Genomic DNA, 111939 nt, shown 5'->3' on the forward strand with positions numbered 1-111939 from the left:
CCGCGCGCTGCTGCGGATGCTCGCGATGCGCCGGACGATGTTCGTCGCGCCGACGGACCTCGTCCCGGTGCTGCAGGCGTCCACGGCGAACGGGCTGGCGGCCAGGCAGCGCGCGACCTACACGCGGATGATCGAGCGCGGCGCCGACGTCGCCGACGCGCCCGCCCTGTTCGCCGAGGCCGAGGCGGCCGCGCACCGGGCGCTGCTGGCGCGCGGTGAGGCCACGGGCGCCCGGCTCAGCGCCGACGTGCCCCTGCTGCGCACCCAGGTCGACCCGGCGCCCGGCAAGTCCTACTCGCGGCCCACGAGCATCACCACCTGGGTCCTGGTCACGCTCGGCTGCGAGGGCCGCATCGTGCGCGGGCGGCCCAACGGGTCGTGGACGAGCAGCCAGTACGTGTGGTCCCCCGTCGAGACGTGGCTGCCCGGCGGCATCGAGGACGTCCCGGCCGAGGAGGCCCGCGCCGACCTCGTCCGCAGCTGGCTGCGCGCGTTCGGGCCCGCGCCCGTCTCGGACCTGAAGTGGTGGACGGGCTGGAGCGCCGCCGACGTCAGGAAGGCCCTCGCGCTCCTGGACGTCACCGAGGTCGACCTCGACGGCGCCGCGGGCCTCGTCCTGGGCGACGACCTGGAGCCCGTCGCCGCGCCGGAGCCGTCGGCGGCGCTGCTGCCCGCGCTCGACCCGACCCCGATGGGCTGGCGGGAGCGCGGCTGGTTCCTCGGTGCGCACGGCCCGCGGCTGTTCGACCGCAACGGCAACATCGGGCCGTCGGTCTGGTGGGACGGCCGGATCGTCGGCGGGTGGGCGCAGCGCAAGGACGGCGAGATCGCCGTCCGCCTCCTGGAGGACGCCGGCGCCGACGCCGAGGCGGCCGTCGAGCGGGAGGCGGCGCGCATGGCGGAGTGGTACGGCGACGTCCGCGCGATCCCCCGGTTCCGCACCCCCCTGGAGCGCGAGCTGACGTCGTGAGCCGGGCCCGTCAGTGGTAGGGCCCGTCAGTGGTAGGGGCCCGCGGTCGTCGCGGCCCGCCGCTTGGCCCCGCCGCGCCGCAGGAAGGTGACGGCGAACGCGACGGCCGCGAGGCCGCCGAGCCCGAGCGCGGCCAGCAGGGCCAGGCCGAGGTAGCCGTGGGCGGTGTCGTCGGGCGTCACGAGGATCGGCCCGTCGGCGCCCCGGCACGTCAGCCGGGCGTCACCCGACACCGGCGCCTTGAACGTGGCCGTGTAGCGGTAGGAGGCGTGGTCGGACGCGCTCCAGGAGTTCTTCCGCGTGAGCGGGACGGGCCCGGACCGCTCCCCCGCCTCGACCCGGCAGGCGTACGGGGTCGGGCCGCCCTCCCGGACGTAGACGAAGTAGCCGTAGCCCTCCGTGAGCCGCACGGTGACCCCGGAAGCCGGGTCGCCCGCCGCCGACGGGCCCTCGGCGACCTCCGAGTCGTCCCACAGGACCGCCAGCGTCGTGAAGAACCCGATGACGGCGACCAGGACCAGGGCGATCGGCAGCGCGTACCACCCGGCGCTCGGGCCGACGCGCCGTTGCCGCGGCGCCCAGCCCGGTCCCGGCTGACCCGGTCCCACGGGCGGCGGCGGTCCCATCGGCGGGTTGGACCCGGGCCACATGTCTTCCCCCCTGCGGAGTTCTGTGCAGGACGACAACGATCGCAGAGAACCGTCCGCCCCGCCAGACGGCCTCCTGTAAAGGGCCGCTGACCGAGGGGTTGGAGCACGTCTGTAACGTCCCCCCTGGACAGAGGAGGCGCATGTGGCGGCACTGCCCGGCCTGACCCCCGGCACGCTCCCGCCCGAGACCGCCGAGCTGCGGGCCCGGGTGCGGGAGTTCCTGGCCGAGACGCCCTTCACGGCCCGCTGCGACAGCTGGCTCACCGGCGCCGACCCCGCCTTCAGCCGGCTGCTGGGCGAGCGCGGCTGGCTGGGCATGACGCTCCCCGAACGCTACGGCGGGCACGGGAGCTCGCCGCTGGAGCGGTTCGTGGTGGTCGAGGAGCTGCTGGCCGCCGGGGCCCCCGTGGGGGCGCACTGGATCGCCGACCGGCAGACCGGCCCGTCGATCCTCGCCCACGGCACCGAGGAGCAGAGGAGGCGGTTCCTGCCGGCGATCGCGCGCGGCGCGTGCTTCTTCGCGATCGGGATGAGCGAGCCCGACTCCGGGTCCGACCTGGCGTCGGTCCGGACCCGCGCCGAGCGCGACGGGCGCGGATGGCGGCTGCACGGCGCCAAGGTGTGGACGAGCGGCGCCCATCTCGCGCACGCGATCCTCGTCCTGGCCCGGAGCGCGCCCCGCACGGCGGACCGGCACGCGGGCCTCAGCCAGTTCATCGTGCCCCTGCCGGACGACCGCGTGACGGTCAGGCCCATCCGGGGGCTGTCGGGCGAGCACCACTTCAACGAGGTCGTGCTCGACGGCGTGTTCGTGCCGGACGCCCTCGTCCTCGGCCGCGCCGGGGACGGGTGGCGGCAGGTGACCGCCGAGCTGGCCTACGAGCGCAGCGGCCCCGAGCGGCTGCTCAGCACGTTCCTGCTCGTCCGGCTCCTGCACGGCCGCGCCACGGGCCCGGCGGCTCGGCGGGCGCTCGGCGGGCTGACCGCGCGGCTCTGGGCGCTGCGGCAGGCGTCGCTGGGGGTCGCCGGGGCACTCGCCCGGGGCGAGACGCCCGAACTGGCCGCGGCCCTCGTCAAGGACCTCGGGACGCGGTTCGAGCGCGAGGTCGTCGAGGCGGCGCGCGAACACGCGGGCGTGGAACCCGATCCCGGCTCCCCCGACCCGCTGGCGCGCGCGCTGGCGGAGTCGGTCGTCCAGGCGCCCGGGTTCACGCTGCGGGGCGGCACCAACGAGATCCTGCGCGGCATCGTCGCCCGCGGGCTGGGAGTGCGCTGATGGGGCTTCTGGAGGAGACCGCGAACGAGATCCTCGCCGGCGACGACCCGTGGCCGGCGCTGGAGGAGTCCGGTCTGGCGCTGGCCGGGGTGCCGGAGGAGGCGGGCGGCAGCGGCGGGGACCTCGCCGACGCCGCCGCCGTCCTGCGCGCGGCCGGGTACCACGCCGCGGCCGTGCCGCTGGCCGAGACGCTGCTGGCCGGGCGGCTGCTCGCCGGCGCCGGGCTGCGGGCGGCGCCCGGCGCCCTCACCGTCATGTCCGGCGACGCCGAGAGGGCGGAGGCCCCCGGCGGCCCCGTCCTGAGCGGGACGTTCCGCCGGGTTCCGTGGGCGCGCTCCGCGCGGTCGCTGGTCGTCCTCGGCGGCGGATTCGTCGCCGTCGTCGATCCGGCGCGGGCGCAGATCACCGAGGGCGCGAACGTGGCGGGCGAGCCGCGCGACGACGTCGTCCTGTCCGGCGTCCCGGCGCAGGAGGCGGCGCCGTGCGCGGTGGACGCGGCCGAGCTGCGGCGGCGGGGCGCGCTGGCGCGGGCCGTCCAGCTGACGGGGGCGATGGCCCGGGCGCTGGACCTGTCCGTCCGGTACGCGGGCGAGCGGGAGCAGTTCGGGCGGCCGATCGGGCGGTTCCAGGCCGTCCAGCAGATGCTGGCCGAGCTGGCCGGGGAGGCGACGGTCGCGGACGTCGCGGTGCGCGCCGCCGTCCGCGCCCCCGGCGACCCGGTCGCGGTGGCGGCCGCCAAGGCGAACGCGTCGCGGGCCGCGGGCGCGGTCGCCGCGATCGCCCACCAGGTGCACGGCGCGCTCGGCGTCACCGAGGAGCACCCCCTGCGCCGGGTCACGCTGCGGCTGTGGTCGTGGCGGGAGGAGTACGGCGGCGAGACCGCCTGGGCCGACGACCTCGGCGCGGCGCTCGCCGCCGCGCCCGACCCGTGGGCGCTCGTCACCGGCACCTGAACGCTCGACCGGCGGAACGTGTCGGTAATCTCACTAGGAGTAGCGGACCGCGTTCGGAGACAGCATGGCGCCCTGGGACCGACTGCCCGTTCCGCCGATCAGGCTGCCCCGGCCGAAGGGGCTGTCCTGGCCGCCGGGGCTTCCGTGGCCGCGCGGCCTGGCCCCCTACACCGTCGAGCGCGACCTGCCGGTCGCCATGCCCGACGGGGTCGTCCTCCTCGCCGACCGGTACGTCCCGGCCGGGGTCGAGCGGCCCCCCACGATCCTCGTCCGGACCCCGTACGGGCGCCGCGGCCCCGCCGCCCTCGCCAACGGCCTGCTGTTCGTCCCGTTCGGCTTCCAGCTGGTCGTGCAGAGCACCCGCGGGACCTCCGGGTCCGGCGGCGAGTTCGACCCCCTCGGCAGCGAGCGCGCCGACGGGCTCGCCACCGTCGAGTGGCTGAAGCGCCGGCCCTGGTTCCACGGCGCGTTCGCCGCGTTCGGGCCGAGCTACCTCGGCTACGCGGCATGGGCGATCGCCGCCGAGGCCGGGCCCGAGCTGAAGGCGATGTCGCTGCAGATCACCGCGTCCACGTTCCGGGACGCCGCCTACGTGGGCGGGTCGTTCGCCCTGGAGTCCACGCTCACCTGGACCGACCTCACGCACCGGCAGCAGCGGCGGCTCGGCATGCTGACCGCGCCGCTGACGTCGCGGCGCCGCGTCCAGCGCGCCGCCCGATCCGGCCGCCCGCTCGCCGAGCTGGACGTGCTGGCCGGCGGCGAGCCCATGCGCTTCTACCAGGACCTGCTCGCCGGCCACGGGGACGCCGACGGGTACTGGGACACCCGCGACTTCAGCGCCACCGTCGGCGAGGTCGCCGCGCCCGCCACCCTCCTCGGCGGCTGGTACGACGTGTTCCTGCCCTGGATGGTCAGGGACTACCGGGCGCTGCGCGCCGCCGGGCACGCCCCGTACCTGACGATCGGCCCCTGGTGGCACACCGACGCGCGCCACGGCCTGCCGGCGATCCGCGAGTCGCTCGCCTGGTTCCGCGCCCACCTGCAGGGCGACCCGTCCGGGCTGCGGCGCGACCCCGTCCGCGTCTACGTCACCGGCGCCCGCGAGTGGCGGCACTACCGCGACTGGCCTCCGCCGGGCATGCGGCGGGCGCGCTGGCACCTGCACGCCGGCGGCGGGCTCGGCGAGGACGGCCCGCTCGGCGGCCCGCCCAGCGCCTACCGCTTCGACCCGGACCGCCCGACGCCCGCGCTCGGCGGCCCCACCCTGCTCGGCAGCTCCCGCCCCGTCGACAACCGCCCCCTGGAGCGGCGGCCGGACGTGCTGGTGTTCACCTCCGCGCCGCTCGGCGCCGACCTGGACGTCATCGGCCCGGTCGGCGCCGACCTGTACGTCCGCTCCGACCGCGAGCACACCGACTTCGTCGTCCGGCTCTGCGACGTCTCCCCGGACGGGACGTCCCGCAACGTCTGCGAGGGCGGCCTGCGCCTGCCCGCCGCCGCGGCGAGGCCGGTCGGGACCGGCGGGGTGCTCCGTCTCGCCGTCGACCTGTGGCCCACGGGCCACCGGTTCCAGCGCGGGCACCGCGTCCGGGTCCATGTCACCAGCGGCGCGCACCCCAAGGTCGCCGCCAACCCCGGCACCGGCGAGCCGCTCGCCACCGCCGCGACGAGGACGGTCACCGCCCGGCAGGAGGTCCTCCACGACCCCGACCACCCGTCCGCGATCATCCTCCCCGTCGCCGGGCGCTCCCCCGAGGCCGCGGTCCCGGCCCCCGGCGAGGACGCCCCGTGACCGCGCCCCGGGGAACGGCTCAGCTCACCCGGGAGACGATCGCCTTCGCCAGGTTCCCGGCGCTGCCGGGGGCGTGGTGGAGGTAGAGGGCGGGTTCGGTCAGTTCGAGCTCGATGAGCAGCGGGGCGCCGTCCGGGCCGGGGATCATGTCGACGCGGGCGTAGAGGAGGTCGCCGCCGTGCGGGACGGCCGCCAGCGCGCGGTTCGCCAGTTCCAGCTCGGCCCCGGTCGCCGTGGACGCGGTGACCCGGCCGCGCGTCGGGTCGTCCCGGACGTGGCCCTGGACGCCCGCCCCGGCGGTGAGGATCTGCGCCTTGCGTCCGGCGTGGCTGAACTCGCCGTCGAGGAAGACCAGCGCCGTCTCGCCGACCGTGTCGACCGCGGACAGGTACGGCTGGACCATCACCGTCCGGCCGGCCTCGCGGAGCGAGCGCAGATGGGCGCGGGCCGCGCCCTCCTCGCCGGGGCCCCAGCGGGCGGTGTCGCCCGCGCCGATCGAGACGGCGGGCTTGACGACGTACTCGGGCCAGTCGGAGGGGATGTCGTCCGGGTCCCACAGGGTCGGGACGACGGGGACGCCGGCGCCGGCGAGCTCGCGCAGGTAGCGCTTGTCGGTGTTCCACCGCACGATCGCGGCGGGGTTGAGGACGCGGGGCAGGCTCTGCGCCCAGGCGACGAACTCGTCCCGCCGGGTGGTGTAGTCCCAGGTGGAGCGGATGACGACGACGTCGTACCGGGACCAGTCGACGTCGGCGTCCCAGGCGACGGGCTCGGCCGCGGCGCCCTCGGCCGCCAGGGCGCCGACCAGGTCCTGGACGTCGTCGCTGCCGTCGGGCAGCAGGGCACAGGTCGCCAGAGCGATGCGCATGCGGGGGGTTCCCTCTTCAGCGGACGGGGTTGCCGGCGGCGCCGAGCGCGGCCTTGACGTCGGAGATCTTGAGCTCGCCGAAGTGGAAGACGCTGGCGGCGAGGACGGCGTCCGCGCCCGCCTCCACGGCGGGGGCGAAGTGCCGGGCCGCCCCCGCGCCCCCGCTGGCGATCACCGGGACGGTGACGGCCTCCCGGACGAGGCGCAGCATCTCCAGGTCGAACCCGGCCTTGGTGCCGTCGGCGTCCATCGAGTTCAGCAGGATCTCCCCGACGCCGAGCTCCGCGCCGCGGCGGGCCCACCCGACCGCGTCGATGCCGGTGCCCTCGCGGCCGCCGTGCGTGGTGACCTCGAAGCCGGACGGCGTCCCCGCGGCGCGCCGGGCGTCCACCGACAGGACGACGCACTGCGACCCGAACCGGTGCGCGGCCTCCCGCAGGAACTCAGGCCGCGCGATCGCCGCGGTGTTGATCGAGACCTTGTCGGCGCCCGCGCGCAGCAGCCGGTCGACGTCCTCGACGGTGCGGATGCCGCCGCCGACCGTCAGCGGGATGAACACCTGCTCGGCGGTGCGCCGCACCACGTCGTAGGTCGTGGAGCGGTCGGCGCTGGAGGCGGTGATGTCGAGGAACGTCAGCTCGTCGGCGCCCTCGGCGTCGTAGCGGCGGGCCAGCTCCACGGGGTCGCCCGCGTCCCGCAGGTTCTGGAAGTTGACGCCCTTGACCACGCGCCCGGCGTCGACGTCCAGGCACGGGATCACCCGCACGGCGACGGTCACTTCACGGCCTCCAGGGCCTCTTCCAGCGTGAACGCCCCCGCGTAGAGGGCCTTGCCGACGATCGCGCCCTCGACGCCGTCCGGGACGAGCCCGGCGAGCGCCCGCAGGTCGTCCAGCGACGAGACGCCGCCGGAGGCGACGACGGGCTTGTCCGTCCGGGAGCAGACCTCCCGCAGCAGGTCGGTGTTGGGGCCGCGCAGCGTCCCGTCCTTGGTGACGTCGGTGACGACGTAGCGGGGGCAGCCGTCGTCCTCCAGCCGCGCGAGGACGTCCCACAGGTCGCCGCCCTCCCGCGTCCATCCGCGGGCGGCCAGCGTCGTGCCCCGCACGTCCAGCCCCACCGCGATCCGGTCGCCGTGCGAGGCGATGATCTTGCGGCACCAGGCGGGGTCCTCCAGCGCGGCGGTGCCGATGTTGACCCGGGCGCACCCGGTGGCCAGGGCCGTCTCCAGCGACGCGTCGTCGCGGATGCCGCCCGACAGCTCCACCTTCACGTCCAGCTTCCCGGTCACCTCGGCGAGCAGCTCCCGGTTGGAGCCGCGCCCGAACGCCGCGTCGAGGTCCACCAGGTGGATCCACTCCGCGCCCGCCCGCTGCCAGGCGAGCGCCGCCTCCAGCGGCGCGCCGTAGGAGGTCTCGGTGCCGGCCTCGCCCTGCACCAGCCGGACGGCCCGGCCGTCGGCGACGTCGACGGCGGGAAGAAGCGTCAGAGTCATGCGGAAACCCTATCGATGCTGATGAGACGGGGGGCTAGGCCAGGGTGGCGAGCCAGTTGCGCAGGAGCTGGGCGCCGGCGTCGCCGGACTTCTCCGGGTGGAACTGGGTGGCGCACAGGGGGCCGTTCTCGACCGCGGCCACGAACCGGTCGCCGTGCTCGGACCAGGTGACCAGGGGCGCCGGGATGGTGCCGGTCGGGTCGGAGACCAGGTCCCAGCTGCGGGCGGCGTAGGAGTGGACGAAGTAGAAGCGCTCGTCGCGCAGGCCCTCGAAGAGCTCGGAGCCCTCGGGGGCGTCCACCGTGTTCCAGCCCATGTGCGGGACGACCGGGGCGTCCAGGCGGTCGACCGTGCCGGGCCACTCGTCGCAGCCCTCGGTGGTGACGCCGTGCTCGATGCCCTGGGAGAACAGGATCTGCATGCCGACGCAGATGCCGAGGACGGGGCGGCCGCCCGCCAGGCGGCGGCCGATGATCTGGTCGCCGTGCACCGAGCGCAGGCCCGCCATGCAGGCGGCGAACGCGCCGACGCCCGGGACGACCAGGCCGTCGGCGGCGAGCGCGGCGTCCCGGTCGGCGGTGACGGTCACCTCCGCGCCGGCGCGGGCCACGGCGCGCTCGGCGGAGCGCAGGTTCCCCGAGCCGTAGTCCAGGATGACGATCTTCTTCACTGCCCGATCACCCTCACGACCACATCACTCCGCCGGCGAGCGCCAGCCCGGCGAGCACCAGCAGGAGCAGTGCGGCGATCTTGAGACCCTGCTTGACGAAGCTGTACACGCCCGCGAGCAGGAACACGGCCACCGCGAAGATCGCCACGGTGCCGTAGGTGAGGTGCAGGCCACCGATCTCCACGGCTAGAGGGCCCCCTTGGTGGAGGGGATGCCGTGCACCTTCGGGTCGAACGCCACGGCGTCGCGCAGCGCGCGGGCGAGGGCCTTGAACTGCGCCTCGACGATGTGGTGGGCGTTGCGTCCGTAGGGGACGTGGACGTGCAGCGCGATCCGCGCGTTCGACACGAACGACTCGAAGACGTGCCGGGTCATCGTGGTGTCGTACTCGGGGCCGATCATCGGCGCCATGCCGTCCGGCTCCACGTGCACCAGGTAGGGGCGGCCGGAGACGTCCACGGTGACCTGGGCGAGCGCCTCGTCGAGCGGGATCGAGGCGTCGGCGAAGCGGCGGATGCCGGCCTTGTCGCCGAGCGCCTCGCGGAACGCCGCGCCGAGCGCGATCGCGGTGTCCTCGATGGTGTGGTGGCTGTCGATGTGCAGGTCGCCGGCGGTCTTGACGGTCAGGTCGAACGACCCGTGCTTGCCGAGCTGCGCCAGCATGTGGTCGAAGAACCCCACGCCGGTCGCGACGTCGACCACCCCGGTGCCGTCGAGGTCGATCTCGACGAGGACCTGGGTCTCCCCGGTCCCGCGCTCGACTCGTCCCTTGCGCGTCACGGACTCTCCTCACTGTTCTCGGTGCCCGCCCCGCGGGCCTGGCGGAGCGCGGTGCGGAAGGCGGCCATCTCGGCGGGGGCGCCGACGCTGACCCGCAGCCACTCGGGCGGGCCGACCTCCCGGATCAGCACGCCCTGTTCGAGCAGGCCCTCCCAGACGCGGCGGCGGTCGGGGAACGTCCCGAACAGGACGAAGTTGGCGTCGGAGTCGGCGACCCGGAGCCCCTCGGCGCGCAGCCACGCGACGAGGTCGTCGCGCTCGCGGCGCAGGGCCTCGACGCCGCCGAGCAGCTCCTCGCCGTGGGCGAGGGCGGCGCGCGCGACGGCCTGGGTGACGGCCGACAGGTGGTAGGGCAGCCGGACGAGCAGCAGCGCCTCGACCACGGCGGGGTCGGCGGCCAGGTAGCCGAGCCGGGTCCCGGCCATCGCGAACGCCTTGGACATCGTCCGGGTTACGATCAGCCGCGGGTGGCCGTCCAGCAGCGTCAGCGCGGACGGGGTGCCCGCCCGCCGGAACTCGGCGTAGGCCTCGTCGACGACGACCATCCCGGGCGCGGCGGCGAGGACGGCCTCGATCGCGTCGAGGGGCAGCGCCGTGCCGGTCGGGTTGTTGGGCGAGGTCAGGAACACGATGTCGGGCCGGTGCTCCTCGACGGCCGCAACGGCGCGCTCGGGGTCGAGGCCGAAGTCCTCGCCGCGGGAGGCGTTCACCCAGCGGGTCCCGGACACCTCCGTGATGATCGGGTGCATGGAGTAGGACGGCTCGAAGCCGAGCGCGGTGCGCCCCGGCCCGCCGAACGCCTGCAGGATCTGCTGGAGGATCTCGTTGGAGCCGTTCGCGGCCCACACCCGGGCCGTGGTGAGGCCGGCGCCGGGCGTGTCGGTGTTCAGGAACGCGGCGAGGTCCTCGCGGAGCGCGACCGCGTCGCGGTCGGGGTAGCGGTTCAGCGACCCGGCGACGTCCATGACGGCCTCGCCGAGGGCCTTCACCAGCCGCTCGGAGGGCGGGTAGGGGTTCTCGTTGGTGTTCAGCGCGTACGGGACGTCCAGCTGGGGCGCGCCATAGGGCTCCCGGCCGCGCAGGTCGTCCCGTAGCGGCAGGTCGTTGAGCGAGGTCACGAAGGGATCTCCCAGTCGAAGCGGGCCATGAGGGCGGCGCCGTGGGCGGGCAGGTCCTCGGCCTCGGCGAGCGCGACGACGCGCGCGGTGGCGTCGGCGAGGGCGTCGCGGTCGTACTCGACGACGTGCACGCCGCGCAGGAACGACTGGACCGACAGCCCCGAGGAGTGGCAGGCGCACCCGCCGGTCGGCAGGACGTGGTTGGACCCCGCCAGGTAGTCGCCGAGCGAGACCGGCGCGTACCGGCCCACGAAGACCGCCCCGGCGTTGCGGACGCGCGCGGCGACCGCGGCGGCGTCGGCGGTCTGGATCTCCAGGTGCTCGGCGGCGTAGGCGTCCACGACCTTCAGCCCGGCGTCGACGCCGTCGACCAGGACGATGCCGGACTGCCGCCCGGCCAGCGCCTCGGTGACCCGCTCGATGTGCCGGGTGCGGGCGACCTGCGCCTTCACCTCGGCCTCGACCTCGTCGGCGAGCCGCACCGAGTCGGTGACCAGGACGGCGGCGGCGAGCGTGTCGTGCTCGGCCTGGCTGATCAGGTCGGCGGCGACCTCCACCGGGTCGGCGGTGCCGTCGGCGAGGATCGCGATCTCGGTCGGGCCCGCCTCGGCGTCGATGCCGATCACGCCCTTGAGCAGCCGCTTGGCGGCGGCGACGTAGACGTTGCCGGGCCCGGTGACCATGTCGGCGCGGGGGCACTCGTCGGTGCCGTAGGCGAACATCGCGACGGCCTGCGCGCCGCCCGCCGCGTACACCTCGTCGACGCCGAGCAGCGCGCACGCGGCGAGGATCGTGGGGTGCGGCAGGCCGCCGAAGTCCTTCTGCGCGGGCGAGGTGACGGCGAGGGAGCCGACGCCCGCCTCCTGCGCGGGGACGACGTTCATGACCACGCTGGACGGGTAGACGGCGCGGCCGCCCGGCACGTACAGGCCCACGCGGCCGACCGGGATCCACCGCTCGGTGACGGTGCCTCCGGGCACGACCTGCGTGGTGACGTCGGTGCGGCGCTGGGCGCGGTGCACGGCACGGGCGCGGCGGATGCTCTCCTCCAGCGCGTCCCGGACGGCCGGGTCGAGGTCGGCGAGCGCCCGGTGCACGGTGTCGACCGGGACCCGGACGCGCTCCAGCTCGACCCCGTCGAGCCGGCTGGTGTGCTCCCGTACCGCCGCCGAGCCGCGATGGCGCACGTCCTCGCAGATGGGCCGCACCTTGTCCAGGGCGGCCTCGACGTCGAGTTCGGCGCGGGGCAGCACGGAGCGCAGGTCGCCGGGAAGCGAGCCGCGCAGGTCGATACGGGAAATCACCCGCCCAGTCTACGGAGTGCCCTCCGTCCCCCGCGCACCGTCTCACGTCCCGAGACGCCCGTGTCGTCACCGTGCGGGGCCGTGCCGTCGCGGAGCAGGACGGCGTCAGACCCGCAGGTCGCCGTCCAGGACGGTGACGGCCCGGCCCGCCAGGGTCACCCGGTCGCCGCGCAGGGTCACGCGGACGTGCCCGCCGCGCCGCGACGCCTGGTGGCCGGTCAGGGCGTCGCGACCGAGGCGCTCGGCCCAGTAGGGCGCGAGGGCGCAGTGGGCGGAGCCGGTCACCGGGTCTTCGGCGTCGCCCGGCAGGACGCGCGGGGCGAAGAACCGGGACACGAAGTCGTGCTCCCGGCTGGGATCGGCGGCCGCCGTGACGATCACTCCGCGGGCGTCGATCCCGGCGAGCGCCCGCACGTCCGGGGCGAGCCCCCGCACGGTGGTCTCGTCCGCGACCTCGGCGAGCAGGTCGTTCTGGGCGTTGCGCCCGATGCGCAGCGGCGTGACGCCGAGCGCCTCCGCGAGACCCTCGGGCGCCTCGACAGGGTCGGCGCGCATCACCGGGAAGTCCATCGCCAGCGCGCCGTCCCCCTCCGGGGTGACGGTCAGAACGCCGCTTTCGAGCGTGCGGAACCTGATCGGGCGGCCCGCGGCGGCCGTCCCCGTCTCGTAGAGGGCGTGGGCGGAGCCGAGGGTGGCGTGCCCGCAGAGGGCGACCTCCGTCTTCGGGGTGAACCACCGCAACTCGAAGTCGGCGCCGCCGTCCTCGGTCCCGTCCTGAAGCGGACGGACGAACGCCGTCTCGGAATGCCTCATCTCCGCCGCGACGCGGCGCATCCACTCGGCGTCGGCCGCACCGGTGAGCAGGCACACCCCGGCGGGGTTGCCGGCGAACGCGCGGCCGGTGAAGGCGTCGACGACGAGCATCCTCATGGGGCCGACGTTACACCTGCTTCACACTGTGAAAAATCACTCCTTACCAAGATCATCATTTGCGACGTACCCTTGCGGACACGGGCGTTTCCGGTGCGCCCAGGAGCGTGGGAGAGAAGATGTGACCGAGCGGCTCGCGCTGTTCCCTCTGAGCACCGTTCTGTTCCCCGGCCTGGTGCTCCCCCTGCACCTGTTCGAGGACCGCTACCGCCGCCTGGTCGGCGACCTCCTCGAACAGCCCGAGCCCCGCGGCTTCGGCGTCGTCGGCATCGAACTCGGCCACGAGGTGCGCGAGGGCGCCGCGCACCGCCTCGCCGAGGTCGGCTGCGTCGCCGAGCTGCGCGAGGTGACGCCGCACCCGGACGGCCGGTACGACATCGTCGCGGTCGGCGCCCGGCGGTTCCGGCTGAAGGAGCTGGACCGTTCCCGGCCCTACCTGCGGGGCGAGGTCGAGTTCCTGCCCGAGGAGCCCGGCGCCGACCCGGGGCCCGCCGCGGCCCGGGTCCGGCGGCTGTTCCGGCGCTACCGGCGGCGCCTCGGCGCGGCCGGCGCGGGACCGCTGGAGGAGATCGAGACCCCCGGCGACCCGGTCGCCCTGTCGTACGCGATCGCGGCGTCGCTCGTCCTGGACGGGCACGAGAAGCAGCGCCTGCTGGAGGAGGAGGACGCGGCGCTGCGGCTGGGGGCGGAGGGCGACCTGCTGGCCAGGGAGAACCGCATCCTGGACGTGCTGCCGATGATCCCCGCGGGGCAGTTCCTGGACGGGTCGTTCACGCCGAACTGAGCGGCCACGGCAGACTGCCCCCATGAGCACTGCCAAGGCCAAGGGCGGCAAGGGCACCCCGGCGACGATCGCCGCGGCGAAGGCCGGCGTCGACTTCACACTGCACGCCTACGAGGCGGACCCGAACGCCGAGTCCTACGGGGAGGCCGCCGCCGACGCCCTCGGCGTCCCGCACGACCGGCTCTTCAAGACGCTGCTGGCCGAGGTCGACGGGAACCTCGCGGTCGGCGTCGTCCCGGTGTCGGCCACCCTCGACCTGAAGGCGCTCGCGGCGGCCGCCGGCGGCAAGAAGGCGCGGATGGCCGACCCCCGCGACGCCGAGCGCGCCACCGGGTACGTCGTCGGCGGGATCAGCCCGCTCGGCCAGCGCAGGCGGCTGCCGACCGTGATCGACGCCTCGGTGTCAGGGCTCGCGACCGTCTACGTCTCGGCCGGCCGGCGCGGACTCCAGATCGAGCTCGTCCCCGCCGACCTCGTCCGCCTCACCGGCGCCCGCGTCGCCGACATCGCCCGCGGGTAGCCGCCGCACGACCAGTTCCAGCAGCCCGTAGGCGGCGACCGCCGGCAGCGCCCAGAACACCAGCATGCCCTTGGCGCGCAGGTCGGCGACGCCGGTGACGGTGGCGCCGTCGCGGCCGTGCCGGACCACGTCCTCGAAGTGCCCGAGCCCGATCAGGTGGCCGGTCTGCCAGGCGAGGAACGCCGCCGCGGCGCCGCCCACGGCCAGCCCGAGGAGCAGCGCGGAATCGTTGCCGCGGCCGCCCGCGAGGTAGGCGCCGACGCCGCACGCGATCCCGGCGACGAGCGCGATCAGCGCGAAGCGGACGTCGATGCCGATCGGGCCCTGGCCTTCCGGGTCGGCCAGAAAAGGCTCACCCTGCACGACCACGTAGGTCACCTTCGGAACGACCGCCGCCCACAGCAGGCCGGCGAGCGGCCCCAGCAGCGTGACGACGGCGCTGGTGACCGCCCAGATCGCCAAGAGCCTCCCGGTGGGTCGCCGCACCTCGTACGCTCCTAGTTGCAAGTCGTCCGACATCGAAAGCCTAGCCTGCCCAGCTCAGCCGATCGACTCTCGAAGGGTGTCCGATTCCCGCCCACGGCAGCCCCGATTACTGGGATAATGTGCCCGACATGTCCGGATTCAGCCCCGCGTTCGAACGCCTCGGCGCCGCGCTGGCGGCCGTCGTCCTGCAGCAGCAGGAGACGCTCGCCGAGTTCCTGCCACGCGAGGACTGGAGCGCCGACCTGACCGCCCGCACCTACACCAGCGGCGGCGTCACGGTCCGCGTCTCGCTGCTCGGCAGCTACGCCGCCCGCGAGCGCACCTGGCTGTGGGGCTGGGCCAACCCCCAGTTCGGCGACGCGCACCCCGCCGTCGCCCCGACACTGGTCATCCGGGCCATCGGCGAACGGCTCGGCATCGCCGAGTTCACCACCCCCGAGGTCGACCTGTCCTGGTACGAGGGCCCGGCCGGGCACGGCGGCGAACTGATCGCGATGGCCGCCGGCGGCGTCCTCGGCGGCGCCGGCTACATCGGCGCGGGCTACGACGGCGGCTCCGCCTACCTGCACGTCGACGACCCCCAGGCGCCGCCCGCCGAGTGGGACCCCGTCCCGCTCCCCCGCCTGGTGGCCAACGCCGCCAGCCTCTTCCCCCACGAGCCGCGCCTCACCCTCGCCGGGCTCCTGTCGCACCACCGCGTCCCCTACCGGCAGAGCGACGTCCTCACCGAAGTGCCCCTCCCAGGCGGCGGCACCGCCCAAGCCCACTTCGACGGAATAGGCCGCTTCGTCGATTGGAAAGCTGAGCTTATTGCGGTTTCTTAGGTTTCGGGCCTGGGGGCCCGAAACCTAAGAAACCGCTGTGCTTATTGCAGTGCTCTCCTCCTTCGGGCCTGGCGGCCCTCCATCGTCGAGCAATGCGGCGATCGCTGGCATCGCTTCGACTCGCCTGAAGGCTCGCTGCGCGATCAGGTTCTTGCTTCGCTCGAAACTGCCTTCGGACGCGATCGCGATTCCCAGGGTCCCCGGTGGCTGAGGTGCCGGTTGCGGTTGCCGGGGGCGTTGGTCGCGGTCTGTGGCTTCGGACCGGACGGCGTGGGTGAGCCGGCCGGGGTGTCGCCGAGTGCGCGGGCATCCCTTGACACTCTGCTCAGAGTCCCGACCCCCTCCTTCGGTAGCGGCGCGGGGACCGCGACCTGCGCCCCAGCCACCGGTGACCTCAGGGTCCGCGATCGCGTCCGAAGGCAGGTTCGAGCTTGCGAGAACCTGATCGCGCAGCGAGCCGCCAGGCGAGTCGGAGCGATGCCAGCGATCGCCGCAGTGCCCGACGATGGAGGGCCCTCCGGGCCCGAAGGAGGAGAAAAAGCTGGTCAGCCCAAGCAGGAGGGGCCCAGGAGTTGTTTCAGGTCGCCCATCAGGGCCGGGGACGGCGCCACGCGGAGTCTGTCGTCCAGGCGGACCACCGTCGTGCGCGGGCCGTTCTGGAGGTGGAGGTGCACCTCGGCGGTGCCGGGGTGGGTGATCAGCACCTCCTTGAGGCGGGAGACCGTGGGAGGCGTGCAGCGGCCCAGCGGCAGCGTGACCGACAGCGGGCCGGTCGCGTCGGTGACGCTGAGGTCGGGCTGGACGACCTCCATCGCGATGATCTTCGCGACGTCCTCGCGGCGGTCCAGGCGGCCCTTGACGACGAGGATGGCGTCCTCGGCGAGGAGGGTCGAGCACAGCTGGTAGGACGACGGGAAGCACATCACCTCGATGGAGCCGCCGAGGTCCTCCAGCTGGAACATGGCCCAGGAGTTGCCCTGCTTGGTGACCTTGCGCTGGAGGCCGGAGAGCAGCCCGGCCACGATGACCACCTGGCCGTCGGGGCGCTCGCCGCCGTTCAGGACGGCGATCGTGCAGTCGGCCTCCCGCTCGAGGATGTGCTCGACGCCGAGGAGCGGGTGGTCGGACACGTACAGGCCGAGCATCTCCCGCTCGAAGGCGAGGAGGGTCGTCTTGTCCCACTCCTCGCCCTCGGGGATAGCGACGGCGAACGCGTCCTCGCCGCCGTCCTCCTCCAGGGCGCCGAACAGGGAGTCCTGGCCGACGGCCTCCTTGCGCTTGATGTCGATGACCGAGTCGATGGCCTGCTCGTGGACCATCAGCAGCGCCTTGCGCTGGTGGCCGAGCTCGTCGAACGCGCCCGCCTTGATCAGCGACTCCACGACCCGCTTGTTGCACACCGGCGGCGGGACCTTGTTGAGGAAGTCGTTGAAGTCGGTGTAGGCGCCCTTCTCGCGGCGGGCCGCGACGATGCCGTCCACGACGTTGGTGCCGACGTTGCGGACGGCCGACAGACCGAACCGGATCTCGGTGTCGCCGAGCGGCGTGAAGTCGGCCTCGGAGGTGTTGACGTCGGGCGGCAGCACCTTCAGGCCCATCCGGCGGCACTCCGACAGGTACAGGGCGCTCTTGTCCTTGTCGTCGCCGACGGAGGTGAGCACGCCCGCCATGTACTCGGCCGGGTAGTTCGCCTTGAGGTAGGCCGTCCAGTAGGAGACGAGGCCGTACGCGGCGGAGTGGGCCTTGTTGAAGGCGTAGTCGGAGAAGGGGACGAGGATGTCCCACAGCGTCTTCACGGCCTGCTTGGAGAAGCCGTTGTCGACCATGCCCTGCTCGAACCCGACGAACTGGGCGTCCAGCTCGGCCTTCTTCTTCTTGCCCATGACGCGGCGCAGCAGGTCCGCCTTGCCGAGCGAGTAGCCCGCCACCTTCTGCGCGATCGCCATGACCTGCTCCTGGTAGACGATCAGGCCGTAGGTGGTGTCGAGGATCTCCTTGAGGGGCTCCTCCAGCTCCGGGTGGATCGGGGTGATCTCCTGCGCGCCGTTCTTGCGCAGCGCGTAGTTGGTGTGGGAGTTCGCGCCCATCGGGCCCGGCCGGTACAGGGCGCCCACGGCGGAGATGTCCTCGAAGTTGTCCGGCTTCATCAGCCGGAGCAGGGAGCGCATGGGGCCGCCGTCGAACTGGAAGACGCCGAGGGTGTCGCCGCGGGCGAGCAGGTCGTAGGTCTTCTGGTCGTCCAGCGGGAGGGCGAGCAGGTCGACCTCGACGCCCTTGTTCTTCCGGATGCCCTGGAGCGCGTCGTCGATGATCGTCAGGTTGCGCAGGCCGAGGAAGTCCATCTTCAGCAGGCCGAGCGACTCGCAGGTCGGGTAGTCGAACTGCGTGATGATGGCCCCGTCGGCGTCCCGGCGCATGATCGGGATGTGGTCGGTGATCGTCTCACCGGACATGATCACCCCGGCGGCGTGCACGCCGGTCTGGCGGATCAGCCCCTCCAGGCCCTGCGCCAGGTCCATGATCTGCTTGACGTCGGTCTCTTCCTCGTACAGCTTGCGCAGCTCGCCCGCCTCGCCGTAGCGCGGGTGCTTGTCGTCGAAGATGCCCGACAGCGGGATGTCCTTGCCCATGACGGCGGGCGGGAACGCCTTGGAGATCCGGTCGCCGAGCGCGTACGGGAAGCCGAGGACGCGGCCCGCGTCCTTGATGGCGGCCTTCGCCTTGATGGTGCCGAACGTGGCGATGAAGGAGACCTTGTCGGCGCCCCACTTCTCGGTCGTGTACTTGATGACCTCGGCCCGCCGGTCTTCAGGGAAGTCGATGTCGATGTCGGGCATGGACGCGCGCTCGGGGTTCAGGAACCGCTCGAAGATCAGACCGTGCGGGATCGGGTCGAGGTCGGTGATGCCCATCGCGTAGGCGATCAGCGAGCCCGCGGCGCTGCCGCGCCCCGGGCCGACCAGGATGCCGTTCTCCTTGGCCCACATGATGAAGTCGGCGACGACGAGGAAGTAGGACGGGTACCCCTTGCCGAGGATGACGCCCATCTCGTACTCGGCCTGCTCCTTGTAGCCGTCCGGGAGGCCGTCCGGGAAGCGGCGCTCCAGGCCCTGCCAGACCTCCTTGCGGAACCAGCTCTCCTCGGTCTCGCCCTCCGGGACGGGGAAGCGGGGGCTGAGGTCGCGGTACTCGAACATCCCCGCGGGGTCGACGCGCTCGGCGATCAGCAGGGTGTTCCGGCAGCCCTCGGCCCAGATGTCGGAGGAGTCGATGGCGCGCATCTCGTCGGCTGTCTTGAGGTAGTAGCCGCTGCCGTCGAACCGGAACCGGTCGGGGTCGGCGAGCTGCTTGCCCACCTGTACGCACAGGAGCGCGTCGTGGGCGGTGGCCTCGGACTCGTGCGTGTAGTGGGAGTCGTTGGTGACGACCGGCGGGATGTTCAGCCGCTTGCTGATCTCGATGAGGCCGTCGCGGACGCGGCGCTCGATGTCGAGGCCGTGGTCCATCAGCTCGAGGAAGTAGTTCTCCTTGCCGAGGATGTCCTGGAAGTTCGCGGCGGCCTTCAGGGCCTCGTCGAACTGGCCGAGCCGCAGCCGGGTCTGGACCTTGCCGGACGGGCAGCCGGTGGTGGCCATCAGGCCCTCGGAGTGCTCGGCGAGCAGCTCCTCGTCCATGCGCGCGTACTTGAAGACGAAGCCCTCGGTGTAGGCGCGGCTGGAGAGCTTGAACAGGTTGTGCAGGCCCGCCCTGTCGCGCGCCCACAGCGTCATGTGGTTGATCAGGCCGCCGCCGGAGACGTCGTCGCGCTTCTGGCTCGGCTCACCCCAGTGGATCTTCTTCTTGTGGTACCGGGACTCGGGCGCCATGTAGGCCTCGATGCCGATGATCGGGGTGACGCCGGCCGCGGTCGCCTGCCTGTGGAAGTCGTAGGCGCCGTGCATGTTGCCGTGGTCGGTCATCGCGATCGCCGGCATCCTCTGCCGGCCGACCTCCTCGAACATCTGCTTCAGCCGGGCGGCTCCGTCGAGCATGGAGTACTCGGTGTGAACGTGCAGGTGAACGAAAGAGTCGGCCATGCGTGCTGCGCCTCCTGCTCGTCGCATGCGACCGCCCACGTGCGTGATCGGCACGTGGTCGCGGCTTCGGTACCGGGGGAAAGATCGTCGGGCCGGCGGGCGACCGGAACGACGCGGCTCTGAGAGCCTAACCCGCATCGCTGGTCACTCGCGCCCCGACGCGCCCAATCCCGGGAGACCCCTTCCGGACGTCTCGAAACCCGGGACGGGGCGTCCGGAGTTTGGCCCCCCGTGCGGCACCGCATACGATCGTGCCCGTGGAACGTCGCCATCTGAGGTTTACGCAGCCGGCTCCGGGTGAGCCGGTCGCCCCCGCGACCTAGCGACGACCCCGGAGCCGGCCGAGGCAGAGTCCCAGCGGGACTCTGCCTCTTCTGCTGGAGCCGCCTTTTCCGCTGATCAGGCGCGGCCCCGGGCACCCGCTCCCCCGCCCGGATGAACCGCGCGAGAGGGGACCCGAGATGAACGACCAGGTGATCGATCCCGTCGGCCCGGACGCGGGCTGCCCGGCCTGCGCCCCGTCCGGCGAGGTGCGCGTCCCGCTGCCGGCGGCCGGCGCCATCACCACGCTCGCCGAGGCCCGCGAGGCGATCGACGGCATCGACGCCGCCCTCGCGACGCTGCTGGAGCACCGCACCGCGGTCGCCGCCGTCGTCCAGCGGCTCAAGCCCGTCGGCGGCTTCGCCGGCCGCGACCCCGAGCGCGAGCGGCGGATCGTCGAGGCCATGGCGGCGCGCGCCCCGTCCCTCGGCCCGGACCGGCTCGCCCCCATCGTGAACGCGATCATCGAGGCGGGGCTGGACGCGGCCGAGTCCGGCCGATGAGCGCGCCCGGGTCGGCGCGGGCGGCCGGAGAGGACGTCCCGGACGAGCCCGCTCCGGATGCGGACACCACGGCGGGGAACGCGCAGGACGAGGCCGGGCGGGACGAGGCCGCGCGGGCCGCGGCGATCCGCGACGGGCTCGGCGTGGGCATCGCCGTGGGGGTGTCCGGCCTGGCGTTCGGCGCCGCGGCGGCCACGGCGGGCCTCACGGTCGCGCAGGCGTGCGCGCTGAGCCTGCTCGCCTTCACGGGCGCGTCCCAGTTCGCGCTGGTCGGGGTGATCGGCGGGGGCGGCGGGCTGGTCGCCGGGACGCTCGGCGCGGTCCTGCTCGGCGGCCGCAACGCCCTGTACGGGATGCGGCTCGCGGCGACGCTCGGCGTGCGCGGCCGGCGCAGGCTGGTCACCGCGCACGTCGTCATCGACGAGACGGCGGCCGTGGCCACCGCGCAGCGCGGCCGGGCGGCCGCCCGCGCCGGGTTCTACACGACGGCGGTCGTCCTCTACCTGACGTGGAACCTCACCACGCTGCTGGGCGCGGTGGGCGCGGCGCGGCTGGGCGACCCCGACGCCGTGGGCCTGGACGTCCTCGGCCCGGCGGCGTTCCTCGCCCTGCTCTGGCCGCGGCTGACGAGCGGGCGGACCGCGGTCCGGGTCGCCGTCGCCGCGGCGGTGATCGCGGTGGCGGCGACGCCGGTGCTGCCGCCGGGCGTGCCGGTCATGCTGGCCGCCGCCGCCGCGCTGCCCGCGCTGCTCGGCCGGAGGGCGGCGCCGTGAGCGTCTGGATCGCGGTGATCGCCACCGGGCTCGGCTGCTACGCCCTGAAGCTCGGCGGGCTCGTCGTCCCGCGCCGGATGCTGGACGACCCGCGGGTGCGCCGGTTCACCGAACTGGTCCCGGTGGCGCTGCTCACGGCGCTGGTCGCCGTCCAGGCGCTCGCGGACGGCCGGACCCTGGAGTTCGACGCCGCGCGGCTGGCGGGCCTGGGCGCCGCCGTGGCCGCGCTCCTGCTGCGCGCGCCGTTCCTGGTGGTGCTGGTCGTCGCGGCCGGAGCCGCGGCCGGGCTGCGCCTGCTCGGCCTCTGAGCTCAGGACTCGGCCGCGACGATCTCCAGGGCGCGGGCCAGGTCGTCCGGGTAGGGGCTCTCGAACTCCACCCACTCGCCCTTGGTGGGGTGCTCGAACCCGAGCCGGGCGGCGTGCAGCCACTGCCGCCTGAGGCCGAGGCGCTCCGCCAGGGTCGGGTCGGCGCCGTAGGCCATGTCGCCCACGCACGGGTGCCGGATCGCGGACATGTGGACGCGGATCTGGTGCGTGCGTCCCGTCTCCAGGTCGATGTCGAGCAGCGACGCCGCCCGGAACGCCTCGACGGTGTCGTAGTGGGTGACGGACGGCTTCCCGCCCGCGACGACCGCGAACCGGCCGTCGCCGGAGGGGTGCCGGTCGATGGGGGCGTCGACCGTCCCGCGGAACGGGTCGGGATGGCCCTGCACGAGCGCCTGGTAGCGCTTGTCGATGCGGCGCTCCTTGAACGCGCGCTTGAGCCGCGAGTAGGCGACCTCGCTCTTCGCCACGACCATGGCGCCGGTGGTGTTGGCGTCGAGCCGGTGCACGATCCCCTGCCGCTCGGACGCGCCGCTGGTGGCGATCGTGTGCCCGGCCCCGAGCAGCCCGCCGAGGACGGTCGGGCCCGTCCAGCCGGTGGTGGGGTGGGCGGCGACGCCGATCGGCTTGTTCACCACGACGATGTCGTCGTCCTCGAACAGCACGCCCATCCCCGGGACGGGCTCGGCGACGGGGGCGGGCGGCGCGGGCGGCGGCGGGAGCGTGACCTCCAGCCAGGCGCCGGCGTGCAGGCGCTCGGACTTGGTGGCCACGGGCGCGCCGTCCAACACGACGTCGCCCGCGGCGATGATGTCGGCGGCGCTGCCGCGCGACAGCCCGAACAGGCGCGCCAGCGCGGCGTCGATCCGCTCGCCCTCCAGGCCGTCCGGGACGGGGAGGCTGCGCAGGTCGCCCATCAGGACTTCTCTTCCGGCGCCGGCACCTCGGCCCCGTTCCCGGCGGTCGCGTCCTTGCCGACGCCACGCTCACCGGGGGGAGCCTCCGGTTTCGGGGTCTCGTCCGTTCCCGGGTTCTCGCCCGTACCGGAGCCCTCGCCCTTGCCGCGGTCCTCGTCCGTGCCGCGGTCCTCGTCCGTGCCGGGGCCCTCGCCCTTGCCGGGGTCTTCTCCCGCTCCGGAGCCCTCGTCCTTGAGGCGCGTCCCGTCCACCTGGAGGCCGCGCGCCGCGAGCAGCACGGCCAGCACGCCGCCGCAGACGATCGCGGAGTCGGCCAGGTTGAACACCGGCCAGTGGGGCAGCTGGATCCAGTCGACGACGTGGCCCTTCAGCGGGGCCGGGGCCCGCAGCATCCGGTCGATGAGGTTGCCGACCGCACCGCCGAGCAGCAGCCCGAGGCAGACCGCCCACGGCGCGCTGCGCAGGTTCCGGGCGGTCCGCAGGATCGCCACGACCACCCCGCAGGCGATCAGCGTGAACACGATGGTGTAGCCGGTGCCGATCGAGAACGCGGCGCCGCTGTTGCGGGTCTCGCGCAGGGTCAGCAGGCCGCCGAGCAGCCGGACCGGGGCGCGGTCCTGCAGCGTCGACACCACGATGGTCTTGGACACGATGTCGGCGGCGAGCGCGGCCAGGGCCACGGCGACCAGCACGCCGACGCGGCGCGGCCGGGGAGATCCCGCGGTCTCCCCGGCCTGCCGCTCTGGGTTCGTTGAGTCGCTCAGCGACGTTCCTCGCGTTGTTTGCATGTCACACACAGGGTCGCACGCGGGAAGGCCTGGAGGCGCGCCTTGCCGATCGGCCTGGCGCAGGACTCGCAGATCCCGTACGTGCCGCCGTCCATCCGCTGGACGGCCCGCTCGATCTGGGCGAGCAGGTCCTGTGAATTGTAGGCCAGAGCGAGCTCGTGCTCGCGCTCGTAGGTCTTGGCGCCCGCGTCGGCCTGGTCGTCGCCTGCCCCGTCGCTGGCGTCGCCCTCGGCGATCTGGCTGGCGGAGGCGGCGATCTCGCCGCGCAACGCCTCGATCTGCTCCTGCAGGCCCGCCCTCACGTCGGCCAGCTCACCCGGCGTCCACTGGTGCTCCCCCTCGCGGACCGGCAGCTCGGCCGCCGCCGCCTTCGCCGGTTCCCGGCCGTCCGGCGCCGCCTCGCCGGCCCTCGCGGGCGTCCCGGCCCTGGCCGGCTTCGCGGGGCCGCGCCCGGCCGCCGGCTTGCCCGGCTTCGCCGCGGGGCCCTTCGCGGGGTTCCTGGCCGCGCCCGGCTTGGCGGCGCCGGGCTTCGCCGGGCCCTTTCCCGCCGCGCCCTTTCCGGCGGGGCCCTTTCTCGCGGCCTCTTTCTCGGCCGCCCCCTTTTCCGTCGCGCCTTTCCCCGCCGTGCCCGTTCTCGTGCCCGTGCTCGCGGCGGGCGTCCTGGTCTGGGACGGCCGCGCCGTGCCCCGGCCCTTGCTTGCGGCGGGCGTCGCGCCCCTCATCGCGCCGGCCATGTCGGCCTCCCTCGCGCTGGTCGCCTCGACGGGCAGTGCGGGCAGCATTGGTCCCCTCTCTCGGGCACGGTAAACAACCTGGGCCGTGTTACCGACCGCTTATGCCCGGTCGCCGAACGCATGGAAACTCCAGCGCGGCGTACGAGATCGCAAAGGAACCGTGTCCGCGCCGCGGGAAAAGGGGAAGAGGCGGGGGCCGGCGTGCGTTAAAGTCGGGACGAGCAGTCGCATGGCAGGCGCTGATGGGGACACCTGCCGCCGCACGCAGCCATGAGCGACCCGGGGACGGTGCGAGCCCGGGGGCGAGCCCGGCGGTCTGATCACCCCGGAGCCGCCGGAGGAACCGCCCCCGCCGAGGGGCCCAGTAGACCCGGCCGCCCAGACTGGAACGAAGCGGACCGCGCCGAACGGGCGGGGTCAAGGAGGGTGGTACCGCGGGGCAGCCGCCTCGTCCCTCCGGTCAACGTGTTCACGTCGATCCGGAGGTCCGCCATCGTGAGCCGAGCTTTTCGGCCGCTGCCCGCGCAGGTCGATCTGCCCGCCCTGGAGCGGGACATGCTGCGCCGCTGGCAGGAGAACAAGGTCTTCGAGCGGTCGCTGGAGCGCACCGCGGCCGGGACCCCGTGGGTGTTCTACGAGGGGCCCCCGACCGCCAACGGGATGCCCGGCGTCCACCACGTCGAGGCCCGCGTCTTCAAGGACGTCTTCCCGCGCTTCAAGACCATGAAGGGCCGCCACGTCCCGCGCAAGGCCGGCTGGGACTGCCACGGCCTGCCCGTCGAGGTCGCCGTGGAGAAGGAGCTCGGCCTCACCGGCAAGAAGGACATCGAGGAGTACGGCGTCGCGGAGTTCAACGCCCGCTGCCGCGAATCGGTCCTGCGCCACGTGGACGCCTTCGAGGAGATGACCGAGCGGATGGGCTACTGGGTCAACACCGACCAGGCCTACCGCACGATGGACCCCGAGTACGTCGAGGCCGTCTGGTGGTCCCTGAAGCAGGTGTTCGACAAGGGCCTGCTCTTCCGCGACTTCCGCATCACGCCGTACTGCCCGCGCTGCGGGACCGGCCTGTCCGACCACGAACTGGGCCAGCCGGGCGGGTACGAGACCGTTTCCAGCCCGTCGGTGTTCGTCCGGATGCCCGTCACGTCGGGGCCGCTGGCCGAGATGGGCGCCGCGCTGCTGATCTGGACGACGACCCCCTGGACGCTGGTGTCGAACACCGCCGTGGCCGTCCACCCGGACGTCACGTACGTGGCGGCCCGGCCGCAGGGGTCCGACGAGGTGCTGGTGGTGGCCGAACCCCTGGTCGACCAGGTCCTCGGCGAGGGCGCCGAGCGGCTCGCCACGTTCCAGGGCACCGAACTTGAGCGGACCCCCTACCGGCGGCCGTTCGACCTCGTCGACATCCCCGACGCGCACTACGTCGTCCTGGGCGACTACGTCACCGTGGAGGACGGCACCGGGCTCGTCCACCAGGCCCCCGCGTTCGGCGGCGACGACATGACCGTCTGCAAGCGCTACGGCATGCCGATCGTCAATCCGATCGGGCCGGACGGGCGGTTCCTGCGCGAGGTGCCCCTGGTCGGCAACAAGTTCTTCAAGGACGCCGACGAGCCGCTCACCGACGACCTGCGCGCGCGCGGGCTGCTGTTCCGCGGCGGGCACTTCGACCACAGCTACCCCCACTGCTGGCGCTGCCACACGCCGCTGCTCTACTACGCGCTCCCGGCCTGGTACATCCGCACCACGCAGATCAAGGACCGGCTGCTGGAGGAGAACGAGAAGACCAACTGGTACCCCGAGACCGTCAAGCACGGCCGGTACGGGGAGTGGCTGCGCAACAACGTCGACTGGTCGCTGTCGCGCAGCCGCTACTGGGGCACGCCGCTCCCCCTGTGGGTCTGCGGCGAGGACGAGGAGCACGTCACCTGCGTCGGGTCGCTCAAGGAACTGGGCGAGCTGGCGGGCGCCGACCTGTCCGCGCTCGACCCGCACCGCCCGTACGTGGACGACGTCGCGTTCCCCTGCCCGCGGTGCGGGGCGGAGGCGCGGCGCGTCCCGGACGTCATCGACGCCTGGTACGACTCCGGGTCCATGCCGTTCGCGCAGTGGGGCGCCCCCTACCGCAACAACGAGGTCTTCGAGGACGCCTACCCGGCCCAGTACATCTGCGAGGCCCAGGACCAGACCCGCGGATGGTTCTACTCGCTCATGGCCGTCGGGACGCTGGTGTTCGACCGGTCGTCCTACGAGAACGTCGTGTGCCTCGGCCTGATCCTCGCCGAGGACGGCCGCAAGATGAGCAAGCACCTCGGCAACGTGCTGCGCCCCATCCCGCTGATGGACCAGCACGGCGCCGACGCCGTCCGCTGGTTCATGGCCGCGAGCGGGCTGCCGTGGGCGTCCCGCCGCGTCGGGCACGGCGCCCTTGAGGAGATCGTCCGCAAGGTCCTGCTCACCTACTGGAACACCGCGTCCTTCTTCGTCCTGTACGCCAACGCCGCGCAGGCGCAGGGGCGCGCGTGGACGCCCGACCGGCTCTCCGAGGCACCGGCCCCCGCCGACCGCCCGCTCCTGGACCGCTGGGCGCTCGCCGAGCTGCACCGCACCGTCCGCGAGGTCGACGCCGCGCTGGAGGAGTTCGACACCGCCCGCGCGGGCCGCCGGCTCTCGCAGTTCGTGGACGACCTGTCCAACTGGTACGTGCGGCGCTCCCGGCGGCGCTTCTGGGAGGGCCCGGAGACGCCCGAGGGCTCGGCCGCGTTCGCGACGCTCTACGAGTGCCTGGAGACCCTCACCCGGCTGATGGCGCCGATCGTCCCGTTCATCACCGACCACGTCTGGGACGTCATCCGCCCCGAGGACGGCCCCGAGTCGGTGCACCTCACCGAGTGGCCCGCCGTCGACGCCGGCCTCCTCGACGAGCCGCTGACCGAGCGGATGGCGCTCGTGCGCCGGCTGGTCGAGCTCGGCCGGTCCGCACGCGCCGCCAGCGGCGTGCGGACCCGCCAGCCCCTCGGCCGCGCCCTCGTCGGCGCCCCCGGCTGGTCCGCGCTGCCCGAGCAGCTGCGCGCGCAGATCTCCGAGGAGCTGAACGTGCTCGGCTTCGAGGAGCTGTCCTCGATCGGCGGCGACCTGGTCGAGTACGAGGTCAAGCCCAACTTCCGCGAGCTGGGCAAGCGGTACGCCAAGGACACCCCGAAGGTCGCCAAGGCGATCACCTCCGCCGACCCCGCCGCGCTGGTCCAGGCGCTGCGGGCTGGCTCGGCGCGGGTCGAGGCCGACGGCGTCGGCGCCGTCGCGCTCGGCCCGGACGACGTGATCGTCACCGAGCGCCCGCGCAGCGGCTGGGCGGTCGAGAGCGCCGCCGGCGAGACCGTCGCGCTCGACCTCACCGTCACGCCCGAGCTGCGCCGCGCGGGACTGGTGCGCGAGGCCGTCCGGCTCGTCCAGGAGGGCCGCAAGACCGCCGGGCTGGAGGTGACCGACCGCATCGACCTGTGGTGGGAGGCCACCGGCACCGACCTGGCCGAGGCCCTGCGCGCCCACGGCGACGAGGTCGCCGCCGAGGTCCTGGCCGCCACGGTGACCGAGGGCCGCCCCGGGAGCCTCGCCGCCACCCGCGACGAGGACCTCGGCCTCACCTACTACCTCCGCAAGGCGTGACCTGACTCCGCAGGGCACGCCCCTCCGCCGCGCCCGCGTCCTCGGGCCCGGACGCGGCGGAGGGTTCGCGGGGGCGGAGAAATTCCTTGATGGGGTTCTTCGCGACACATCGCGTTTGCGATGATGGTTCCGTGAATCTTCCCGAGCCGTCCGGTTCCGAGCCGCCCGCGCGTCCGTCCCCCACGAGCATGCGCGCGTCGGACGCCGATCGCGACGAGGTCGCCGACCGCCTGCGCGAGGCCCTGGCCGAGGGGCGCATCACGCCGGAGGAGCACGCCGAGCGCATCGACGTCGTCTACAACGCCAGGACCTACGCCGAGCTGGAGCCCGTGCTCAGCGACCTGCCCTCCCAGCACGCGCCGCGACCGCGGGTCGACCTGCGCAAGGAGCAGGCGGTCCCGCCCCCGCCTCCGCAGTCGCCGCACCTGGTGGCGGTGTTCAGCGGGACGGAGCGCAAGGGGCGCTGGCTGGTCGAGCCGACCACCACCGTCATCTGCGTCTTCGGCGGCGCGGAGCTGGACTTCCGGCAGGCGGTCCTCAGCCAGGGCGAGGTGACCCTCTCCGTGACCTGCCTGTTCGGCGGCGTGAACATCGTGGTGCCGCCCGGCGTGCGGGTCGTCGGGTCCAACTTCGCGGTCTTCGGCGGCACCGATCTCCCCGAGGACGACACCGGGGATCCGGACGCGCCCGTCATCCGGCTGACCGGGGTGCTGCTGTTCGGCGGCATCTCGGTCGAGCGCAGGGCCGTGGGCGAGAAGCGCGGCCGCAACCGGCAGCGGGAGCGCCACCAGGTCCTTCGCGAACACCACGAGCTGCATCGCGAGCACCGCGAGGAGCTGCGGCGGATGCACCGCGAGCGGCGCGACGCGCGCCGGGACCGCCTCCGCGAGCTGCGCGACGAGCGGCACCGCGGCCGCTGACCCCGGACGGCTCGGCCGCCCGGCCGGGCCCGGGTCAGTCTCGGGCGTGCTCGCGGTCGGGCTGGCAGACCAGGCAGGGCGTGCAGCCCCGGGCCTTGGCCTCCGCGCGCGACAGCGACTCCAGGTCGTCGGCCTCGTCGCCGATGTCCTCGATGAGGGCGCAGTCGACGCGGTGGTAGCGCTTGGTGCCGCTCAGGATGCGGACCTGCGGGCCGTCGTCGGCGGGCTCGTCCGCCGCGTCCCCGGCGGGCGGCTCGGGCTCCCCGGCGAGCTCGGCGTCGGACGGCTCGTGCCCCGGCGCGGGGACGTCCTCCGCGTCGGCGCCGCGGAACGGCGCGGTACCGAGGTCGACGGTGACGTCCGGCGGCGCGGATTCGGTCGCAGCGCCCCGTTCCGCGCCGCGCAGGTCGTCGGCCTCGGCGTCGGCGTCTTCGGCCTTCTGTGAAGGCTTGGGCGCTTCCTCGGCGGTGTCACCGGACGCGAAGAGGCCCGCGACGGGCATGTCGGTGCGGGTGGGCGCGGCCGTGCCCCGCTTCCGGGCGCCCGCGTCCTCGGTGCTGCGGTCCTCGGTATTGCGGTCCTCGGTCTCGTCGGCGGTGTGCTCGCCGGTCCGCGGAATCTCGGCAGTCGCGTCGAAGGCGCCGGGCTTGTCGAACGCAGCCGGCTCGTCGAACGCAGCCGGCTCGTCGAACGCAGCCGGCTCGTCGAGCGCACCCGGCTTGTCGAACGCACTGGGCCTCTCGAAGGCGCCGGGCTCGTCGAAGGAGGTGGGGGCGGGCTTGGCGAGGCCCGCGAGGCCGCTCTCGGATCGCTCGGCGGCGGGCTTGCGGTTCGCGGGTTCGGCCGCCGCGACCTTGCCCGCGCCGGAGGGAACCGGCGCCGACGCAGCGGCGCGCGCCGCCAGTGCGGTGTCGGGCATGCAGGCGGTGCAGGGGCTGAACCCCTCCTCCTTGGCCTCGGCGTAGGTGAGCTCCTCGGTGTCCCGGCCGGCGAGTTGCCGGCAGGTGTCGAGGTGGTAGCGCTTGCGGCCGCGGACGACGAACACCAGCGCGTCGTCGGGGACGTCTACGGCGGGGGCGGGGATCTCGACCTCGTCGTCGGCCGGATCGGCGGGGGGCTCGGCCGCCGCGGCGTCCTGGGCGTCCTTGGCCGGAGCGGGCGCGACCGGGGCGCTCTCCGCGCGCTTGGCCCGCTTGTCCTTCCTGGCTTTCTGCGCCTTCTTGCCCGGCCGGGCCGGGCCCGGGGACGCACCCGCGCCGAACAGTTCCTTGCGCCGCAGGAACACCCCGATGGCCAGGCACAACGCGGAGACGATGCTGACCGCGATCGAGATGTAGATCACCACCAGGGCGTCCAGGCCGAAGACCTGCGCACTGTCTCCGTTGCCCGCGACGATTCCCGCTACCAGCAGGGCGATCGCCACCACCACGAGAACGCCACTCAGGATGATCACAGGGTCACTCCCACTCGTTCAGACCGCTAGGCTCCGGGCCGCGCGAGAAGGCCGGCGGCCGGCCCAGGGCACGACCGCCCGGCGCCGCGGGGATGGCGGCGCGCCATCCCCGGCGCGGCGATCGAAACGACACTATCGCCTGAGGCCTCCGTGTCAGCGCCTGTCGTGCGGCGGGTTGTCGCCGCCGGAGTGGAAAGCGCCCGTCGCCGAGTGCTGGACCTGCTGGGCGTGCTCGGGCGCGGGGAACGTGCCCGGCGCCGGCGCGACGCCGCCGTTGCGGTTCTCGGCGTGGGGCAGAGCGTTCTGCGGACCGGGCTGGACCGGGCTCTGCTGCGTCTGCACAGGAGCCGCGCCCGGGACGGCCGCGAACGCGCCGGTCTCGGTGCTGCCCGCCTCCAGGTCGCGCAGCTGGCCCTCCAGGTAGACCTTCAGGCGGCTGCGGTACTCGCGCTCGAAGGCGCGCAGGTTGTCGACCTCGCGCTCGAGCTCCTCGCGCTGCTGCACGAGCGAGCCCATGACCTGGCGGTGCCGCTCCTGGGCGTCGCGGTCGAGGGCCTCGGCGCGGGAGCGGGCCTCGCTGACGATCTGGTCGGCCTGCCGGCGGGCCTTGCCGAGGATCTCCTCGGCCTCGCGGCGGGCGCGGCCGAGCGTCTCGTCGGCCTCGCGGCGGGCGTCGGCGATCGCCTGGTCGGCGGTCTGCTGCGCGAGCGCGAGCACGCGGGCCGCGGTGTCCATGTTGTCCTCGCCGCTCGGGGCGGGGGAGGACATGCCGAGGCCGCCGAGGACGGGCTCCGGCTCGGGCTGCGGCTGCGGCTCGGGGCGCGGCGGCTCGGGGATCTTCTGGATGTCCGGCTTGGGCTCCACGATGGGAGCGGCCATGGCGGGAACCTTGCCGCGCAGGCACTCGGCCAGTTTGGCCCGCAGCTCCTCGTTCTCCTGGATGAGGCGGTCGAGCTCCGCCTCGACCTCGTCGAGGAAGGCGTCCACCTCCTCCTCGTCGTACCCCGGCCTCAACCTGGTGGTACTGAACTGCTTGTTCCGCACATCGGCGGGTGTCAGCGGCATGTTCTCGTCTCCTTGGCGCGCTTGGAGTCTGTCCCCGGAGGACGGTATCCGATCGACCTAACCTCCGCCGAATATGGAGCCGACGAAGACGACCAAGACCCAGACCACAAGGATGAGGACTGTGAAGCTGAGGTCCAGGGCAACGTTACCCAGCCGGATGGGCGGGATGAAACGCCTGAGGAGTTTCAGCGGAGGATCGGTGACCGTGTAGGTCACCTCAGCGATCACCAGCACCACCCCGGTCGGCTTCCATTGCCGGGCGAACGACTGCAGGACCTCCAGGACCAGCCTTCCGATCAGGAACAGCAGGAAGAGGTACAGGACGCCCTGCAGGACGGATCCAACGATGTTCACGGACACTCTCGCATGCGACTCTCAGCTCTGGTTGAAGAACCCACGTTCCGCCATCCGGGCCTTGTCCTCCGCCGTCACCTCGACGTTGACGGGCGACAGAAGGAACACCTTGTTGGTAACACGCTCGATGCTGCCGTGCAGGCCGAACACGAGACCCGCGGCGAAGTCGACCAGGCGCTTGGCGTCGCTGTCGACCATCTCGGTCAGATTCATGATCACCGGCGTGCCCTCCCGGAAGTGCTCCCCGATCGTCCTCGCCTCGTTGTAGGTCCTCGGATGCAGCGTAGTGATACGCGCAAGGTCGGTGGTACCGGACTCGTACAGGGCCACGGACCGTCGCTCGATGGTCGACGTGGAGTGATGGTCGCGATCGCGGTCCGACGCCTCTTCGGCTCGGGTAAGCTGACCGCCGGATTCGTCATCGCGACGTCGGCCCTGCCCGGTGTCGGTCTCCTCGTCGTAGACCTCGTACTCGTCGTATTCGCCGTACTTGTCGTCGTAGCGATCGTCCTCCACAAGGCCGAGGTAGACCGCCATCTTGCGCATCGCGCTGGCCATACGTCCCTCCGTGTCCTGTGGCCTCGGCGCCGGGCGCGTCCGGCCCCGCCGTTGGACTGATCCTTCGTGGCGTTCCGCGTTCAGGCAGGTACCACTGGGGGGACATTACCTGACGATTGCCCGTCGGCCGCCGAGCAACGCCGTACCGATCCGCAGGTGTGTCGCGCCGCACGCGATCGCCTGCTCCAGATCGCCGCTCATACCCGCACTGACGATCCGCGCGCCCGGATGGTTCCGCCTCATGCGCTCCGCCGTCTCCGCCAGCCGGGCGAAGGCGGGCAGCGGGTCCTCGCCGAGGGGCGCCACGGCCATCACGCCGCCGAGCTCCAGGCCGGGGGCGGCGGCGATCTCGTCCGCCAGCCCGGGGACGTCGCCGGGCACGGCCCCGCCCCGCTCCCCCACCTCGCCGCTCCTGCCCGTCTCGTCGAGGGAGACCTGCACGAGGCAGCGGAGCGGGCGGCCGGTGCGGGCTGCGCCCTCCGCGAGGGCCGTGACCAGCCGCGAGCGGTCCACGGAGTGCACGACGTCGGCGTAGCCGGCCACCGCGCGCGCCTTGTTGGTCTGGAGCCGCCCGACGAAGTGCCAGGTGAGCGGGAGGTCGGCGCAGTCGGCGGCCTTCGGGCGGGCCTCCTGGTCGCGGTTCTCCCCGACCTCGGTGACGCCCAGCTCCGCCAGCAGCCGCACGTCGGACGCGGGGAACGTCTTGGTCACCGCGATCAGCGTGATCTCGTCCTCGGTCCGGCCGGCGGCCGCGCACGCGGCGGCGATGCGCGTCCGGACGTCGGCCAGGCACTCGGCGATCTCGGCCAGCCGCTCGGCCGCGGCGCGGTCTCCCGCCGTGCGGTCCTCGGCGGGGGTGTGGTCCCGGTCGGTCACGTGCCTTCCTTCAGCCAGACAAATCCAGCGAAACGGCCGGTGCGCCCCTCGCGGCGGTAGGAGAAGAGGCCCGGGTCCTCGATCGTGCAGCGGCCGTCGGCGGTCACGCGGGTCACCCCCGCGGACGCGAGCTGCTCGGCGACGCCGGCGCGGATGTCGAGGCCGGGGGTGCCGCCCGACGTGGTGGCGTAGGCGGCGGGGACGGCGGCGGCGACCTGGTCCCGCATCTGCGCGGGGACCTCGTAGCAGCGGCCGCACGCGGCGGGCCCGATGGCGGCGGTCATCCGGGCGGGGTCGGCGCCCCGCTCGCACATCGCCTTCACCAGGGCCGGGACGACCCCGGCGGCCGTCCCGGGACGGCCGGAGTGGGCGGCGCCGACGACCCCGGCGGCCGCGTCGGCCAGCAGGACGGGCGCGCAGTCGGCGACGAGGACGGCGAGGGCGAGCCCGGGCACGGTCGTGACGACGGCGTCGACCGGGCCGGGCAGCTCGGTCGAGTCGGCGAACGCGACGCCGGCGCCGTGCACCTGACGCATGAAGACGGTGCGCGCGGGGTCGGCGCCGAGCGCGGCGGCGGCGCGCCGCCGGTTGTCCAGGACGGCGGCCGGGTCGTCGCCGACCGCGCCGCCGAGGTTCAGGGAGTCGAAGGGGGGCCTGCTCACGCCGCCGGCGCGGCCGGTGAAGCCGGCGCCGACGCCGTCGCCCAGGGCGACGGGGGCGATCACTTCAGGAAGTCGGGGACGTCGAGGTCGTCGTCCTCGTCGAACACCACCGGACGGCGGCGCTGCCCGGAGGCGGGGCCGCCGTCGTTCTCTCCCGCGTGCACGCGGGGGGAGGGCTGCTCGGAGGGCGGGCGGGGCGCGGGGGCGCGCGAACCGCCGGGCTCGCCGCCGGAGTCCCGGTCGGCGGGCGGGCCCGGCTGCCCGGACGAGCCTTCGGGCCGGGGCTGCTCACCTCGACCGGCGGACCGGTCGTCCTGGGCCCGCACCGGCGGCTGCGCCCGGTCGCCTTCCGGCCGCTGCTGCGCGGGGGCCGGGGGCGGCGGCGCGGCGGCGGCCTGCGCCACCGACTGCTGCTGCGCGGTCGGCTGCCCCCCCGGGGGCTCGGACCGCCCGACCCGGCTGGGGATCGGGTTGGCCGGCGCGGGCGGGGACGCGGGAGCCGGAACGGGACGCGGGGGCGGGGGAAGCCGCTTGCTCTCCGGTTCGGGGACCGGCTTGGCCGGACGCCCCTCGTCGAACCCCGCCGCGATCACCGTGACCCGGACCTCGTCGCCGAGCGCGTCGTCGATGACCGCGCCGAAGATGATGTTGGCGTCGGGAGCGGCGGCGTTGGACACCAGCTGCGCCGCCTCGTTGATCTCGAACAGCCCGAGGTCGGAGCCGCCGGAGATGGACAGCAGCACGCCGTGCGCGCCGTCGATGCTGGCCTCCAGCAGCGGGCTGGAGATCGCCATCTCGGCGGCGGCGACCGAGCGGTCGTCGCCGCGCGCCGAGCCGATGCCCATCAGCGCCGAGCCGGCGCCGGACATCACGGACTTGACGTCGGCGAAGTCGAGGTTGATCAGGCCCGGGGTGGTGATCAGGTCGGTGATGCCCTGGACACCGGACAGCAGCACCTGGTCGGCGGCCTTGAAGGCGTCCAGCACGCTGACCTGCCGGTCGGAGATCGACAGCAGCCGGTCGTTCGGGATGACGATGAGGGTGTCGACCTCGTCGCGCAGCGTCTCGATGCCGGCCTCGGCCTGCATCGCGCGGCGCTTGCCCTCGAAGCTGAACGGGCGGGTGACGACGCCTATCGTCAGGGCGCCGAGCGAGCGGGCGATGTTGGCGACCACGGGCGCGCCGCCGGTGCCGGTGCCGCCGCCCTCGCCGGCGGTGACGAACACCATGTCGGCGCCCTTGAGGACCTCCTCGATCTCCTCCCGGTGGTCCTCGGCGGCCTTGCGGCCGACGTCGGGGTTCGCCCCGGCGCCGAGGCCCCGGGTGAGCTCGCGGCCCACGTCCAGTTTCACGTCGGCGTCACTCATCAGCAGCGCCTGGGCGTCCGTGTTGATCGCGATGAACTCGACGCCCTTGAGTCCCTCTTCGATCATCCGGTTGACGGCGTTGACGCCGCCGCCGCCGATGCCGACGACCTTGATGACCGCGAGGTAATTCTGCGGTGCTGCCACGACGAGGGGCCTTTCCGCTCTCTCCGACCGCCCTGCCCGGTCTGCCGACCGTGCCGCCGCGGTGTTCCCGACCTGTGTTCCGGACCGTGCTCTTCGAGCTGTGTTCTCGAGCTGTCGTTCTTCGAGCTGGTTTGTGAAGCCTGCCGCGAGGCCCCGCGCGAGCGGGGTAAACCCTCACCCTCAACTTGAGGCTTACAGTTATGTCAACCTGAGGACTGATACGGACAGTAGGGCGGCCTTACCGCCAGGGTCAACTAACCTCCCCCGAACTCGACCGGCGTGTCGCGGACCGCCCGCCCCCGCAGGTCCCCGCCCGTGGCGCGGGCGGACCTCATTTCGTCTTGAGGACCTCCGGCGAGCTGACGTCGACGGTGCGCACGGCGCGCCCCGCCGCCGTCCGCCGCACGGCGTCCAGCAACCTGATCTTCTCGTCCGTCCGCTCCGCCGCGCCCCACTCCACCGTCTGACCGCCCTCCATGTAGAGGGTCACCGCCTCCGGGCCGCTCGCCTCCACCTCGGTGAGCTTCCCGCTGAGGCGCTCGGGCAGGGCCGACAGCACGGACAGCGCCGCCAGGGTCGCCCGGTCGGACGGCCCGGCCGAGGCGACGGTGAGCAGGGGCACCCCCGCCGGGCGGGCCTCCTCGTCGGCGACGGTCACGCCGTGCCGGTCGAGCAGGTGGTAGCGGCCGCCGCCGCGGAACACCGCGACCGGCTCGCGCTCGTGCACGACGATCCGGACCGTCCCCGGCCAGCGCCGCTCGATCTCCGCCGACTCGACCTCGCGGAGCCGCTCGACGCGGTCGCGGACCGCGCCGGTCCTGAGCCGCACCATCGGCGTGCCGAGATCGATCGCGGCCGCGGCCACCACCTGGTCGGCGGACGCCAGCCGGGTGCCCGTCACCTCGACGTGCCGCACCACCAGCAGCCTCGACCCGAGCAGGACCCAGGACACCGCGCCGAGCGCGCCGACCACCAGGAGGGTGACGAACACCACCTTCCAGCGGTTCGCGCGGCCGCGCCCGCCCGGCGCCGCGGCCTCCGGCTCCGGATCGTGCTCCGGCTCCGGCGTCCCGCGGCGGCCCGTCTGCGCCTCGGTCATGGCCCAAGCCTGACAGTGATCCCCGCTTCCGCCGCCCACCGCGCGGGCGGCGGCGTGTCACGCCCCGTCCCCCGGCGCGCCGCGCGCCCCGGCCGGTCCGATCCCCTTGGCAAGCCCGATCCCCCCGACGGGCCTACGTCCCCGACGGGCCCTGCGGCTCGGCGAGGCGCTCCAGGACGAGCGGGCCGAGCTGCGTCACGTCCCCGGCGCCCAGCGTGATGACGACGTCGCCGGGGCGGGCGAGCGACGCCGCGATGCCGGGCACCGCGTCCCGCTCGGGCGCGTAGACGGTCTCGGTGCCGGCCGGGACGGCGCCCGCGACCAGCGCGCCCGTGACGCCGGGCTCGGGGTCCTCGCGGGCGCCGTAGACGTCCAGGACGACCGCGACGTCGGCGAGGCCGAGCGCGGCGCCGAACTCGGCGGCGAAGAAGCGGGTGCGGCTGTACAGGTGCGGCTGGAAGACCGCGACGATGCGGCCCGGCCCGGCCGGGCCCGCGCCCTTCTCCCCCAGGTAGTCGCGGGTGGCGTCCAGGTCGGCGGTCAGCTCGGTCGGGTGGTGGGCGTAGCTGTCGAACACCTCGACGCCGCCCGCCTCGCCCTTGCGCTCCAGCCGCCGCATCGCGCCGCCGAACGCGGCGAGGCCGTCGCGCACGGGCGCGTCGTCCAGGCCGAGGGAGCGCGTGACCGCGATGACGGCGGCGGCGTTGAGCGCGTTGTGCCGCCCGGGCACCGCCAGCCGGAACTCCCCGTCGCCCTCGATCTCGAAGCGGGAGCCGAGGCCGCGCGGCGTGAACCCGGTCACGCGCAGGTCGGCGCCCTCGGCCTCCCCGTAGGTCAGCACGGTCAGGCCGCGGGCCCGCGCCCGCTCGGCCATCTCCATCGCGACCGGGTCGTCGGCGCCGGCGATGAGGGTGCCGCCCGGCTCGACCCGGTCGACGAAGCGGGCGAAGTTCTCCTTGACCTTCTCGAAGCCGCCGTAGTTGTCGAGGTGGTCGGCCTCGACGTTGGTGACGACCGCGATGCGCGGGGTGTACATGAGGAACGAGCCGTCGCTCTCGTCGGCCTCCGCGACGAACACGTCGCCGGCGCCCTCGTCGGCGCCGAGGCCGGTGGTGACGAGCTGCCCGCCGATGCAGTAGGACGGGTCGGCGCCGGCGTGCTGGAGCGCCACCGTCAGCATCGAGGTGGTGGTGGTCTTGCCGTGCGTGCCGGCGACCGCGACGGCCCGGCGGCCCGCCATCAGCGAGGCGAGCGCGGCCGAGCGGTGCAGGACGCGCAGGCCCCGCGCCCGGGCGGCGACCAGCTCGGGGTTGGTGTCGCGGATCGCCGTCGACACCACGACGGTGTCGGCGTCGCCCACGTGCGCGGCGTCGTGCCCGACGAACACCTTCGCGCCGAGGTCGCCGAGCTGGGTGAGCAGTTCGGAGTCGCGGGCGTCGCTGCCGGACACGGCGATGCCGCGCCGCAGCATGATGCGCGCGACGCCGGACATCCCGGCGCCCCCGATCGCGATGAAGTGGACCCGGCCGAGATCGGCGGCCGGCGCCACCTCCCCCGGGTCGATCAGGCTCATCGGGCGGCGCCCGCGGAGCGGACCACTTCGTAGACCATCTGGGCGAGCGCGACGTCGGCGTCGCGGCGGCCCATCCGTCCGGCGGCCTCCGACATGTGCGCGACGCGGGCGGGGTCGGCCAGCACCGGCAGCAGGTGCCGGGCGATCCAGTCCGGCGACAGCTCGGCGTTGTCGACCAGCATGCCGCCGCCCGCCGCGACGATCGGCTCGGCGTTCAGCCGCTGCTCGCCGTTGCCGATCGGGAGCGGGACGTAGACCGCCGGAAGCGCGACCGCGGCCAGCTCGGCGCAGGTCATCGCGCCCGCGCGGCACATCGCCATGTCGGCGGCGGCGTAGGCGAGGTCCATCCGGTCGCAGTAGGGGATCGTGACGTACTGCGGGCCGCCGGCCGCGGGCTCGGGCTCCTCGGTGTTCTTCGGCCCGACGATGTGCAGCACCTGGATGCCCGCCTGCCGGAAGTACGGCGCGGAGGCCACGGCGGCCTGGTTCAGCGAGCGGGCGCCCTGCGAGCCGCCGAAGATCAGCAGCGTGGGCAGGTCGGGGAGCAGCCCGAAGTAGGAGCGGGCCTTGTCCCCCATCGCGAGCCGGTCCAGCGCCGCGATCTCCCGGCGCAGCGGGATCCCCACGAACCGGGCGTTCGGCAGCGGCGAGTCGGCGTGCGACACCGCGACGTGCTCGGTGAAGCGGGCGCCGAGCTTGTTGGCCAGGCCGGGCTTCGGATTCGCCTCGTGGACGATGATCGGGACCTTGCGCTTGCGCGCCGCGAGGTAGCCCGGGGTGGCGACGTAGCCGCCGAAGCCGACCAGGATGTCGGCCTGGGCCTGGTCGAGGACGGAGGCGGCCGCGTTGATCGCCCCGCGCAGCCGGCCGGGCACCGACAGCAGCTGCGGGGTGAGCGTGCGCGGCAGCGGCACCGGCGGGATCAGGGCGAGCTCGTAGCCCCGCTGCGGGACGAGGCGGGTCTCCAGGCCCCGCTCGGTCCCGAGGCAGACGACCCCGGTGTTCGGGTCGTTGCGGCGCAGCGCGTCGGCGAGCGCCAGGGCGGGCTCGATGTGTCCGGCGGTGCCGCCGCCGGCCAGGACAACCCTCATGTCCGTTGACAACTCCTCAGCGTGTTGTGAAGGGGGGATTTCAACGCCGTGCCAGACCCAGCCAGCTTAGAGCCCTCACGACCGGTCCGGGACCCCGTGCGGAGAGTGCCTGCCGCGCGCCGGGCTCGCGCTTGGCGAACGCGAGCAGCATGCCGAGCGCGAACAGGGTCGGGATGAGCGCCGATCCCCCGTAGGACACGAGCGGGAGGGGGATCCCCGTGATGGGCAGGACGCCGATGACCGCGCCGATGTTGACGATGGCCTGCACCACCAGCCACGCCGTGGCCCCCGCGGCGGCGAGCCGGGTGAACGGGTCCTTCACGCGCCTGGCGATCCGCAGGCCCGCGTAGGCGAGCAGGCCGATCAGGCCCAGCACGACGAGGGTCCCGACGAGGCCGAACTCCTCCCCCACGATCGCGAAGATGAAGTCGGTCTCGGCGTGCGGCAGGTAGTCCCATTTCGCGCGGCCCTCACCGAGGCCCGTGCCGAACAGGCCGCCCGAGGCGACCGCGAACAGCCCCTGCGTGCCCTGGTAGTTCGTGGTGAGCTGGTTGCCGGACGGGTCGAGGAACCCGGTGAGCCGCTGCATCCGGTACGGCTCGACGACGATGAGGATCGACACGAGCAGGCACACGAGCCCCGCGATGCCGACGAACAGCCGGCCGGGGGCGCCGACGACCCACAGCAGCGCCAGGAAGATCGTCAGGAGCACCAGCGTGGTGCCGAGGTCGCTGCCCAGCATCACCAGCAGGACGAGCACCCCGGCGCCCGGCATCAGCGGCACCAGCAGCGGCCGCCACTCGGTGAGCTGGCCGAGCCGGTCCTTGCGGGCCAGCAGGTCGGCGCCCCACAGCACGAGGGCGAGCTTGGCCAGCTCGGACGGCTGGATCTGCACCGGGCCGAGGTCGACCCAGCGGGTCGCGCCGCCCGCGCTGCGTCCGAGCCCGGGGACGAGCACCATCGCCAGCGCGACGACCGACAGCAGCAGCAGCGGGTAGGCGAGCGCGCGGAACGTCTTCACCGGCAGCCGGGACGCCAGCCACATGCCGGGCAGTCCGATCGCGACCCACACGGCCTGCTTCTGGAACAGCGTGTACGCCGAGCCCGTCGCCTGGAGCTGCTTCACGCTGGAGGCCGACAGCACCATCGTCAGGCCGAGCGCGAGCAGCATCACCGAGCAGCCCAGCACCAGGTAGTAGGAGGTGAGGGGACGGTCGAGCAGCCCGACGGCGGCGACCACCTGCTCCCGCGGCCCCGGACGCCGGGCGGCGCCGTCCTCCCCGGCAGCGGTGGTCATCGTTACCGGGCGTCCCGGGAGAGGCGCTCGACCGCCGCCATGAAGGCGTCTCCGCGTGCCGGGTAGTTGGCGAACATGTCGAAGGAGGCCCCGACGGGAGCGAGCAGCACGGTGTCCCCGGGCCGGGCGAGGCCGGAGGCGTGGGCGACGACGCGGTCCATGGCCCCAGTGTCGGTGTCGGGGACGTCGACCACGGGGACGTCCGGGGCGTGTCGCGCGAGCGCCTCGGCGAGCCGGTGCCGGTCGCGTCCCATCAGCACGGCGCCGCGCAGCCGCCCGGCGCACGTGCGCACCAGGTCGTCGACCTCCAGGCCCTTCAGGAGGCCGCCGGCGATCCAGACGACGCTGTCGTAGGCGGCGAGGGATGCGGCGGCGGCGTGCGGCTGGGTGGCCTTGGAGTCGTTGACGTAGGCGACGCCCGCGACGTCGGCGACGTGCTGGATGCGGTGCGGGTCGGGGACGAACGCCCGCAGCCCCTCGCGGACGGCCTCGGGCGGCACGCCGAACGCGCGGGCCAGCCCGGCGGCGGCGAGCGCGTTGGCGACGTTGTGCGGCGCGAACGGCCGCACGTCGCCGAGCGCGGCCAGTTCGGCGGCCTGGCTCGCGGGGTCGTCGGTGAAGGCCCGGTCGACCAGCAGGTCCTCCACCACGCCGAGCTCCCCGGGGCGCGGCACCCGGAGGGTGAAGCCGACCCGCCGGGACACCCCCCGCGCGCGCTCGGCGAGCGCCGCGGAGGTGTCGTCGTCGGCGTTGTACACGGCGACGCAGCCGGGGGCGAAGATCTTGGCCTTGGCGCCGACGTAGGCGTCCATGGAGCCGTGCCAGTCGAGGTGGTCGGGCGCGACGTTCAGCACCGCGGCCGCGTACGGGGCGATCGAGCCCGACCAGTGCAGCTGGTAGCTCGACAGCTCCACCGCCAGCACCTCGAAGGGCTCGGGCTCCTCCTCGGGGGACGGCTCCCCGGGCTCCCCGGGGGCGCCCGCGACGGCCTCCACGATCGGCGTCCCGACGTTGCCGACGGCGAGGGCCCGGCGGCCGGCGGCGGTGAGCATGCAGGCCAGCATCCGCACGGCGGTGGTCTTGCCGTCCGTCCCGGTGATGGCCAGCCAGGGCGCCGCGCCCTCGGGGCGGAGCCGCCACGCCAGCTCCACCTCACCGATGATCTCGATGCCGGCCGCGGCCGCCGCGGCGAGCAGCGGCGCGTCCGGCCGCCAGCCCGGCGACGTCACGACGAGGCCGGTGCCCGCCGGGAGCGACTCGCCGTCGCCGAGCCGGACCGCGACGCCGCGCGCCTCCAGCTCGGCGGCGTGCCCGCGCTGCTCCTCGCCGTCGCGGGCGTCCACGATGGTGACGCGGGCCCCGCGCGCGGCGAGGACGCGGGCGGCGGCCCGGCCGGACACGCCGAGCCCGGCCACGCACACGCTCAGGCCGTCCCAGGGGCGATCGCTCACTTCTTCGGCATCCATTCCAGGTAGAACAGGCCGATGCCGATCGCCACGAACGTCGCGGACATCAGCCAGAACCGCACGACGATGGTGGTCTCGGCCCAGCCCGACAGCTCGAAGTGGTGCTGCAGCGGCGCCATCTTGAACACGCGTTTCTTGGTCATCTTGAACCCGCCGACCTGGATGATCACCGACAGCGTGATCATCACGATCAGCCCGCACAGGATCGCCAGGAGCAGCTGGGTGCGGGTGAGGATCGCCAGGCCGACCAGCACGCCGCCGAGGGCCAGCGAGCCGGTGTCGCCCATGAAGATCTTCGCGGGCGGGGCGTTCCACCACAGGAACCCGAACACGCCGCCGAGCACGGCCGCGGCGACCACCGCGAGGTCGAGGGGGTCGCGGACGCTGTAGCAGTTGGGGGCGAGGGCGGCGGCGCAGCTGTTGCGCAGCTGCCAGTTGCCGATGATGACGTAGGCGGCCAGCACCATGCCGGCCGGGCCCGCCGCCAGGCCGTCCAGCCCGTCGGTGAGGTTCACGCCGTTGGACATGGCCGCGATGAGCAGCAGCGCCCACACCACGAACAGGTACGGGCCGATCGAGGGGCCGAAGTCGCGCAGGAAGGAGATGTGGGGGTCGGCGGGGGTGACGTCGTAGCCGTTGGGGAAGTTCAGCGATCCGACCGCGAACACGACGCCGACGAGGACGATGCCGATCATCTTGGCGCCGCTGCGCAGGCCGAGGCTGCGCTGCTTGAACACCTTGATGTAGTCGTCCACGAACCCGACGAGGCCGAGGCCCGTCATCAGGAACAGCACCAGGATCCCCGAGATGGTGGGGACCTCCCCGGTGAACAGGTGCGCGGCCGCGTAGCCGACGAGCGAGCCGACGATGAAGACCGTCCCGCCCATCGTGGGGGTGCCGCGCTTGTTCAGGTGGGCCTCGGGCCCCTCGTCGCGGATCATCTGGCCGTAGCCGAGCCGGTTGACGATGCGGATCCACACCGGCGTGCCGACCATCACGAAGATCAGCGCGATCCCCGCGGCGATGATGATGTTGGTCATCGGCCGCCCTCCGCGAGGATCGCCTCGGCCACCCGTTCCAGGCCGGCCACGCGGGAGCCCTTCACCAGCACGACGTCCCGCGGCGCGAGCCGCTCCCTGAGCACGGTCACCGCCGCGCCGACGTCATCCACCTGTACGCACTCTCCCGTCCATGACGCCACCTGCCCGGCCCCTTCGGCCATCGCCGCCGCGTTCGCACCGACCACCACGAGTCCGGCGATCCCGCTGCGCGCGACATGCTGCCCGATCCTGGCATGTTCCGCCACGGACGAGTCACCTAGTTCGGCCATCTCGCCCAGGACCGCGTAGGCGCGGCGGCCGCGGGACAGATGGACGAGCGTGTCGATCGCGGCGCGGGTCGAGTCGGGGTTGGCGTTGTAGGCGTCGTTCACCACGGTCACCCCGTCGGGCCGCTCGGTGACCTCCATCCGCCACCGGCTGACCGGCACGGCCGCCGAGAGCGCCTCGGCGATCCCCCCGGTCGCGAGCCCCGCCGCCCGCGCGGCGGCGGCCGCGGCCAGCGCGTTCGGGACGGCGTGCGAGCCGTGCAGGCGCAGCCCGACCCGCGCCGCGCCCTCCGGCGTGACGAGGGTGAAGCGGGCCCGGCCCTGCTCGTCGAGGACCTCGTCCTCGGCGCGGACCGCGGCGCCCGGCGAGCGGCCGAACGTGACGACCTCGCCCCTGGTCCGGGACGCCATCGCGCTCACCAGCGGGTCGTCGGCGTTGAGGACGGCGGTGCCGCCCGGCGGCACCGCCTCCACGATCTCGCCCTTGGCCAGGGCGATGTTCTCCCGGCTGCCGAACTCCCCGACGTGGGCGGTGCCGACGTTCAGCACGACGCCGACGTCCGGGCGCGCGATCCCGGTCAGGTAGGCGATGTGGCCGATGCCGCGGGCGCCCATCTCCAGCACCAGGTGGCGGGTGGCGGCGCCGGCGCGCAGCACGGTGAGCGGCAGCCCGATCTCGTTGTTGAACGAGCCGGGCGGGTAGACCGTCGGGCCCGCGCCGCTCAGGACCTGCCCGATGAGGTCCTTGGTGGAGGTCTTGCCGGCCGAGCCGGTGACCGCGACGACCGTCACGTCCGGCAGCCGCTCCAGGACGGCCCTCGCGAGCCGTCCGAGCGCCTCCTGGACGTCGTCGACGACCACGCACGGGCCGTCCACCGGGCGCTGCGCGAGCACGCCCGCCGCCCCGGCCGCGAGGGCCCCGGCCGCGAAGTCGTGCCCGTCCGCGCGGTCGCCCTTCAGCGCCGCGAACAGCGCGCCGGGCTCCACCGCACGGGAGTCGATCACCACGGGACCGTCCACCACCGGGCCGTCCGGCACCGGGTCCGGCGGCCCGTGCCGGGTCCCTCCCGTGATCTCCGCGATCGTCGACAGCGGAAGTGGGATCACGCCTGCGTCCCGTCCCCTCTTGTCCCTTGTCCATGGTCCCGGAGCGCGTCCGCGCGGCGCCGGAGCGCGGCGCGCACGACCTCCCGGTCGTCGAACGGGTGCACCTCGCCCGCCGCGTTCTGGCCCTGCTCGTGCCCCTTGCCCGCGACGACGACGACGTCGCCGCGGCGGGCGCGGCCGACGGCCAGGTCGATCGCGGCGGCGCGGTCGGGCTCCACGACGATGTGCGCGCGCTCCGGCTGCGGCACCTTGAGCCCGCCCTCGACCATAGCGGCAAGGATCGCCAGTGGATCTTCCGACCTCGGATTGTCGTTGGTGAGGTACGCCATGTCGGCGAGGCGCGCGGCGGCCTCGCCCATGAGCGGCCGCTTGCCGCGGTCGCGGTCGCCGCCGCAGCCGATCACCACCGCGAGGTCGCCCTCGGTGACGGGCCGCAGCGCGTTCAGCACGGCCTCGACCGCGCCCGGCTTGTGCGAGTAGTCGACGAGGGTCACGAAGTCCTGCCCCTCGTCGACCCGCTCCAGCCGCCCGGGGACGCCGGGCAGCGAGGCCACCCCCCGGACCGCCGCCTGCAGCGGGATGCCCGCCTCCACGAGGGCGACGATCGCGGCCAGGGCGTTGGCGACGTTGAACGGCCCGGCGAGCCGGACCTCGCCGTCGGCCTCGATGCCGAGGGGGCCGACGACGCGGAACACGCTGCCGTCGGCGCCGACGCGCACGTCCTCGGCCCGCCAGTCGGCCGCCGGGTCCCCGGTCGGGGAGAACGTCGTCGCCGGGACCGTGGCGATCTCCAGCAGCTCCCGGCCGTAGTGGTCGTCGAGGTTGATCACGCCGACCCGCGAGTACTCGGGCGTGAACAGCCGCGCCTTCGCGAGGAAGTAGTCCTTCATGGTCGGGTGGTAGTCGAGGTGGTCCTGGGACAGGTTCGTGAACACCGCGACCTCGAAGCGGGCCCCGCCGACCCGTCCCTGCACGAGCGCGTGGCTGGACACCTCCATCGCGGCGGCGCCGACGCCGCGCTCGCGCATCATCGCCAGCAGCGCGTGCAGGTCGGTGGCCTCCGGCGTGGTGAGCGCGCTCGGCACCCGGTCGCCGCCCACCCGGATCTCGACGCCGCCCACCAGGCCCGTCTCGATCCCGGCGGCGCGCAGGCCCGCCTCCAGCAGGAACGCCGTGGTCGTCTTGCCGCTGGTGCCGGTCACGCCGATGAGGGTGATGTCGCGCCCGGGCTCGCCGTACACCCACGACGCCGCGTCGCCGAGCCGCGCACGGACGTCCTGCGTCACCAGGACGGGAAGGCCCGTCGCCGCGGCCCGGTCGTACCCGTCGGGGTCGGTGAGGATCGCCACGGCGCCCGCCTCGGCGGCCTGGGCGGAGAACTGGGCGCCGTGCGCGCGGGCGCCGGGCAGCGCCGCGTAGACGTCGCCGGGCAGCACCGCCCGCGAGTCGTGCGTGATCCCCGTGGCGGACACCGCGTCCCCTGCGGCTCGCCCGTCCCATCCGTCCTGTCCGATTCCAAGGAGCGCCGCGAGTCCGCTCAGCGGACGAGCCGGGTTGGTGGTGGGCCGCATGGCGTTTCTTTCGTTGCTGACGGTACGGGACTGGTGGGACACGGATGGTGGACTCACAGGCGAGGAGGGTACTCGCTGCGATCAGTCGCGGGCGCGGATCTCGATGATCGGCGGCCTGCTCCCCGTCGGCGGGATCTTCTCGGACTGAAGCGCGAAGCTCATCACGTCCTTGAAGACCGGCGCCGCCGCATCGCCACCATAGTGGCTCCCGCTCCTCGGATCCTGCAGGACGACCTGCACCACCAGGCGCGGGTCGTCCGCGGGCGCGAACCCGGCGAACGAGGCGGTGTAGCCGCCGCCGTCGTAGCAGCCGCAGCGCGGATTGACGATCTCGGCGGTGCCGGTCTTGCCCGCGACGCGGTAACCCTTGATCTGGGCCTTCGGGGCGGTGCCCTCCTTCGTCGTGACGCCCTCCAGCATGTCGCTGATCTGCCGGGCCGTCTTCGCGCTGATGACCTGCCTGCGCTCCGGCGCGGGCGCCGGGGTGAACCTGTCGTGCTCCCCGACGGTGCCCGCGACCAGGTTCGGCGCGACGCGGACGCCGCCGTTGGCGATCGTCGAGTACACGCTCGCCATCTGCACCGCGTTCACCGAGACCGTCTGCCCGAACGCGATCGGGTACCGGTCGGTGCCCGACCACTTGGCCGGCGGCTCCAGCAGGCCCGCCGTCTCCCCGGGCAGCGGCAGGCCGGTACGGCTGCCGAACCCGAAGTCGCGCAGCGTCTGGTAGAGCTGCTGCGGGCCGATGCTCTCGCTGGCCATGATCGTGCCGACGTTGCTCGACTTGGCGAGCACGCCGGCGAACGTGAGCCGCTCGGGCCGGTGGCCGTGCGAGTCGTGGAACACCACGTCGTACTTCTTGATCTTGTCGGGGACGGTGTAGGGCGTCTGCGGGGTGACGCCGCCGTGCTCCATGACGGCCGCGGCGGTGACGACCTTGCCGGTGCTGCCCGGCTCGTAGGCGTCCTGCACCAGGGGGCTGCCCCAGCGGGACCGGTCGGAGTCGGCGTAGTCGTTCGGGTCGAACCCCGGCGCGGACGCCATCGCGAGCAGCCGGCCGGTGCGCGGGTCCATGACGATCACGGTGCCGCTCTTGGCCCCGGTCGCCTTGACCTGCTGCTCGATCGCCTGCTGCGCCTTGAACTGCAGGTCGCGCTGCAGCGTCAAGCGGACCCCGCTGCCGGGCACCGACGGGCGCTTCTGGTCCTCGCCCATGGGGATGTGCTGGCCCTCGGGGCTGATCTCGACCCGCTGCCAGCCCTCCTTGCCGGCGAGCACGCCGTTCAGCGAGCTCTCCAGGCCGGCGGCCCCGCTCCCCGTGTCGTTCACGAAACCTATGACGCTCGCGGCCAGCGAATCGTTGGGGTATTCCCGGCGGTATTCCGGCAAAGTGCCGATGCCGAGGAAGTTCCACGAGCTGACCAGGCGCGCCTGGTCGGGACGGACCCCGTGCGCGAGGTACACGAACCTCGTCTCGGGCTTGCTGATCTGCTTCAGCAGCGTCGCCGGGTTCAGCCCGAGCGTCGGGGCGAGCGCGTTGACGATCGGCTGCCGCTTGTCCGCCTTGATGAGCGAGGGGTCCGCGAAGATCGCGCGGGCCTCCACCGTCATGGCGAGCGGGTTGCCCTGCGCGTCGGTGATGTCGCCCCGCACGGCGGGCAGCTTCAGCTCCCGCATCCGCTGCAGCATCGCCTGCTCGGTGTACTGCCCCGAGTCGATCGTCTGGAGCTGGACGAGCCGCCCGGCGAACAGCGACAGCACGAACGCGACGACGAGCAGCCCGACGTTGAGCCGCTTGAGCGGGTCGCGCCGGTGGAAGGGGACCCGGGACCGCGGGGGACGGCCGGGCGGCGGGCGCCGTCCGGAACCGCCGCCGGGGCGCGGGACGCGAGGGCCCGCGCCGTCCGTCTTCGGCGCGCCCTGGGCGTCGCGGGCCGTGCGGGCCTCGGTGGCCGTGCCCCTGGCGGGCGCCTTCTTCCGGGTGGAGCGCTTGGTGGCCGTCGCCGCGCCGCCCGTCCGCCCGCTCGGCTTCTCCTTCTTCTCTTTACGCGCGGTGTCCTTGCGAGCGGTGTCCTTGCGAGCGGTGCTCTTTCGCGCCGTGTCCTTCGACGCCGTGTCCTTGCCCGGGGCGTCCTTGCGGGGGGTGGGGACCATGCCGCTGCGCGCGGGACGGCGGGCGCCGCCGCCCTTGGCGCCCGTCCGTCCCGCGCCGTCCGCCCGTCCCGCGGGGGGGACGCGGCGTGCCCCCGTCTGACGCCCGGACGCGCGCGCCGCGCCCGGGCCGCTCCTGTCGTCCCGCCCGGCCGCGCCCCGGGGACCGCGCCCGTCCGAGCCGCGCCTGCGGCCGGGGGGCGGCCCGGCGGGACCGCGTCCCGGGCCCTTCGTCACCGTTCCACCCGCTCCCCGCAGTGCCCGCGCCCGTTCACGGCGCCCCGTGCCCGGTCTGTGTTCCCGCACCGGTCCGGGCGCCCGCGCCGTTCCCGTTCCGCGTGCCCGCGCCCTGACCGTTCCGGGCACCCGCGCCGGCGCCGCCGGTCCGGGCGCCCGGAGGCGGGACCCCGTCGCCGGGGATCACGGTGCCGGGCACGCCGAGGACGCCCGCCGCGCCGGCCGACGCCGCGGCCGAGGGCGGAACGGGGCGGATGGCGCCGCCGGAGCGGCCGGGCTCGGTGGAGAAGAAGGCCGGGTCCTTGCCCTGCTTCATGCCGAGCCCCTCGGCCTTCTTCGACAGCTGCTGCGGGGCCCCCTCGCGGGCGATCCCCTCCTCGTAGGCCTGGCGCTGCTGTTCGAGCTGCTTGTTGCTCTGCTGGAGCCGCGTCAGCGTGAACGCGTCCTTGGCCAGGACGGTGTTCAGCAGCAGCAGGCTGACCAGCGCGCCGCCGAGCAGCCCGACGATGAGCAGGACGAACGGGGCGCGCGGCGCGCCCTGCCCGGTGCGCCGCGACGCCGCGGCGCTTTTCGCGCCTCCGGTGGAGTCGCCGGTGCTCTTCGCGGCCTTCGTGCTCTTGGCCGGCGCGGCCTTCGTCCGCGTCTGGGCGGGCGCCGCCTTGGCAGGGGCCGCCTTGGCAGGGGCCGACTTGGCAGGGGCCGACTTGGCGGGCGCGGTCTCGGCGGGCCGGCTCTTCGGCGGCGCGGTCCTCGGCGGGGCCGCGCCTTCCGGGCGCTCCGGGGCCCTCTTCTTCGGCGCCCTGGTCGGCGGCCGCCTGCTCGTCGTGGTCATGTCGCCTCCCGGACGCGCTCCGCGGCGCGCATCCGCACCGATCCTGCCCGTGGGTTGGTCGTGTTCTCCTCGTCGGACGCCACCTCGGCCCCGCGCGTCAGGAGCCGGAACCTCGGCTCGTGCTCGGGCAGCGGGACCGGCAGGTCCGGCGGGGTGGTGTCGGCCGCCTGGGCGGCGAGGACCTGCTTGGTGATGCGGTCTTCGAGGGAGTGGTAGGACAGCACGACGACCCGGCCGCCGACCGGGAGCGCGCCCAGGGCGGCGGGCAGCGCCCGGCGCCAGGTGTCGAGCTCGCCGTTCACCTCGATGCGCAGCGCCTGGAAGGTGCGCTTGGCCGGGTTGCCGCCGGTGCGGCGGGTGGCGGCGGGGATGGAGGTGCGCACCAGGTCGGCGAGGCGCCGGGTGGAGTCCAGCGGGGCGCGCTCGCGCTCCCGGACGATCGCGGCGGCGATGCGCTGGGCGAACCGCTCCTCGCCGTACACGCGCAGGATGCGGGCGAGCTCGGCGGGCGGGTAGCCGTTGACGACCTCGGCCGCGGTGAGGCTCTGGGTGCGGTCCATCCGCATGTCGAGGGGCGCGTCGTAGGAGTAGGCGAAGCCGCGGTCGGCCTCGTCGAGTTGCGGGGAGGACACGCCGAGGTCGAACAGGACGGCGTCGACCGCCGGGACGCCGAGGCGGCGCAGCACCGAAGGGATCTCGTCGTAGACGGCGTGCTCCAGCGTCACGCGGTCGCCGAACGGGGCGAGCCTGCGCGCGGAGCGCTCCAGCGCCGTGGTGTCGCGGTCGAGGCCGATCAGGCGAAGCGCCGGGACGGCCCGCAGCATCGCCTCGGCGTGACCGCCCATGCCGAGCGTGGCGTCGAGGTACACGGGCGCGCGGCCGGCGACCGCCTCGGCCGCGGGGACGAGGAGTTCGAGGACGCGGTCGAGCATGACCGGGATGTGGCCGCTTGCGGGCCCGCGGCCCTGCCCCGCGCCGTTCGCGGTGTCGTTCCCCGCGCCGTTCCCTGCTTCGTTCGCTGCGCCGTCCATGCTCCACCCCCTGTACTGCCACCTCGCTCGCGGACTGTGTGGCATCGCCGGACCGGACCGTCCCGCGCCCCCGGCGGCGGCCTCGCCCGGCCAGGTCCCCATCCGCTGCCCTGGAGGAAGATCACCGCGTTGCCCGCGGGGGGTCGCCGTCTGGCACCGGGGAAGCTGCGCCAGCTGACTGGAGAGCGGCTGGAGACCTGGCCGAACGTGGGCCAGTGCCGGTCAACGGACCGACGAGTCGTATCTCAGAGAATCCCTGGCAACACCTCCTCCGAGACGTCGGAGAAGGTCTGCTCCTCCTGCTCCAGGTAGGTCTCCCATGCCTGGGTGTCCCAGATCTCCAGACGCGTGTTGGCCCCGATGACCGTGCAGTCGCGGGTGAGCCCCGCGTACCTGCGCAGCGGCGGGGGAATCGTGACGCGGCCCTGCTTGTCGGGGACCTCGTCGGAGGCGCTGGCGAAGAAGACCCGGCTGTAGCTCCGGACCGCCTTCTCGGTGACCGGCGCAGCGCGCAGAGCCTCGGTTATCCGCTGGAACTCCGCCATGGGGAAGACGTACAGGCAGCGTTCCTGGCCCTTCGTGATCACCAATCCCCCCGACAGCTCCTCGCGGTACTTCGCCGGCAGGAACAGTCGTCCCTTGTCGTCGAGGCGCGGCGAGTGGGTGCCGAGAAACACCGGGCCCCACCTCCCGCGCCGCATGGGGCGCTACCGCCCCCCACGGCGCCCCACTCTACTCCACTCTTCCCCACCGTCAACAAGAAAAACACCGTCCACGCGCCGTTTTCCGCGACGAAATCGCAGGTCAACAGGGGTGGTGTGGAGTGGGGCCCAGCGGCGCCCCTCAGCGCGCCGCATCGGCACAAGCCGGCCGGGAACGCCCCCGCACGGGGCCCGGCGAGGTCCCGTGGGACGGGGGTGGAGTGAAGTGGTGCGTTGCGCGCGTCGTTTGTCGTCGCCCCTGTGGAGCACAATTGGCTCGCGTTCCACATGAACATCGCGGTGGGCGTTCCAAAGACGTACTGTCGTTTGGAACGGCTGAGGAGGGTTTGGTGGCAGTAGGCACGCACGGCGAGTCGTTCATGGAGACCGACCCACCGGCATCCCACCCCGCCCGGCGCGGCGGCCGTGACGGCGTCGGCGGCGACGCGGGCGGGCGCGACGCGGGCCGCGGCCCGGGAGGCGGCCTCGACGGGCTCGCCCATGTCGCGAACAAGATCCGCGACGCCGTGGAGTCGGTGATCGAGGGCAAGCCCTCGGCGGTGCGGCTCGCGCTGACGGTCCTGCTGGCGGAGGGCCACCTGCTCATCGAGGACGTGCCCGGGGTCGGCAAGACGATGCTCGCCAAGGCTCTCGCGCGCTCGGTCGACTGCTCGGTGCGGCGCGTGCAGTTCACGCCCGACCTGCTCCCGAGCGACATCACCGGCGTCAGCGCCTACAACCAGGAACGGCGCGAGTTCGAGTTCAAGCCGGGCCCGGTGTTCGCCAACATCGTGGTCGGCGACGAGATCAACCGGGCGTCCCCGAAGACGCAGTCCGCGCTGCTGGAGTGCATGGAGGAGCGCCAGGTCACGGTCGACGGCACCACCTACACGCTGGAACCGCCGTTCATGGTGATCTCCACCCAGAACCCGGTGGAGATGGAGGGGACCTATCCGCTCCCCGAGGCGCAGCGCGACCGGTTCACCGCCCGCATCTCGATGGGCTACCCCGACCCCGCCGCCGAACTGGAGATGCTGGAGACGCACGGCGAGACGTCCCCGCTCGACCGGCTCACCCCGGTCGCCCACGCCGCCGACGTCCGCGACCTCATCGAGGTGGTGCGGGCCCAGCACGTCGCGCCGGCGGTGCGGCAGTACGCGATCGACCTCGTCTCCGCCACCCGCAGGCACCCCGAGCTGCGGCTCGGCGCGTCCCCGCGGGCGACCCTGCAGCTGGTGCGGGCCGCGCGGGCCTACGCCGCGCTCGACGACCGCGACTACGTCGTCCCCGACGACATCCAGGACCTCGCCGTCCCCGTCCTCGCGCACCGGCTGCTGCCGACCGCCGAGGCGCAGGTCGAGCGCCGCCGTCCCGAGCAGGTGGTGGCCGACCTGGTGAAGCGGCTGCCGGTGCCCTCCCCCGGCAGGTGACGGGTGCGACGGGCGCTGGCCGGCCTCACCACGCGCGGGCGGTCGTTCGTGGCCGCCGGGGCGACCGCGATCGTCTGCGCGGTGGCGCTCGGAGAGCGCGACCTGCTGCGCGCCGGCGTGCTCGTGCTGGCGCTGCCCCTGCTGTGCACGATCGCGGTGGCGCGGACGCGGTACCGGCTGGCGTGCGCGCGGCGGCTGGAGCCGGCGCGGCTGCCGGTCGGCCACGAGTCCCGCGTCGACCTGCGGCTGGAGAACGTGTCGCGGCTGCCGAGCGGCCTGCTGATGGTGGAGGACCGGGTCCCCTACGCGCTCGGCGGGCGCGCCCGGTTCGTGCTGGAGCGCATCGAGCCGCACGCGTTCCGTGAGCTCGGCTACCGGATCCGCTCGGACGTGCGCGGGCGCTTCCGGGTGGGGCCGCTGACCGTCCGGCTCGCCGACCCGTTCGGGATGGTGGAGCTGGTCCGCTCGTTCAGCCTGTCCGACACGCTCACGGTGACGCCGTCGATCGTGCCGCTGCCGCCGAGCCGGTTGTCGGGGGCGTGGACGGGCGGCGGCGACAGCGTCGCCCGCGCGGTCTCCGCGGCGGGCGAGGACGACGTGGCCCCCCGCGAGTACCGGCACGGCGACGACCTGCGCCGCGTGCACTGGCGGTCCACCGCCCGGCACGGGGAACTGATGGTGCGGCGTGAGGAGCAGCACTTCCAGAGCAGCGGCACGCTGTTCCTGGACACCCGCCGCTCCGCGCACTGGGGCGACGGGCCGGCCGGCTCCTTCGAGCAGGCCGTCTCGGCGACCGCGTCGATCGGCGTCCACCTCGTCCGGACGGGGATGAGCCTGCGGTACGTCGACGACGGCGGGGAGGCGCTGCCCGCCGGACCTTCCGAGGGCGCGTTCGAGGGGCTGCTGCTCGACGCGCTCGCCGTCGCCCGCCGGTCCAAGGGCGGCTCGCTGACGGCGGGACTGGCCGCACTGCACGGGCACCGCGCGGGCCGGGAGGGCGACGGCCTGGTCGTCGGCGTGTTCGGCGTGCTGTCGGACGAGGAGGCCCGCGCGGTCTCCGCCGCCCGGCGCGGCACCGGCACCTGCGTCGCGGTCCTCCTGCGGGGCGGCCCCGAGGACGGCACGCCGCGGGACGGCGGGACGGCCGCGGGGCTGCTGCGCGCGGGCGGCTGGCGGGTGGTGACCGTCCGGTCCGCGGCGGAGCTCGCCGGAACGTGGGCGCGCGCGGGCAAGGCGGGCGAGGATTTCGTGTCAGGGGCGGCGCATGAGCAAGGGCGCGCATGACCGAGGGCATCCACGGGAGCAAGGGCGGCGCATGAGGGTCCGGATGACGGTGATGGCCGGGCTGGCGACGCTCACCGGCTCGCTCGGGCTGTACCCGCTGTTCGAGAAGGCGAGCTGGTTCTGGGCGGGATTCGGCGCGGTGCTGGTCGTGTCCGGCGGCGGCCTGCTGGCGCGGCGGCTGCGCGCGCCCGCCGCGGTCTGCCCGCTGTTCGGGCTGGCGGCGCTGCTGCTGTACCTCGACCTCGCGTTCGCCGGCGGCGAGGCGTGGCTCGGGGTCGTCCCGTCCCCGGAGTCGATGCGGCGGCTCGGCGAGCTGGCGGACGAGGGCTGGCGCGCGGCCAACCGGTACGCGGCGCCCGTCCCGCTCGTCCCGGGCATCGCGATGCTGGCCGCGGCGGGCATCGGCCTGGTCGCGGTCCTGGTGGACCTGCTGGCGGTGCGGCTGCGGCGCGCCGCGCCGGCCGGGCTGCCGCTGCTGGCCATGTACAGCGTGCCCGCGGCGATCCGCGAGGACGGCGTGGGCTGGGTGGCCTTCGGCGTCGGCGCGTTCGGCTACCTCGCCCTGCTCATGGCCGACGCCCGCGAGCAGGTCGGCGGGTGGGGCCGGACGGTGACGACGCGCCGCCGCCCGCGGGAGGTGCCGCTGGCGGGTGCGCAGTCGCCGCCGGCCGGCGGCGCCGACCGGCCCGACGCCTCGGCGCTGGCGGCCAGCGGCCGCCGGATCGCGGCCGGCGCGGTCGCCGTCGCCGTGCTGCTGCCGGCGGCGATCCCGGGCCTGCACCCGCGCGGCGTGTTCGGCGTGGGCGGCGGTTCCGGTTCCGGCACGCAGACCGTGACCACGCCCGACCCGCTGGTCAGCCTGAAGCGGGAGCTGACCCGGCTGGACGACTCGACCGTGTTGACCTACCGCAGCGACGCCCCGGAGAGTCCCGGCTACCTGCGCCTCTACGCCCTCGACCGGTTCGACGGCGACCGGTGGACCTACAGTCCGCTGAAGAGCTCCGCCAAGGACCGGCTGACCGGCGACCGCGCCCTCCCCGCCCCGCCGGGGCTGACCGTCGCCCCCACGCGCGAGGTGACGACCGAGGTGCGGGTGCGGCCCGAGGTCAGGAACATGACGTTCCTTCCGGTGCCGTACGCCCCGGCCAAGGTGTCGATCAAGGGCGACTGGCGAGTGCACGGCCCGTCGCTGATGATCTACTCGCTGCGCGACTCGGCGGGCGGGCGCTCCTACACCGTCAGGAGCCTGCTGCCGCAGCCGACCGCCGGGCAGCTCGCCGCCGCGGGGCCCTACCCGCCCGAGGTCGTCGCCCACTACACGGCGGTGCCCAAGAACGTCCCGCCGCAGGTCAGGAAGCTCGCCGCGGACGTCACCTCCGGGTCGGCGACCGCGCTCACCCAGGCCGTCCGGCTGCAGCGCTGGTTCACCATGTCCGGCGGGTTCACCTACGACCTCTCCGCGCCCGCGCCGCAGCACGGCAGCGACCTCGTCGACTTCCTGCTGCACAGCAAGCGGGGCTACTGCGAGCAGTTCGCCGCCGCGATGGCGCTGATGGCGCGGATCCTCGGGATCCCGTCGCGGGTCGCGATGGGCTACACGCCCGGCAGCGAGGTCAGGCCCGGCGAGTGGGTGGTGCGGTCGCGCGACGCGCACGCCTGGCCCGAGCTGTACTTCGAGGGCTCGGGATGGGTGCGCTTCGAGCCCACGCCGAGCGGCGCCGCCGGGCAGGGCACCGCCCTCGCCCCCGCGTACAGCCAGCCCGCGGTCAGCACCGGCGGCGGGCCGGACGACCAGGGCACCCGGGCGCCGGACTCCTCGTCCCCGGACGCGGGCGCCACCGCCGCGCCCACCGGCCCCCGGCACCGCAACGACGAGGGCGCGGACGGAGCGACCGGCGCCCGGAAGAGCGACGACGGCGGGTTCACCGCCGCGCGGTGGATCGCCGGCGCCCTGCTGGTGCTCCTGCTGCTGGCCGCGCCGATGGCGCTGCGGATCTTCACTCGCTGGCGCCGCTGGGCGGCCCTGGCCTCCTCCTCCGCCGGGAAGCCGAAACCGGCGCCGGCGCCCGACCCCGATCAGGCCGGGAAGAGGGAGCCCACGCGGCGGCGAAGCCCCGGTCCGGGGGAACGCGCGGAGGGCCCGCGGACGCCCGATCCGGCCTGGGCGGCGCACGCCGCCTGGCAGGAGATGCGCGCGGACGCGCTCGACCACGGTCTGGAATGGCGGGCCAGCGACTCCCCCCGCGCCGCCGCCCGGCGGCTCGGCGAACTGCTGGAGATGGACGCGCCGAGCGTGCAGGCCCTCACCCGGATCGCCCGCGCCGAGGAGCTGGCGCGCTACTCGCGGACCCGCTCCTTCGAACCCGCCGAGCGGCTGCGCGCCGACGTGCGGACCGTCCGGGAGGCGTTCGCCGCGTCCGTGGGGCGCCCCACGCGGTGGCGCGCCCGGCTGCTCCCCCCGTCGACGGTGGCGCAGACCCGCTCCACGCTCCGCACCGCCGGAGACCGCGCCCTCGACGTCACCGCCCGCCTGAACGACCTGCCGTCCCGGCTCCGCCGCAGGTAGGCCCACCCCGGACACACGACGGTCCCGGCCTCGCGGGGAACCGCGTCAGACCGGGACGATCCGTCTCGTCAGAACCGAGCCACTCTGGGGGGACGGCCCTCAGACCCCGAAACGGGACTGAGCGCCGTCTTCCGCTCAGGACGTCGCTCAGTCACCCTCGGTGCGGCGGCGCCAGCGTTCCTCCATGCGCTCCATGAAGCCCGCCTTGGCGGGACGCGCCTGGCGACCGCCTCCGCGCGCGGGCTCGTTGCCGATGCCCGTCATCCGCTTCCAACTCGTCAGCGCCCAGACGCAGCACACGACCATCAGCAGGAAGCCCGTCACGCTGATGGCGATCGTGACCGTGCCCGCGTTGATCACGAGGCCGGCCATCAGTGCGCACACGCCCACCGCGAAGCCGAGGGCCGCCTTGACGATCCGGCGCTTGTAGTGGACCTGGGGGTTGGTCGAGCGAACCGCGTGAGCGAACTTCGGATCCTCGGCGTACAACGCCGATTCGATCTGTTCGAGCATGCGCTGCTCGTGCTCAGAGAGCGGCACGGCACCTCCCAGCGACAGCTCCGCGACGGAGTATCCGATGCGGGACGCGAACGTCAACGGTGATATGCCCAGAATACGAGCACTCTCGAGCGTACGAAAGCGAACGGCCCGCCGAGGGCCCGGTGCCGGTCACCTCACAGCCTTCTTTCATTGTCTTCCGTCCCTGCCGTCCCCTGCGTCACCCTCCGCCGCACGCCGGACCAGCGCGGCGGGTCGCACCGCGCCGCGCCCGAACCGGTGCGCGACCTGATCCATGGCTCGCTCGGCCTCACGCCAGCCGCTGTCCGGTTCGTCGAGGGCGAGCTGACGGGGGGCCTCGCCGGCGGGGCCCAGGTTCTCGACCCGCACCCCGACCAAACGGAGTCGTACCCGTTCCAGGCCCGACGCCTCGTAGAGCTCGCGGGCTGTGACATAGATCACACGAGCCAGATCGGTGGGCTCGGCCAGGGTGCGCGCCCGCGTGATCGTCTTGAAGTCGGCCATCCGCAGTTTGACGCTGACCGTCCGACCGGCGTTCCCGCTCTCGCGCAGCCGCGCGCCGACCCTCTCCGCCAGGCGCAGCAGCTCCCGCCGGATGACCTCCGGATCGTCGACGTCGGTGTCGAAGGTCTCCTCGGCGCCGATGCTCTTGTCGGGCGTGTGCGGGACGACCTCCCGCGGGTCGCGCCCCCACGCCAGCTCGTGCAGGTGCCTGCCGAGCGCGTTGCCGAGTTCGCGCTGCAGCGTCGCGAGGGGCACCTGGGCGAGCTGCCCGACGGTGCGCAGCCCGAGGCGGGTCAGCGCCTGCTCCGTCCGCTCGCCGACGCCCCACAGGGACGCGACGGGCAGCGGATGCAGGAAGTCGACGACGCCGTCGGCCGGCACCACGAGCAGCCCGTCGGGCTTGCACCGCGTCGAGGCCAGCTTCGCGACGAACTTGGTGTTCGCGACGCCGACCGAGCAGGTGATGCCCTGCTGGTCGCGCACCTGGTCGCGGATCAGCTGCGCGATCACGGCGGGACGGCCCAGCCGCCGCCGGGCGCCCGCCACGTCCAGGAAGGCCTCGTCCAGCGACAGGCCCTCGACCAGCGGCGTGACGGAGCGGAAGATCTCGAAGACGGCGGCCGACACGCGGCCGTACTTGCCGTGGCTCGCCGGCAGCACGACGGCCTGCGGGCACAGCCGCCGCGCCCGCGTCATCGGCATCGCCGAGTGCACGCCGAACCCGCGGGCCTCGTAGGAGGCCGCGGACACCACGCCCCGGGGCCCCGCCCCGCCCACGACGACGGGACGCCCGCGCAGCTCGGGCCGCTCCAGCAGCTCGACGCTCACGAAGAAGGCGTCCATGTCGACGTGCAGGACGGCGCAGCCGGTGTCGTCGGCCGGCGGACCCGGCTGCGGCCCCGGCCGATGCAGCTGCTGCTTGCGGCTCACGGTGCTAGCCGACCGGTTTGTCCGCCACCAGGTGCAGCTGGGTGGCGAGGTCCCGCAGGACGGGGTGGACGGCCGCGACCGCCTCCAGTGCGATCAGCGCGTCCGCGGAGCCGGCGTCGCCGTCCAGCAGGCCGCTCGGCACCAGGTCGGCGAAGATCCGGACGCCGTGCAGCTCGGCGACCCGCAGCCCGGCGCCGCTCACCAGCGCCGACAGCGTCTCGCGGGTGAACCGGCGGGGCATCCGGTCGCCCTCGCCCCAGCGCCCGGACGGGTCCGTCAGCACCCGCCGCGCGTCGTCGAAATGCCCCGACACCGCGCGGTGCAGCGCGGCCGCGATCTGACCCGCCGCCAGCACGCTGACCGAACCGCCTGGGCGGACGGCGCCGGTCAGCGCCGCCATCGCCGCACCCGGATCGTCGACGTACTCAAGGACGCTGTGGCACAGCACGAGGTCGGCGGCGTCCGGGCCGAGCAGATCGGGCAGGTCGACGGCGTCGCCCTGCACCGCGCGCACCCGCACCCCGGACTCGGCCGCCCGGCGCTCCAGCGCGGCCAGCGCGTCCGGATTGGCGTCGACCACGGTGACCCGGTGCCCCAGCTCCGCGAGCGGCACGGCGAACCCCCCGGTCCCGCCGCCCACGTCCACGACGTCGCTCAGGCCGGCCTCGGGAGTGATGCGGTCGAGGACCTCGCGCAGAGCGTCCCAAAGGACCGCATTGCGCACCCGGCTGCTACCCCGCACCCGCTTCTGTTGCCGGCCGGACGCGGCCGCTCCCCTAACGTTCGTCATCAAGAAGAGCTTATTGCAGTACCAGACGACGAAGGGCCCTCCAGCCCCGAACCTCAGCCGGCACCGCGACCACGCGACAGCCTGGGGGCCGCGATCGCGTCCGAAGGCAGGTTCAAGCGAAGCGGGAACCTGATCGCGCAGCGAGCCCCTGGGCGAGCCGAAGCGATGCCAGCGATCGCCCGCTTTTATCGACGATGGAGGGCCGCCAGGCCCGAAGGAGGAGAAAAAAGCAATTAAAGCGTGAGCGAAGGCTTCAGTTGTTGTAGGCGGGAGAGGAGGCCGTTGACGAAGCGGGGGGACTCGTCGGTGGAGAGTTCGGTGGCCAGGCCGACCGCCTCGCTCACCGCGACGCCGTCGGGGACGTCGTCGACCCACAGGAGTTCGAACGCGCCCATGCGCAGGATGTTGCGGTCGACGGCGGGCATGCGTTCGAGGGTCCAGCCGGTCGCGTAGGTGGCGATCAGCTCGTCGATGCGCTCCCGGTTCTCCTGGACGCCCTCGATCAGCCGGACGGCGTGCGGGTACTCGGCGAGCTCGTCCTGGTTCGGACGGCCGCGGGCGGCCAGCACCGCCGTCGGCTGCTCCTCCCGGAGCTCCGCGGCGAACAGGATGTCCAGGGCGAGTTTCCTGGCCTTGGTGCGGGCGGCCATGTCAGGCGCGGCCGAGGTACTCGCCGGAGCGGGTGTCGACCTTGACCTTCTCGCCGGTGGTGATGAACAGCGGGACCTGGATCTGCGCGCCGGTCTCCAGGGTGGCGGGCTTGCTGCCGCCGGTGGAGCGGTCGCCCTGCAGGCCCGGCTCGGTCTCGGTGATCTCCAGCACGACGGCGGCGGGCAGCTCGACGTACAGCGGGTTCTCGTTGTTGAAGGCGATCACGGCGTTCTGCTCGGGGAGCAGGTAGTTCGCGGCGTCGCCGACGACGCCCGCCGGGATGTGCGGCTGGTCGTAGGTCTCGGTGTCCATGAAGACGAAGTCCTCGCCCTCGCGGTAGAGGTACTGCATCTCGCGCTTGTCGACGCTGGCCACCTCGACCTTGGTGCCGGCGTTGAAGGTCCTGTCGACGACCTTGCCCGACAGCACGTTCTTGAGCTTGGTGCGGACGAACGCGCCGCCCTTGCCTGGCTTGACGTGCTGGAACTCCTGGACGGTCCACAGCTGGCCGTCGATGTTCAGCGTCATGCCGTTCTTCAGGTCGTTCGTCGTCGCCACTGCGTTGTTCTCCCGGTCGCGACCCGCGCGTCCTACAGGACGAGCAGGTCCTTGGTCGTTGTGGTGAGGAGCTCCGGCCCGCCCGCGCGGACCACCAGCGTGTCCTCGATGCGGACCCCGCCCCGGCCCGTGAGGTAGACCCCCGGCTCCGCGGTGATCGGAACCCGATCCGTCAGTTTACCGGTCTTGTCGTACCCCATGAGCGGCGCTTCGTGGATCTCCAGGCCGACGCCGTGCCCGAGGCCGTGGGTGAACGCCTCGCCGTGCCCGGCGTCCGCGATGACGCCGCGGGCGGCGGCGTCCACGTCCTTGGTGTCGGCGCCGGGCAGCGCGGCGGCCAGCGCGGCCGCCTGGGCGCGGTGGACGAGGTCGTAGAGGTCCCGCTGCCAGGCCGCGGGCTCGCCGATCGCGACGGTGCGGGTCATGTCGGCGTGGTAGCCGCCGTAGAGGGCGCCGAAGTCCATGGTGACGAGGTCGCCGCGCTGGAGCTCGCGGCCGCCCGGGTGGTGGTGCGGGACGGCTCCGTTGGGGCCGGACGCGATGATCGACTCGAAGGCGGGGCCCTCGGCGCCCTGGTCCACCATGGCCCGTTCGAGGGCGATCGCGACGGCGCGCTCGGTGACCCCGGCGCGGATCTCGGGCAGGACGGCCTCGAACGCGCGGTCGGTGACGGCGCACGCCTCGCGCAGCAGGCCGATCTCCTCCTCGTCCTTCACCATGCGCAGTTCCTCGACGAGGCGGCCGAGCGGGACCAGTTCGCCCGCGGCGCCGCCCGGCCGGGCGGCGTCGAGGAGGGCGGTGTGGTGCTCGACGGTCAGGTCGTGGGCCTCGAAGCCGAGCCGGCCGCGGCCGTCCTCGGCCGCCCGCTTCACCAGCGCCTCGCCCACCTGCCGGTCGACGACGACGGGAAGTTCCGGGCAGACCTGCGCGGCCATCCCGGAGTAGCGGCCGTCGGTGGCGAGCACGGCGGGCCCTTCGGCCGGGACGAGCAGCGCGGCCCGCGAGCTGTCCAGGCCGGTCAGGTACCGGATGTTGACCAGGCGGGTCACCAGCAGGGCGTCGGCGCCCCGGTCGGCGACGAGCGCGGCGAGCCGGCGGCGCCGCGCGTAGTGAGTCTCCCCCATGGCCAGGACTCTAGGTCATCGCGGCGGGGGCCGTCTCAACGCGGTCACGAACATGAATAACCCTCGACTTTCGGTCGAGGGTCGGCCTAGCGTGACCCGGCGTGTGCTCCGTCCCCCGAACGTCCGTTCCCCCAGGACTTCCCCAGGAGTGATTCCCTTGACCCGAGTGAGCCGCAGAAGACTGCTGGGCACAGGCGCTCTCACCGCCGCGGGAGCCGTCGTCTCCGCGGCCTCGGCCCCCTCCGCCGCCGCCCGGACCGCGCCCCTCACCGCGGACGTGGTGATCGTCGGCGCCGGGCTCTCGGGCCTCACCGCCGCCCGCGACCTCGTCGCCGCGGGCCGGTCCGTGGTCGTGCTGGAGGCGCGGGACCGCCCCGGCGGCCGCGTCTACGGGATGCCGCTCGGCGACGGCACCACCAACGAGGGCGGCGCCGAGTTCGTCGGCCCGACGCAGGACCGCATCGCCGCGCTCGCGAAGGACATGGGCGTCGACACCTACGCCACCTACAACGAGGGCAAGAACGTCTACTACCGGGACGGCAAGCGGTCGCTGTACGCGACCGACGGCCTGCTCGGCGCCGTCCCGCCGGACTGGGGCGTGGTCGACCTGGAGCTGGCGCTGCTGAAGCTCGGCGGCATGGTCAAGGAGGTGCCGGTCGGCGAGCCGTGGAGGGCGGCCAAGGCCGAGGAGTGGGACGCGCAGACCTTCCACACCTGGTCGCGGTCCAACTCGCTGAGCGGCGGCGCGCGGTTCCTGATGGACGCGTTCGCCTCCTCCACCCTGTCGATGCGGTCGCAGGAGGTCTCGCTGCTCTACCTGCTGAACTACGCGGCCTCGGCGGGCAACGAGACGAATCCGGGGACGATCGACCGGCTGATCAACACGAGGGGCGGGGCGCAGGAGTCGCGGTTCGTCGGCGGCTCGCAGGAGGTGCCGGTCCGGCTGGCGGCGCGGCTCGGCGGCATCGTCCACTACGACGCGCCGGTCCGGTCGATCGTCGCGGAGGCGGGCGGCGCCACGGTCACCGCCGACGGGATCACGGTGTCGGCGAGGCGGGTCGTGGTGGCGATGTCCCCGGCGATCGCCGGGAGGATCGACTTCTCGCCGGCGCTGCCGGCGAGCCGGGCGCAGCTCATGCAGCGCTACCCGATGGGGTCGGTCGCCAAGTTCGTCGCCGTCTACGACACCCCGTTCTGGCGGGCGGACGGGCTGACCGGGCAGGCCGTGGCCGACGGCGGCGCCATCGACGCGACGTTCGACAACAGCCCGCCGGACGGGTCGCGGGGCATCCTGATGGGCTTCATGAACCAGGCCAACATCAGGAGGCTGGACGGCGCGCCCGCCGCGGACGTCCGGGCGGCGGGGCTCGACTCGTTCACCAAGCTGTTCGGCGACAAGGCCGCGAACCCGGAGCTGACCGCCTTCCAGCGCTGGGACAACGAGACGTGGAGCGGCGGCGGCCCCGTCGGCGTGGCCCCGCCCGGCGCGCTCACCGCCTTCGGCCCGGCGCTGCGGGAGCCGTGCGGCCCGATCCACTGGGCGGGCACCGAGACGTCCGGCTTCTGGACGGGCTACATGGACGGCGCCGTCCGCTCCGGCGAACGCGTCGCCAAGGAGGTCGACGCGGCCCTGTGAGCCCGCCCCTCCCGGGCCGATCCCCGCACGGTCCCGCCGGCCGGAAGAATTAAGGATCAGGCGGCGATCCGGCCGGCGGATCCGCGCGTCTCATCCAGGGAACACGGATGGACGACGGAACGGGTTCCGATGGCGGGGTACGGGAATCGGCCGAACTGGGCCCCGGCGGCGCTGATGGCGGTCGGCGCGCCCCTGGCCGGCATGGCGCTGGTCGTCGGCCGGGCCGCCCTGACCGCCTACGGGCCGTCGGCGCTGGCGGGCAACTGGGCGGGCACCGCGCTGCTCTTCGCGGTGATGATGGCCGGATACGCCCTGCTGGTCTTCACGCAGCTGCGCTACGTGAACGTCCTGGTCTTTTTCGGCGCCTTCCTCCTGCTCGTCATCGGGGCGTCCATGGTCGCGGGCGCGGTGTCGGACCAGGCGCTGCACGAGCGGGGCCGGACCACGACGTGCACGGTCCAGAAGGTCGACCAGCGCGAGGTCACCAGCACCGACGCCGACGGGAACAGGACCACGGACGTCTACTACGACCACGACCTCGCCTGCGCCGAACCGCGGGTGCGGACGATGACGACCGGGTCCAAGGTCGCGGACCGAGGCGAACGCGTGCAGGTCGTGTACGACCCGCGCGGCCGCCTCGATCCGCGCCCCGCGAGCTCGGTGGGCGATCCGGGCACCTCGCTGAAATGGGGGGCCGCCCTGTTCGGCGGCGGCGTCCTGCTCCGCGTGCTGTTCGAGCTGGACGTCCCGCCGCTCGGGCCCGGGAAGGGTTTCCGGATCGGCCGCCTCCGCCGCCGGCGGCGGAGGCGGCCGGTCAGAGGCCGGCCGCCATCTCCTTGACCTTCTCGATCAGCGCGAGGCGGCCCTTGTGGTCGCCCGCGATCGGGGACACGTTGAGCGTCGTGACGCCGGACTCCTTCATCGCGGCGAGCCGCTCCCGGACGTGCCCCTCGGGGCCGATGAGGGACATCTTCTCCAGCAGCTCCTGCGGGACCTTCGCGGCGGCCTCGTCCTTCTTGCCGTCCAGGTACAGGTCCTGGATCTCCTCGGCCTCCTTCTCGTAGCCGTAGCGCCGGGCGAGGTCGTTGTAGAAGTTCTTGCCCTTGGCGCCCATGCCGCCGATGTAGAGCGCGGCCATCGGACGGCCGAACTCCAGGAAGCCCTTCACGTCCTCGCCGATGACGAGCGGGGACTGCCCGACCACGTCGAGCTCGCCGAGCGCGGGGTCGCGCTTGGCCTTGCCGGCCGCGAGGGAGGCGCCCCACACGTCCGCGGCCTTCTCCGGCACGTAGAAGATCGGCTCCCAGCCGTTGGCGATCTCGGCGGTCAGCTCGACGTTCTTCGGGCCGATCGCGGCGACCATGATCGGGATGTCGGCGCGCACCGGGTGGTTGATGAGCTTGAGGGCCTTCCCGAGGCCGGTGCCCTGCCCCTCGGGCAGCGGCAGGTGGTAGTGCTTGCCGTCGTGCTGGACCCGCTCGCGGCGCCACACCTTGCGGCAGATCTCGATGATCTCCCGGGTGCGGCCGAGGGGCGCGGTGTAGGGGACCCCGTGGAAGCCCTCGATGACCTGCGGGCCAGACGCGCCGATGCCGAGCGTGAACCGCCCGTCGGACACGTAGTCCAGCCCCGCGGCGGTCTGGGCGATCGCGGTCGGGGTGCGCGAGTAGATGTTGAGGATGCCGGAGGCGATCTCCACCCGCTCGGTCCTGGCGGCGATGTAGCCCATCTGGCTCACCGCGTCGAAGCTGTACGCCTCCGCGACGTAGACGATGTCGAGGCCGGCCTTCTCGTAGTCGGCGAGCTCCTCGACGGTCTCCTTGAAACCGCCCGAGTAGCTGAGCGCCATACCGATGCGCATGGTGTCCCGCGCCCCTTTCTGAACCGAATCCGATTCCAGTCGAAACGTAACCTACTCCCGGCCCGCGTCCGGGAGGAGGGGGTCACGGCAGAGCGGGGCCGTTCAGCGCGTCCAGCGCCTGCCGGTACATCGCGGTGCGGATCGTCGCCACGACCGCGCCGTTCTTGCCCGCCAGCGACGCCGCCCACTCCACGGCGGCGGGCAGCACCTCCTCCTCGGGCGCGACGCGCTGCACGATCCCGGCCTCGCGCGCCTGCTCCGCGGCGTAGCGGCGGCCGGTGAGCATCGCCTCGTGCGCGGTGGCCTTCGGCAGCCGCGCCGTGATCAGCGCGTTCATCCCCGGGGTGAAGCTCATCCCGAGATCGACCTCGGGCAGGCAGAAGTAGCCGCGGTCGGTGCGCATGACGGCGAAGTCGTGGGCGAGGGCGAGCATGCCGCCGCCGGCGAAGGAGTGCCCGTTCAGCGCCGCGACCGTCGGCATGGGCAGCGACAGGACGCGCGCGTACAGGGCGTGGACGCGCCGCAGGTACTCCTCGAACCGGTCCTGGTTGGCGCCGAGCCAGTCCAGGTCCAGCCCGTTGGAGTAGAACTTGCCGGTGCCGACGGTGACCAGCGCGCCCGGCCCCTCGTTCTCGGCGACCGAGTCCAGGGCCCCCTCGACCGCGTCGAGGAAGTCGGGGCCGAAGCGGTTCTCGCCCGCGTCGAACCGCAGGACGTACACGTCTCCGTCGCGCTGGAGGTCGATCACGAACGTCTCCTTCTCCCCGGCGGCCCGGCTCCCGGACCCCGCCTGAATCGCGTGCCCGAGCCGACCCTACTCGCGGGTAGAAGGTATGACGCCCGGCATAGCCACAGTTCGCCATGACGATTGTCATGGTCAACGCGAAGACCGTATGATGAATGTCATAATCGTGCCATGGGGACGGACAGCAGGGAACGCATGGTGCGCAGCGCCGCCTACCTCTTCCGCGAGCGCGGCTACAGCGGCACCGGGTTCCGCGACGTCATCACGCACAGCGGCGCGCCGCGCGGGTCGATCTACCACCACTTCCCCGGCGGCAAGGCGCAGCTCGCCGAGGAGGCCGTCCGCTACGCCGGCGAGTTCCTCAACGCCGGCATCCTCGCCGCCACCGAGGGCGGCGACGCCGCGTCCGCCGTGGACGCCTTCACCGGCTGGTGGCGGCAGGTCCTGATCAAGAGCGAGTTCCGCGCCGGCTGCCCCGTCGTCGCCGTCACCGTCGAGTCCCACGACGAGGCCCCGCAGCTCGCCGACGCCGCCGCGGCGGCGTTCGGGCGCTGGCAGGACACCCTCGCCACCGGGCTCGGCAACGCCGGCGTCCCCGACGACCGCGCGTCCCGCCTGGCCCGCCTCATCGTCGCGGCCGTCGAGGGCGCCACCATCCTGTGCCGCGCCCACCGCGACGTCGCCCCGCTCGACGACGTCGTCTCCGAGCTCAAGGACATGGCGCGCAGCGCCGCCCGGGAGGACTAGGGGCTCTCGGCGACCAGCTCGGCCACGGCCTGGAGGGCGAGGACGTAGGACATGGCGCCGAAGCCGGCGACCGTGCCGGTGGCGACGCCGGCGATCACGGAGGTGTGGCGGAACTCCTCGCGCGTGGCCGGGTTGGTGATGTGCACCTCGACGAGCGGGGCGGTGCGCTGGGCGGCCGCGTCCCGCAGCGCGTAGGAGTAGTGCGTGAACGCCGCCGGGTTCAGCACGACGGGGACCCGCGCGTCGGCGGCCTCGTGCAGCCAGCGCATCATCTCGGCCTCGTCGTCGGTCTGGCGCACCTCGACCTGGAGGTCGAGGCGGCGGCCGGCGTCGCGGCAGACGGCGACCAGGTCGTCGAAGGTGGCCGTCCCGTAGGTGTCGGGCTCGCGGACGCCGAGACGGCGCAGGTTGGGGCCGTTCAGGACGAGGACGCGGGTCATCGGGCGATCTCCCGGTAGGCGGCGGCGAGCAGGTCCTCGTCCGGGCCCTCCAGACGGCCCGGCTCGGCGACGCCGTCGAGGACGACGAACCGGAGCGTGGCGCCCCGCGACTTCTTGTCGATGGCCATGGTGGCGCGCAGGCCGGGCCAGTCGGCGGCGTAGGAGACCGGCAGGCCCACGGACTCCAGGACGTCCCGGTGCCGCCGGACGACGCCGGCGGGCAGGCGCCCGGCGAGGCGGGACAGCTCGGCGGCGTACACCATGCCGATCGCGACGGCGTGGCCGTGGCGGAACCGGTAGTCCTCGTTCTTCTCGATGGCGTGCGCGAGGGTGTGGCCGTAGTTCAGGATCTCGCGGAGGCCGCCCTCCCTCAGGTCGGCCGACACCACGCCGGCCTTGACCCGCACGGCCCGCTCGACCAGTTCGCGGGTGTGCGGGCCGTCGGGGCGCGCGGCGCCCTTCGGGTCGTCCTCGACCAGGGCGAGGATCTCCGGGTCGGCGATGAACCCGGCCTTGATGATCTCGGCGAGGCCGCTGATGTAGTCCTCCCGCGGCATCGACACCAGCGTGGCGAGGTCGCACAGGACACCGGCGGGCGGATGGAACGCGCCGACGAGGTTCTTGCCCTCGGGGACGTTGATGCCGGTCTTGCCGCCGACCGCCGCGTCCACCATGCCGAGCAGCGTCGTCGGGACGAGCACCGCCCGCACGCCGCGCAGCCACGAGGCCGCCGCGAACCCGGCGAGGTCGGTGGCGGCGCCGCCGCCGACGCCGACGACGACGTCGGTCCGGGTCATGCCGAGGCGGGCGAAGGAGGACCACAGCCCGGCCAGGACGCCGACCTCCTTGGCGGCCTCGCCGTCCGGGACGGGCAGCGCGTGCACGGCGTACCCGGCCTGTTCGAGCGCCCCGCACACGGGGCGGGCGATCTCCGGCAGACCCTCGGCGTGGACGACGGCGACGGTCCGGGCCCGCTCCCCGACCATCGCGGGCAGTTCGCCGAGGACGCCCGTCCCGATGACCACGTCGTAGGGGTCGGCGCCGCCGACGTGCACCCGCGCCCGCGTCACGCGTCCCCCTCCAGGGCCCGCGCGACCTCGTCGACGATGTCGGCGGGGTCGCGGCCGTCGGTGTCGACGTGCACGGTGCCGAGCCGCTCGTAGATCGGGAGCCGCTCCTCCAGGAGCTTGCGCATCTGGCTGCGGGGGTTCAGCACGAGCAGCGGCCGCGCCGACGCCAGGCCGACCCGCTTGATCGCCTCCGACAGGCCGACCCGCAGGTAGACGACGGTGTGCCCGGCGAGCAGGTCCTGCGTCTCGGCCGCGAGGACGGCGCCGCCCCCGAGCGAGACGACGCCCTCGTGCCCGGCCAGGGCCTCGGCGACCGCGGCGCGCTCCAGCTCGCGGAAGCGCTCCTCGCCGTCGTCGATGAAGATCTCGCCGACCGGCTTGCCCGCGGCCCGCTCGACGTCGGCGTCGGTGTCGCGCAGCGGGACGCCGAGGCGCTCGGCGAGCGCGGCGCCGATCGTGGACTTGCCCGAGCCGGGCGGTCCGATGATGACCGCCCTCGGTCGGATGGCACCGCTCACTTGATCGTCCGATCCGCTCACTTGATCGCCAGGGAGGACAGGTAGCCGCGCAGGTTGCGGGCGGTCTCCTCGGCGGAGTCGCCGCCGAACTTCTCCAGCGCCGCGTCCGCGAGGACGAGCGCGACCATCGCCTCGGCGACCACCCCGGCGGCCGGGACGGCCGTCACGTCGCTGCGCTGGTTGATCGCCTTGGCGGGCTCGCCGGTCGTGACGTCGATCGTGTCCAGCCGCCGCGGGACGGTGGAGATCGGCTTCATCGCGGCGCGCACCCGCAGCACCTCGCCGGTGGTCATGCCGCCCTCGACGCCGCCGGCGCGGTTGGTGCGGCGGCGGATCCCGCCGGGGGTCGCGTCGATCTCGTCGTGCGCCCGCGAGCCGGGGCGCCGCGCGGTGGTGAACCCGTCGCCGAGCTCCACGCCCTTGATCGCCTGGATGCCCATGAGGATCCCGGCGAGCCGGGAGTCCAGGCGCCGGTCCCAGTGGACGTGGCTGCCGAGACCGGGCGGGAGCCCGTAGGCGAGCACCTCCACCACGCCGCCGAGGGTGTCGCCGGCCTTCTTGGTCTCGTCGATGTGCGCGACCATCCGCGCCGACGCCTCGCCGTCGAAGCAGCGCACCGGGCTCTCGTCGACCCGCGCGAGGTCGCCGGGCTCCGGCAGGACGCCCTCGGGGGCCTCGACCTCGCCCAGCGCGATCACGTGGCTCAGGACGTCCACGCCGAGGGCCTGCTGGAGGAACGCCTTGGCGACGGTGCCGAGCGCGACCCGCGCGGCCGTCTCGCGCGCGCTCGCCCGCTCCAGGACGGGCCGGGCGTCGTCGAAGCCGTACTTCTGCATGCCGACCAGGTCGGCGTGGCCGGGCCGCGGCTGCGACAGCGGGGCGTTCCTGGCCTGCGCCGCGAGGACGTCGGCGTCGACGGGGTCGGCCGACATGACCGTCTCCCACTTGGGCCACTCGGTGTTGCCGACCTCGATCGCGACCGGCCCGCCGAGCGTCACCCCGTGCCGGACGCCGCCGATGATCGTGACCTTGTCCTGCTCGAACTTCATCCGGGCGCCCCGCCCGTGGCCCAGCCTCCGGCGGCGCAGTTCCTCGGCGATGTCCCCCGAGGTCACGCGCACACCGGCCGGCAGCCCCTCCACGATCGCGGTCAGGGCCGGGCCATGGGACTCCCCCGCGGTCAACCAGCGCAGCATGGGAGGAATCCTATTGACTCCGCGCGCCCGCCCGTGACGGCGTCCAGTATCTGAGAGGCTCCTCGCGGAGGTGGCGATGAGCGGATCCGGCTCGGGAGAGGCCGAAACGAGGCGGGCCCTGCTGGGCCAGGCGCGGGCGTCCGCCCAGCTGGGGTCGCCGATGTACGCCGAGTTGCTCACGCGGGCGGCCGACGATCCGGGCGGGGCCGTGACCGGGGTACTCGGGGAGCGCACGGGCACCGGGTTCATCCTCGGCATGCTGGGAACGGTGCACCGGCTCGTCCTTGAGGGGCGGGCGCCGGACCTCGCCGCGCACTACCCGACCGCCGGCGGAACGGACGACCCGCTGGAGGCCTGGCCCGCGTTCCGGGACGTGCTGGCCGAGCACGCCGCCGAGATCCGCGCCGGCCTCCTCGACCCGCCGCAGACCAACGAGGTCGGGCGGGCGGCGCCGCTCGTCGGAGGGCTCCTCACGATCGCCGGCGCCTGCCGTCCCGCGGGCGCCCCTGCCCCGCCGATCAGGCTGCTGGAGATCGGGGCCAGCGCGGGGCTGAACCTGCGCGCCGACCGGTTCCGGTTCCTGCACGAGAGCGGCGCGTACGGGCCGGAGTCCCCGGTCGTCCTGCCGGACGCCTGGCGGGGCCTTCCCCCGGTGGGCGCGCCGCTCGCGATCGCCGAGCGGCGGGGGTGCGACACGCATCCGCTGGACGCAGCCTCGCCCGCCGGACGGCGGCGGCTGCTGTCGTACGTGTGGCCCGACCAGGCGGCGCGGGTGGCGCGGCTGCGGGCGGCGTTCGAGGTCGCCGAGCGCGTTCCCGCGACGGTCGTGGAGGCGGGCGCGGCGGACTTCCTGGAGGGGCTGGCCCCCGAGCAGGGCGTCGTGACGGTCGTGTGGCACTCGACGATGCGCGCGTACCTGTCGCGGGAGGAGGCGGCGCGCGTCGACCGGAGCATCGGGCGGGCGGGCGCGGCGGCCACCCCCGACGCGCCCGTGGCGCACCTGTCGTTCGAGGGACGCGACGCCTCGCGGCTCGACGTCCTGCACGTCGTGACGCTGCGGATGTGGCCGGGCGGGGAGCCGGTGGTCCTCGGCGAGGGCCCGTCCCACGGCCTCCCCACGACCTGGTTCTAGCGGCGGCCGCGCCGCCGGTCCGGCGTCAGGACCGCGCGAGCGCCCGGTCGATCGCGACCCGCACGGGAGACGACGCGGGCAGCGGCCCCGCCGGGAGCAGGGGCGGCTGCGCCATGAACCGGGGGTTCGCGCCCCGGTGCGCCTGCGCGGCGTGCACCAGGAAGGGATGGCACAGGTACACGTCGCCTGCCTGCCCCGTGGCGTAGGCGAGCGGGCGGTGCTCGGTCGCGGGCACGGCCCTGGCCGCCAGATCCATGAACGCCAGGCCCTCCTCCCCCGCGGGCTCCAGGATCGGCGGCACGTCCAGATGGGAGCCGACGCGGATGCGGGTCGGCCCGTCGTCCTCCCCCACGTCGGAGAACAGGAACAGCATCAGCAGCGCGCGGCCCTTCGACGCGGCGTTCACCCGGTAGGACATGAAGTCGACCGGGTCGTCGCCGGGGAAGCTCGCGTCGATGTGCCAGCCGTCGTCGCCGGGCGGCAGGCGGCTGGGGAACCGCACCGGGAACGTGCCGAGACCGGCGCGCGGCAGCCAGGCGCCCGCGCCGACGACGGCGTCGAACGCGGCGTGCAGCGGGCCGGTGTTCACCGCGGCCCGGAACGGCTCCTCGGCGTGGTCGCCGAGCCGCACGACCGGGCGCGTCCACGTCGCGGGGTCGTCGGGGTCGCAGCCGGTTTCGCGCCACAGGATGTCGCGGCACTCCGCGGCCAGTTCCCGGGGGAACGCCCGCTCGACCCGGACGTACCCGTCGGTGAGGAAGGCATCAACGTCGATCACGGCGCCAGCGTCGCAGAGGGGCCGCGGCGGACGCGAGCGATTTACCGCGCCCTCGCCCCGCCCGCCCGCGGGCTACCTGCGCAGCACGTTCAGTTCGACGCCGCCGACGATCCGGCCGCGCAGCAGTTCGGCGAGGCGGTCGGAGACCCGCTGGACGGTGCCGCGCTCGTCGTGCCCGGGGACGACCGCGAACCGGACGGCGATCTCCGCGGAGGTGCCCTCGACGACGCGGACCCCGCTGACCGAGGGGTCGGAGCCGAACGCGGCATCGACCGCGGCGAGGATGTCGGGGTCCTCGTGCGGCGGCGGGATCGGGCGGCCGTCGGCGAGCAGGTGCAGGCGCAGCCCGTCCACGGCGAGCGGGACCGGGCCCGCCACGTCCACGACCAGGGCGTCGGCGCCCTCGTCGAGCGCGGCGCGGCAGGCGTCGCCGGCCCGCACCGCGACCGGGCGGGCGTCGGCGCGCCACGCCAGCATCGTCTCGGTGCAGGTGAAGCCGAGCACGCCGCGCCGCCCGTCCTCCCCGATCAGGGTGGGCAGCGCCATGTCGCTCGACTTCTCCCGCCGCAGCCCGCCGGGAGCGACGGGCTCCTCCTCGGTGAGGACGGCGACGATCGGCACCAGCAGCCGCGCGCCCTGGAGCCGCCGCAGCACCGCGTGGACGCCGACACGGCCGGACGCGTACCCGGCGAGCGCCTCGCACAACCGGGGATCGGCGCTTCCGTCGTCCCCGGGGAACTGCGGTTCGGGAATGGTCAGTCCGGACACGCCAGGAAGGCTATAACCTCCGGCGACCACAGGGGGCTACTCCTCGGATACTCTTCGCGTCCCGGACGCCGTCAGCCGAGGTCGGCGATGGCCGCGACGGTGCCGCCGCCGGACGGCCCCTGGTGCACCGCCGCCACCGACACGAACACCGCCGGGTCGCCGGTGACGGAGGCGGCGACACCGCCGACGCACGCCTTGATCTGCCGGTGCCAGTGCACGTCGGAGTCGTCCAGCATGATGTTGCGGCGGCCCCGGACCGAGCCGCCCGGGTCGGCCTCGCACTTGATGAACGCGTTGACGAGCCGGTCGCCGAGGTCGGCCGTGCGGGGCCGTTCGGGCAGGTCCAGGCCCGTCGAGCGGATGGCGTCCCAGATCCCGTCGGCGTCGAGCGCGTCCCGCATCACCCCGTGCCCGGCCCGGTACCGGCCGCCGATGCCGCGCACGTTGCCGACGACCACGATCTGCGCCCGGTCCAGCTCGACGCCGGACGAGCACGACGCCACCGACGAGTACAGCGACAGGTCCCTGTGGATCCGCTCGGCGGACGGCGCCTCGATCTCGCCGAGCGCGACGGCGATGCCGAGCGCGGTCGTGGAGTTGGAGATGTCCATCGACTTGAGGGTGTCCTCGGTGACCACGTCGCGGCCGCGCGCCTTCGCGTCGTTGATCGTGTCGAGGGTGAGCAGCGGCGTCTTCGTCTGCACGTAGTGGACGTCGGCCGGATCGTCGATCCCGGCGGTCTTCATGGCCTCGCGGACGCCCGCGGCGACGGTCTCCACCATCGCGGGACGGCCGATGTCCTCGGGCGGGATGGCCTCGCTCATCGCGACGCCGACCGACAGCCGCGGCTCGTCGGAGGCGGGGACGCGGGCGGGGTCCGCGGTCGCGAAGACGGTCGCGTGGGGGCTGAGCACCCCGTCCGTGCCGCCCGACCACACCAGCGGCACCCGGGCCACCTCGTCCGCCGTCCGGGTGCCCCTGGCGAGCAGCACCTCGCGGAACGCCCGGTCGGCCAGCAGCCGCGTGTAGTCGTTCACGCCGCCGTTGCCCTCGGTCTTGCCGACGACCGCGAGGACCCGGTCGGCCTCCAGGACGCCGTCGTCGATCAGCCGGGCCAGCCCGGACGCGTCGGTCACGCTCTCGATGGGGATCTTGCGGACTTCGATCGGATCGGGCACCGTCATCGCTCCTGCCTGCTGTGGATCGTCCACCGACGGGTCGGACGTCGACCGCTCTGGTGAACCGTCTCTACCCGGGGTCAGCCCTCCACGACCGTCCCGGCCCTGCCGCGGGCGGCGTCGCCGAGCCGGGCCAGCGAGGTGATCGCGGCGCGCCGCCCACCGCCCGCGACGAACCGCCGCACCGCCTCGACCTTCGGGCCCATGCTGCCGCCGGCGAAGTGCCCGGCGGCGGCCAGCCCGGCCAGCTCCGCGACCGTCGTGCGGTGCAGCGGGCGGGCCCGCGGCGTCCCGAACCCGGTCATCGCGTTCTCCACGTCCGTGGCGATCACGAGGGTGGTGGCCTCCAGGCAGCGCGCCAGCAGCTGCGCGGCCAGGTCCTTGTCGACGACGGCCTCGACGCCGCGCAGCGCCCCGTCCGCCCGGACCACCGGCACTCCCCCGCCGCCCGCGGCGACGACGACGTGCCCGGCGCCCAGCAGCAGGGCCGCCGCGTCGGCGTCCAGGATCTCCAGCGGCTCGGGCGAGGCGACGACGCGCCGCCAGCCCCGGTCCCCGAACCGCCTCCACACCTGGCCGAGCGCCGCCGAGCGGCGCGCCTCCTCCTCGGGGAAGTAGCGGCCGACCGGCTTGGCGGGGGCCGCGAACCCGGGGTCGGCGGCGTCCACGAGCGTCCGCGTCACCACCGTCGACACCGGCCGGGCGGCGCCCCGCGCGGCCAGCGCCCGCTCCAGCGCGTTCATGATCATCACGCCGACGGTCGCCTGGGTCTGCGCGCCGCACCAGTCCAGCGGGACGGGCGGCACCACGCCCGCCGCCAGCTGGTTCTTGATCAGCAGGTTGCCGACCTGCGGACCGTTCCCGTGGGTGAGCGCGACCCGCGCGCCCGCCGCGACCAGCTCCGCCACGGGCGCCATCGCGGCCTCGATCGCGGCCGCCTGCGCGTCCGGGGTGGCGCTGCCGTCCGGCGCGGTCATGGCGTTGCCGCCGAGGGCGATCAGGATCCGCTCGCCGCCCGGCGTCCCGCCGTGCCCGCCGTGTCCTTCCGCATGGCCCCAGGTCACGGGACGGACGCTAACCCGCGCGGCGGCCGCCGCTCACGGGCGAAATCCGCCCAACGAACGCCGTTTCTTCGGCAACTTCCGGCCGTGCGCGACGGCGTCCGCGGCCCCCTCAGCGCAGGCGGGCGAGGCGGCTCACGGCCTCGTCGATGACCTCGTCCTTCTTGCAGAACGCGAACCGGACGAAGTGGGCGCCCGCCTCGGCGTGGTCGTAGAACACCTGGCTGGGGATCGCGACGACGCCCGCCTTCTCCGGCAGGGCGCGGGCCAGCTCCCTGCCGTCGGTGAAGCCGAGGGGGCGGATGTCGGCCTGCACGAAATAGGTGCCCTGCGGGCGGAAGGCGGCGAACCCGGCCGCCTCAAGGCCGGTGATGAGCCGGTCGCGCTTGGCCTGGAGCGACTTGCGCAGCTCCTCCACCCACGGGATCTCGTCGCGCAGCGCGTACGCGGCGGCGTGCTGGTACGGGGCGCTGACGGCGTAGGTGAGGAACTGCTTCACGGTCTGGACGGCCCGGACGTGGCGGGCGGGCGCCGTCACCCACCCGGTCTTCCAGCCGGTGACGGAGAACGACTTGCCCGCGGACGACACCGACACCGTCCGCTCGCGCATGCCGTCGAGCGTCGCCAGCGGGATGTGCTCGGCCTCGTCGAACGTCAGGTACTCGTACACCTCGTCGGTGATCGCCACCAGGTCCCGCTCCCGGCAGACGTCCGCGATGACCTCCAGCTCGTCCCGGGTGAACACGGTGCCGGACGGGTTGTGCGGCGAGTTCACCAGGATCGCCCGGGTGCGGGGGCCGACGGCGGCGCGCAGCTCGTCCGGGTCGAAGGTGAAGCGCCCCTCCACCGGGCGCAGCGTGACGGCCCTGCGCACGGCCCCGGCGAGCGCGATCACGGCCGCGTAGGAGTCGTAGTACGGCTCGAACACGACGACCTCGTCGCCCGGCCCCGCCAGCGCCAGCACGGACGCGGCGATCCCCTCGGTGGCGCCCACGGTCACGAACACCTCGGTCGCCGGATCGAACGCCAGCCCGTACCGCTCCAGCCGCTGCGCCGCCACGGCCTCGCGGAGTCCGAGGAGCCCGGGACCGGGCGGGTACTGGTTCGCGCCCGTCCGGATGGCCTCCACCGCCGCGTCCAGGACCCCGGCCGGGCCTTCCTCGTCCGGGAAGCCCTGGCCGAGGTTGATGGCCCCGGTCCGGACGGCGAGAGCCGACATCTCAGCGAAGATCGTCTCGCCGAATCCCCGCATGCGCTCGACCAATGGCTCGCTCACGCCCCCAGACTAGGCCGTGCCTCGAAGTCCCGGCCCACTTCGCTCGCCTGGCGGCTGTGTTCATTCAGTCCCGGCCCACTTCGCTCGCCTGGCGGCTCGCTACGTGACCGGGCCCGGGCGAACGCGGCATCGCTTCGCGATCTGCCCGGTTCCGCTCGCCTCCGGCTTCGCTCCACCGGCCAGGTCACGCGTTCGCGCGCATCGCCGCGGCCACTTCGAGACACCCGGCACGGGGCCGCGGCGCCGGCGGGAGGAGTTCCCGCGGGTCAGATCCAGCCCATGTCGATCGCGGCGCGGGCGGCGCGGACGCGGGTGGGCTCGCCCATCTTCGCCATGGCGGTGGACAGGTAGTTGCGGACGGTGCCCTCGGACAGGTGCAGGTCGGCCGCGATGCGGGCGGTCTCGGCGCCGGACCCGGCGAGGCGGAGCACGTCGCGCTCGCGCTCGGAGAGCGGGTTGTCGCCGGCGGCCATCGCGCTCGCGGCGAGCTCGGCGTCCAGGTACCGGCCGCCGCCGTGGATCTTGCGGATGGCGCTGGCGAGCTCCTCGGTGGGGGCGTCCTTGGCGACGAAGCCGCGGACCCCGGCGGACATGGCGCGGCGCAGGTAGCCGGGGCGGCCGAAGCTCGTGAGGATGCACACCGCGCAGCGGGCGCCGGAGGCGTGCAGCCTCTCGGCGACGGCGAGGCCGTCGGCGCCCGGCATCTCGATGTCGAGGACGGCCACGTCCGGGTCGTAGGCGGAGACGGCGCCGGCGACCTCGTCGCCGCGGCCGACCTCGGCGACGACCTCCAGGTCGGGTTCCAGGCCGAGCAGGGCGGCGACGGCGCCGCGGATGAGGTGCTCGTCGTCGGCGAGCAGGACACGGATCACGCGGCGCTCCCGGCCGGGAGCGTCCGGCCGGCGGCCCCGTCCCCGTCCCGCCCGCGCTCGGGCGGGAGCGGGACGGCGGCGCGCAGCAGGAACCCGTCGCGGCCGTGCCGGCCCGCGGTGATCTCGCCGCCGAGCACGGCGACGCGTTCGGTGAGGCCGGTCAGGCCCGAGCCCGCGGTGTTCTCGGCGCCGCGGACGCCGTCGTTGCGCATCTCCAGGACCACGGAGTCACCGTAGGGGGCGTCGCCGTACACACCGAGGCCGATCGCGCAGGTTCTCGCCTCGCTGTGCTTGATGACGTTGGTGGCGCCCTCGCGGATCACCCAGGCGAGCACCGAGCGGACCTCCGACGGCAGGCCGTCCGGCAGGGGGCCGATCTCGCAGCGCACGCCGGCGGCCTCCAGCACGGCCCGGACCCCGGCCAGTTCGGCGTCCAGCTCCACGGCCCGGTAGCCGCGGACGGCGGCGCGGACCTCCCGGAGGGCCTCCCTCGCGGCGCGCTGGACGTCGGCCATCTCCGCGCCCGCCCGGTCGGGGTCGTCGCGCACCGTCCGCTTGGCCAGCTCGCTCTTCACCGCGATGAGGGACAGGCTGTGGCCGAGCAGGTCGTGCAGGTCGCGGGAGAAGCGGAGCCGCTCCTCGGTGACCGCGAGCCGGGCGAGGGCGTCGCGGGCCGCGTAGGCCTCCTGGTGCAGCTCCCACATGCGCCGCTGGTACCGGTTGACGAACACGACGAACCCGCAGGTCGCGGTGTACAGGGCGGCCAGCACCGGGAAGATCGCGTACCAGGGGGCGTCGCTGTCGGGGTACAGGCGCTCCGCGGCCGCCGTGGCGACCACCCCGCAGTACACCCCGGTGCCCGCGCACAGCGAGACGATCCGTCTCCGTCCCATCGGCGACAGCACCACGGCCGAGACCCAGAAGACGGGGACGACGCTGAACCACGGGCCGGTGAGCATCATCAGGCTCAGCGCGGCGGAGACGGCGCCGCTGCCCACGACGTCGCGTCTGGACGCGGTGCCTTCGAGGCCGGCCCGGACGAGGCGCGTGTAGTACCAGGCGAGCACCGCCAGCCCCGCGACGACGGCGGCGATGACGGGCACGCCCACGTCGCCCTTCGTGTAGGCGCTTTCGAGCCCGAACAGGCCGGGCAGGATGAAGCCCACGGCGGCGAACATGAACGAGCGGTAGGTCACCCGCCGGTAGCGCTCCAGCCTGCGGGCGGCCTGTTCCTCGATGTCCGCCGTGGTCGCGACCGCCATGTCCTGTCCTCCTCGCATCGCACTGTAACGGTGGGTCGGCGGTGCGTCAGGCGCGGCGCGGCTCCCACCGGAACCAGCGGGCGGCCAGGAGGCGGCCGAACGCGGCCCAGAAGGCCAGGACGAGGAACGGCCGCACGCAGCCGAGCCAGCCCTCCGCGAGGCCGACGGACGGGTGGCCGGGCCGGTGCACGAAGTCCTGGCCGAAGTAGCCCGTCCGGACGATCTCCACGACCGGGCTGAGCGGGACCCACCGGCAGGCCTCCTGGACCCAGCCGGGCAGGCCGTCCATCGGGAACATGACGCCGGCCCCGAGCATGCAGCCGAACATGATCGGCAGGACGGTGAGCTGCGCCAGCTCCGCGTTCGGGGTGATCCCCGAGACGGCGAACGCGAGCGTCGCGAACACGGCGGCGCCGCCCGCGAGACCGGCCAGCACCAGGACCGGGTCGGCGGGGACCCGGCCGCCCATCGCGGCGCCGAGCAGGACCAGCAGCGCGGCGGCCTGCACCGCGTACAGCGCGGTCGCGGTGAGGACGCCGCCCGCGGTGATCTCCGCGTCCGAGAGGGCGGTGCCGCGCAGCCGCTTGAGCGTGCGGTCCTCGCGGCGGGCGGTGAGCACGTTGACGAGGTTCATGAAGACGGCGAAGACCAGGAAGAACCCCAGGTGCCCGGTGCCCTGGAGGAGGGCGCCGTCCACGCCGTCGATCCTCTGGCCGCGGACCGGGACGAGCATGGCCGCGAACAGCAGCGGGAGGCCGGCGGCGGTGAACAGGGCCGTCCGGTTCCGCCAGAGCAGGGTGAGGTCGAGCCGGGCGACGCGCAGCACGGCGGTGGCGCTGATCTCGGCGGGGCTCATCGGGGGGCTCCTTCGGCGGTGCGCAGGAAGACGTCTTCGAGGGAGGCGCTGCGCGCCCGCAGGCCGTCCAGCCGGACTCCCTCCTCGTCGGCCCAGCGCAGCAGCTCGTAGAGCCCCGCCTGGAGCCCGGGGTCGTCGCCGCGGCGGGAGGGGACGGCGTAGGACGCGACGGCGCGCCCGCCCTCCACCCGGACGTCGGCGCGGACGCCCCGCAGCGGCGGCAGTTCGGCGACCTGGAGGCGCTCGGGCAGCCGGAAGTCGATGCGGTCGCCGTGCCCGGAGACGACGTCGGCGACCGTGCCGGACGCCTCGATCCGGCCGCGGTGCAGGATCGCGAGCCGGTCGGCGAGGTGCTCGGCCTCCTCCAGGTAGTGGGTGGTGAGCAGGACGGCCGTGCCCCCGGACACCACCTCCTCGACGATGTCCCAGGTCGCGCGCCGGGCCTCGGGGTCCATGCCGCTCGTCGGCTCGTCCAGGAACAGGACGTCGGGCCTGCCGAGCAGGGCCAGCGCGAGGTCGAGGCGGCGTTTCTGGCCGCCGGACAGCTGCCGGACCCGCACGTCCGCCTTGTCGGCGAGCCCGGCCAGGCCGACGGCCTCGTCGCGCTCGCGCGGTGAGCGGGTGAAGCCGCGCCAGTGCTCGATGGTCTCGGCGACGGTGAGGTCGGTGAAGAAGCCGCCGTCCTGCAGCATGATGCCCATGCGCGGGCGGACCCTGCGGCGCTCGCGGTGCGGGTCGTGGCCGAGGACCCGGACCGTGCCCTCGTGGACGGTCCGGTGCCCCTCCAGCGTCTCCAGGGTGGTGGTCTTGCCCGCGCCGTTCGTGCCGAGCAGCGCGAACAGCTCCCCCGCCGCGACGTCGAACGAGATCCCGGCGACGGCCTCGAAGTCCCCGTACCGCTGGCGGAGGCCGTCGACGCGGATGGCAGGGTTCGTCTCCATGACACCAGCGTCGCGACCGCGCGGGCGCCCCGGTAGAAGCGCGTGTCACCGGTTCCGGCGGCGCGCCGTCAGGCGATCGGCATGACAGGTGTCATGTCCGCGGGCGGCCGGCGCGCGGCCTCGGCTCAGCTCGCGACGCTGACGACGCGCCCGAGGGTGGACGGGTCGCCGGTGACGTCGAGGAGCGCGGTGGCCAGGTCGGCGCGGGCGATGGACGCGCCGCCGAGGACGTTGCGGTCGACCGCCCGGCGGTAGCGGCCGTTGCCGGGGCCGCCGGTGAGGAGCGGCGGGCGGACGATCGTCCAGCCGAGGCCGCAGTCGCGGGTGAGGGCCTCGGCGGCGCGCATGTCGGCGAACGCGTGCTTGAGGAGCGGCCCGAGGACGAGCGGCTTGACCACGAACCGGGTGACCGGGTCGTCGCCCGGCCCGGCGTGGAGCCCGGAGGCGCTGGTCAGCACGAACCGCTCGGTCCCGGCGGCCCGCATGGCCGCGGTGATGCTGCGCGCGCTGTCCGCGCAGACGCTGGTCGGCCGGCGGCCGTCGCGGGTGCCGATCGCGGTGACGACGGCGTCGCGTCCCTTGACCGCCTCCTCGATCGCGGCCGGGTCCATGACGTCGGCCCGCAGGACGTCGGCGCAGGCCCGGACCTCGCCGGGCAGGGCGGCGGGATCGCGGACGACGGCGGTGACCTCGTGCCCGGCGTCCAGCGCGCGCCGGACCACCTGGACGCCGGTGCCGCCGGTCGCTCCGAACACCGTGAGCCTCATCGTGTCCTCCTGAACGCCCGAGGGGGCGGGGGGGTGAGTGAGTACTTACTTCGCAGGTACGGCGCGGGCCCTCAGGGCCCGGTGCTGGCGCTGACCCGCTATCTGGACGCCGAACGCGACTTCGGCCGCGTCGCCGCCTCCGCCGACACGGGGGCCGCGGCGGCCCTGATGATGGGCGCGTGCTTCCAGCAGGGCTTCCTGCTGTACTTCGCGGAGGGCGAGGATGCCGCCGACCAGCCCGAGTCGTTCGCCCGCGGCCTGGTCCGGCCCGTTCTCGCGGAGCTGCTCCCCTAGGGCTCGCCCAGGCGGGCCTTGACGACCTTGCCCATGGCGTTGCGGGGCAGGGAGCCGACCATGTGCACGACGCGGGGCCGCTTGTGCGCCGACAGGCGCTCGGCCACGAAGTCGACGAGCTGCTCCTCGCCGACCCCGTCCGCGACGACGTAGGCCGTGACCTGCTCGCCGAGGTCGTCGTGCGGCGTGCCGACGACGGCGGCCTCCCGCACGGCGGGGTGGGCGAGCAGCGCGTTCTCGATCTCGCCCGCGCCGATCCGGTAGCCGCCGCTCTTGATGAGGTCGGTGGAGGCGCGGCCCACGATCCGGTGCCAGCCGTCCGGGTCGATCACGGCGATGTCGCCGGTGCGGAACCAGCCGTCCGGCGTGAACGACCTCGCGGTGGCCTCGGGCCGGTTGAGGTACCCCTTGAACAGCAGCGGCGCGCGGACGTGCAGCTCGCCGGGCGTCTCCCCGTCCGGGGGGACGGCGGCCGAGCCGTCCTCGGCGACCAGGCGGGTCTCGACGCCGGGCAGCGGCGTGCCGACGTAGCCGGGGCGCCGGTCGCCCTCGGCGCGGGCGCTGATCGTGATGAGGGTCTCGGTCATGCCGTACCGCTCGACCGGGCGGTGCCCGGTGAGGGCCGCGAGCCGCTCGAAGACGGGCACGGGCAGCGGCGCGCTCCCGGACACCAGCAGCCGCGCGCCGCGCAGGGCCTCGGCGGCGGACGGGTCCGCCGCCGTCCTCGACCAGACTGTGGGGACGCCGAAGAACAGGCTGCCGCCGTCGTCCCGCGCCGCCGCCGCGTACAGCTCCGGCTTGGGGCGCCCGGTGTGGACGAGGGGCGAACCGACCCGCAGGGGCCCGAGCACGCCGAGGACGAGCCCGTGGACGTGGAACAGCGGGAGCCCGTGGACCAGGACGTCGCCGGGCGTCCAGGCCCAGGCCTCGGCGAGCGCGTCGAGCCCTGCGGCGATGGCGCCCCGCGAGATGAGGACGCCCTTCGGCGGGCCCGTCGTCCCGCTCGTGTAGAGGATCAGGGCGGTCGCGTCGGCGGGAATCCCGTCGCCGCCGTCGCCGCCGCTCGCGTGGCCGGGCAACCGGTCGACCGGGAGGAGCGGCGGCTCGCCGCCGCAGACCTCCGTCCCCGCGCTCGCGAGGATCAGGCTCGCGCCGGAGTCGCCGAGGATGTGCGCCCGCTCGGCGGGTCCGGAGTCGGGGGGCAGCGGCACCACGGGGACGCCCGCGAGGAGGCCGCCGACGACCGCCGCGACCGTCTCCAGGGACGCCGTGGCGTGCACGGCGACCGCGTCCGCGCCCCGGATCTCCGCCGCGACGGCGGCCGCCCGGCCGAACAGCTCGTCGCGCGGCAGCTCCCGTCCGGCGACCCGAACCGGGCCGCCCGTCCCGCCGAGCAGATCCATCACTGGCCCCTCTCCTCGTTCTCCCGTTCCTCAAGCCAGGACATGACCGCGCCGGTGTGCTCGCCGAGCAGCGGCGGCGCGGTGTGCCCGCGCGGCGGCGCGCCGTCGAAGCGCAGCGGCGGCCCCGGCAGCTCGATCGGCCCGAGCTGCGGGTGGTCGACCTCGATGACCAGGCCCTGCGAACGGGTCTGCTCCCACCCGTACACCTCGTCGATCGACCGGATCGCGCCCGCCGGGACGCCCGCCTCGCCGAACCGCGCGAGCCAGGCGTCGCGCGTGCCGGACGCGAGGACCCGCTCGATGTCGGCGGTCAGCTCGGCGCGCCGGGCCGCGCGGTCGGGGATCGTCGCGTAGCGGGCGTCATTGGGGTCCAGGCCGACGATCGGCGCGAACCTGCGCCACAGGTTCTGGTTCGCGACGCCGATCTGGATCTGCCCGTCCTCGCAGCGGAACGTCCCGTACGGGGCGATCGACGGATGGTCGTTGCCGACCGACTCGGGGGCCTCGCCGGCGACGGTCCAGCGCGTCCCCTGGAACATGTGGGCGCCGACCACCGAGGCCAGCAGCGAGGTGCGCACGACGGTCCCGCGCCCCGTGCGGGTCCGCTCGTAGAGGGCGGCCAGCACGCCCGCGACGCCGTTGCCCGCGGCCAGGAGGTCGGCGATCGACAGGCCGACCTTGCTCGGCGTGCCGGGCGGCCCCGTCACGCTCATGATCCCCGCCTCGCCCTGCACGATGGCGTCGTAGCCGGGCCGCCCGCCCTCGGGCCCGTCGTGCCCGAACCCGGTGATGGACAGGACGATCAGCCCCGGGTTCAGCTCGTTCAGCCGCTCCACCGGGAAGCCGAGCCGGTCGAGCACCCCGGCCCGGAAGTTCTCCACCAGCACGTCGGCCTGCCGGACGAGCCGGGCGAGGACGTCCCGGCCCTCGTCCGACTTCAGGTCGAGGGTGATCGACTCCTTGTTCCGGTTGATCGACAGGTAGTAGGTGCTCACCCGGTCCGGGCCCGCGAACGGCGGGCCCCAGCCCCGGGTCTCGTCACCGGCGCCGGGCTGCTCGACCTTGATCACGCGGGCGCCGAGGTCGGCGAGCGTCATGGTGGCCTGGGGGCCCGCCACGACGCGGCTCAGGTCGACGATCACGACGCCTTCGAGCGGTCCGGGCAAGGGACGTTCTCCTTCCGGGGGCTCCGGGGGGCGGCTCCGTCCGGAGGCGCGGCTCCCCCGGCGGGCCGGTACCTGGAAGTATGCCGTCCGTGCCGCGATCCGCCGTGACCTACCCCGCGCTCGCCGCGCGGCTGCTCGCGCTGCCGCCGTCCTGCGGCCCGGTGCGGGTCGTCGCGGTGGACGGCCCGAGCGGCGCGGGCAAGTCGACGTTCGCGGGCCATCTGGCGGAGGTCCTGGTCGGCGCGCCGGTCGTCCGGTCCGACGACTTCCGGGTGCCGTGGGACGCGGACCCGCTCACCTGGTGGCGGCCCCTGCGCCGCGCGGTGCTCGGCCCGCTGCGGGACGGGCGCCCGGCCGTGCTGCGCCGCTACGACTGGCGCCACGACCGCTACGGCCCCGAGGAGGGCATCCCGCCCGCGCCCGTCCTCGTCGTCGAGGGCGTCGGCTCCGCCTGGGCGAAGGCGCCCGCCGCCTACCGGATCTGGATCGACGCGCCCTACGGCCTGCGCCGCGACCGGGCCCTCGACCGGGACGGCGCCGAGTACGCCGGAGCCTGGGAGGACTGGGCCGTCCGCGAGCAGGCCCACTTCGCCGCCGACGCCACCGTCGACCGCTGCGACCTCCTCGTGGACGGCACCGCCTTCACCCCGTACCGCTTCACGGTCCTTCCCCGGAACCCCGGGCTCCCGGTCCCCGGGGTCTAGAGGAAACGGCGAATGGGGGCGATCGACATCTCCTTGGCCCGCTGGGTGACGGAACGCCGGGCCCACCGCGCGTGGTCGACCCGCTGACTGCGGGCGAGGTCCTCGTCGAAATGGGCGTCCAGAGTCGCGGTCAGATCCGGGTCGATCACGGCGAGCATGACCTCCTCGTCGTGGTCCATCGACCGCCGGTTGAAGTTCGTGGAACCGATGAGCGACACCATTCCGTCCATGGTGAGGATTTTCGTGTGCAGCATCGCCGGCTGGAACTGGTTGATGCGCACTCCGCACTTCAGAAGGTCCTCGTAATGGCGCTGGCTCGCCAGCCGGCTCACGCGCTTGTCGGCGAACGGGCCGGGAAGGAGCATCTCCACCTCGACGCCGCGGGCGACGGTCTCGCAGAGCAGGTCGACGAAGTAGTCGTCGGGGGCGAAATAGGCGGAGGCCACCCGCAGCCGCTTCTCCGCCAACTGGAGAACGACGCGCAGGAGGGTCTGCATGTCCTGCCATCCGACGCCGGCCGACCCCCGCACGACCTGCACGACGGCGTCACCGGCCGGTTCGTGGCCGGCGAAGGAGTCGCGGTCGTCGAACAGCATGTCGTGGCACTCGGCCCAGTTCTGCGCGAACGCCGCCGCGATGCCGTCGACCGCGGACCCGCGGACCCGGAAATGGCTGTCGCGCCATTCGCTCTCGTCGCGGGCGTCACCGCACCATTCCTCCGCGATTCCGACACCGCCGGTGAAGGCCACCCGCTCGTCCACCACCAGCACCTTGCGGTGGCAGCGGTGGTTCTGCTTGAACGGCGACACGTACACGGGCCTGCGGAACCAGGCGACCGTCACGCCCGCCCGCTCCATCCGCTCCACCAGGTCCTTCTCGATCTTCCAGGCGCCGATGCCGTCCAGGAGCAACCGGACCCGCACCCCCTCGCGGGCGCGCTCCGACAGCGCGTCGGCGAACCGGTGGGCGATGTCGCCGCGCCAGTACACGTAGGTCATCATGTCGACGGTGCGCCGCGCCCCGGCGATCTCCTCCAGCATCCGGGGGAAGATCTCGTCCCCGTTGCGCAGGGGCGCCACGGCGTTGCCCTCCGTCGCCGCCACCCCGATCAGGCGCTCCAGAGCACGGCGGATCCGGTACGCGCGCTCGCCGGGCGAGGAGGAGAGCAGGTCGTCTCCGGGGGGCGTCGGCTCCTGCTGCGACACGGTCATCTGCGGTCTTCTCCTAACGCCAGGGCCAACGATCGGCGGACCCGCGCCGCCCTACCGAAAGCACGAATCCGATCGTCGCTCGGCCGGGATGCGTCCCCCCGGAAGCGCGTTTCATGCCGCCGCGCCGCGGGCCGAGAGCAAATCGACATCATTTCCCGCCACACAATGCACGCGTCCGGGCACCGAGCGTGCCGCCACCCGGCATGGTCCTGACAACCCCCCAGAATTGCCGCCCGCGGGCGGGACCATCCCGAAGAAAGATCGAAATGCGAGCCGCCCTTACCGGTGACTCGGGGGTCGAAGACCCGGCGCCGCATCACGTCAGACGGCCGCCCGCCAGCGGACGGGCGAGATCATTCATGGGACGGGGGAAGAAGTTCTCGACTCCGGCCTTCGCGTTGATCTTCGTTGCGGCCCTCTACCTGATGACGGCCCGCCACGCCTCGGCACGCCACCCGGGCGGCCAGGACGGGCCAGAAGAGGAGGAAACGGACGCCATGGACACCTCGACGGTCCTGGCGGCGCTGGGCGTACTGGCTCCGCCACTGGCCGCTGTGATCACAGTGGCCGACGCCCGGCTGCGCGCCCGCCGCGATCACCGGCCGCCGGTCGGCGATGAGTAGCGATGGCGGCCCCGAGCCAGCCCCGCCGCTTCCGGCCCCGGCCGGCGGGCATCGCGAAGCCGGCCCCCCCGACCATCTGGCGGCGACGCCGCAAGAGTTCCGGGACTTCCTCGAAGCCGAATACGACCTGCTGGTGCGGTTCGTGATGCGCGCCGGGGCAAGCCTGCCCGACGCCGAGGACGCCGTTCAGCACACGGCCATGCAAGGCTGGCGCACGGTCCAACGCGGCCAGTGGCATCACATCGTCCGCCCGCGGGCGTGGGCTCGCAAGGTGGCGCTCAACCATCACCGCTCCCAGCGCGACAGGGCCGGGGCCCCGCTCGGCCCCGACACCGATCCCCCGGCGGCAGGTCCCGGACACGCGGAGCTGACCGGCCAGGCACGTGACCTGATCCGCGTCCTGCGACTCCTGGACCGGGACTGCCGCGCGGTGATCGCCTTCGACCTGGACGACGTCCCGGGTGCCGACATCGCCGCCGCCCTCGGCATGACCCCCAGGCGGGTCCGGGACCTGCGGGCCAAGGCGCGCAGGCAGATGAGGCGGCATCTGGCGCTCGGCGGATTCGAGGAACGGCCATGAGCGGCTTCAGGCCGGGTTCCGACGATTACCCGCTCACCGACAACGCTCTGACCGTCTTCCTGGCGCGGGGCGATGCCGCGCTGCTCCGGCACGTCCGCGCCCACTCGCACCTCGGTCAGGTTCTGGGCAGGCTGCTGGAGCCGGGCGCGGAAACGAAGACCGGTTCGTTCCCGGTTCCCTCTGCGGGGGCCTCGCGAGAGTCCGGCCACGGCGCCGAGAAGCAGGTCCGGGTTCTGGCGCTGGCCGAGGTCGTGGTCCTTGATCGTGTCCGTGGAGACGCCCGCGTTCTCGCAGATGACGTCGTCGAGTCCCTGGAGGTTGACGGCGATCCCGACTCTCTCTTCGCCTACGTGCGCGACCAGATCTCCGTTCACCGGCTCGTCGGCGACCTGGACCTCGCCGTCGACCTCGCCCTGGATCTCGATGACGCCCTCGAAGGCCGCCTCACCGACCGGCTCGCCGGCGCCCGGACCATGATCCGAGACATCATCGACGGCAGCGGGTCCGCCCGGGCCGTCGCCCGCTGCTCCGGCCTCGCTCGCGAAACCGAGGCCGCTCTGGACCTCGCCCGAAGCGTCGTCCACGACCTGTTCGGCGAAGTGATCGATGTCGCGGGACTGGACCTGGCCCTTCTGGACCGGGCCGCCCTGCACTACCGCGACGCCGACGAGATCGTGCGTGCACTGGCCGGCGTGGTGTGGGACGAGGCCACCCGATGGCACTGGCTCCAGTGGACGGTCACCGCCTCCTCCGAGGAGGTGAGCCCGGGGGTCTTCCGTGTGCGGGACGGCACGGAACGAAGCCCGTGATCGTCACGTCGGAGGCGAGGAAGTCGAGCACTCTGGTCCAGGTCGGCTCGGACGCTGCGGGGTCGTGGTCGGGGAACTCGGGGTCGGTGTAGAAGTGGCCGACACCCGGGTAGCGGACGCCGGAAGCACGGCGGGAGCGTGCAGCAGGAGAACCCCTGCGGCATCGGGGCGCCCGGGCCGGACCGCGCCGACGACGCCCGCGCCCATCGAGAGTCCGGCGAGCACGGTCTCGTCCGGCATGGCTTGGAGGGCGCGGCGGGCACGCCCGACCACCGTCGTCCAGCCGACCTGCTCGCCCGGCGCCGCGGTCAGGACGACGATCTTCCGGTCCGCGTCGCCGTCGGTCATGACGTCGCAGTCCACCGTGACCGGCCCGACCGAGGGATGCTCGACGATCTTGCGGTTCTCCCAGTGCGCGCCGACCGCGCCGGCCGCCCACAGCGCGGCGAAGCGTTCGCTGCCCGCGGCGAGCTCGCGGATCAGGTCCCTCAGCCGGGCGCTCTCGGGGAAGCGTCCGGTGGCGCGGCGCAGGTCGGAGACCAGCGCGGACTCGACCGCCTCCTGGTCGAGCGTGTGCACGGGCCAGTGCGACAGGCACGGGCCGTCGCCGCCGCTCGGGAAGGTGTCGCGGGCGAAGTTGCGGAGCCGCGGCCGGGTCCCCGAGGGGTCGCCCAGCAGCGCGGCCCAGCCGCGGTTCCAACCAGATCAGCCGCCAGTCCGCGGCGAAGACCGCGGCGGCGGTGTCGTCCAGCCGGGTGAGCAGGCGCTGGAGGCCGGGCGGGATGTGATCGGAGATCTCCCGGCCCGATGGCGGGACCAGACCGGCCAGCCGGTGGAGATGATCCCGCTCGGCGCCGGTGAGCCGCAGGGCGCGGGCGAGAGCGGCGACCACCTGCGCCGAGGGCGTCGTGGCGCGGCCCTGCTCCAGACGCACGACATAGTCGACGGAGATCCCGGCGAGTTCGGCGAGTTCCTCGCGGCGCAGCCCCTTCGCCCTGCGGCCACGCCCGCTCGGCGGGCCCGCCCTCTCCGGAGCGATGCGGTCTCGCCAGTCGAGGGTGGTACCCGTTGTCCTGCCGTCGACCGGTCTCTGGCGGCATGCCCGGCCAGGGGCGAGGGTTGACCGCATGAGCATCTCCCTCTCCCACGATCATGTCGGCATCAGCGCGACCCCCGGGGATCTGGACGCCGCCATCGCCTGGTACTCCAGGACACTCGGTTTCGCCGTCGACCGGCGGTTCGACGTCCACGGCATGACGTTCGCGTTCCTGGTCCACGGCGACGTCAAGATCGAACTGGTGGCGGGCGCCTCGAACCGCCAGGCGCCGGCCGGCGACATCCTGTCGAGCATGTCCCCGGCGCGCCTGCACCACGTCTGCCTCGCCGTCGCCGACCTCGACGCGGCCGTCTCCGAGCTGCGCGACCTGGGCGTGGAACTGCTCGGCGAGCCCATGGCGGTGCCGGAGATCGGTCAACGCATCGCGTTCATCAGCGACAACCTCGGAAACATCATCGAGCTCGCCGAACCCGGCACCTGGCCCGCGGACCGCGGGCGGAGCTGACCGGGCCGCACTAGCTGGTGCTGGACGGCACGCTGATCCATACCGACCGGGTCAAGGCCGACCGACCGTACTTCTCTGGCAAGCGCCGCGTGCGTGGGATGAACATCCAGGTCATCGCCTCACCTGATCATCACTCTGGCCGACAAGGCCTATCAGGGAGCCGAGGGACCGGTCCGCACCCCGTACAAGGGCAAGAACAAGCCCGAGTCCCAGAAGCGGGCCACCCGCTCCCACGCCAAGCTGCGCGGGCCCGGCGAACGCGCGAACGCCCAGTTGAAGACCTGGAAAATCCTTCGCAAGCTACGCTGCAGCCCGAGCAAGGCCGGCCACCTCTGCAAGGCCATTGCCGTCCTTCAGAACCACCGCGTTGCTCAGGCCGCCTGAGGATAAAGGAGGTTCAACGTTTCCAATGCGTGGCCGTGCCGCGCTACGATCACCCGAAGATCCACGCACATATGTGTCGGCCGCCGAAGGCCAGGTCACGGTATACGAGGGAGGTGGCCGTGGAGATCTACATCGACGTTGTCAGAGACGGAAAGAAACTCGGCAGCTACGACCTCGACACGAGCGCGCACTATCTCCGCGTGGGGCTGGAGACCCTGGGGCTCGACGGCGACGAGATCGTTCACGGGGAGGGAGGTCCGGACGGTGCTGACGCCGAGGAGTCGGAGGAAGGATTCGTGGGACGACTCACCTCCGAGCAGGTCAAGGTCTTCTGGGAACACCTCTCCCCCGTCACTGTCGAGCAGTTCATGACGGGCCTACGGACGACCGAGAACGTCAAGGTCGACGACGAGGAGTACTTCGCGCTGTACTTCGCCGACCTCAAGAAGGCGTACAGCGCGGCCGTTCGCGCGGACGCGGGTATGACGATGTCCTGGTACTGACGGCCCGCATTTGTTCGAGTTCCACGCCTTCAGGCGAACGCACAACTCGCGATCATGCTGCGATCACCGGCCTCTGCCGAGGATGAAAACAGCTCAATGTTCGAAACAGCAGACCGCGCCACTCCGATGATCTTTCCGCACCGAGTTAGCGACATCCCCTCCCGTTCCCGCAAGCTCTCAGGCGTCAGGAGTCGACGGTGGCGGAGGTGGCGCCGTCGGGTCGGCCCACACGTCAGTTCTCGGTGTCCTTCGGGTGGCGGGTAAGTCCCATTCGTGATCTGGGGCGGGACCGTGACCCTGTCCCCCTCGCTCGGGGCTCATGGATCGACTTCCACCGGGCCGAAGTCACCGCTGGTGGGCCGCATCGCATCCTCATGCTGCTGAGGGTCCGCCTTGATGCGCGCGGTGGCACGCCATCCGACGATCACCTCGTTGAGGGACGTGTCGAGATCGGGCTCGGCCGCGTCCGAGAGTGCCTCGACCAGTTCCACCGTGAAGGCGCGGACCTCCTCGGTGCTCAGATGACGCACCCACGGGAACACGTCCGGTATGGCGAGCAGCAGCTCACGGGCACCCGGATCATGCTTCATGAGCGCGACGAAGATCCGTGACGCGGTGGCCAGCGACTCGTCGCGCCGCTCTTCGCGGTCGGCGGCCGTGAGGTAGAAGTCCGGCGCGTCGCGATGGGTGACGCGCACCCGCCCCAACCTGGTGGCCCGCTCTGCGACGGCCCGCGGGTTGCGGGACAGGTCGGAGAAGGTGGCCGAGTCTGGTTCGCGTGGAGTCTCAGGGGTCGAGGGTGTCGACTTCGGCGGAGGTGGCGCCGCCGGAGAGTTGGGGGTAGCCGGGGCCGCGGTCGAAGAACGGGACGGGGCCGCGTTCCGCGCGGAGGCGTGCGCGCAGCGTCTCGGTCGCCTCGGCGTCCACGGCGGAGCCGGGCGGCACGGACCCGGCGGACAGCCCGGAGCCGTCGGTGAGGACGACGCCGTAGTCGTCCTGGGCGGCGGCCGGGGAGACCTTGCCGTCGCGGACGTCGGCCGCCACGCGGGAGGGGTCGCGGTTCAGCGGGTCGCCCCAGCCGCCCCCGCCGGTCGTGCGGACGCGGATGACCTGCCCGGCGCGGACGGGGTGGTCGTCGACGAGGCCGTCCATCTCCTCGCCGTCGATGTCGACGCGGAACGGGCGTCCCGCGCGGCCGCCGTTGACGCCCCAGCACGACAGGATGGAGCGGTCGGCGATCGACATGTAGCGGGCGTCGCGGAGCATCCGGATGTGCTTGTCGTAGCCGAGGCCGCCGCGGTGCTCCCCCGGCCCGCCCGAGTCGACGGCGAGGCCGAGGCGTTCGACGACGAAGGGCCAGCGGGCCTCGGCGAACTCGGCGGGGATGTTGCGGGAGTCGGGCACGACGTGGATGGTGTCCTCGCCGTCGGCGTAGTAGCGGCCGCCGGAGCCGCCGCCGAGCACCTCCCGCATCAGGTAGGGGCCGCGGTCGTACTCGCCGTAGACGCCCGTGTAGCGGATCGTCTCCTGGTCGGCGGGCATCCGGCCGCCCGTCGCCTTGGCCAGCACGCCCGCGAGGACGCCGAGCAGCCGCAGGATGACGAACGTGCGGGCGTTGGTCGGGGCGGGGAACACGGGCGTGAGCAGCGTGCCCTTCTCGGGGAACCGCATCTCGACGAGCGGCACCACGCCCTCGTTGACGTCGAGTTCGGCGGCGCGCTCCGGGGTGTCGGCGAGGTTGCGCAGGACGGGCGCCAGCCACTTCTTCAGGAACACCCCGTCCACGTAGTCGCCCGCGTGGTTGATGGGCCCCTTGGCCTGCGGGGACGTCCCGGTGAAGTCGATGACGAGCGGGACGGCGGCCGCCTTGTCGACCGTCAGCGTGATGCGCTGGGCGTGCAGGCGGGGCGGGTCCACGCCGTCGTGCTCGGCGTAGTCCTCCCACACGAACGTCCCGTCCGGGATCTTGGCGAGCAGCTCGCGGCGGAACGTCTCGGTGGTCCGGTCGATGATCGCGTCGAAGCAGTCCTCGACGGCGGCGCGGCCGTAGCGGGCGAACAGCTCGCCGAGGCGGCGGGCGCCCATCAGGCAGGCCGAGCACTCGGCGTCCAGGTCGCCGGCGAGCGAGTCGGGCATCCGCGAGTTGCGGGTCATGATGGTCAGCGCGGCCCGGTTCGGCACGCCGCGGTCCCACAGCTTGATCGGCGGGACCATCAGGCCCTCCTCGAACGCGCTGCGGGCGTGGCTCGGCATCGACCCCGGGACGGCGCCGCCGATGTCGTCGTGGTGGCCGAACGCCTGGACGAACGCGACCACCGCGTCGCCGTGGAACACCGGGACCGTCACGCACAGGTCCGGCAGGTGCCCGATGCCGCCTTCGGACAGGTAGACGTCGTTGTGGAAGAAGACGTCGCCGGGCCGCATCTCCTCCAGCGGGAAGTCGCGGGCGACCGGCTGGACGAGCGCCGAGTAGGACCGTCCGGTCAGCTTGCGCAGGCGGCGGTCGTGGATCCCGGCGCGGAAGTCGTGCGCGTCGCGGATCATCGGCGAGCGGGCGGTGCGGGCGATGGCCGTCTCGACCTCCCGCTCCACCGACGCCAGCGTCCCCTCGACGATCTCCAGCAGGACCGGGTCGGTCATCGGGTCACCACCAGGTTGCCGTGGCCGTCGAGGGTCGCGGTGAAGCCGGGGTGCAGCGGGAGCGTCGAGCCGAACTCCTCGACGACGGCCGGGCCCCGCACGGCGTCGCCGGGCGCGAGGTCGTCGCGGCGGTAGACGGCCGCCTCCTCCCACGCCTCGAAGTAGACCTTCCGGGTGCCGGTGCGGGCCCGCGACGCGTCGCCGTCCCCGGGCGGACGCTCGGCCGGCCTCGGCCGCTCGATGGGGCCGATGCCGGAGACCCGCAGGTTGACCCACTCGACCGGATGGCGCGGGTCGTCCCGGTAGCAGTACCCGTAGAGGGCCTCGTGCGCGTCGTGGAAGCGGCGGACGACCTCCGCGCGCAGGTGCTCGTCCGGCGGCCCGGCCGGGGCGGCGACCCGCACCTCGAACGCCTGGCCGTAGTAGCGCAGGTCGGCGGAGCGGGCGAAGCGGCGGCGGTCCTCGGGGAACCCCTCGCGGGCCAGGGCCCCGGCGGCCTCGGCTTCGAGCTCGGCGTAGACGCCGGCGAGGAGCGCGGGGTCGAGTTCGGCGTCGCGGACGACCCGGGTGCGGACGTAGTCGTTCTTCACGTCCACCGTGAGCAGCCCGAACGCCGACAGGTTGCCGGGGTTCTCCGGGACGACCGCGGCGGGCAGCCCGAGGACGTCGAGCAGCCGGCACGCCAGCAGGGGCCCGGAGCCGCCGAACGCGACGAGCGGGTAGTCGCGCACGTCCAGGCCGCGCTTCACGGTGATCTGCCGGATGGCGTTGGCCTGGTTCCACGCGGAGATCTCCAGGATCCCGGCGGCGGCCCGCTCGACCGGCAGGCCGAGCTCCCCGGCGAGGGCCTCCAGGCCCCGGCGGGCGGCGTCCACGTCCAGCGGCACCTCGCCGCCCAGCAGGTGCGGCGGGATGCGGCCGAGGACGGCGTGCGCGTCGGTCACCGTTGCCTCGGCGCCGCCGCGCCCGTAGCACAGCGGCCCGGGGTCGGCCCCGGCGCTGCGCGGCCCGACCTTCAGCGCGCCCTCGGGCGAGCGCCACGCGACCGACCCGCCGCCCGCGCCGACGGTCACGATGTCGATCATCGGGATCTTGACGGGGTGGCGGCCGACGGACCCCTCGGTGGTGAGGGTCGGCTCGCCGTCCAGGACGACCGCGACGTCGGTGGACGTCCCGCCGCCGTCCAGCGTCACCACCGAGCCGTGCCCGCCGCGCGCGACCACGAACGCCGCGCCGAGCGCCCCGGCCGCCGGGCCGGACAGCACGGTCGTGATCGGCTGCCGCGCCACCTCCTCCGCCGACAGGACGCCGCCGTTGCTCTTCATCACCAGCGGCCGGGCCGCGGCGCGCTCGGCGATCCGCGCGAGGTAGCCGTTCATCGCGGGCTTGACGGCGGCGTCGACGAGCGTCGTCACCGACCGCTCGTACTCGCGGTACTCGCGCAGCACCTCGCACGACAGCGACACGACCGCGCCGGGGTGCTCGCGGGCCAGCACGTCCCGCATGGCGAGCTCGTGGGACGGGTCGGCGTAGGAGTGCAGGAAGCAGACCCCGATCGCGAGGACGCCCTGGTCGCGGAACCAGCGCGCCGCCGCGACCGCCGACTCCTCGTCGAACGGGCGCAGCTCGGCGCCGGTGTGGTCGAGCCGGCCGCCGACCGCCCGCACCCGGTGCGCGGGGACGATCCTCGGCGGTTTCACCCAGAAGTAGCTGTTGCCGTAGCCGTCCGGGACGCTCTGCCTGGCGATCTCCAGGATCGACTCGAAGCCCTCGGTGGTGACGAACCCGAGGTCGTCGATCCGGTCCTCCAGGAGCCGGTTCGTCGCGACCGTCGTGCCGTGCGACAGCGCCGCGACGTCCCCGGGCTCCGCGCCGGCCAGCCGGAGGACCTTGGCGAGGCCGTCGGCGAAGCCCTCGGCCGGGTCGGAGGGCGTGGAGGGCGTCTTGGTGGTGACGAGGGTCCCGTCCCCGTCCAGCGCGACGACGTCGGTGAACGTCCCGCCCGTGTCGATGCCGATCCGCAGCCGCCTCGCCATGACCAGAGGTCTACCGGACGCCGGCCACCTGCGAAACCGTCGCAATCTGCCAACGGGTGCGTCGTTCTTTCGTGACCCGCGTGCGGATAGGCTGAGCAGCTCTGTTCTGTCCTCACATCTGACGAGACCGCTGGAGCCCGTTCATGGCGCTTGAACGCCCCGAGATCGACTTCCCCGAGGGCCAGCCGCCCGCCTACCTCGACATCACCGACATCACCGAGGGCGACGGCCCCGAGGCCGCCAAGGGCTCGCAGGTGTCGATGCACTACGTCGGCGTGTCGTGGTCGACCGGCGAGGAGTTCGACGCGTCCTGGAACCGCGGCGGGACGCTGGACTTCGAGCTCGGTTCCGGCCGCGTCATCAAGGGCTGGGACATGGGCATCGCCGGGATGAAGGTCGGCGGCCGCCGCAAGCTCGTCATCCCGCCGCACCTGGCCTACGGCGACCGCAGCCCGAGCCCCGCCATCAAGCCCGGCGAGACGCTCATCTTCGTCGTCGACCTGGTCGGCGTCAGCTAGCGGCACCTGACGGCGGGCGTCCCGGGCGAGATCGGCCCGAGGCGCCCGCCGTCGCCGTTTCCGGGCGGGCGTGTCAGCGGGCGCGGCGGCCGATGAGGTAGCCGACCGCGACTCCCGCCAGGGCGACCGCTCCCCCGGCCCCGAACGCGACGGCCATCGGAAGCCAGGCCGGGGGCGGAGCCGCGGCCGCGGCGCGCCCCGGGTACACGGCGGGCCCCGGAGGGACCGCGCCCGCGGCGGCCGGGGCCGGCGCGGCGGCCGGCGCCGGGGCGGTGAGGTCGCGTTCGACGGCGGCGAAGAACTCGCCCGCGGTGCGCTTGGCGACGCTGCCGAGCATCCGCTGCCCGACGCCGCCGACCATCCCGCCGACGACCGCGTCCGCGTCGTAGTCGATCCGGGTCGAGCCGTCGCCGTCCGACAGCCGGACGCGGACCGTGGCGTCCACCGTGCCGGGCGCGCCCTGGCCGCGGGCGCGCAGCGTGAACGAGCGCGGCGGATCGGGGTCGGCCAGCTCGACCTGCCCCACGTAGGTGCCCTGGATCGAGGCGACTCCCGCGGTGACCGTCATGCGGTAGGCGCCGTCCCCCGTCTCCTCCAGGGAGCGGCACCCGGGGATCGTCCTCGCCAGCACGGCCGGGTCCTGGAGCGCGTCCCAGACGCGGTCGAGCGGCGCGGCGACGCTGGCACTGCCGGTGAGCTGCATGACCCGACTTTAGAGAACCCCGCCGCCTCCCCGAACGGCAACTTCTGCCGAGTACACGCCGAGGATTGGGCAGATGCGCCCCCGGGGGCTCTGGGAATGGTCAGATATGTCCGCCAGGTTGCGCGCGGGTGCGAACTCCGGTCGCCACTCGCGCGTCAACCGATGCGGACCCACTGCACCTCCCCGAGAACTGCAGACCCCCGAGCGAACGGAGTACGCGGCCGATGCCAGGGAAGACGCCCGTGATCGCCATGGTCGCCGCCGGAGTGTTCGGCGTGGCCGCGGGCGGCTGGCCCGTCGTGACCGCCCGGCTGGGCGGCGAGTCCGGCCCGTCCATGCGGACGCAGCTCGCCTCCGTCCTCGACGACCAGCGGTGGGCGACGCCCAAGCCCGGCTCCTGGACGATGCCGCAGCCCGCCGCGAACGGCCTGCCGCCCGTCGTCAGGCAGATCGGGACGCAGGAGCGCGTGGTCTTCCTGACCATCGACGACGGCTACACCTACGACTCGGAGTTCGTGAACCTCGTCCGCAAGGAGAAGGTCCCCATCCTGACGTTCCTGACCTCCACCTACATCAAGGGGCAGGGGCAGTACTTCTGGGCCATGCGCAACGCGGGTTCGCCGATGGAGAACCACACCGTCGACCACCCCAACATGGCGACGCTGAGCGCCGAGGCGCAGAAGAAGCAGATCTGCGACTCCTCGGACGCCATCCAGAAGCAGTACGGGCACCGGCCGCAGATCTTCCGCCCCCCGTTCGGGAGCTACAACCAGACGACGCTGCAGGTCGCCAAGGAGTGCGGCATCAAGTCGGTGCTGCTGTGGTCGGCGGAGTTCTACAACGGCACCTCCGGGCCCGGCGTCGGCTACAACGGCTTCGCGCGCGCCGACGGCGCCAAGGGGTTCAAGCCCGGCGACATCATCCTCATGCACTACCGCAAGGGGCTCGCCCAGGAGTTCCAGATGATCCTCGGATGGATCAGGCAGGCCGGCTTCCGGCCCGCCGCCGTGCAGAACTACCTGCCGCGGTCACTGGGCGGAAACGCCCCCGACCAGCCGTCCCACGCCTGAAAGCGACCTTCCCGGAGGAAACACGGTTGGGCCGGAGGCCGGGGCGCTCTGTGCCTAAGGTCGGCACGCTGGCGGGGTCGAGGTCCCCTGCTTTTCCCGAGCCGACCCCGCCAGCCACGAACAGGACCGGCCCCGGAACCGGCGGAGCCTCAGGTGGCGCCGGCGCGTTCGCGGATCCGCAGTGACGGGTCGCCTGCGGCGCGCAGGCGGAGCGTGTACAGGTCGTCCGGGGAGATCGGCATCGCGTCCACCCGGATGCCCTCCGCGTCCTCGACCGCCGACGCGATCACCGCCGACACCGGGATGACCCCGGCCTCCCCCGCGCCCTTGACACCGAGCGGGTTCAGCGGCGACGGCGTCTCCAGGTGGTCGGTCTCGATGCGCGGGACCTCCGTCGCGTAGGGCATCAGGAAGTCCATGAAGGAGGCGTTGAGCAGCTGCCCCGACTCGTCGTACACCATCCGCTCGTACAGCGCGCCGCCGACGCCCTGCGCGACGCCGCCGTGGATCTGGCCCTCCACCACCATCGGGTTGACGAGCCGCCCGCAGTCGTGCACGACCGCGTACCGCAGGATCGCGACCTCGGCCGTGTCCGGGTCGACCTCCACGATCGCGGCGTGCGCGCCGGAGGCGAACGTGGAGCGCACCGGCGAGTAGTAGTCGCGGCCCTCCAGGCCGGGCTCGTCCCCGGCCGCCACGGGCGGCTCGGTGACCGGGCGGCCCACCGCGAACTGCGTCGCCGCGGCGGTCTCCTCGTCGAACGCGTACCGCAGCGGGTTGGACAGCACCGCCACCGTCCGCAGCGGCACCCCCGCCGACCGGTCGCCGCGCACGTGCACGACCCCGTCGGTGATCTCCAGGTCGCTCGGGTCGGCCTCCAGGGCCTCCCCCGCGATGCGCAGCGCCTTGCCGCGGACCTTCCGGCACGCCAGCGCGATCGCGTTGCCGCTCATCACCGCCGCGCGGGACGCGAACGTGCCGACCGCGTACCCGAACCGCCGGGTGTCGCCCGTCGTGACGTGCACGTCCTCGATGGGGACGCCCAGCTCGGCGGCGGCGATCTGCGCGAACACCGTCTCGTGGCTCTGGCCCTGCGAGGTGAGCCCGGTCGACACGTGCACCCGCCCCGCGGTGTCGATCTCGACGTGCCCGCCCTCGTAGGGGCCGACGCCCGTGCCCTCCACGTAGACGCCGAGGCCGATGCCGAGGCGGCGGCCCCGGGACGCGGCGGCGGCGCGCTCGGCCTCGAAGCCGTCCCAGCCGATCAGTTCGCGGGCCTTGCGGAGCAGCTCGGGGTAGTCCCCCGAGTCGTAGATGAGGGGGCGGCCGTCCTGGAACGTCAGGCCCTGGTCGTAGGGGAACTCGTCCGGCTGGATGACGTTGGCGGCGCGCACGTCGGCGCGGTCGCGGCCGAGGTGGCGGGCGATGCGGTCCATCGTCCGCTCCATGCAGAACACCCCCTGCGGGCGGCCCGCGCCCCGGTACGGGGTGACGATGAGGGTGTCGGTGTAGAGGCTGACGACCTCCGCCCGGTACGCGCCGATCTTGTAGGGGCCGAGGAGCTGGGTGGAGGTGACGATCGGGATGATGATCCCGTACGGGGTGTAGGCGCCGTGGTCGTGCAGGATCCGCACGTCCAGGCCGAGGACGCGGCCCCCGCCGTCGAAGCCGACGCGCACGTCCTGCACCTGCCCGCGCTCGTGCGCGGCGGAGACGAAGTGCTCGCGGCGGTCCTCGGTCCACTTGATCTCGCGGTCCAGCAGCCGCGCCGCCCACGGCACGAGGACCTCCTCGGGCCACGGGTGGACGATCTTCACGCCGAAGCCGCCGCCGACGTCCGGCGCGATCACCTCGACCTTCCCGTTCGGCATCCCGAGCCGCGCCGCGATCGCCGCCCGGACGCTGGTGGACGCCTGCGTGGACGAGTACACGCGCAGCGACCCGTCGTCGGCGTCCCACCGCGCGTACACGCCGCGGCCCTCCAGCGGCATGGACGCGCTGCGCTCGATGGAGAGCCGGAACTCCAGCACGTGCGGCGCGGCGGCGATCGCGGCGGGGGCGTCGCCGTTCTCCTGGACCAGGACGGCGCCCACGTTGCCGGGCACGTCGTCGTGGACCAGGTGCTCGGCGCGCTCCGCCGCCTCGATGCCGACGACGGCCGGGAGCGGCTCGTACTCGACGCGGATGCGCTCGACGGCGTCCTCCGCCAGGTAGCGGTCGCGGGCCACGACCATCGCGACGGGCTCGCCGACGTGCCGGACGACGTCGCGGGCGAGCGGGTACCCGGTGCGGCCGTGGGTCAGCGCGGGGTGCGGGATGAGCAGCGGCAGCGGGTCCCCGACCTTCCCGGGCAGGTCCTCCCAGGTGTAGACGGCGACCAGCCCGTCGACGTCGAGCGCCTCCGACACGTCGACGTCGACGATCCGGGCGTGCGCGTGCGGGGAGCGCACGAACGCCGCCGCGAGCGCGTCCCGCCCGAGGTCGTCGAGGTAGCGGCCGCGCCCGGTGAGGAGCCTGGCGTCCTCGCGCCGCTCGACCGGTTCACCGAAGACCCGGGTGCCCATTCACGCCTCCTCGGCCGTCTCTTCGCGGGGGGACGACCCCCCGCACCCCCCGGACCCGCTGAGTTCGTTCCGGGGGGACGACTCCCCGGACCCGCCGATCAGGTCGGCGGCGCGGTGCACCGACCTGACGATGTTCTGGTAGCCGGTGCAGCGGCACAGGTTCCCCGAGATCCCCTCCAGGACCTGGTCCTCCGTCGGGCGCGGCGTCTCCCGCAGCAGCGCCGTGACGGTGCAGAGGAAGCCGGGCGTGCAGAACCCGCACTGGAGCCCGTGGCACTCGCGGAAGGCGCGCTGCACCGGCGACGGCGTCCCGTCCGGAGCGGCGAGCCCCTCGACGGTGGTGACCTCGTGGCCCGCGGCGGTGACGGCGAACATCAGGCACGAGCGCACCGGGTCCCCGTCCAGCAGGACGGTGCAGCAGCCGCACACGCCGTGCTCGCAGCCGACGTGCGTGCCGGTGAGCCCGAGGTCGTGCCGGAGGAAGTCCGACAGCAGCCGCCGCGCCGGGACGCGGGCCGTGCGGTGCGTCCCGTTGACGGTCAGCGCCACCTCGAAGCCCTCGGCCATCAGTCCTCCGCCCGCCGCAGCGCCTCGGCCGCGGCCGCGTCCAGGGCGCGCTCGGCGAGCACGCCGGTCAGGTGGCGCCGGTAGCCGGCGCCCGCGTGGATGTCGGGCTCGGGGTCGATCCGCTCCCGGACGTGCGCGGCCGCGGCCGCCCAGTCGCCGCGGGGCCCGGCGGCGCCGGTCAGGTCGAGCACGAGCGGCGTCGGCGCGATGCCGAGGAACCCCGCCCGCGCGGAGGCGACCCGCAGGTCCTCGTCGAGGCCGACGACGGCGGCGACGCCGCTGAGCGCGTAGTCGCCGTGCCGCCGCGCCGTCTCGGCGAACGCGGAGCCGGTGCGGGGCGGCGCGGCCGGGAAGAACGCCGAGACGGCCAGCTCGCCGGGCTCCAGCGCCGACTCCAGCGGCCCGCGGAAGAACGCGGCGGCCGGGACGGTGCGGCGGCCCCGCGCCGACGCCGCCTCGACCGTCCCGCCGAGGACGGCCAGCACCGCGGGCATCTCGGCGGCGGGGTCGGCGTGCGCGAGGCTGCCGACGACGGTCCCCCGGTTGCGGATCACCGGGTGCGCGACGTGCCGGAGCGCCCGGCCGAGCAGCGGCTGCACGGCCGCCGCCTCCGCCGAGCGCTCCACCCGCGCGTGCCGGGCGAGCGCGCCGACCCGCACGCCCTGGTCGCCGACGTGCAGCGTGTCCAGTTCGGCGACGCGGTTGATGTCGACGAGGTCGGACGGCGCGGCCAGCCGCATGTTCAGCAGCGGGATGAGGCTCTGCCCGCCGGCGAGGACCTTCCCGCCGGGCGCGGCGGCCAGCGCGTCCAGGGCCTCGCCGAGCGTGCCCGGCGCGTGGTAACCGAACGGAGGTGGTTTCACCGCGCCGGTCCGTCAGTTCGCATCGTTCCTCGGTGTACCCGTTTCGGGCGGCTCGTGCCCGGAGTGCCGGACGGGGCCGCCGATCTCCTGCTCCGCCGGGGCGATGACGCCGCCGCCGGCGTCCTCCCGCCGGCGCAGCACGTTCAGGACGTGGTAGCCGACCAGGACGGCGATGGTACCGAGCGCGATGCCCTGGAGCGGGAAGTCGTCGGTGATCCGGAGTGTCACGTTCCCGATCGCCAGGATGATCGCGGCCGCCACCGGGACGAGGTTGACCGGGTCGGCGAAGTCGACCCGGTTCTCGATCCAGATCTTCGCGCCGAGCAGCCCGATCATCCCGTAGAGCACGACGGTGATGCCGCCGAGGACGCCGCCGGGCGTCGCGGCGACGAGCGCGCCGAACTTCGGGCACAGCCCGAACAGGATCGCCACGACGGCGGCGACGAGGTAGGCGGCCGTCGAGTAGATCCGGGTCGCGGCCATGACGCCGATGTTCTCGGCGTAGGTGGTGGTGGGCGAGCCGCCCACGGCGGAGGCGAGGGCGGTGCCGACGCCGTCCGCGGCGATGGCCCGGCCGAGCACCGGGTCGAGGTCGTCGCCGGTCATCGCGGCGACGGCCTTGACGTGCCCGGTGTTCTCCGCGATCAGCGCGATGACGGCGGGCAGCGCCAGCAGGATCGCCGAGGTCTTGAAGTCCGGGGCGTGCAGGTCGGGGAACCCGAACCAGTCGGCGGCCTTGACGCCGGAGACGTTCACCCGCTCGTGCGGGAACGCGGTCGCGACGCAGTAGGGGCCCTCGGCCGCGCACGGCCTGCCCGCCCCGTCCAGCAGGTTCTGGCCCGGCAGCACCGAGGTGATCTTGCCCGCGGTGGCGTCGAGCAGCCACGACAGGACGAAGCCGAACACCAGCGCCAGCAGGATCGTGATCCGCGCCCAGAACCCCCGCAGCAGCACCGCGCAGAGCACCGCGAACGCCAGCGTCGCCAGCGCCACCCACTGGTCCTGCGGCCAGTACACGGTGGCGACGACCGGGGCCAGGTTGAACCCGATCAGCATCACCACCGCGCCGGTCACCACCGGGGGGAACACCCGGTGGATGACCTCGCCGCCCGCGAAGTGGATGAGCACCCCGACGACCGCGAGCACCAGGCCCGCGACGAGGATCGCCCCGGTGACGGTGGCGCTGTCGCCGCCCGCCGCGCGGATCGCCGCGACCGCCCCGACGAACGAGGCGCTGGTGCCGAGGTAGCTCGGCACCCGGCCGCCCACGATGAGCAGGAACAGGATCGTCGCGATCCCGGACATCATGATCGCGAGGTTGGGGTCCAGACCCATCACGACCGGGAACACGAACGTCGCCCCGAACATCGCGACGACGTGCTGGGCGCCGATGCCCGCGGTCCGCGGCCACGACAACCGCTCGTCCGGCCGCACGACCTCCCCGGTCGGCGGCGTCCGCCCGTCCCCGTGCAGCTTCCAGCCGATCACCATCGGGGGTCCTCCTGCTCAGCCGGCCGCGTTCCCGCGGGCCTGTCATGCGGGCAAGGTAGATCTACCCTGAAAGGCGGGCATCGGCGACTTCTGCCAAACCGCGCGTCCAGGATTGGGAGGACCGGCCGGTGCGCCGGCGGGCCGATCAGGGGCGACGACCCTCCGGACGCTCCGGTGCGCCGTCCCGGAAGCACCGGGGCCGCGCCGCTACTCTCAGATACCCCGCATGCGCAGCACGTGAAGGGCGAGGGTGAGGTTGAGTCGCAGATGGGCGTCCTCGGTGAACGCTCCGAGCATCCTTTCCAGCTTCCCTATGCGGTACCGCAGGGTGTTGTAGTGGAAGTGCAGCCGGCGCGCCGTCTCGGCGACGTTGAGGTTGGTCTCCAGCAGCACCTGGAGGGTGCGGCGCAGGTCCACCAGCTCCGGCTCGTCGTCGGCGGCGAGGTCGCCCAGCGTCTCGCGGACGAACGCGTGCAGCTCCTCGGGGTCGGAGACGAGGCTCAGCAGCCGGTACACGCCGAGCTGGTCGAAGTGCGCCCGGGCGCCCGCGCCGTTGAGCTGGCGCCCGACCCGGACGGCCTTCACCGCCTGCTCGTAGGCCTCGGGCAGCGCGGCCGGCGAGGCCACCGTCCGGCTGATGCCGGTGGAGAACGTCCGCCGCACCGGCAGGTGCTCGGCGAAGATCGACGAGGCCTCCTTGACCATCGCCTGGACCGGCCCGGCCGTCCACTCGGCGGGGTCGTCGCCCTCGGCGCCGACGATCGCCACGACCTCGTGGGCGAAGCTCGCGACGGCCGCGCCCCGGTCGTGCCGCCGGACGGCCGTCGTCCACGCGGCGGCGAGCCGCTCCTGCGCGGCCCGCTCCTCGGCGCCGCGGACGCCGCGCGGGCCGCCGTCGGGCTCGGCCGGCCTGCCGCGGCCCTTCCCCTCGGCCTCCTGGGCGACGGCGCCGCGCGGGCGCCCGTCCAGTTCGGCGACGACCACCATCATCGGGCGGTCCAGGTCCCAGCCGAACCCGCCGCAGTGCGCGACGATCCGGTCGTCGCCGCCCGCGCGGCCCGCGAGGATGTCGCGCAGGAAGTCGGCGCGGTACTTGCTCTCCACGGCCGCGACGGCCTGCTGCTTGGTCACCACGAGCGCGGCGACGGTCGCGGCGCGCTCCAGGATGCCGAGGTCGGTGCCGCGCAGGGTGCCGCCGGGGCTGAACGCGACGATCCGGCCGTGGTCGAAGCCGCCCGCCATCACGGGCACGACCAGGTGGTCGCCGGTGCCGTGCGCGCCGATGATGCCGCACCCGCCGCGGCCGCACGCCGCGTGCCGGCCGGAGTCGAAGGCCCGCATCGCCTGGACGTGCTCGTCGGGGCCGGCGCCGGCGAGCACCCGCTGCTCGCCGTCCAGCACCACGACCGCCACGTCCAGCAGCGTCGCCACCTCGTCCACGACCTCCTGGAGGCCGCCGCCGCACAGCACGATCTGCACGAGCGCCCGGTGCACCTCCTCGGTGCGGGCGAGGACGGCCGCCTGCCGGTTCAGGATGTCGGTCAGCACCTGGTTCAGGATGTCGTCGAAGCCGACGTCGTTCGGGAGCAGGATCAGGGGGAAGCCGCGCCGGTCCGCCTGCGCGATCATCTCGGCGGGCAGCGAGTCCAGGTAGCGGCCGAGCTTGATGGCCAGCGCCGCCAGGCCGCGCTCGTCCAGGTCGGACACCAGGTTGTCGAGGGACTGGGGGGTGTTGCGGAGGGGGTAGCCGGTGGTCAGCAACAGTTCGTTCGGTTTGACCCACGACAGGATGTCGGGGACCTCCATCACGTTCAGCCGCTGGACGACGCGTTCGAGTCCGGCTCGTCCGGCGATGAGGCGGGCGCCGTTCAGGGTGCTGACGCCGAGGACCTCGCCGACCGAAAGGCCGTAGGTCAGTGTTCCGGTACTCGCGAGCCTGAGGGCCGGTGGGCCCGGGTCCGCAGTGGTGTAACTCATGCCAGGGGTCACCTCGCCTTTTGGTGCGTACATCGCCCGTGGCGGCGTGATCGCTACCGATTCCTGATCAACACTGACAACAAAGACGAACGATGACAACCATCCTTGGCAGAATTCTCCATACGTCCGATGCCGGGGCCGTTCTAGCGTCTTGCCGGAGGCCGGGCCGCCCGCACGCCGTGCGGCCGCCGACACCGGCCTCGGGAGGATCCGTGACCGCTCTCGTCCGCGACCCGATCCGGCTCCCGGCCCGCCCCCGCACGGGGCGGCTCCCCGCCGCCGGCGCCGCGAGCCTCGCGCTGCGGCCGCTGCTCGACCCGCCGCGCCGCCCGGCCCGCGTCATCGCGGTGTTCCCGGCCGCGCTGTACCTGGAGATGCGGGGCGGCCCCGAGCCGCGCGTGCTCGCCGTCGTCACCTCCGACGCGGGACGCCTGCCGAACGCGGTGGTGGTCGTCGCCAGCCGCCGCGAGCACCCGTTCCGGTCCGTCCGCGAGGGCGCGGACGCGTTCGTCGGCGACGGCCGGATCGAGGCGGAGGGCCTCACCGTCCGCGTGCGCCGCTGGTGGGACCCCTCGCCCGCGCTCGGCGGGCTGCGGCCGGACGCGCTCGCCCGGGGCGTGCGCGCCCTGGAGGCCGAACTGACCGCCGCGGGCGCGCTCACCGCCGCCGGGCCGTCGGGCGGCGGCCTCGCCGGGCATCCCGACCCGGACGCGCTCGCCGCCGCCTGCGCCGCGGGCGACCTCGCGGGCGCGGTGGAGGCGGCCGAGCGGATCGTGGGCCTCGGCCCCGGGCTCACGCCGACCGGCGACGACATCCTGTGCGGACTCCTGGTCTCGCTGCGGCTGGTCGGCGGCGCCGTCCGCAACGGCGGGGCGGTGCGGCTGGCCGACTGGCTCGGCGCGGCCGTCACCGCCGACGCCGGCACCCGCACGACCGCGCTGGCCGCGACGCTGCTGCACTGCGCCGCGGCGGGCCACGCGGGCGCCGAGGTCGCCGCCGTCCTGCGCGGCGTCGCGGGCCACGAGCCGCCGCAGGCCGCCGTCCGCCGCCTGCTGGCGGTGGGCCACACGTCGGGCACGGACCTGGCGCACGGGGTCCTCGCCGGGTGCCGCGCCGCCCTCGGAGGGCGCGTATGAGGGACCGGGTCGAGGTGCGGCGGGGGGCCTACCACGATTCGGTCACACTGATGCGGGTGAGCCGGCAGCTGTCGGAGCGGCCGGGCGTCGTCGGCGCCATGGTCGCGATGGGCACCGGGCCGAACCGCGAGATGCTCGGCCGCATGGGCTTCGCCGTGCCGGACGGGACCGGGCCCGACGACCTGGTCGTGGCGATCCGCGTCGAGGACGAAGGACCGGACGGAGCCGCGCTGGACGAGGCCGGGGAGGCGCTGGAGGGCCTGCTGCGCGACGTGTCCCGCCCGCCCGCGCGGGCGGGGGTGCTGGGAGCGGCGGTGCCGGCCAGGACCACCGGGGCCGCGGCCGCCCGCGGGGGCGCGACCGTGGCCCTGCTGTCGGTGCCGGGGCCGCACGTCTTCCCCGAGGCGATGGACGCCCTGGACGCGGGCCTCAACGTGATGATCTTCAGCGACAACGTGCCGGTCGCGCAGGAGATCACCCTGAAGGAGGCCGCGGCGCGGCGCGGCCTGATCGTGATGGGCCCGGACTGCGGGACGGCCGTGGTCGGCGGCGCGGGCCTCGGGTTCGCCAACGCGGTGCGGCCCGGCCCGGTGGGCGTCGTCGCGGCGTCCGGGACGGGCGCGCAGCAGCTGATGTGCCTGCTGGACGCCGCGGGCACCGGCGTCAGCCACGTGCTCGGCGTCGGCGGCCGGGACCTGTCGCCCGAGGTGAGCGGCCGGTCCGCGCTGGCGGCGCTGGCCGCGCTGGACGCCGACCCGGCCACCGAACTGATCGTGCTGGTGTCCAAGCCGCCCGCGCCGCGGGTGCTGGACCTGATCCGCGAGGCGGCGCGGCGCCTGGACACCCCCGTGGTGTTCGCGCTGCCGCTGCCCGGCGAGGACGACCTGACGCGGGCCGCGGAGAAGGCGCTGGAGGCGCTCGGCCGGCCCGTCCCGGAGTGGCCGCGCTGGACCGCGCCCCGCGGTGCGGCGCCCCCGGCCGGGAGAACGGCCGGCGGCACGGCCGGGCGGCGCTGCGCGGCCTGTTCGCCGGCGGGACGCTGCGCGACGAGGCCGAGATGATCGCGCGGGAGGCGCTCGGCCGGGAGCTGGAGGCGCGCGGCCACCGGTTCACCGACTTCGGCGACGACGCCTACACGCGGGGCCGCCCGCACCCGATGATCGACCCGGCGCTGCGGCTGGAGGCACTGCGCGCCGACGCCGCCGACGCCGCCTGCGGCGTCCTGCTCCTGGACGTGGTGCTCGGGCACGGCGCCGAGCCCGATCCGGCCGCCGCGCTCGCCCCGGCCCTCGCCTCGGCGCTGCGAGAGCGCCCCGCCCTCCGGGCCGTGGTGTCGCTGTGCGGGACGCCGGCCGACCCGCAGGACCGCGACCGGCAGGCCGCCGCGCTGTGCGAGGCGGGCGCCGACGTGTTCGCCTCCAACGCGCAGGCGGCCCGGCACGCCCTCACGCTGGCGGACGGGCCGACCGTCGAAGGGATGCCCCGATGAGCGACCGCCGGGACGAGCACCGCGCGCACCTGCTGGGCGGGCTGCTCTCCCGCGAGCCGAGCGTCGTCGCGACCGGCGTGGAGGTGCTCGCGAGCGCGCTCGCCGACCAGGCCGTCCCGGTGGAGGCCGTCGACTGGCGCCCGCCGCCCGCCGGGACGGAGGCCGCGCTGGCGGCCGTCCTCGGCGAGCCCGGCCACGCCGAGGCCAACGCGCGCGCCGTGCGGCGGATGGTGACGGCCCGTCCGCACCTGGTGGACGTGCGCCCCGCGCGCGACGTGCTCGGCCTGGAGCCCGGGACGTTCCTGCACGCGGGCCCGCCGCTGGAGTGGGACCGCGCGTCCGGCCCGATGCGCGGCGCGCTCGTCGGGGCGATGCTGCTCGAAGGGCTCGCCGAGACGCCGCGCGGCGCCGAGCGCGAGCTGGAGCGCGGCGCGGCGGTGTTCGAGCCGTGCCACCACCACGCCGCCGTCGGCCCGATGGCGGGAGTCGTCGCCCCGTCGATGTGGATGCTCGTGGTCGAGGACGCCGAGCACGGCGGCACCTCCTACTGCTCGCTCAACGAGGGCCTCGGGAAGGTCCTGCGGTACGGGGCGTACGGGCCGGAGGTGATCGAGCGGCTGGCGTGGATGGGCGAGGTGCTCGGCCCGGCGCTGCGGGAGGCGGTGCGGCGGCACGGGCCGGTCGACCTGATGGCGCTCATCGCGCAGGCCCTGCAGATGGGCGACGAGCTGCACAACCGCAACCGGGCGGCGACGTCGCTGCTGCTGCGCGAGCTGGCGCCCGCGCTCGCGGCGGCCGAGGAGGTGCCCCGGGCCCGGGCCGCCGAGGCGCTGGCGTTCGCGGCGGGCAACGACCACTTCTTCCTGAACGCGGGGATGGCGGCCGCGAAGGCGTGCGCGGACGCGGCGCGCGGCGTGCCGGGCTCCAGCCTCGTCGTGGCGATGGCCCGCAACGGCACCGAGTTCGGCATCCAGGTGTCGGGGACGGGCGACCGCTGGTTCACCGGCCCCGCCGGCGTCCCGGACGGCCTCTACCTCGGCGGCTACGGCCCGGACGACGCCAACCCCGACATCGGCGACTCGGCGATCACCGAGACGGCCGGGATGGGCGGGTTCGCGCTCGCCGCCGCGCCCGCGATCGTCCGCTTCGTCGGCGGCGAGGTCCCGGACGCGGTCGCCGCGACCCAGCGGATGTACGAGATCACCCTCGCCGAGCACCCGGTGCTCCAGATCCCGCTGCTGTCGTTCCGCGGGACCCCGGTGGGGGTGGACGTCGCCCGCGTCGTCCGCACCGGGATCCTGCCCGTCATCGACACCGGCATCGCCGGCCGGGAGGCCGGCACGGGCCAGGTCGGCGCGGGCCTGGTCGAACCGCCCGCGAACGTCTTCACCGACGCCCTGCACGCCCTCGCCGACACCGCGTAGCCCCGGGGGACGCCGCGCGGCGCTCACGGCGGGGCGTGGTCGCCGGGGGCGGGGGTAACGTCGGCCACATGAGCGAGTCGATCGACGGGGGGCGCGCCCTCTCCGGGGAGCGGTCCGCCCTGACGGGGGAGCAGTACGCGCTGGGCGCGGGGCACTACCAGGCCGTCGTCACCGAGTCGGGCGCGAGCCTGCGCGAGCTGACCCACGGGGGCCGCCCGCTGGTGCTGACGCACGGCGCCGACGAGCCGGCGCCCGCCGCGCTCGGGCACCTGCTGGTCCCGTGGCCGAACCGCGTCGACCGCGGCCGCTACGAGTACGGCGGCGAGGCCCACCGGCTCGACGTGTCCGAGCCCGACCGGGACTGCGCGATCCACGGGCTCGTCCGCTGGGCGTCCTGGACGGTCGCCGAGCACGAGCCCGACCGGGTGCGGCTCACGCACCGGCTGCTCGGCACGGCCGGATACCCGTTCCGCCTCGACCTGGAGGCCGAGTACGTCCTCGACGCCGCCGAGGGGCTGCGCGTGCGGATGACCGCGCGCAACGCCGGGACGCGGACCGCCCCCTACGGCCACGGCGCGCACCCCTACCTGACGGTCGGCGAACCCATCGACGGCTGCACGGTCACGCTGGGCGCCGACCGGTACCTCCCCGTGGACGGGCGGATGATCCCGTCCGGGCCGTCCGCGGACGTCACCGGCACCCCGTACGACCTGCGCACCGGGCCCGTGTTCGGCGACCGGCGCATCGACAACGCGTTCACCGGGCTGAACCGCGACGGCCACGGCCGCGCCTGGGCGACCCTGTCCGGCGGCGGGCGCACGGTCCGGCTCTGGGCCGACGAGGCGCATCCGTGGATGGAGGTCTACACCGCCGACAACGGCCCGCGGCCGCGCTCGGGGCTCGGCGTCGAGCCCATGACGTGCCCGCCCAACGCGTTCGCGACCGGGGAGGACGTCGTGGACCTCGAACCGGGCGCGGTGTTCGGCGGAACCTGGGGGATCCGGGCGTCCTGATCATCCGGGACGGTTCCCTAGCCGGTGGCGGTTGGGGGATCATTGCAGGGTGAACCTCAGCGTCTCCTCGTACGACGATCTGTCCGCGCGCATCGCCGCCGTCCGCGACGCCCACGGCGAGCGCTTCCCCGGCGGCGCGGAAGGCCGCCAACCGGTCCACACGGTCTACGTCCCGGCGGACCGGTTCTCCCGCTCGACGCCCGCCGACTTCGGCGCCGAGGCGCTGCGGCTGCTGAACACCCACACGCCGGGCGCCGGGTCGTTCGGCGCGGCGTTCGGGCTCGATCCGGAACTCGCCGGGCCGGTGCGGGAGCGGGTCGCGGCGAAGCTGGCCGCCGAGCCGGTGGAGGACGTCCGGATCGACTTCGAGGACGGCTACGGGGTGCGCGACGACAAGGAGGAGGACGCCCACGTCGACCAGGTCGTCGAGGCGGTCGGCGCCGCGTACCAGGTGAAGGGCCTGCCGCACTACTGGGGGCTGCGGGTCAAGTCGTTCGCCGACGGCGGCCACGAGCGCGCGATGCGGACGCTGGACGGGTTCCTGACCGCGCTGCGCGACCGGCTCGGCCGGCTGCCCGGCGGGTTCACCATCACCTTCCCCAAGGTGACCTCGATCGACCACGTCAAGCTGTTCGTGGAGTTCCTGGACCGGCTGGAGACCTCGCTCGGGCTGCCGCAGGGCATCCTGCGGTTCGAGGTCCAGATCGAGACGCCGCAGGCGCTGATGGACGCCGAGGAGGACCGGATCGGGCTCCAGTCCCTGGTCACCGGGGCGCAGGGCCGCATCACCGCCGCCCACTTCGGCGTGTTCGACTACACCGCCGCGCTCGGGCTGCCGCCGCACGAGCAGCGGCTCGACCACCCGGCCTGCGACTTCGCCCGGCACATCATGCAGGTGTCGCTGGCGGGCACCGGGGTGCGGCTGTCGGACGGCTCCACCAACGTCATCCCCCGCAACGACGGACCCGACGAGGTCAACGCCGCGTGGGCCGCGCACGCGGCGCACGTCCGGCACTCGCTGGCGCACGGCTTCTACCAGGGCTGGGACCTGCATCCCGCGCACCTGCCGAGCCGCTACGCGGCGGTCTACGCCTTCCACCTGACCGGCGTCGACGACGTGATCGGACGGGTCCGGGCCTGGCACGAGCAGGCGGCGGGGCACGCGAGCGGCGTCCTGGACGAGCCCGCCACCATCACGGCGCTCACCGCTCGGCTGCGCCGCGCGGTCGACTGCGGGGCGCTGGACGAGAGCGTCCTGCCCCCGGGCGCCTGAGCGCGGCCAGGTCCTCCGGCGTGTCGATGTCGTCGGGTGCGGCGACGTCGTCGCACGGGACGGGCGTCACCAGCTCCGGGTGGGCGCGCAGGTAGCCGCGCGCCCCCTGGTCGCCGATCGCCGCCTCCGCCACGCCGGCGAAATGCCCGGCCCCGAGCAGGACGGGGTTGCGCGGCGCTCCCCCGTAGGTGGCGACCGCGACGCCGGCGCCCTCCCCGAACGCGGCGACCAGCCGCCTGACGGCGGCGGGCGTCACCAGGGGCTGGTCGACCAGCGCGACGACCACGGCGGGGCAGCCGGGCGGGAGCGCGGCGAGCCCGGCGCGCAGCGACGAGCCCATGCCGTCCCGCCAGCCGGGGTTGGGCACGACGACGGCGCCGACGACCTCGATCTGCGCGGCGCCCGCCACCACCAGGACCGGGGAGCAGCCCCCGTCCCGCAGCGTGCGGACGCCCCGGTCGACGAGCCGCTCCCCGTCCAGCTCCAGCGTCGCCTTGGGGCGGCCGAGGCGGCGGCCCTCCCCCGCCGCGAGCAGCAGGCCGGCCGGGGACTCCTCACTCCGCAACGTCATGCCGCGAGGGTAGTGCGGTCAGTCCGGCTCGGCGTGGATCCGGCCGCTGGTGTCGGTGAGCGGGCGGCCGGAACCGCCCCAGCGCAGCTGGACGAGCTCCGCCGCGATCGACACGGCCGTCTCCTCCGGCGTGCGGGCCCCGAGGTCCAGGCCGATCGGCGAGCGCAGCCGGCCCAGCTCGGCGTCGGTCAGGCCCGCCTCGCGGAGCCGCGCCGTCCGGTCGTCGTGGGTGCGGCGCGAGCCCATCGCGCCGACGTAGCCGGCGCCGGTGCGCAGCGCCACCTCCAGCAGCGGCACGTCGAACTTGGGGTCGTGGGTGAGGACGCAGATCGCCGTGCGCCCGTCGATGGAGTCGCGCGCCTCCTCCAGGAACTTGTGCGGCCACTTCACCACGACCTCGTCGGCCTCGGGGAAGCGCTTGGGCGTCGCGAACACCGGCCGGGCGTCGCACACCGTCACGTGGTAGCCCAGGAACTTGCCGATCCGGGCGACGGCCGCCGCGAAGTCGATCGCGCCGAACACCAGCAGCCGCGGCGGCGGCGCGAAGGAGTGCACGAAGACGGCGAGGTCGTCGAGCCGCCGCTCCCCCTCGGGCCCGTAGTGCCGCTGGCCGGTGAGGCCCTGGGCGAGCATGCCGCGCGCGTCGTCGTCCACCGCCGCGTCGAGGCGGGCCGCGTGCGGGGCGCCGGGCGCGAGGGACCCGGACGCGCGGTCGGTCCAGACCACGCGGCGGGCGCCGATCCGGCCGGGCCCGGCCACGACGGTGGCGACCGCGACCGGCTCGCGCGCCTCGATCGCGGCGGCGACGTCCGCGAACTCGGGGAAGGTGTCCGGGCCGACCGGCTCCACCAGCACGTCCAGGATCCCGCCGCAGGTCAGACCGACGGCGAACGCGTCGTCGTCGCTCACCCCGTACCGCTGGACGACGGGCTCGCCGGTCTCCAGCACCGCCTGCCCCAGCTCGTACACCGCGCCCTCGACGCAGCCGCCGGACACGCTGCCCGCGACCTCCCCGTCCGGCGAGACCGCCATCGCCGCCCCCGGCGGGCGCGGCGCGCTGCGGAAGGTGTTCACGACGGTCGCGAGCGCGAACGTCCGCCCGGACCCGTACCAGCCGGCGATGTCGCCGAGCACGTCACGCATGAGCCCTCCCCTTTCCGGCGCCCGCGACGAGGCGGGCGAGCTCCTCCAACGCGGCCAGGCTGTGCCCGGAGGTGAAGTCGTCCACGTGCGGCAGCGCGGCGGCCATGCCCGCGGTGAGCGGCTCGTACCCGGGCCGCGCCTTGTGCGGGTTCGCCCACACCACCCGGTGCGCGAGCCGGTGCAGCCGCGCCATCTGCGCGCCGAGCAGGCCGGCGTCGCCGCGCTCCCACCCGTCCGAGGCGATCACCACGACCGCGCCGCGCGCCAGCCCCCGCTGCCCGAACCGGTCGAGGAACTCCTTCAGCTCCTCGCCGAGCCGCGTGCCGCCGCTCCAGTCCGGGATGGCGGCGGACG

106 protein-coding genes and 2 pseudogenes (2 of these 108 cut by a window edge) are annotated in these 111939 nt (G+C 74.2%); 35 read left to right on the forward strand and 73 right to left on the reverse strand.

From position 1 onward, the window contains the following. Window positions 1–970, forward strand: partial view of a winged helix DNA-binding domain-containing protein gene (locus tag ACQEU6_RS14195; RefSeq protein WP_499332162.1) — the 3' portion only. Its footprint begins 206 nt before the window's first position; the window shows 970 of its 1176 coding nt (coding positions 207–1176); its start codon lies off the left edge, out of view; it ends in the stop codon at window positions 968–970. Between the two features lie 26 nt (window positions 971–996). Here the strand turns inward: ACQEU6_RS14195 and ACQEU6_RS14200 are convergent, their stop codons facing one another. Continuing rightward, entirely contained in the window at window positions 997–1578 is a 582-nt protein-coding gene (locus ACQEU6_RS14200; RefSeq protein ID WP_499332165.1) for a hypothetical protein, read from the reverse strand. Between the two features lie 184 nt (window positions 1579–1762). Between ACQEU6_RS14200 and ACQEU6_RS14205 the strand changes: the two genes are divergently transcribed. The 3 genes from ACQEU6_RS14205 (at window position 1763) to ACQEU6_RS14215 (ending at window position 5641) form a co-directional block, all read left to right on the forward strand. Then, complete coding sequence (locus ACQEU6_RS14205) at window positions 1763–2896, forward strand: acyl-CoA dehydrogenase family protein (protein WP_499332167.1); 1134 nt, start codon at window positions 1763–1765, stop codon at window positions 2894–2896. After that, window positions 2896–3849, forward strand: coding sequence for an acyl-CoA dehydrogenase family protein (locus ACQEU6_RS14210; RefSeq protein ID WP_499332169.1), 954 nt, complete (start codon window positions 2896–2898; stop codon window positions 3847–3849). Before ACQEU6_RS14205 ends, ACQEU6_RS14210 begins: the two co-directional genes overlap by 1 nt. Window positions 3850–3913: 64 nt before the next feature. After that, window positions 3914–5641: a CocE/NonD family hydrolase gene (locus ACQEU6_RS14215; protein ID WP_499332173.1), complete on the forward strand. Its 1728-nt coding sequence runs from the start codon at window positions 3914–3916 to the stop codon at window positions 5639–5641. A 19-nt stretch (window positions 5642–5660) separates the two neighbouring features. Here ACQEU6_RS14215 and ACQEU6_RS14220 read toward each other — a convergent pair whose 3' ends face one another. The 9 genes from ACQEU6_RS14220 to ACQEU6_RS14260 form a co-directional block, all read right to left on the reverse strand. Next, window positions 5661–6509, reverse strand: coding sequence for an ATP-grasp domain-containing protein (locus tag ACQEU6_RS14220; RefSeq protein ID WP_499332176.1), 849 nt, complete (start codon window positions 6507–6509; stop codon window positions 5661–5663). A gap of 16 nt (window positions 6510–6525) precedes the next feature. Continuing rightward, window positions 6526–7287 (reverse strand): imidazole glycerol phosphate synthase subunit HisF, encoded by a 762-nt coding sequence (hisF, locus tag ACQEU6_RS14225; protein ID WP_499332178.1) that lies wholly within the window; start codon window positions 7285–7287, stop codon window positions 6526–6528. Further along, window positions 7284–8003 (reverse strand): bifunctional 1-(5-phosphoribosyl)-5-((5-phosphoribosylamino)methylideneamino)imidazole-4-carboxamide isomerase/phosphoribosylanthranilate isomerase PriA, encoded by a 720-nt coding sequence (gene priA / locus ACQEU6_RS14230; protein ID WP_499332179.1) that lies wholly within the window; start codon window positions 8001–8003, stop codon window positions 7284–7286. The genes hisF and priA overlap by 4 nt, the downstream gene beginning before the upstream one ends. A gap of 34 nt (window positions 8004–8037) precedes the next feature. Beyond that, entirely contained in the window at window positions 8038–8673 is a 636-nt protein-coding gene (gene hisH / locus ACQEU6_RS14235) for an imidazole glycerol phosphate synthase subunit HisH (protein ID WP_499332181.1), read from the reverse strand. A 13-nt stretch (window positions 8674–8686) separates the two neighbouring features. Beyond that, window positions 8687–8857, reverse strand: coding sequence for a CG2302 family histidine operon protein (locus ACQEU6_RS14240; RefSeq protein WP_499332183.1), 171 nt, complete (start codon window positions 8855–8857; stop codon window positions 8687–8689). Between the two features lie 2 nt (window positions 8858–8859). Beyond that, on the reverse strand, window positions 8860–9453 hold the full coding sequence (hisB, locus tag ACQEU6_RS14245) for an imidazoleglycerol-phosphate dehydratase HisB (protein ID WP_499332184.1): 594 nt from the start codon (window positions 9451–9453) through the stop codon (window positions 8860–8862). After that, a complete protein-coding gene (locus tag ACQEU6_RS14250; RefSeq protein WP_499332185.1) occupies window positions 9450–10571 on the reverse strand; it encodes a histidinol-phosphate transaminase in 1122 nt (373 codons plus the stop codon). The genes hisB and ACQEU6_RS14250 overlap by 4 nt, the downstream gene beginning before the upstream one ends. After that, complete coding sequence (gene hisD, locus ACQEU6_RS14255) at window positions 10568–11875, reverse strand: histidinol dehydrogenase (RefSeq protein ID WP_499332187.1); 1308 nt, start codon at window positions 11873–11875, stop codon at window positions 10568–10570. The genes ACQEU6_RS14250 and hisD overlap by 4 nt, the downstream gene beginning before the upstream one ends. A gap of 105 nt (window positions 11876–11980) precedes the next feature. Further along, on the reverse strand, window positions 11981–12805 hold the full coding sequence (locus tag ACQEU6_RS14260) for a PhzF family phenazine biosynthesis protein (protein WP_499332189.1): 825 nt from the start codon (window positions 12803–12805) through the stop codon (window positions 11981–11983). 121 nt (window positions 12806–12926) lie between these two features. On the opposite strand from ACQEU6_RS14260, the gene ACQEU6_RS14265 reads away from it, so the two are divergent. Beyond that, entirely contained in the window at window positions 12927–13589 is a 663-nt protein-coding gene (locus ACQEU6_RS14265) for an LON peptidase substrate-binding domain-containing protein (protein ID WP_499332191.1), read from the forward strand. Window positions 13590–13611: 22 nt separating this feature from the next. Beyond that, complete coding sequence (ybaK, locus tag ACQEU6_RS14270; protein ID WP_499332192.1) at window positions 13612–14109, forward strand: Cys-tRNA(Pro) deacylase; 498 nt, start codon at window positions 13612–13614, stop codon at window positions 14107–14109. Here ybaK and ACQEU6_RS14275 read toward each other — a convergent pair. Then, window positions 13993–14595 (reverse strand): hypothetical protein, encoded by a 603-nt coding sequence (locus ACQEU6_RS14275; RefSeq protein ID WP_499332194.1) that lies wholly within the window; start codon window positions 14593–14595, stop codon window positions 13993–13995. The two genes, ybaK and ACQEU6_RS14275, sit on opposite strands and share 117 nt — an antisense overlap. Window positions 14596–14723: 128 nt before the next feature. Here ACQEU6_RS14275 and ACQEU6_RS14280 point away from each other — a divergent pair, with 128 nt between their 5' ends. Further along, window positions 14724–15419 carry a DUF6882 domain-containing protein gene (locus ACQEU6_RS14280; RefSeq protein ID WP_499332195.1) on the forward strand — a complete coding sequence of 232 codons (696 nt, stop codon included), beginning with the start codon at window positions 14724–14726 and terminating at the stop codon, window positions 15417–15419. 545 nt (window positions 15420–15964) lie between these two features. Here ACQEU6_RS14280 and dnaE read toward each other — a convergent pair. Next, on the reverse strand, window positions 15965–19495 hold the full coding sequence (dnaE, locus tag ACQEU6_RS14285) for a DNA polymerase III subunit alpha (protein ID WP_499332197.1): 3531 nt from the start codon (window positions 19493–19495) through the stop codon (window positions 15965–15967). Between the two features lie 461 nt (window positions 19496–19956). On the opposite strand from dnaE, the gene ACQEU6_RS14290 reads away from it, so the two are divergent. The 3 genes from ACQEU6_RS14290 (at window position 19957) to ACQEU6_RS14300 (ending at window position 21400) form a co-directional block, all read left to right on the forward strand. Then, window positions 19957–20319, forward strand: a complete 363-nt coding sequence (locus ACQEU6_RS14290) for a chorismate mutase (RefSeq protein ID WP_499332198.1) — start codon at window positions 19957–19959, stop codon at window positions 20317–20319. A 125-nt stretch (window positions 20320–20444) separates the two neighbouring features. Then, window positions 20445–21092 (forward strand): AzlC family ABC transporter permease, encoded by a 648-nt coding sequence (locus ACQEU6_RS14295; protein WP_499340187.1) that lies wholly within the window; start codon window positions 20445–20447, stop codon window positions 21090–21092. Continuing rightward, window positions 21089–21400, forward strand: a complete 312-nt coding sequence (locus ACQEU6_RS14300) for an AzlD domain-containing protein (RefSeq protein ID WP_499332199.1) — start codon at window positions 21089–21091, stop codon at window positions 21398–21400. Before ACQEU6_RS14295 ends, ACQEU6_RS14300 begins: the two co-directional genes overlap by 4 nt. 2 nt (window positions 21401–21402) lie before the next feature. Here the strand turns inward: ACQEU6_RS14300 and ACQEU6_RS14305 are convergent, their stop codons facing one another. From ACQEU6_RS14305 to ACQEU6_RS14315, 3 genes are read right to left on the reverse strand one after another with little or no spacing between them, the layout of a single operon-like run. Further along, complete coding sequence (locus ACQEU6_RS14305; RefSeq protein ID WP_499332200.1) at window positions 21403–22335, reverse strand: RluA family pseudouridine synthase; 933 nt, start codon at window positions 22333–22335, stop codon at window positions 21403–21405. Next, window positions 22335–23123 (reverse strand): signal peptidase II, encoded by a 789-nt coding sequence (lspA, locus tag ACQEU6_RS14310; RefSeq protein ID WP_499332201.1) that lies wholly within the window; start codon window positions 23121–23123, stop codon window positions 22335–22337. Before lspA ends, ACQEU6_RS14305 begins: the two co-directional genes overlap by 1 nt. Next, entirely contained in the window at window positions 23096–23476 is a 381-nt protein-coding gene (locus ACQEU6_RS14315; protein ID WP_499340188.1) for a TraR/DksA family transcriptional regulator, read from the reverse strand. Before ACQEU6_RS14315 ends, lspA begins: the two co-directional genes overlap by 28 nt. 876 nt (window positions 23477–24352) lie before the next feature. On the opposite strand from ACQEU6_RS14315, the gene ileS reads away from it, so the two are divergent. Further along, complete coding sequence (gene ileS / locus ACQEU6_RS14320) at window positions 24353–27526, forward strand: isoleucine--tRNA ligase (protein WP_499332203.1); 3174 nt, start codon at window positions 24353–24355, stop codon at window positions 27524–27526. Window positions 27527–27657: 131 nt separating this feature from the next. Further along, window positions 27658–28446, forward strand: a complete 789-nt coding sequence (locus ACQEU6_RS14325) for a DUF1707 SHOCT-like domain-containing protein (RefSeq protein ID WP_499332205.1) — start codon at window positions 27658–27660, stop codon at window positions 28444–28446. A gap of 34 nt (window positions 28447–28480) precedes the next feature. Here ACQEU6_RS14325 and ACQEU6_RS14330 read toward each other — a convergent pair whose 3' ends face one another. The 19 genes from ACQEU6_RS14330 to mraZ all read right to left on the reverse strand — a co-directional run bounded on the left by ACQEU6_RS14330 (window position 28481) and on the right by mraZ (window position 50384). After that, window positions 28481–29899: a hypothetical protein gene (locus ACQEU6_RS14330; protein WP_499332207.1), complete on the reverse strand. Its 1419-nt coding sequence runs from the start codon at window positions 29897–29899 to the stop codon at window positions 28481–28483. Window positions 29900–30052: 153 nt separating this feature from the next. Then, on the reverse strand, window positions 30053–30964 hold the full coding sequence (locus ACQEU6_RS14335; protein ID WP_499332209.1) for a DivIVA domain-containing protein: 912 nt from the start codon (window positions 30962–30964) through the stop codon (window positions 30053–30055). Window positions 30965–31021: 57 nt separating this feature from the next. Continuing rightward, window positions 31022–31318: a YggT family protein gene (locus ACQEU6_RS14340; RefSeq protein ID WP_499340190.1), complete on the reverse strand. Its 297-nt coding sequence runs from the start codon at window positions 31316–31318 to the stop codon at window positions 31022–31024. A gap of 21 nt (window positions 31319–31339) precedes the next feature. Then, window positions 31340–31876 (reverse strand): cell division protein SepF, encoded by a 537-nt coding sequence (locus tag ACQEU6_RS14345; protein ID WP_089312294.1) that lies wholly within the window; start codon window positions 31874–31876, stop codon window positions 31340–31342. 105 nt (window positions 31877–31981) lie between these two features. Then, on the reverse strand, window positions 31982–32686 hold the full coding sequence (locus ACQEU6_RS14350) for a YggS family pyridoxal phosphate-dependent enzyme (RefSeq protein ID WP_499340192.1): 705 nt from the start codon (window positions 32684–32686) through the stop codon (window positions 31982–31984). Window positions 32687–32748: 62 nt separating this feature from the next. After that, window positions 32749–33477 carry a peptidoglycan editing factor PgeF gene (gene pgeF / locus ACQEU6_RS14355; RefSeq protein WP_499332212.1) on the reverse strand — a complete coding sequence of 243 codons (729 nt, stop codon included), beginning with the start codon at window positions 33475–33477 and terminating at the stop codon, window positions 32749–32751. Then, a complete protein-coding gene (gene ftsZ, locus ACQEU6_RS14360) occupies window positions 33474–34925 on the reverse strand; it encodes a cell division protein FtsZ (protein WP_499332214.1) in 1452 nt (483 codons plus the stop codon). The genes pgeF and ftsZ overlap by 4 nt, the downstream gene beginning before the upstream one ends. Window positions 34926–35256: 331 nt before the next feature. Next, window positions 35257–36024: a cell division protein FtsQ/DivIB gene (locus tag ACQEU6_RS14365; RefSeq protein WP_499332217.1), complete on the reverse strand. Its 768-nt coding sequence runs from the start codon at window positions 36022–36024 to the stop codon at window positions 35257–35259. 133 nt (window positions 36025–36157) lie between these two features. Then, on the reverse strand, window positions 36158–37597 hold the full coding sequence (murC, locus tag ACQEU6_RS14370; protein ID WP_499332219.1) for a UDP-N-acetylmuramate--L-alanine ligase: 1440 nt from the start codon (window positions 37595–37597) through the stop codon (window positions 36158–36160). Further along, on the reverse strand, window positions 37594–38688 hold the full coding sequence (gene murG, locus ACQEU6_RS14375) for an undecaprenyldiphospho-muramoylpentapeptide beta-N-acetylglucosaminyltransferase (RefSeq protein ID WP_499332221.1): 1095 nt from the start codon (window positions 38686–38688) through the stop codon (window positions 37594–37596). The genes murC and murG overlap by 4 nt, the downstream gene beginning before the upstream one ends. A gap of 40 nt (window positions 38689–38728) precedes the next feature. Then, window positions 38729–39985: a putative lipid II flippase FtsW gene (ftsW, locus tag ACQEU6_RS14380; protein ID WP_499332223.1), complete on the reverse strand. Its 1257-nt coding sequence runs from the start codon at window positions 39983–39985 to the stop codon at window positions 38729–38731. A 2-nt stretch (window positions 39986–39987) separates the two neighbouring features. After that, window positions 39988–41451 carry a UDP-N-acetylmuramoyl-L-alanine--D-glutamate ligase gene (gene murD / locus ACQEU6_RS14385; protein WP_499332225.1) on the reverse strand — a complete coding sequence of 488 codons (1464 nt, stop codon included), beginning with the start codon at window positions 41449–41451 and terminating at the stop codon, window positions 39988–39990. Continuing rightward, window positions 41433–42491: a phospho-N-acetylmuramoyl-pentapeptide-transferase gene (gene mraY / locus ACQEU6_RS14390; protein WP_499332227.1), complete on the reverse strand. Its 1059-nt coding sequence runs from the start codon at window positions 42489–42491 to the stop codon at window positions 41433–41435. The genes murD and mraY overlap by 19 nt, the downstream gene beginning before the upstream one ends. Beyond that, window positions 42488–43885: a UDP-N-acetylmuramoyl-tripeptide--D-alanyl-D-alanine ligase gene (locus tag ACQEU6_RS14395; protein WP_499332229.1), complete on the reverse strand. Its 1398-nt coding sequence runs from the start codon at window positions 43883–43885 to the stop codon at window positions 42488–42490. Before ACQEU6_RS14395 ends, mraY begins: the two co-directional genes overlap by 4 nt. Beyond that, complete coding sequence (locus ACQEU6_RS14400) at window positions 43882–45456, reverse strand: UDP-N-acetylmuramoyl-L-alanyl-D-glutamate--2,6-diaminopimelate ligase (RefSeq protein ID WP_499332231.1); 1575 nt, start codon at window positions 45454–45456, stop codon at window positions 43882–43884. Before ACQEU6_RS14400 ends, ACQEU6_RS14395 begins: the two co-directional genes overlap by 4 nt. An 81-nt stretch (window positions 45457–45537) precedes the next feature. Further along, window positions 45538–47844, reverse strand: a complete 2307-nt coding sequence (locus ACQEU6_RS14405; RefSeq protein WP_499332234.1) for a penicillin-binding transpeptidase domain-containing protein — start codon at window positions 47842–47844, stop codon at window positions 45538–45540. Between the two features lie 34 nt (window positions 47845–47878). Next, the gene (gene ftsL / locus ACQEU6_RS14410) at window positions 47879–48676 is read right to left on the reverse strand and encodes a cell division protein FtsL (RefSeq protein WP_499332236.1); all 798 of its coding nucleotides are present in this window, start codon (window positions 48674–48676) and stop codon (window positions 47879–47881) included. Beyond that, entirely contained in the window at window positions 48673–49707 is a 1035-nt protein-coding gene (gene rsmH / locus ACQEU6_RS14415; protein ID WP_499332238.1) for a 16S rRNA (cytosine(1402)-N(4))-methyltransferase RsmH, read from the reverse strand. The genes ftsL and rsmH overlap by 4 nt, the downstream gene beginning before the upstream one ends. Before the next feature lie 245 nt (window positions 49708–49952). Next, window positions 49953–50384, reverse strand: coding sequence for a division/cell wall cluster transcriptional repressor MraZ (mraZ, locus tag ACQEU6_RS14420; RefSeq protein WP_499332240.1), 432 nt, complete (start codon window positions 50382–50384; stop codon window positions 49953–49955). A 404-nt stretch (window positions 50385–50788) separates the two neighbouring features. Here mraZ and ACQEU6_RS14425 point away from each other — a divergent pair, with 404 nt between their 5' ends. The 3 genes from ACQEU6_RS14425 to ACQEU6_RS14435 are packed head-to-tail and all read left to right on the forward strand — an operon-like array spanning window position 50789 to window position 55688. Next, the gene (locus ACQEU6_RS14425) at window positions 50789–51838 is read left to right on the forward strand and encodes an AAA family ATPase (RefSeq protein ID WP_499340194.1); all 1050 of its coding nucleotides are present in this window, start codon (window positions 50789–50791) and stop codon (window positions 51836–51838) included. 3 nt (window positions 51839–51841) lie between these two features. Then, on the forward strand, window positions 51842–53122 hold the full coding sequence (locus ACQEU6_RS14430; RefSeq protein ID WP_499332243.1) for a DUF58 domain-containing protein: 1281 nt from the start codon (window positions 51842–51844) through the stop codon (window positions 53120–53122). A 31-nt stretch (window positions 53123–53153) separates the two neighbouring features. Beyond that, window positions 53154–55688 (forward strand): transglutaminase TgpA family protein, encoded by a 2535-nt coding sequence (locus ACQEU6_RS14435; protein ID WP_499332245.1) that lies wholly within the window; start codon window positions 53154–53156, stop codon window positions 55686–55688. A gap of 147 nt (window positions 55689–55835) precedes the next feature. Here the strand turns inward: ACQEU6_RS14435 and ACQEU6_RS14440 are convergent, their stop codons facing one another. From ACQEU6_RS14440 to ACQEU6_RS14465, 6 genes are all read right to left on the reverse strand, one after another. Further along, window positions 55836–56228 (reverse strand): SCO2097 family morphological protein, encoded by a 393-nt coding sequence (locus tag ACQEU6_RS14440; protein WP_499332246.1) that lies wholly within the window; start codon window positions 56226–56228, stop codon window positions 55836–55838. A gap of 147 nt (window positions 56229–56375) precedes the next feature. After that, window positions 56376–57641 (reverse strand): DNA polymerase IV, encoded by a 1266-nt coding sequence (locus ACQEU6_RS14445; RefSeq protein WP_499332249.1) that lies wholly within the window; start codon window positions 57639–57641, stop codon window positions 56376–56378. 4 nt (window positions 57642–57645) lie between these two features. Beyond that, the gene (locus ACQEU6_RS14450; protein ID WP_499332250.1) at window positions 57646–58431 is read right to left on the reverse strand and encodes a methyltransferase domain-containing protein; all 786 of its coding nucleotides are present in this window, start codon (window positions 58429–58431) and stop codon (window positions 57646–57648) included. A gap of 233 nt (window positions 58432–58664) precedes the next feature. Continuing rightward, window positions 58665–59081, reverse strand: coding sequence for a transcription antitermination factor NusB (nusB, locus tag ACQEU6_RS14455; protein WP_499332252.1), 417 nt, complete (start codon window positions 59079–59081; stop codon window positions 58665–58667). A 1-nt stretch (window position 59082) separates the two neighbouring features. Then, window positions 59083–59640, reverse strand: a complete 558-nt coding sequence (gene efp / locus ACQEU6_RS14460; protein ID WP_499332254.1) for an elongation factor P — start codon at window positions 59638–59640, stop codon at window positions 59083–59085. 32 nt (window positions 59641–59672) lie between these two features. Beyond that, window positions 59673–60764, reverse strand: a complete 1092-nt coding sequence (locus ACQEU6_RS14465; protein ID WP_499332256.1) for a M24 family metallopeptidase — start codon at window positions 60762–60764, stop codon at window positions 59673–59675. 166 nt (window positions 60765–60930) lie between these two features. On the opposite strand from ACQEU6_RS14465, the gene ACQEU6_RS14470 reads away from it, so the two are divergent. Together ACQEU6_RS14470 and ACQEU6_RS14475 are read left to right on the forward strand one after the other, a co-directional pair. After that, entirely contained in the window at window positions 60931–62400 is a 1470-nt protein-coding gene (locus ACQEU6_RS14470; protein WP_499332257.1) for a flavin monoamine oxidase family protein, read from the forward strand. Between the two features lie 129 nt (window positions 62401–62529). Then, complete coding sequence (locus ACQEU6_RS14475) at window positions 62530–63240, forward strand: hypothetical protein (protein WP_499332259.1); 711 nt, start codon at window positions 62530–62532, stop codon at window positions 63238–63240. On the opposite strand, the gene ACQEU6_RS14480 is transcribed toward ACQEU6_RS14475, so the two are convergent. Together ACQEU6_RS14480 and ACQEU6_RS14485 are read right to left on the reverse strand one after the other, a co-directional pair. Then, window positions 63215–64261 carry an LLM class F420-dependent oxidoreductase gene (locus ACQEU6_RS14480; protein WP_499332261.1) on the reverse strand — a complete coding sequence of 349 codons (1047 nt, stop codon included), beginning with the start codon at window positions 64259–64261 and terminating at the stop codon, window positions 63215–63217. The genes ACQEU6_RS14475 and ACQEU6_RS14480 overlap by 26 nt on opposite strands. Before the next feature lie 82 nt (window positions 64262–64343). After that, entirely contained in the window at window positions 64344–65009 is a 666-nt protein-coding gene (locus ACQEU6_RS14485; RefSeq protein WP_499332263.1) for an enoyl-CoA hydratase-related protein, read from the reverse strand. 168 nt (window positions 65010–65177) lie between these two features. Here ACQEU6_RS14485 and ACQEU6_RS14490 point away from each other — a divergent pair, with 168 nt between their 5' ends. Then, window positions 65178–65753, forward strand: a complete 576-nt coding sequence (locus ACQEU6_RS14490; protein WP_499332265.1) for a TetR/AcrR family transcriptional regulator — start codon at window positions 65178–65180, stop codon at window positions 65751–65753. Here the strand turns inward: ACQEU6_RS14490 and aroQ are convergent. The 4 genes from aroQ to aroC are packed head-to-tail and all read right to left on the reverse strand — an operon-like array spanning window position 65750 to window position 68977. Beyond that, complete coding sequence (aroQ, locus tag ACQEU6_RS14495; protein WP_499332267.1) at window positions 65750–66193, reverse strand: type II 3-dehydroquinate dehydratase; 444 nt, start codon at window positions 66191–66193, stop codon at window positions 65750–65752. The two genes, ACQEU6_RS14490 and aroQ, sit on opposite strands and share 4 nt — an antisense overlap. Next, window positions 66190–67263, reverse strand: coding sequence for a 3-dehydroquinate synthase (gene aroB, locus ACQEU6_RS14500; protein WP_499332269.1), 1074 nt, complete (start codon window positions 67261–67263; stop codon window positions 66190–66192). The genes aroQ and aroB overlap by 4 nt, the downstream gene beginning before the upstream one ends. Then, window positions 67260–67781: a shikimate kinase gene (locus ACQEU6_RS14505; RefSeq protein ID WP_499332271.1), complete on the reverse strand. Its 522-nt coding sequence runs from the start codon at window positions 67779–67781 to the stop codon at window positions 67260–67262. Before ACQEU6_RS14505 ends, aroB begins: the two co-directional genes overlap by 4 nt. A gap of 17 nt (window positions 67782–67798) precedes the next feature. Next, window positions 67799–68977 (reverse strand): chorismate synthase, encoded by a 1179-nt coding sequence (gene aroC, locus ACQEU6_RS14510; RefSeq protein ID WP_499332273.1) that lies wholly within the window; start codon window positions 68975–68977, stop codon window positions 67799–67801. A gap of 76 nt (window positions 68978–69053) precedes the next feature. Between aroC and ACQEU6_RS14515 the strand changes: the two genes are divergently transcribed. Then, a complete protein-coding gene (locus ACQEU6_RS14515) occupies window positions 69054–70109 on the forward strand; it encodes a DUF2332 domain-containing protein (RefSeq protein ID WP_499332276.1) in 1056 nt (351 codons plus the stop codon). A gap of 25 nt (window positions 70110–70134) precedes the next feature. Here the strand turns inward: ACQEU6_RS14515 and ACQEU6_RS14520 are convergent, their stop codons facing one another. From ACQEU6_RS14520 to ACQEU6_RS14565, 10 genes are all read right to left on the reverse strand, one after another. Then, on the reverse strand, window positions 70135–70887 hold the full coding sequence (locus ACQEU6_RS14520) for a phytanoyl-CoA dioxygenase family protein (protein WP_499332278.1): 753 nt from the start codon (window positions 70885–70887) through the stop codon (window positions 70135–70137). A 72-nt stretch (window positions 70888–70959) separates the two neighbouring features. After that, window positions 70960–71655: an SseB family protein gene (locus tag ACQEU6_RS14525; RefSeq protein WP_499332280.1), complete on the reverse strand. Its 696-nt coding sequence runs from the start codon at window positions 71653–71655 to the stop codon at window positions 70960–70962. Between the two features lie 71 nt (window positions 71656–71726). Continuing rightward, window positions 71727–72839, reverse strand: coding sequence for a barbiturase (gene bar / locus ACQEU6_RS14530; protein WP_499332282.1), 1113 nt, complete (start codon window positions 72837–72839; stop codon window positions 71727–71729). 74 nt (window positions 72840–72913) lie between these two features. Beyond that, window positions 72914–73897 carry a carbamate kinase gene (locus ACQEU6_RS14535; RefSeq protein WP_499332284.1) on the reverse strand — a complete coding sequence of 328 codons (984 nt, stop codon included), beginning with the start codon at window positions 73895–73897 and terminating at the stop codon, window positions 72914–72916. 109 nt (window positions 73898–74006) lie between these two features. Beyond that, the gene (locus ACQEU6_RS14540; protein WP_499332285.1) at window positions 74007–75170 is read right to left on the reverse strand and encodes a pyridoxal phosphate-dependent aminotransferase; all 1164 of its coding nucleotides are present in this window, start codon (window positions 75168–75170) and stop codon (window positions 74007–74009) included. Window positions 75171–75436: 266 nt separating this feature from the next. Next, window positions 75437–76042, reverse strand: coding sequence for a response regulator transcription factor (locus ACQEU6_RS14545; protein ID WP_499332287.1), 606 nt, complete (start codon window positions 76040–76042; stop codon window positions 75437–75439). Then, complete coding sequence (locus ACQEU6_RS14550; protein WP_499332289.1) at window positions 76039–77304, reverse strand: sensor histidine kinase; 1266 nt, start codon at window positions 77302–77304, stop codon at window positions 76039–76041. The genes ACQEU6_RS14545 and ACQEU6_RS14550 overlap by 4 nt, the downstream gene beginning before the upstream one ends. A 46-nt stretch (window positions 77305–77350) precedes the next feature. Next, window positions 77351–78160 carry an ABC transporter permease gene (locus tag ACQEU6_RS14555; RefSeq protein WP_499332291.1) on the reverse strand — a complete coding sequence of 270 codons (810 nt, stop codon included), beginning with the start codon at window positions 78158–78160 and terminating at the stop codon, window positions 77351–77353. After that, a complete protein-coding gene (locus ACQEU6_RS14560; RefSeq protein ID WP_499332293.1) occupies window positions 78157–79101 on the reverse strand; it encodes an ABC transporter ATP-binding protein in 945 nt (314 codons plus the stop codon). Before ACQEU6_RS14560 ends, ACQEU6_RS14555 begins: the two co-directional genes overlap by 4 nt. Before the next feature lie 125 nt (window positions 79102–79226). Next, complete coding sequence (locus ACQEU6_RS14565; protein ID WP_499332295.1) at window positions 79227–79868, reverse strand: NAD(P)-dependent oxidoreductase; 642 nt, start codon at window positions 79866–79868, stop codon at window positions 79227–79229. Window positions 79869–79901: 33 nt separating this feature from the next. On the opposite strand from ACQEU6_RS14565, the gene ACQEU6_RS14570 reads away from it, so the two are divergent. Continuing rightward, window positions 79902–80162 carry a hypothetical protein gene (locus tag ACQEU6_RS14570; RefSeq protein ID WP_499332297.1) on the forward strand — a complete coding sequence of 87 codons (261 nt, stop codon included), beginning with the start codon at window positions 79902–79904 and terminating at the stop codon, window positions 80160–80162. Here the strand turns inward: ACQEU6_RS14570 and ACQEU6_RS14575 are convergent. Both ACQEU6_RS14575 and ACQEU6_RS14580 read right to left on the reverse strand, forming a co-directional pair. Continuing rightward, entirely contained in the window at window positions 80159–81565 is a 1407-nt protein-coding gene (locus ACQEU6_RS14575) for an acyl-CoA synthetase (protein WP_499332298.1), read from the reverse strand. The two genes, ACQEU6_RS14570 and ACQEU6_RS14575, sit on opposite strands and share 4 nt — an antisense overlap. Beyond that, the gene (locus ACQEU6_RS14580; RefSeq protein WP_499332299.1) at window positions 81565–82731 is read right to left on the reverse strand and encodes a CaiB/BaiF CoA transferase family protein; all 1167 of its coding nucleotides are present in this window, start codon (window positions 82729–82731) and stop codon (window positions 81565–81567) included. The genes ACQEU6_RS14575 and ACQEU6_RS14580 overlap by 1 nt, the downstream gene beginning before the upstream one ends. A gap of 80 nt (window positions 82732–82811) precedes the next feature. Here ACQEU6_RS14580 and ACQEU6_RS14585 point away from each other — a divergent pair, with 80 nt between their 5' ends. Continuing rightward, window positions 82812–83435 (forward strand): uridine kinase family protein, encoded by a 624-nt coding sequence (locus ACQEU6_RS14585; protein ID WP_499332301.1) that lies wholly within the window; start codon window positions 82812–82814, stop codon window positions 83433–83435. Here the strand turns inward: ACQEU6_RS14585 and ACQEU6_RS14590 are convergent. Next, window positions 83432–84646, reverse strand: coding sequence for a phospholipase D-like domain-containing protein (locus ACQEU6_RS14590; protein ID WP_499332303.1), 1215 nt, complete (start codon window positions 84644–84646; stop codon window positions 83432–83434). The two genes, ACQEU6_RS14585 and ACQEU6_RS14590, sit on opposite strands and share 4 nt — an antisense overlap. A gap of 359 nt (window positions 84647–85005) precedes the next feature. Here ACQEU6_RS14590 and ACQEU6_RS14595 point away from each other — a divergent pair, with 359 nt between their 5' ends. The 3 genes from ACQEU6_RS14595 to ACQEU6_RS14605 are packed head-to-tail and all read left to right on the forward strand — an operon-like array spanning window position 85006 to window position 86658. Next, complete coding sequence (locus ACQEU6_RS14595) at window positions 85006–85269, forward strand: hypothetical protein (protein WP_499332305.1); 264 nt, start codon at window positions 85006–85008, stop codon at window positions 85267–85269. Beyond that, window positions 85262–85849 carry a sigma-70 family RNA polymerase sigma factor gene (locus ACQEU6_RS14600; protein ID WP_499332306.1) on the forward strand — a complete coding sequence of 196 codons (588 nt, stop codon included), beginning with the start codon at window positions 85262–85264 and terminating at the stop codon, window positions 85847–85849. Before ACQEU6_RS14595 ends, ACQEU6_RS14600 begins: the two co-directional genes overlap by 8 nt. Next, the gene (locus tag ACQEU6_RS14605) at window positions 85846–86658 is read left to right on the forward strand and encodes a hypothetical protein (RefSeq protein ID WP_499332308.1); all 813 of its coding nucleotides are present in this window, start codon (window positions 85846–85848) and stop codon (window positions 86656–86658) included. Before ACQEU6_RS14600 ends, ACQEU6_RS14605 begins: the two co-directional genes overlap by 4 nt. A gap of 3 nt (window positions 86659–86661) precedes the next feature. Here the strand turns inward: ACQEU6_RS14605 and ACQEU6_RS14610 are convergent, their stop codons facing one another. Continuing rightward, on the reverse strand, window positions 86662–87336 hold the full coding sequence (locus tag ACQEU6_RS14610) for an MmyB family transcriptional regulator (RefSeq protein WP_499340196.1): 675 nt from the start codon (window positions 87334–87336) through the stop codon (window positions 86662–86664). Between the two features lie 169 nt (window positions 87337–87505). After that, window positions 87506–87793 (reverse strand): annotated as a pseudogene (locus ACQEU6_RS14615) (helix-turn-helix domain-containing protein); the annotation flags it as partial. On the opposite strand from ACQEU6_RS14615, the gene ACQEU6_RS14620 reads away from it, so the two are divergent. From ACQEU6_RS14620 to ACQEU6_RS14630, 3 genes and pseudogenes are all read left to right on the forward strand, one after another. Further along, complete coding sequence (locus tag ACQEU6_RS14620; protein ID WP_499332309.1) at window positions 87786–88220, forward strand: VOC family protein; 435 nt, start codon at window positions 87786–87788, stop codon at window positions 88218–88220. The pseudogene ACQEU6_RS14615 and the gene ACQEU6_RS14620 overlap by 8 nt on opposite strands. Before the next feature lie 14 nt (window positions 88221–88234). Continuing rightward, window positions 88235–88604 (forward strand): annotated as a pseudogene (locus ACQEU6_RS14625) (transposase family protein); the annotation flags it as partial. 119 nt (window positions 88605–88723) lie between these two features. Then, entirely contained in the window at window positions 88724–89107 is a 384-nt protein-coding gene (locus ACQEU6_RS14630; RefSeq protein ID WP_499332311.1) for a DUF1877 family protein, read from the forward strand. Between the two features lie 317 nt (window positions 89108–89424). Here ACQEU6_RS14630 and ACQEU6_RS14635 read toward each other — a convergent pair whose 3' ends face one another. The 3 genes from ACQEU6_RS14635 to ACQEU6_RS14645 form a co-directional block, all read right to left on the reverse strand. Beyond that, window positions 89425–89805, reverse strand: coding sequence for a hypothetical protein (locus tag ACQEU6_RS14635; RefSeq protein ID WP_499332313.1), 381 nt, complete (start codon window positions 89803–89805; stop codon window positions 89425–89427). Between the two features lie 88 nt (window positions 89806–89893). Then, the gene (locus tag ACQEU6_RS14640) at window positions 89894–91747 is read right to left on the reverse strand and encodes a hydantoinase B/oxoprolinase family protein (protein ID WP_499332315.1); all 1854 of its coding nucleotides are present in this window, start codon (window positions 91745–91747) and stop codon (window positions 89894–89896) included. Further along, a complete protein-coding gene (locus ACQEU6_RS14645) occupies window positions 91744–93783 on the reverse strand; it encodes a hydantoinase/oxoprolinase family protein (RefSeq protein WP_499332316.1) in 2040 nt (679 codons plus the stop codon). The genes ACQEU6_RS14640 and ACQEU6_RS14645 overlap by 4 nt, the downstream gene beginning before the upstream one ends. Window positions 93784–93926: 143 nt before the next feature. On the opposite strand from ACQEU6_RS14645, the gene ACQEU6_RS14650 reads away from it, so the two are divergent. Then, window positions 93927–94301 (forward strand): FKBP-type peptidyl-prolyl cis-trans isomerase, encoded by a 375-nt coding sequence (locus ACQEU6_RS14650; RefSeq protein ID WP_499332318.1) that lies wholly within the window; start codon window positions 93927–93929, stop codon window positions 94299–94301. Window positions 94302–94374: 73 nt separating this feature from the next. Here ACQEU6_RS14650 and ACQEU6_RS14655 read toward each other — a convergent pair whose 3' ends face one another. After that, window positions 94375–95004, reverse strand: coding sequence for an SRPBCC family protein (locus ACQEU6_RS14655; protein ID WP_499332319.1), 630 nt, complete (start codon window positions 95002–95004; stop codon window positions 94375–94377). Window positions 95005–95228: 224 nt separating this feature from the next. Between ACQEU6_RS14655 and ACQEU6_RS14660 the strand changes: the two genes are divergently transcribed. After that, a complete protein-coding gene (locus ACQEU6_RS14660; protein ID WP_499332320.1) occupies window positions 95229–96074 on the forward strand; it encodes a polysaccharide deacetylase family protein in 846 nt (281 codons plus the stop codon). Between the two features lie 149 nt (window positions 96075–96223). Here ACQEU6_RS14660 and cutA read toward each other — a convergent pair whose 3' ends face one another. The 5 genes from cutA to ACQEU6_RS14685 form a co-directional block, all read right to left on the reverse strand. Beyond that, the gene (gene cutA / locus ACQEU6_RS14665; protein WP_499332322.1) at window positions 96224–98638 is read right to left on the reverse strand and encodes an aerobic carbon-monoxide dehydrogenase large subunit; all 2415 of its coding nucleotides are present in this window, start codon (window positions 98636–98638) and stop codon (window positions 96224–96226) included. Then, window positions 98639–99205 carry a (2Fe-2S)-binding protein gene (locus ACQEU6_RS14670; RefSeq protein WP_499332323.1) on the reverse strand — a complete coding sequence of 189 codons (567 nt, stop codon included), beginning with the start codon at window positions 99203–99205 and terminating at the stop codon, window positions 98639–98641. Continuing rightward, on the reverse strand, window positions 99205–100068 hold the full coding sequence (locus ACQEU6_RS14675; RefSeq protein WP_499332325.1) for an FAD binding domain-containing protein: 864 nt from the start codon (window positions 100066–100068) through the stop codon (window positions 99205–99207). Before ACQEU6_RS14675 ends, ACQEU6_RS14670 begins: the two co-directional genes overlap by 1 nt. A gap of 12 nt (window positions 100069–100080) precedes the next feature. Then, window positions 100081–101559 (reverse strand): uracil-xanthine permease family protein, encoded by a 1479-nt coding sequence (locus tag ACQEU6_RS14680; protein ID WP_499332327.1) that lies wholly within the window; start codon window positions 101557–101559, stop codon window positions 100081–100083. Between the two features lie 213 nt (window positions 101560–101772). Then, the gene (locus ACQEU6_RS14685; protein WP_499332329.1) at window positions 101773–103536 is read right to left on the reverse strand and encodes a PucR family transcriptional regulator; all 1764 of its coding nucleotides are present in this window, start codon (window positions 103534–103536) and stop codon (window positions 101773–101775) included. A gap of 212 nt (window positions 103537–103748) precedes the next feature. Between ACQEU6_RS14685 and ACQEU6_RS14690 the strand changes: the two genes are divergently transcribed. The 6 genes from ACQEU6_RS14690 to ACQEU6_RS14715 all read left to right on the forward strand — a co-directional run bounded on the left by ACQEU6_RS14690 (window position 103749) and on the right by ACQEU6_RS14715 (window position 109871). Then, a complete protein-coding gene (locus tag ACQEU6_RS14690; protein ID WP_499332331.1) occupies window positions 103749–104672 on the forward strand; it encodes an oxamate carbamoyltransferase subunit AllH family protein in 924 nt (307 codons plus the stop codon). After that, a complete protein-coding gene (locus ACQEU6_RS14695) occupies window positions 104669–105733 on the forward strand; it encodes an AllF/FdrA family protein (protein ID WP_499332333.1) in 1065 nt (354 codons plus the stop codon). Before ACQEU6_RS14690 ends, ACQEU6_RS14695 begins: the two co-directional genes overlap by 4 nt. Next, window positions 105730–106161: a hypothetical protein gene (locus ACQEU6_RS14700; RefSeq protein WP_499332335.1), complete on the forward strand. Its 432-nt coding sequence runs from the start codon at window positions 105730–105732 to the stop codon at window positions 106159–106161. Before ACQEU6_RS14695 ends, ACQEU6_RS14700 begins: the two co-directional genes overlap by 4 nt. Next, the gene (locus ACQEU6_RS14705; RefSeq protein ID WP_499332336.1) at window positions 106158–107585 is read left to right on the forward strand and encodes a YlbE family protein; all 1428 of its coding nucleotides are present in this window, start codon (window positions 106158–106160) and stop codon (window positions 107583–107585) included. The genes ACQEU6_RS14700 and ACQEU6_RS14705 overlap by 4 nt, the downstream gene beginning before the upstream one ends. A 68-nt stretch (window positions 107586–107653) precedes the next feature. Beyond that, complete coding sequence (locus ACQEU6_RS14710; protein WP_499332338.1) at window positions 107654–108598, forward strand: aldose 1-epimerase family protein; 945 nt, start codon at window positions 107654–107656, stop codon at window positions 108596–108598. A 49-nt stretch (window positions 108599–108647) separates the two neighbouring features. After that, window positions 108648–109871, forward strand: coding sequence for a DUF6986 family protein (locus ACQEU6_RS14715; protein WP_499332339.1), 1224 nt, complete (start codon window positions 108648–108650; stop codon window positions 109869–109871). Here the strand turns inward: ACQEU6_RS14715 and ACQEU6_RS14720 are convergent. The 3 genes in view from ACQEU6_RS14720 to ACQEU6_RS14730 are tightly spaced (at most 18 nt apart) and all read right to left on the reverse strand, a layout consistent with a single transcriptional unit that may run on beyond the window. After that, entirely contained in the window at window positions 109801–110442 is a 642-nt protein-coding gene (locus ACQEU6_RS14720) for a nucleotidyltransferase family protein (RefSeq protein WP_499332341.1), read from the reverse strand. The genes ACQEU6_RS14715 and ACQEU6_RS14720 overlap by 71 nt on opposite strands. 18 nt (window positions 110443–110460) lie before the next feature. Continuing rightward, a complete protein-coding gene (locus ACQEU6_RS14725; protein WP_499332343.1) occupies window positions 110461–111585 on the reverse strand; it encodes an XdhC family protein in 1125 nt (374 codons plus the stop codon). Beyond that, window positions 111578–111939, reverse strand: the final stretch of a protein-coding gene (locus tag ACQEU6_RS14730; RefSeq protein ID WP_499332344.1) for a vWA domain-containing protein. Its footprint extends 757 nt past the window's final position; only the last 362 of its 1119 coding nucleotides appear in the window; the start codon falls outside the window, past its right edge; its stop codon occupies window positions 111578–111580. Before ACQEU6_RS14730 ends, ACQEU6_RS14725 begins: the two co-directional genes overlap by 8 nt.

This window comes from Spirillospora sp. CA-108201, assembly GCF_050936235.1.
In the GTDB taxonomy this organism is placed as follows: Bacteria; Actinomycetota; Actinomycetes; order Streptosporangiales; family Streptosporangiaceae; genus Spirillospora.

Bases quoted from the DNA above. Each gene is read 5' to 3' on its own strand.
- ACQEU6_RS14210 (WP_499332169.1), top strand. From the start codon at position 2,896: ATGGGGCTTCTGGAGGAGACCGCGAACGAGATCCTCGCCGGCGACGAC.
- ACQEU6_RS14215 (WP_499332173.1), top strand. From the start codon at position 3,914: ATGGCGCCCTGGGACCGACTGCCCGTTCCGCCGATCAGGCTGCCCCGG.
- ACQEU6_RS14220 (WP_499332176.1), bottom strand. From the start codon at position 6,509: ATGCGCATCGCTCTGGCGACCTGTGCCCTGCTGCCCGACGGCAGCGAC.
- priA (WP_499332179.1), bottom strand. From the start codon at position 8,003: ATGACTCTGACGCTTCTTCCCGCCGTCGACGTCGCCGACGGCCGGGCC.
- ACQEU6_RS14260 (WP_499332189.1), bottom strand. From the start codon at position 12,805: ATGAGGATGCTCGTCGTCGACGCCTTCACCGGCCGCGCGTTCGCCGGC.
- ybaK (WP_499332192.1), top strand. From the start codon at position 13,612: ATGAGCACTGCCAAGGCCAAGGGCGGCAAGGGCACCCCGGCGACGATC.
- ACQEU6_RS14280 (WP_499332195.1), top strand. From the start codon at position 14,724: ATGTCCGGATTCAGCCCCGCGTTCGAACGCCTCGGCGCCGCGCTGGCG.
- dnaE (WP_499332197.1), bottom strand. From the start codon at position 19,495: ATGGCCGACTCTTTCGTTCACCTGCACGTTCACACCGAGTACTCCATG.
- ACQEU6_RS14290 (WP_499332198.1), top strand. From the start codon at position 19,957: ATGAACGACCAGGTGATCGATCCCGTCGGCCCGGACGCGGGCTGCCCG.
- ACQEU6_RS14305 (WP_499332200.1), bottom strand. From the start codon at position 22,335: ATGGGCGACCTGCGCAGCCTCCCCGTCCCGGACGGCCTGGAGGGCGAG.
- lspA (WP_499332201.1), bottom strand. From the start codon at position 23,123: ATGCAAACAACGCGAGGAACGTCGCTGAGCGACTCAACGAACCCAGAG.
- ACQEU6_RS14335 (WP_499332209.1), bottom strand. From the start codon at position 30,964: ATGCCGCTGACACCCGCCGATGTGCGGAACAAGCAGTTCAGTACCACC.
- ACQEU6_RS14345 (WP_089312294.1), bottom strand. From the start codon at position 31,876: ATGGCCAGCGCGATGCGCAAGATGGCGGTCTACCTCGGCCTTGTGGAG.
- ACQEU6_RS14365 (WP_499332217.1), bottom strand. From the start codon at position 36,024: ATGACCGAGGCGCAGACGGGCCGCCGCGGGACGCCGGAGCCGGAGCAC.
- murC (WP_499332219.1), bottom strand. From the start codon at position 37,597: ATGAGCCTGATCGACCCGGGGGAGGTGGCGCCGGCCGCCGATCTCGGC.
- murG (WP_499332221.1), bottom strand. From the start codon at position 38,688: ATGAGGGTTGTCCTGGCCGGCGGCGGCACCGCCGGACACATCGAGCCC.
- ftsW (WP_499332223.1), bottom strand. From the start codon at position 39,985: ATGACCACCGCTGCCGGGGAGGACGGCGCCGCCCGGCGTCCGGGGCCG.
- murD (WP_499332225.1), bottom strand. From the start codon at position 41,451: ATGGATGCCGAAGAAGTGAGCGATCGCCCCTGGGACGGCCTGAGCGTG.
- mraY (WP_499332227.1), bottom strand. From the start codon at position 42,491: ATGACCAACATCATCATCGCCGCGGGGATCGCGCTGATCTTCGTGATG.
- ACQEU6_RS14400 (WP_499332231.1), bottom strand. From the start codon at position 45,456: ATGCGGCCCACCACCAACCCGGCTCGTCCGCTGAGCGGACTCGCGGCG.
- ftsL (WP_499332236.1), bottom strand. From the start codon at position 48,676: ATGACCACGACGAGCAGGCGGCCGCCGACCAGGGCGCCGAAGAAGAGG.
- rsmH (WP_499332238.1), bottom strand. From the start codon at position 49,707: ATGGACGGCGCAGCGAACGAAGCAGGGAACGGCGCGGGGAACGACACC.
- ACQEU6_RS14425 (WP_499340194.1), top strand. From the start codon at position 50,789: ATGGAGACCGACCCACCGGCATCCCACCCCGCCCGGCGCGGCGGCCGT.
- ACQEU6_RS14435 (WP_499332245.1), top strand. From the start codon at position 53,154: ATGAGGGTCCGGATGACGGTGATGGCCGGGCTGGCGACGCTCACCGGC.
- ACQEU6_RS14450 (WP_499332250.1), bottom strand. From the start codon at position 58,431: ATGACGAACGTTAGGGGAGCGGCCGCGTCCGGCCGGCAACAGAAGCGG.
- nusB (WP_499332252.1), bottom strand. From the start codon at position 59,081: ATGGCCGCCCGCACCAAGGCCAGGAAACTCGCCCTGGACATCCTGTTC.
- ACQEU6_RS14465 (WP_499332256.1), bottom strand. From the start codon at position 60,764: ATGGGGGAGACTCACTACGCGCGGCGCCGCCGGCTCGCCGCGCTCGTC.
- ACQEU6_RS14475 (WP_499332259.1), top strand. From the start codon at position 62,530: ATGGCGGGGTACGGGAATCGGCCGAACTGGGCCCCGGCGGCGCTGATG.
- ACQEU6_RS14480 (WP_499332261.1), bottom strand. From the start codon at position 64,261: ATGCGCATCGGTATGGCGCTCAGCTACTCGGGCGGTTTCAAGGAGACC.
- ACQEU6_RS14490 (WP_499332265.1), top strand. From the start codon at position 65,178: ATGGGGACGGACAGCAGGGAACGCATGGTGCGCAGCGCCGCCTACCTC.
- aroQ (WP_499332267.1), bottom strand. From the start codon at position 66,193: ATGACCCGCGTCCTCGTCCTGAACGGCCCCAACCTGCGCCGTCTCGGC.
- aroC (WP_499332273.1), bottom strand. From the start codon at position 68,977: ATGCTGCGCTGGTTGACCGCGGGGGAGTCCCATGGCCCGGCCCTGACC.
- ACQEU6_RS14515 (WP_499332276.1), top strand. From the start codon at position 69,054: ATGAGCGGATCCGGCTCGGGAGAGGCCGAAACGAGGCGGGCCCTGCTG.
- bar (WP_499332282.1), bottom strand. From the start codon at position 72,839: ATGACGGTGCCCGATCCGATCGAAGTCCGCAAGATCCCCATCGAGAGC.
- ACQEU6_RS14550 (WP_499332289.1), bottom strand. From the start codon at position 77,304: ATGGCGGTCGCGACCACGGCGGACATCGAGGAACAGGCCGCCCGCAGG.
- ACQEU6_RS14555 (WP_499332291.1), bottom strand. From the start codon at position 78,160: ATGAGCCCCGCCGAGATCAGCGCCACCGCCGTGCTGCGCGTCGCCCGG.
- ACQEU6_RS14560 (WP_499332293.1), bottom strand. From the start codon at position 79,101: ATGGAGACGAACCCTGCCATCCGCGTCGACGGCCTCCGCCAGCGGTAC.
- ACQEU6_RS14565 (WP_499332295.1), bottom strand. From the start codon at position 79,868: ATGAGGCTCACGGTGTTCGGAGCGACCGGCGGCACCGGCGTCCAGGTG.
- ACQEU6_RS14575 (WP_499332298.1), bottom strand. From the start codon at position 81,565: ATGGATCTGCTCGGCGGGACGGGCGGCCCGGTTCGGGTCGCCGGACGG.
- ACQEU6_RS14585 (WP_499332301.1), top strand. From the start codon at position 82,812: ATGCCGTCCGTGCCGCGATCCGCCGTGACCTACCCCGCGCTCGCCGCG.
- ACQEU6_RS14590 (WP_499332303.1), bottom strand. From the start codon at position 84,646: ATGACCGTGTCGCAGCAGGAGCCGACGCCCCCCGGAGACGACCTGCTC.
- ACQEU6_RS14595 (WP_499332305.1), top strand. From the start codon at position 85,006: ATGGGACGGGGGAAGAAGTTCTCGACTCCGGCCTTCGCGTTGATCTTC.
- ACQEU6_RS14600 (WP_499332306.1), top strand. From the start codon at position 85,262: ATGAGTAGCGATGGCGGCCCCGAGCCAGCCCCGCCGCTTCCGGCCCCG.
- ACQEU6_RS14605 (WP_499332308.1), top strand. From the start codon at position 85,846: ATGAGCGGCTTCAGGCCGGGTTCCGACGATTACCCGCTCACCGACAAC.
- ACQEU6_RS14620 (WP_499332309.1), top strand. From the start codon at position 87,786: ATGAGCATCTCCCTCTCCCACGATCATGTCGGCATCAGCGCGACCCCC.
- ACQEU6_RS14640 (WP_499332315.1), bottom strand. From the start codon at position 91,747: ATGACCGACCCGGTCCTGCTGGAGATCGTCGAGGGGACGCTGGCGTCG.
- ACQEU6_RS14645 (WP_499332316.1), bottom strand. From the start codon at position 93,783: ATGGCGAGGCGGCTGCGGATCGGCATCGACACGGGCGGGACGTTCACC.
- ACQEU6_RS14650 (WP_499332318.1), top strand. From the start codon at position 93,927: ATGGCGCTTGAACGCCCCGAGATCGACTTCCCCGAGGGCCAGCCGCCC.
- ACQEU6_RS14655 (WP_499332319.1), bottom strand. From the start codon at position 95,004: ATGCAGCTCACCGGCAGTGCCAGCGTCGCCGCGCCGCTCGACCGCGTC.
- ACQEU6_RS14660 (WP_499332320.1), top strand. From the start codon at position 95,229: ATGCCAGGGAAGACGCCCGTGATCGCCATGGTCGCCGCCGGAGTGTTC.
- cutA (WP_499332322.1), bottom strand. From the start codon at position 98,638: ATGGGCACCCGGGTCTTCGGTGAACCGGTCGAGCGGCGCGAGGACGCC.
- ACQEU6_RS14670 (WP_499332323.1), bottom strand. From the start codon at position 99,205: ATGGCCGAGGGCTTCGAGGTGGCGCTGACCGTCAACGGGACGCACCGC.
- ACQEU6_RS14680 (WP_499332327.1), bottom strand. From the start codon at position 101,559: ATGGTGATCGGCTGGAAGCTGCACGGGGACGGGCGGACGCCGCCGACC.
- ACQEU6_RS14685 (WP_499332329.1), bottom strand. From the start codon at position 103,536: ATGAGTTACACCACTGCGGACCCGGGCCCACCGGCCCTCAGGCTCGCG.
- ACQEU6_RS14695 (WP_499332333.1), top strand. From the start codon at position 104,669: ATGAGGGACCGGGTCGAGGTGCGGCGGGGGGCCTACCACGATTCGGTC.
- ACQEU6_RS14700 (WP_499332335.1), top strand. From the start codon at position 105,730: ATGATCGCGCGGGAGGCGCTCGGCCGGGAGCTGGAGGCGCGCGGCCAC.
- ACQEU6_RS14705 (WP_499332336.1), top strand. From the start codon at position 106,158: ATGAGCGACCGCCGGGACGAGCACCGCGCGCACCTGCTGGGCGGGCTG.
- ACQEU6_RS14710 (WP_499332338.1), top strand. From the start codon at position 107,654: ATGAGCGAGTCGATCGACGGGGGGCGCGCCCTCTCCGGGGAGCGGTCC.
- ACQEU6_RS14720 (WP_499332341.1), bottom strand. From the start codon at position 110,442: ATGACGTTGCGGAGTGAGGAGTCCCCGGCCGGCCTGCTGCTCGCGGCG.
- ACQEU6_RS14725 (WP_499332343.1), bottom strand. From the start codon at position 111,585: ATGCGTGACGTGCTCGGCGACATCGCCGGCTGGTACGGGTCCGGGCGG.